Source organism: Variovorax sp. SG517, assembly GCF_013376045.1.
In the GTDB taxonomy this organism is placed as follows: domain Bacteria; phylum Pseudomonadota; class Gammaproteobacteria; order Burkholderiales; family Burkholderiaceae_C; genus Variovorax.
In genome coordinates, this window is record NZ_JABMJG010000002.1 from 612570 (window position 1) to 725674 (window position 113105).

At 68.0% G+C, this 113105-nt stretch carries 100 protein-coding genes and 1 pseudogene (2 of these 101 cut by a window edge); 39 read left to right on the top strand and 62 right to left on the bottom strand.

What is annotated here, in order from left to right; translation table 11 throughout:
- The 5 genes from FHT32_RS08350 to FHT32_RS08370 all read right to left on the bottom strand — a co-directional run.
- A protein-coding gene (locus FHT32_RS08350) for a DNA/RNA non-specific endonuclease (RefSeq protein ID WP_176664162.1) crosses the window boundary here: on the bottom strand, nucleotides 1–415 show its 5' portion. It extends 1811 nt beyond the left edge of the window; only the first 415 of its 2226 coding nucleotides appear in the window; it begins with the start codon at nucleotides 413–415; its stop codon lies off the left edge, out of view.
- Between the two features lie 110 nt (nucleotides 416–525).
- The gene (locus tag FHT32_RS08355) at nucleotides 526–1062 is read right to left on the bottom strand and encodes a methylated-DNA--[protein]-cysteine S-methyltransferase (protein WP_176664163.1); all 537 of its coding nucleotides are present in this window, start codon (nucleotides 1060–1062) and stop codon (nucleotides 526–528) included.
- Entirely contained in the window at nucleotides 1062–2294 is a 1233-nt protein-coding gene (locus FHT32_RS08360) for a YbfB/YjiJ family MFS transporter (RefSeq protein ID WP_176664164.1), read from the bottom strand. The genes FHT32_RS08355 and FHT32_RS08360 overlap by 1 nt, the downstream gene beginning before the upstream one ends.
- A gap of 67 nt (nucleotides 2295–2361) precedes the next feature.
- Nucleotides 2362–5439, bottom strand: a complete 3078-nt coding sequence (locus FHT32_RS08365; protein ID WP_176664165.1) for an FAD-binding and (Fe-S)-binding domain-containing protein — start codon at nucleotides 5437–5439, stop codon at nucleotides 2362–2364.
- Nucleotides 5440–5484: 45 nt separating this feature from the next.
- Nucleotides 5485–6180 (bottom strand): GntR family transcriptional regulator, encoded by a 696-nt coding sequence (locus FHT32_RS08370; protein WP_176664166.1) that lies wholly within the window; start codon nucleotides 6178–6180, stop codon nucleotides 5485–5487.
- Nucleotides 6181–6300: 120 nt separating this feature from the next.
- On the opposite strand from FHT32_RS08370, the gene FHT32_RS08375 reads away from it, so the two are divergent.
- From FHT32_RS08375 to FHT32_RS08385, 3 genes are all read left to right on the top strand, one after another.
- Nucleotides 6301–7542, top strand: coding sequence for an alanine--glyoxylate aminotransferase family protein (locus tag FHT32_RS08375; RefSeq protein ID WP_176664167.1), 1242 nt, complete (start codon nucleotides 6301–6303; stop codon nucleotides 7540–7542).
- Between the two features lie 62 nt (nucleotides 7543–7604).
- Nucleotides 7605–8582, top strand: coding sequence for a tripartite tricarboxylate transporter substrate binding protein (locus FHT32_RS08380; protein ID WP_126181873.1), 978 nt, complete (start codon nucleotides 7605–7607; stop codon nucleotides 8580–8582).
- Nucleotides 8583–8612: 30 nt separating this feature from the next.
- Entirely contained in the window at nucleotides 8613–9383 is a 771-nt protein-coding gene (locus FHT32_RS08385) for a fumarylacetoacetate hydrolase family protein (protein WP_176664168.1), read from the top strand.
- Here the strand turns inward: FHT32_RS08385 and FHT32_RS08390 are convergent.
- On the bottom strand, nucleotides 9332–10294 hold the full coding sequence (locus FHT32_RS08390; protein ID WP_176664169.1) for a LysR substrate-binding domain-containing protein: 963 nt from the start codon (nucleotides 10292–10294) through the stop codon (nucleotides 9332–9334). The genes FHT32_RS08385 and FHT32_RS08390 overlap by 52 nt on opposite strands.
- A gap of 93 nt (nucleotides 10295–10387) precedes the next feature.
- Here FHT32_RS08390 and FHT32_RS08395 point away from each other — a divergent pair, with 93 nt between their 5' ends.
- Nucleotides 10388–11578, top strand: a complete 1191-nt coding sequence (locus FHT32_RS08395) for an MFS transporter (RefSeq protein ID WP_176664170.1) — start codon at nucleotides 10388–10390, stop codon at nucleotides 11576–11578.
- 38 nt (nucleotides 11579–11616) lie between these two features.
- On the opposite strand, the gene FHT32_RS08400 is transcribed toward FHT32_RS08395, so the two are convergent.
- Together FHT32_RS08400 and FHT32_RS08405 are read right to left on the bottom strand one after the other, a co-directional pair.
- Complete coding sequence (locus FHT32_RS08400) at nucleotides 11617–14382, bottom strand: diguanylate cyclase domain-containing protein (RefSeq protein WP_256098921.1); 2766 nt, start codon at nucleotides 14380–14382, stop codon at nucleotides 11617–11619.
- A gap of 174 nt (nucleotides 14383–14556) precedes the next feature.
- Nucleotides 14557–15990, bottom strand: coding sequence for a PLP-dependent aminotransferase family protein (locus FHT32_RS08405; RefSeq protein WP_176664172.1), 1434 nt, complete (start codon nucleotides 15988–15990; stop codon nucleotides 14557–14559).
- Between the two features lie 103 nt (nucleotides 15991–16093).
- Between FHT32_RS08405 and FHT32_RS08410 the strand changes: the two genes are divergently transcribed.
- Nucleotides 16094–16546 (top strand): carboxymuconolactone decarboxylase family protein, encoded by a 453-nt coding sequence (locus tag FHT32_RS08410; protein ID WP_176664173.1) that lies wholly within the window; start codon nucleotides 16094–16096, stop codon nucleotides 16544–16546.
- Nucleotides 16547–16580: 34 nt separating this feature from the next.
- On the opposite strand, the gene FHT32_RS08415 is transcribed toward FHT32_RS08410, so the two are convergent.
- Together FHT32_RS08415 and FHT32_RS08420 are read right to left on the bottom strand one after the other, a co-directional pair.
- Nucleotides 16581–16988 carry a PaaI family thioesterase gene (locus FHT32_RS08415; RefSeq protein ID WP_176664174.1) on the bottom strand — a complete coding sequence of 136 codons (408 nt, stop codon included), beginning with the start codon at nucleotides 16986–16988 and terminating at the stop codon, nucleotides 16581–16583.
- Between the two features lie 29 nt (nucleotides 16989–17017).
- Nucleotides 17018–17746: an FMN-dependent NADH-azoreductase gene (locus FHT32_RS08420; RefSeq protein ID WP_176664175.1), complete on the bottom strand. Its 729-nt coding sequence runs from the start codon at nucleotides 17744–17746 to the stop codon at nucleotides 17018–17020.
- A gap of 108 nt (nucleotides 17747–17854) precedes the next feature.
- Between FHT32_RS08420 and FHT32_RS08425 the strand changes: the two genes are divergently transcribed.
- Both FHT32_RS08425 and FHT32_RS08430 read left to right on the top strand, forming a co-directional pair.
- Nucleotides 17855–18781 (top strand): LysR substrate-binding domain-containing protein, encoded by a 927-nt coding sequence (locus FHT32_RS08425; protein WP_176664176.1) that lies wholly within the window; start codon nucleotides 17855–17857, stop codon nucleotides 18779–18781.
- Nucleotides 18782–18858: 77 nt separating this feature from the next.
- Nucleotides 18859–20442, top strand: a complete 1584-nt coding sequence (locus tag FHT32_RS08430) for a serine hydrolase (protein ID WP_176664177.1) — start codon at nucleotides 18859–18861, stop codon at nucleotides 20440–20442.
- A gap of 70 nt (nucleotides 20443–20512) precedes the next feature.
- Here FHT32_RS08430 and FHT32_RS08435 read toward each other — a convergent pair whose 3' ends face one another.
- Nucleotides 20513–20716 carry a hypothetical protein gene (locus tag FHT32_RS08435; protein ID WP_176664178.1) on the bottom strand — a complete coding sequence of 68 codons (204 nt, stop codon included), beginning with the start codon at nucleotides 20714–20716 and terminating at the stop codon, nucleotides 20513–20515.
- Between the two features lie 153 nt (nucleotides 20717–20869).
- On the opposite strand from FHT32_RS08435, the gene FHT32_RS08440 reads away from it, so the two are divergent.
- Nucleotides 20870–21586, top strand: coding sequence for a hypothetical protein (locus tag FHT32_RS08440; RefSeq protein WP_176664179.1), 717 nt, complete (start codon nucleotides 20870–20872; stop codon nucleotides 21584–21586).
- 6 nt (nucleotides 21587–21592) lie between these two features.
- Here the strand turns inward: FHT32_RS08440 and FHT32_RS08445 are convergent, their stop codons facing one another.
- The 3 genes from FHT32_RS08445 to FHT32_RS08455 all read right to left on the bottom strand — a co-directional run bounded on the left by FHT32_RS08445 (nucleotide 21593) and on the right by FHT32_RS08455 (nucleotide 23397).
- The gene (locus FHT32_RS08445; RefSeq protein ID WP_256098922.1) at nucleotides 21593–21856 is read right to left on the bottom strand and encodes a general secretion pathway protein GspL; all 264 of its coding nucleotides are present in this window, start codon (nucleotides 21854–21856) and stop codon (nucleotides 21593–21595) included.
- Between the two features lie 24 nt (nucleotides 21857–21880).
- Nucleotides 21881–22126 carry a hypothetical protein gene (locus FHT32_RS08450; RefSeq protein ID WP_176664181.1) on the bottom strand — a complete coding sequence of 82 codons (246 nt, stop codon included), beginning with the start codon at nucleotides 22124–22126 and terminating at the stop codon, nucleotides 21881–21883.
- 368 nt (nucleotides 22127–22494) lie between these two features.
- A complete protein-coding gene (locus tag FHT32_RS08455; RefSeq protein WP_176664182.1) occupies nucleotides 22495–23397 on the bottom strand; it encodes a LysR substrate-binding domain-containing protein in 903 nt (300 codons plus the stop codon).
- Nucleotides 23398–23532: 135 nt separating this feature from the next.
- On the opposite strand from FHT32_RS08455, the gene FHT32_RS08460 reads away from it, so the two are divergent.
- On the top strand, nucleotides 23533–24201 hold the full coding sequence (locus FHT32_RS08460; protein WP_176664183.1) for an FMN-dependent NADH-azoreductase: 669 nt from the start codon (nucleotides 23533–23535) through the stop codon (nucleotides 24199–24201).
- 17 nt (nucleotides 24202–24218) lie between these two features.
- On the opposite strand, the gene FHT32_RS08465 is transcribed toward FHT32_RS08460, so the two are convergent.
- From FHT32_RS08465 to FHT32_RS08565, 21 genes are all read right to left on the bottom strand, one after another.
- Entirely contained in the window at nucleotides 24219–25124 is a 906-nt protein-coding gene (locus tag FHT32_RS08465; protein ID WP_176664184.1) for an SDR family oxidoreductase, read from the bottom strand.
- An 81-nt stretch (nucleotides 25125–25205) separates the two neighbouring features.
- Nucleotides 25206–26144 (bottom strand): glutathione S-transferase family protein, encoded by a 939-nt coding sequence (locus tag FHT32_RS08470; RefSeq protein ID WP_176664185.1) that lies wholly within the window; start codon nucleotides 26142–26144, stop codon nucleotides 25206–25208.
- 32 nt (nucleotides 26145–26176) lie between these two features.
- On the bottom strand, nucleotides 26177–27820 hold the full coding sequence (locus FHT32_RS08475) for an isovaleryl-CoA dehydrogenase (protein WP_176664186.1): 1644 nt from the start codon (nucleotides 27818–27820) through the stop codon (nucleotides 26177–26179).
- Nucleotides 27821–27927: 107 nt separating this feature from the next.
- Complete coding sequence (locus tag FHT32_RS08480; RefSeq protein WP_176664187.1) at nucleotides 27928–28944, bottom strand: NADP-dependent oxidoreductase; 1017 nt, start codon at nucleotides 28942–28944, stop codon at nucleotides 27928–27930.
- Nucleotides 28945–28972: 28 nt separating this feature from the next.
- Nucleotides 28973–29437, bottom strand: a complete 465-nt coding sequence (locus FHT32_RS08485; RefSeq protein ID WP_176664188.1) for a PaaI family thioesterase — start codon at nucleotides 29435–29437, stop codon at nucleotides 28973–28975.
- Between the two features lie 9 nt (nucleotides 29438–29446).
- Nucleotides 29447–30244 carry an SDR family oxidoreductase gene (locus FHT32_RS08490; RefSeq protein WP_176664189.1) on the bottom strand — a complete coding sequence of 266 codons (798 nt, stop codon included), beginning with the start codon at nucleotides 30242–30244 and terminating at the stop codon, nucleotides 29447–29449.
- Nucleotides 30245–30272: 28 nt separating this feature from the next.
- Nucleotides 30273–30575, bottom strand: coding sequence for a Dabb family protein (locus FHT32_RS08495; protein ID WP_019652558.1), 303 nt, complete (start codon nucleotides 30573–30575; stop codon nucleotides 30273–30275).
- Between the two features lie 20 nt (nucleotides 30576–30595).
- Nucleotides 30596–30856: a hypothetical protein gene (locus FHT32_RS08500; RefSeq protein ID WP_176664190.1), complete on the bottom strand. Its 261-nt coding sequence runs from the start codon at nucleotides 30854–30856 to the stop codon at nucleotides 30596–30598.
- On the bottom strand, nucleotides 30856–32709 hold the full coding sequence (locus FHT32_RS08505) for an acyl-CoA dehydrogenase (RefSeq protein ID WP_176664191.1): 1854 nt from the start codon (nucleotides 32707–32709) through the stop codon (nucleotides 30856–30858). Before FHT32_RS08505 ends, FHT32_RS08500 begins: the two co-directional genes overlap by 1 nt.
- 170 nt (nucleotides 32710–32879) lie before the next feature.
- Nucleotides 32880–34055, bottom strand: coding sequence for an acetyl-CoA C-acyltransferase (locus FHT32_RS08510; RefSeq protein ID WP_176664192.1), 1176 nt, complete (start codon nucleotides 34053–34055; stop codon nucleotides 32880–32882).
- A 64-nt stretch (nucleotides 34056–34119) separates the two neighbouring features.
- Complete coding sequence (locus tag FHT32_RS08515; protein ID WP_176664193.1) at nucleotides 34120–35595, bottom strand: M20 family peptidase; 1476 nt, start codon at nucleotides 35593–35595, stop codon at nucleotides 34120–34122.
- Nucleotides 35596–35626: 31 nt separating this feature from the next.
- The gene (locus FHT32_RS08520; RefSeq protein WP_176664194.1) at nucleotides 35627–37732 is read right to left on the bottom strand and encodes a 3-hydroxyacyl-CoA dehydrogenase NAD-binding domain-containing protein; all 2106 of its coding nucleotides are present in this window, start codon (nucleotides 37730–37732) and stop codon (nucleotides 35627–35629) included.
- A gap of 236 nt (nucleotides 37733–37968) precedes the next feature.
- Nucleotides 37969–38664, bottom strand: coding sequence for an ABC transporter ATP-binding protein (locus tag FHT32_RS08525; protein WP_176664195.1), 696 nt, complete (start codon nucleotides 38662–38664; stop codon nucleotides 37969–37971).
- Between the two features lies 1 nt (nucleotide 38665).
- Entirely contained in the window at nucleotides 38666–39436 is a 771-nt protein-coding gene (locus FHT32_RS08530; RefSeq protein ID WP_093195021.1) for an ABC transporter ATP-binding protein, read from the bottom strand.
- The gene (locus FHT32_RS08535; RefSeq protein WP_176664196.1) at nucleotides 39433–40776 is read right to left on the bottom strand and encodes a branched-chain amino acid ABC transporter permease; all 1344 of its coding nucleotides are present in this window, start codon (nucleotides 40774–40776) and stop codon (nucleotides 39433–39435) included. The genes FHT32_RS08530 and FHT32_RS08535 overlap by 4 nt, the downstream gene beginning before the upstream one ends.
- Nucleotides 40777–40780: 4 nt before the next feature.
- Nucleotides 40781–41734, bottom strand: coding sequence for a branched-chain amino acid ABC transporter permease (locus tag FHT32_RS08540; protein WP_176664197.1), 954 nt, complete (start codon nucleotides 41732–41734; stop codon nucleotides 40781–40783).
- Nucleotides 41735–41811: 77 nt separating this feature from the next.
- On the bottom strand, nucleotides 41812–43053 hold the full coding sequence (locus FHT32_RS08545; RefSeq protein ID WP_176664198.1) for a branched-chain amino acid ABC transporter substrate-binding protein: 1242 nt from the start codon (nucleotides 43051–43053) through the stop codon (nucleotides 41812–41814).
- Between the two features lie 198 nt (nucleotides 43054–43251).
- A complete protein-coding gene (locus FHT32_RS08550; RefSeq protein ID WP_176664199.1) occupies nucleotides 43252–44481 on the bottom strand; it encodes a branched-chain amino acid ABC transporter substrate-binding protein in 1230 nt (409 codons plus the stop codon).
- Between the two features lie 148 nt (nucleotides 44482–44629).
- Nucleotides 44630–46273: a 3-(methylthio)propionyl-CoA ligase gene (locus FHT32_RS08555; RefSeq protein ID WP_176664200.1), complete on the bottom strand. Its 1644-nt coding sequence runs from the start codon at nucleotides 46271–46273 to the stop codon at nucleotides 44630–44632.
- Between the two features lie 114 nt (nucleotides 46274–46387).
- Nucleotides 46388–48271 (bottom strand): CocE/NonD family hydrolase, encoded by a 1884-nt coding sequence (locus FHT32_RS08560; RefSeq protein ID WP_176664201.1) that lies wholly within the window; start codon nucleotides 48269–48271, stop codon nucleotides 46388–46390.
- A gap of 77 nt (nucleotides 48272–48348) precedes the next feature.
- A complete protein-coding gene (locus FHT32_RS08565; protein ID WP_176664374.1) occupies nucleotides 48349–50106 on the bottom strand; it encodes a carboxylesterase family protein in 1758 nt (585 codons plus the stop codon).
- Between the two features lie 281 nt (nucleotides 50107–50387).
- Between FHT32_RS08565 and FHT32_RS08570 the strand changes: the two genes are divergently transcribed.
- The 6 genes from FHT32_RS08570 to FHT32_RS08595 all read left to right on the top strand — a co-directional run bounded on the left by FHT32_RS08570 (nucleotide 50388) and on the right by FHT32_RS08595 (nucleotide 55143).
- On the top strand, nucleotides 50388–51425 hold the full coding sequence (locus tag FHT32_RS08570) for an AraC family transcriptional regulator (RefSeq protein ID WP_176664375.1): 1038 nt from the start codon (nucleotides 50388–50390) through the stop codon (nucleotides 51423–51425).
- Between the two features lie 62 nt (nucleotides 51426–51487).
- A complete protein-coding gene (locus FHT32_RS08575) occupies nucleotides 51488–52969 on the top strand; it encodes a YdiU family protein (protein WP_176664202.1) in 1482 nt (493 codons plus the stop codon).
- On the top strand, nucleotides 52966–53376 hold the full coding sequence (gene msrB / locus FHT32_RS08580) for a peptide-methionine (R)-S-oxide reductase MsrB (protein WP_126020174.1): 411 nt from the start codon (nucleotides 52966–52968) through the stop codon (nucleotides 53374–53376). The genes FHT32_RS08575 and msrB overlap by 4 nt, the downstream gene beginning before the upstream one ends.
- 29 nt (nucleotides 53377–53405) lie before the next feature.
- Nucleotides 53406–53951, top strand: a complete 546-nt coding sequence (locus FHT32_RS08585; protein WP_176664203.1) for a septation protein A — start codon at nucleotides 53406–53408, stop codon at nucleotides 53949–53951.
- Nucleotides 53948–54226, top strand: coding sequence for a BolA family transcriptional regulator (locus tag FHT32_RS08590; RefSeq protein ID WP_176664204.1), 279 nt, complete (start codon nucleotides 53948–53950; stop codon nucleotides 54224–54226). The genes FHT32_RS08585 and FHT32_RS08590 overlap by 4 nt, the downstream gene beginning before the upstream one ends.
- A 131-nt stretch (nucleotides 54227–54357) precedes the next feature.
- A complete protein-coding gene (locus FHT32_RS08595; RefSeq protein ID WP_176664205.1) occupies nucleotides 54358–55143 on the top strand; it encodes a peptidylprolyl isomerase in 786 nt (261 codons plus the stop codon).
- 120 nt (nucleotides 55144–55263) lie between these two features.
- On the opposite strand, the pseudogene FHT32_RS08600 reads toward FHT32_RS08595, so the two are convergent.
- Nucleotides 55264–56713, bottom strand: a pseudogene (locus tag FHT32_RS08600) (IS1182 family transposase).
- A 126-nt stretch (nucleotides 56714–56839) separates the two neighbouring features.
- Entirely contained in the window at nucleotides 56840–60808 is a 3969-nt protein-coding gene (gene purL / locus FHT32_RS08605) for a phosphoribosylformylglycinamidine synthase (protein WP_176664376.1), read from the bottom strand.
- A 156-nt stretch (nucleotides 60809–60964) separates the two neighbouring features.
- Between purL and map the strand changes: the two genes are divergently transcribed.
- The 3 genes from map to FHT32_RS08620 are packed head-to-tail and all read left to right on the top strand — an operon-like array spanning nucleotide 60965 to nucleotide 65496.
- Nucleotides 60965–61789: a type I methionyl aminopeptidase gene (gene map / locus FHT32_RS08610; RefSeq protein WP_176664206.1), complete on the top strand. Its 825-nt coding sequence runs from the start codon at nucleotides 60965–60967 to the stop codon at nucleotides 61787–61789.
- Nucleotides 61790–61823: 34 nt separating this feature from the next.
- A complete protein-coding gene (locus FHT32_RS08615) occupies nucleotides 61824–64430 on the top strand; it encodes a [protein-PII] uridylyltransferase (RefSeq protein WP_176664207.1) in 2607 nt (868 codons plus the stop codon).
- 28 nt (nucleotides 64431–64458) lie between these two features.
- Entirely contained in the window at nucleotides 64459–65496 is a 1038-nt protein-coding gene (locus FHT32_RS08620; protein ID WP_176664208.1) for a sensor domain-containing diguanylate cyclase, read from the top strand.
- A 15-nt stretch (nucleotides 65497–65511) separates the two neighbouring features.
- Here the strand turns inward: FHT32_RS08620 and FHT32_RS08625 are convergent, their stop codons facing one another.
- Together FHT32_RS08625 and FHT32_RS08630 are read right to left on the bottom strand one after the other, a co-directional pair.
- Nucleotides 65512–66834 (bottom strand): bifunctional diguanylate cyclase/phosphodiesterase, encoded by a 1323-nt coding sequence (locus FHT32_RS08625; RefSeq protein WP_256098924.1) that lies wholly within the window; start codon nucleotides 66832–66834, stop codon nucleotides 65512–65514.
- Between the two features lie 171 nt (nucleotides 66835–67005).
- A complete protein-coding gene (locus FHT32_RS08630; protein WP_176664210.1) occupies nucleotides 67006–67362 on the bottom strand; it encodes a hypothetical protein in 357 nt (118 codons plus the stop codon).
- A gap of 188 nt (nucleotides 67363–67550) precedes the next feature.
- On the opposite strand from FHT32_RS08630, the gene FHT32_RS08635 reads away from it, so the two are divergent.
- Genes FHT32_RS08635 through FHT32_RS08645 form a run of 3 tightly spaced genes read left to right on the top strand, consistent with a single transcriptional unit; the run spans nucleotide 67551 to nucleotide 70285 of the window.
- On the top strand, nucleotides 67551–68228 hold the full coding sequence (locus tag FHT32_RS08635) for an HAD family hydrolase (protein WP_176664211.1): 678 nt from the start codon (nucleotides 67551–67553) through the stop codon (nucleotides 68226–68228).
- Nucleotides 68225–69880 (top strand): phosphoglucomutase (alpha-D-glucose-1,6-bisphosphate-dependent), encoded by a 1656-nt coding sequence (pgm, locus tag FHT32_RS08640; protein WP_176664212.1) that lies wholly within the window; start codon nucleotides 68225–68227, stop codon nucleotides 69878–69880. The genes FHT32_RS08635 and pgm overlap by 4 nt, the downstream gene beginning before the upstream one ends.
- Nucleotides 69881–69886: 6 nt before the next feature.
- Nucleotides 69887–70285, top strand: coding sequence for a PPC domain-containing DNA-binding protein (locus FHT32_RS08645; protein ID WP_176664213.1), 399 nt, complete (start codon nucleotides 69887–69889; stop codon nucleotides 70283–70285).
- A 3-nt stretch (nucleotides 70286–70288) separates the two neighbouring features.
- Here the strand turns inward: FHT32_RS08645 and FHT32_RS08650 are convergent, their stop codons facing one another.
- From FHT32_RS08650 to FHT32_RS08665, 4 genes are all read right to left on the bottom strand, one after another.
- A complete protein-coding gene (locus tag FHT32_RS08650; protein WP_176664214.1) occupies nucleotides 70289–71650 on the bottom strand; it encodes a homoserine dehydrogenase in 1362 nt (453 codons plus the stop codon).
- Between the two features lie 273 nt (nucleotides 71651–71923).
- The gene (locus FHT32_RS08655) at nucleotides 71924–72982 is read right to left on the bottom strand and encodes an amino acid ABC transporter permease (protein ID WP_176664215.1); all 1059 of its coding nucleotides are present in this window, start codon (nucleotides 72980–72982) and stop codon (nucleotides 71924–71926) included.
- Nucleotides 72979–73983, bottom strand: coding sequence for an amino acid ABC transporter permease (locus tag FHT32_RS08660; protein WP_176664216.1), 1005 nt, complete (start codon nucleotides 73981–73983; stop codon nucleotides 72979–72981). The genes FHT32_RS08655 and FHT32_RS08660 overlap by 4 nt, the downstream gene beginning before the upstream one ends.
- A gap of 124 nt (nucleotides 73984–74107) precedes the next feature.
- On the bottom strand, nucleotides 74108–75142 hold the full coding sequence (locus FHT32_RS08665; protein WP_176664377.1) for an amino acid ABC transporter substrate-binding protein: 1035 nt from the start codon (nucleotides 75140–75142) through the stop codon (nucleotides 74108–74110).
- A gap of 173 nt (nucleotides 75143–75315) precedes the next feature.
- Here FHT32_RS08665 and FHT32_RS08670 point away from each other — a divergent pair, with 173 nt between their 5' ends.
- Nucleotides 75316–75711, top strand: a complete 396-nt coding sequence (locus tag FHT32_RS08670; protein ID WP_176664217.1) for a DoxX family protein — start codon at nucleotides 75316–75318, stop codon at nucleotides 75709–75711.
- Nucleotides 75712–75717: 6 nt separating this feature from the next.
- Here FHT32_RS08670 and def read toward each other — a convergent pair whose 3' ends face one another.
- The 5 genes from def to smc form a co-directional block, all read right to left on the bottom strand.
- Nucleotides 75718–76257 (bottom strand): peptide deformylase, encoded by a 540-nt coding sequence (gene def, locus FHT32_RS08675; RefSeq protein ID WP_176664218.1) that lies wholly within the window; start codon nucleotides 76255–76257, stop codon nucleotides 75718–75720.
- Nucleotides 76258–76302: 45 nt separating this feature from the next.
- A complete protein-coding gene (locus FHT32_RS08680) occupies nucleotides 76303–76719 on the bottom strand; it encodes a hypothetical protein (RefSeq protein WP_176664219.1) in 417 nt (138 codons plus the stop codon).
- 130 nt (nucleotides 76720–76849) lie between these two features.
- Complete coding sequence (gene ligA, locus FHT32_RS08685) at nucleotides 76850–78937, bottom strand: NAD-dependent DNA ligase LigA (protein ID WP_176664220.1); 2088 nt, start codon at nucleotides 78935–78937, stop codon at nucleotides 76850–76852.
- Between the two features lie 25 nt (nucleotides 78938–78962).
- Entirely contained in the window at nucleotides 78963–80066 is a 1104-nt protein-coding gene (locus FHT32_RS08690) for a cell division protein ZipA C-terminal FtsZ-binding domain-containing protein (RefSeq protein ID WP_176664221.1), read from the bottom strand.
- An 18-nt stretch (nucleotides 80067–80084) separates the two neighbouring features.
- The gene (gene smc, locus FHT32_RS08695) at nucleotides 80085–83600 is read right to left on the bottom strand and encodes a chromosome segregation protein SMC (RefSeq protein ID WP_176664222.1); all 3516 of its coding nucleotides are present in this window, start codon (nucleotides 83598–83600) and stop codon (nucleotides 80085–80087) included.
- A 114-nt stretch (nucleotides 83601–83714) separates the two neighbouring features.
- Here smc and FHT32_RS08700 point away from each other — a divergent pair, with 114 nt between their 5' ends.
- From FHT32_RS08700 to FHT32_RS08715, 4 genes are read left to right on the top strand one after another with little or no spacing between them, the layout of a single operon-like run.
- The gene (locus tag FHT32_RS08700) at nucleotides 83715–84473 is read left to right on the top strand and encodes a hypothetical protein (RefSeq protein WP_176664223.1); all 759 of its coding nucleotides are present in this window, start codon (nucleotides 83715–83717) and stop codon (nucleotides 84471–84473) included.
- Between the two features lie 51 nt (nucleotides 84474–84524).
- Complete coding sequence (locus tag FHT32_RS08705) at nucleotides 84525–84839, top strand: helix-turn-helix domain-containing protein (protein WP_176664224.1); 315 nt, start codon at nucleotides 84525–84527, stop codon at nucleotides 84837–84839.
- Nucleotides 84836–86152, top strand: coding sequence for a type II toxin-antitoxin system HipA family toxin (locus FHT32_RS08710; RefSeq protein ID WP_176664225.1), 1317 nt, complete (start codon nucleotides 84836–84838; stop codon nucleotides 86150–86152). The genes FHT32_RS08705 and FHT32_RS08710 overlap by 4 nt, the downstream gene beginning before the upstream one ends.
- A gap of 51 nt (nucleotides 86153–86203) precedes the next feature.
- Nucleotides 86204–86896, top strand: a complete 693-nt coding sequence (locus FHT32_RS08715) for a mobilization protein (RefSeq protein ID WP_176664226.1) — start codon at nucleotides 86204–86206, stop codon at nucleotides 86894–86896.
- Between the two features lie 16 nt (nucleotides 86897–86912).
- On the opposite strand, the gene fabG is transcribed toward FHT32_RS08715, so the two are convergent.
- From fabG to FHT32_RS08765, 10 genes are read right to left on the bottom strand one after another with little or no spacing between them, the layout of a single operon-like run.
- The gene (gene fabG / locus FHT32_RS08720) at nucleotides 86913–87644 is read right to left on the bottom strand and encodes a 3-oxoacyl-ACP reductase FabG (RefSeq protein WP_176664227.1); all 732 of its coding nucleotides are present in this window, start codon (nucleotides 87642–87644) and stop codon (nucleotides 86913–86915) included.
- Complete coding sequence (locus FHT32_RS08725; protein ID WP_176664228.1) at nucleotides 87641–88117, bottom strand: hydroxymyristoyl-ACP dehydratase; 477 nt, start codon at nucleotides 88115–88117, stop codon at nucleotides 87641–87643. Before FHT32_RS08725 ends, fabG begins: the two co-directional genes overlap by 4 nt.
- Nucleotides 88114–88884 carry a class I SAM-dependent methyltransferase gene (locus tag FHT32_RS08730; RefSeq protein WP_176664229.1) on the bottom strand — a complete coding sequence of 257 codons (771 nt, stop codon included), beginning with the start codon at nucleotides 88882–88884 and terminating at the stop codon, nucleotides 88114–88116. Before FHT32_RS08730 ends, FHT32_RS08725 begins: the two co-directional genes overlap by 4 nt.
- Nucleotides 88881–89702 (bottom strand): polysaccharide deacetylase family protein, encoded by an 822-nt coding sequence (locus tag FHT32_RS08735; RefSeq protein ID WP_176664230.1) that lies wholly within the window; start codon nucleotides 89700–89702, stop codon nucleotides 88881–88883. Before FHT32_RS08735 ends, FHT32_RS08730 begins: the two co-directional genes overlap by 4 nt.
- Before the next feature lie 17 nt (nucleotides 89703–89719).
- On the bottom strand, nucleotides 89720–92134 hold the full coding sequence (locus FHT32_RS08740) for an MMPL family transporter (protein ID WP_176664231.1): 2415 nt from the start codon (nucleotides 92132–92134) through the stop codon (nucleotides 89720–89722).
- Nucleotides 92134–92754, bottom strand: coding sequence for a LolA-related protein (locus FHT32_RS08745; protein ID WP_176664378.1), 621 nt, complete (start codon nucleotides 92752–92754; stop codon nucleotides 92134–92136). The genes FHT32_RS08740 and FHT32_RS08745 overlap by 1 nt, the downstream gene beginning before the upstream one ends.
- Entirely contained in the window at nucleotides 92744–93769 is a 1026-nt protein-coding gene (locus FHT32_RS08750; RefSeq protein WP_176664232.1) for an acyl-CoA synthetase, read from the bottom strand. Before FHT32_RS08750 ends, FHT32_RS08745 begins: the two co-directional genes overlap by 11 nt.
- A complete protein-coding gene (locus FHT32_RS08755; protein WP_176664233.1) occupies nucleotides 93769–95481 on the bottom strand; it encodes an AMP-binding protein in 1713 nt (570 codons plus the stop codon). Before FHT32_RS08755 ends, FHT32_RS08750 begins: the two co-directional genes overlap by 1 nt.
- Before the next feature lie 16 nt (nucleotides 95482–95497).
- Nucleotides 95498–96142, bottom strand: a complete 645-nt coding sequence (locus FHT32_RS08760; protein WP_176664234.1) for a hypothetical protein — start codon at nucleotides 96140–96142, stop codon at nucleotides 95498–95500.
- Between the two features lie 4 nt (nucleotides 96143–96146).
- Nucleotides 96147–96458, bottom strand: coding sequence for a phosphopantetheine-binding protein (locus tag FHT32_RS08765; RefSeq protein WP_126181925.1), 312 nt, complete (start codon nucleotides 96456–96458; stop codon nucleotides 96147–96149).
- 240 nt (nucleotides 96459–96698) lie between these two features.
- On the opposite strand from FHT32_RS08765, the gene FHT32_RS08770 reads away from it, so the two are divergent.
- Nucleotides 96699–98216: a helicase HerA-like domain-containing protein gene (locus FHT32_RS08770; RefSeq protein WP_176664235.1), complete on the top strand. Its 1518-nt coding sequence runs from the start codon at nucleotides 96699–96701 to the stop codon at nucleotides 98214–98216.
- Nucleotides 98217–98240: 24 nt separating this feature from the next.
- On the opposite strand, the gene FHT32_RS08775 is transcribed toward FHT32_RS08770, so the two are convergent.
- The 3 genes from FHT32_RS08775 to FHT32_RS08785 form a co-directional block, all read right to left on the bottom strand.
- A complete protein-coding gene (locus FHT32_RS08775) occupies nucleotides 98241–98888 on the bottom strand; it encodes an NrsF family protein (RefSeq protein WP_176664236.1) in 648 nt (215 codons plus the stop codon).
- Nucleotides 98885–99475 (bottom strand): sigma-70 family RNA polymerase sigma factor, encoded by a 591-nt coding sequence (locus FHT32_RS08780; RefSeq protein ID WP_176664237.1) that lies wholly within the window; start codon nucleotides 99473–99475, stop codon nucleotides 98885–98887. The genes FHT32_RS08775 and FHT32_RS08780 overlap by 4 nt, the downstream gene beginning before the upstream one ends.
- Nucleotides 99476–99548: 73 nt before the next feature.
- A complete protein-coding gene (locus FHT32_RS08785) occupies nucleotides 99549–99857 on the bottom strand; it encodes a hypothetical protein (protein ID WP_176664238.1) in 309 nt (102 codons plus the stop codon).
- A 153-nt stretch (nucleotides 99858–100010) separates the two neighbouring features.
- Here FHT32_RS08785 and FHT32_RS08790 point away from each other — a divergent pair, with 153 nt between their 5' ends.
- The 11 genes from FHT32_RS08790 (at nucleotide 100011) to FHT32_RS08840 (ending at nucleotide 111747) form a co-directional block, all read left to right on the top strand.
- Complete coding sequence (locus FHT32_RS08790) at nucleotides 100011–101321, top strand: GTP cyclohydrolase II (protein ID WP_218088127.1); 1311 nt, start codon at nucleotides 100011–100013, stop codon at nucleotides 101319–101321.
- The gene (locus tag FHT32_RS08795; RefSeq protein ID WP_176664239.1) at nucleotides 101318–102727 is read left to right on the top strand and encodes a URC4/urg3 family protein; all 1410 of its coding nucleotides are present in this window, start codon (nucleotides 101318–101320) and stop codon (nucleotides 102725–102727) included. The genes FHT32_RS08790 and FHT32_RS08795 overlap by 4 nt, the downstream gene beginning before the upstream one ends.
- Nucleotides 102728–102771: 44 nt before the next feature.
- A complete protein-coding gene (gene upp, locus FHT32_RS08800) occupies nucleotides 102772–103404 on the top strand; it encodes a uracil phosphoribosyltransferase (protein ID WP_093194973.1) in 633 nt (210 codons plus the stop codon).
- A gap of 196 nt (nucleotides 103405–103600) precedes the next feature.
- Nucleotides 103601–104605, top strand: coding sequence for a BMP family protein (locus FHT32_RS08805; RefSeq protein ID WP_176664240.1), 1005 nt, complete (start codon nucleotides 103601–103603; stop codon nucleotides 104603–104605).
- 8 nt (nucleotides 104606–104613) lie between these two features.
- A complete protein-coding gene (locus tag FHT32_RS08810; RefSeq protein WP_176664241.1) occupies nucleotides 104614–105567 on the top strand; it encodes a 5'-methylthioadenosine/S-adenosylhomocysteine nucleosidase in 954 nt (317 codons plus the stop codon).
- 44 nt (nucleotides 105568–105611) lie between these two features.
- Complete coding sequence (locus FHT32_RS08815; RefSeq protein WP_218088128.1) at nucleotides 105612–106307, top strand: alpha/beta fold hydrolase; 696 nt, start codon at nucleotides 105612–105614, stop codon at nucleotides 106305–106307.
- On the top strand, nucleotides 106304–107908 hold the full coding sequence (locus tag FHT32_RS08820) for an ABC transporter ATP-binding protein (protein WP_176664243.1): 1605 nt from the start codon (nucleotides 106304–106306) through the stop codon (nucleotides 107906–107908). The genes FHT32_RS08815 and FHT32_RS08820 overlap by 4 nt, the downstream gene beginning before the upstream one ends.
- Nucleotides 107908–108972 carry an ABC transporter permease gene (locus FHT32_RS08825; RefSeq protein WP_176664380.1) on the top strand — a complete coding sequence of 355 codons (1065 nt, stop codon included), beginning with the start codon at nucleotides 107908–107910 and terminating at the stop codon, nucleotides 108970–108972. The genes FHT32_RS08820 and FHT32_RS08825 overlap by 1 nt, the downstream gene beginning before the upstream one ends.
- A complete protein-coding gene (locus FHT32_RS08830; protein WP_176664244.1) occupies nucleotides 108969–109892 on the top strand; it encodes an ABC transporter permease in 924 nt (307 codons plus the stop codon). The genes FHT32_RS08825 and FHT32_RS08830 overlap by 4 nt, the downstream gene beginning before the upstream one ends.
- The gene (locus FHT32_RS08835) at nucleotides 109892–110365 is read left to right on the top strand and encodes a hypothetical protein (protein WP_176664245.1); all 474 of its coding nucleotides are present in this window, start codon (nucleotides 109892–109894) and stop codon (nucleotides 110363–110365) included. The genes FHT32_RS08830 and FHT32_RS08835 overlap by 1 nt, the downstream gene beginning before the upstream one ends.
- 95 nt (nucleotides 110366–110460) lie before the next feature.
- Nucleotides 110461–111747, top strand: a complete 1287-nt coding sequence (locus FHT32_RS08840) for an amidohydrolase family protein (RefSeq protein WP_176664246.1) — start codon at nucleotides 110461–110463, stop codon at nucleotides 111745–111747.
- A 28-nt stretch (nucleotides 111748–111775) separates the two neighbouring features.
- Here the strand turns inward: FHT32_RS08840 and FHT32_RS08845 are convergent, their stop codons facing one another.
- A complete protein-coding gene (locus FHT32_RS08845) occupies nucleotides 111776–112621 on the bottom strand; it encodes an NAD-dependent protein deacetylase (protein ID WP_176664247.1) in 846 nt (281 codons plus the stop codon).
- 69 nt (nucleotides 112622–112690) lie between these two features.
- Between FHT32_RS08845 and FHT32_RS08850 the strand changes: the two genes are divergently transcribed.
- Nucleotides 112691–113105, top strand: partial view of a tripartite tricarboxylate transporter substrate binding protein gene (locus FHT32_RS08850; RefSeq protein ID WP_176664248.1) — the start only. Its footprint extends 581 nt past the window's final position; 415 of the gene's 996 nt are visible here — the first part of the coding sequence; its start codon is at nucleotides 112691–112693; the stop codon falls past the right edge of the window.

Consider the following 113105-nt stretch of genomic DNA (forward strand, 5'->3'; position numbering starts at 1 on the left):
TGTCGAGCTCGAACTCGAACTGGGCCTCGGAGCGGCGACAGGCTTCGATGGAAGGCAGGACGTGGTTGTTGGTGATGAGCACGCCCGGCGCGATCAGGAATCCGGTGCCGTAGCCGCCGAGCCGCCCGGCCGTGTCCCTGATGACGATCCGGCCGACCGCCTTCGCGGCCCGTGCGCCGCGGGCCAGGTAGTTGACGTCCTGTATCTCGCTGCCGGCAATGATGCGCTCGTAAGCGACGGCGGATTTCTCGTCATCGCCCAGGCTCTCTCGCAGGAAGTTCCTGCGGTCCTCGAGCTGCTTGAACGTACCTAGATCGCGCGGCGTCTTGTCTCTTGCGTAGTCGGCAAGAGATTGCAGGTCGACGCCTTCGCTGCGCTCCCGCGCCTTCTCGATCTGCTCAAGCCAGAGTTGCACGTCGCGCCCCCTCGTCCCGTGAGGGTTGCCACTGTGCTCGCTCGCTGCAGCCTCCGCATCCCCATTTCGAGGGATGGCTTAGGCACTACGCCGCCTGGCCGATCATCGGATCAGAAAAGCGACGCCATCCCGTTCGGCCGCGCATCCTCGATGTCGAGCATGCGCAGCTTGGTCAGCGCACCGCCGCCCGCCGAAAAGCCGCCCGGCTTGTTGCCTGCGGCGAGCACGCGATGGCACGGCACCACCGGCGCGAACGGGTTGTGGCCCATCGCCTGCCCGACGGCGCGCGACAAGCCCTTGTCGCCCAGCTCCTCGGCGATCTCGCCGTAGGTGCGGGTCTGGCCGGGTGGAATGCGCCGCGCGATCGCGTAGATGCGCTGGTGGAATTCGGACACTCCGCTCATGTCGAGCTCGATGTGGCCCAGGTCGTCGTGCACGCCGCGCAGCAGGCCCTGGATGGCCTCGATGGCGCGCTGCGCCATCTCGTTCGGCGGGCCTTCGTGCAAGTCGGGAAAGCGCTGGTGCATGCGCGCTCGCGTGGCGGGCTCGCCGTTGTCCGCGGGCAGCTGCACGCCGACCAGGCCATGCGGCCCCCACGCCAGTGCGCACATGCCGATGGAAGTTTCGAACAAGGCAAAGCCGCTCATCACGATGTCTCCCGTTGCAGCGAATGCTGGCGCGACGCGAGCACCGCGCCGAGCCACAGGGCCGTCGCCGAGGCCACGAGCCCGCGCGCCAGTCCGCCCGGGCCGTCGGAGATCCAGCCCGTGACGGTCGGCCCGACAATCTGCCCCAGCGCGAAGATGATGGTGAAGGCGCTGATGCCCTGCGCCCACCGCGAAGGCGGCAGGTTGTGGCGCACCAGCGCGGTGGTCGATGCCACCACCGACAGGAACACCGCGCCGAAGAGCACGCCCGAGATCAGCGCCACCGGTGCGGACGAACTCAGCACCGGCAACAACGTTGCCACGCCAAGCAGCCCGTTGAGCAATGCCTGCGGCTGCCCGCCGCGATACCGGTCGAGCAGCCCCGCCCACAGCCGCGAAGACGCCACGCAGGCGATGCCGAGCAATGCATAGAACAGCGTGACGAAGCCGGCACTGGCGCCCTGCTCGCGCAGCAGCGCGATCACGAAAGTCATGTAGCCGATGTAGCCCATGCCGAACAAGGCATAGCCGGCGAGTGCCCAGCCGAAGCGATGCAGCGCGACGGGCGGCGCCGAGCCCGTTGCGGCGACAGGTGCCGTTGGCGTGGCCGGTTGCTCCGGCATCGCGCGGCCCGCCCAGGCCAGCAGGCAGGTGGCCGCCGCGCTTGCCACTGCCAGCGCCCACCACGCCCAGGTCCATCCGTGAGGCACGCCCGCCGCCGCTCGCAGCACCTGCGGCACGAGCAATGCCGACAGCAGGATGCCGAAGCCGGTGCCGCCGTAGTAGATGCCCAGCAGCAGACCGCCGCGCGCCGAACCGGCTTCGCTGAGCCGGGCCGCGAGCAACCCGCCCGCCACGAACACCCACGCACTGGCCACGCCGGCCAGCAGGCGCTGCAGCAGCAAGGCCGATGCATCGGTGACAAAGCCGCTGCCCGCCATGAAAACGCTGGCGAGCACCGCGCCGAACACCAGCAGCCGCGTCGCGCCGAAGCGCCGCATCAGCGCCGGCGTGCCCAGCGCGCCTACGAGATAGCCGACCGCATTGGCCGTGTTCATGCCGCCTGCCAGCGCGTAGCTCCAGCCCAGGTCGGCGCGCATCGGCGGCAGCAGCAGCGCGTAGGCGAAGCGCGTGATGCCCAGCGACACAGCGGCGCCCATCGACAGCGCGAAGGCCAGCCGCAGCGTGGGCTGGGCGGAGATGGGGGTTGGAGAAGCGAGCGTCGTCGGCATTGCGGTGGCGGGCGGCAGGCGAGGCGTATTCTGCGGCAGCCGCCGCCGGCCTGCAGGAGCCCGCCGCTCAACCCGCTTCGGCCACCGGGTCGGCGTGCAGCAGATGCCGCTCCAGCAGCACCGCCACGTGCACTGCCTCGCGCTGCGCGCCGTCGCCGATCTGGTGGCGGCAGCTGGTGCCGTCGGCCACCACGATGGCGCCAGGCTTCGCGCGGATGGCGGGTAGCAGGCTGGCCTCAGCCATCTTCATCGACACCTCGAAATGGCTGGCCTCATAGCCGAAGCTGCCGGCCATGCCGCAGCAGGAGCTTTCGATGAGCTCGGGCTGCGCGCCGGGAATGAGCTTGAGCACCTCCATCACCGGGCTCACCGCACCGAAGGCCTTCTGGTGGCAGTGGCCGTGCAGCAGGATCGGAGCCTCGGCAGGCTTCAGCGGCAGTTCGAAGCGGCCTTGCTTCAGCTCGCGCGCGATGAATTCTTCGAACAGCAGCGCGTTCCTGGCCACGAGCTCGGCCTTTTCGCCGAAGCCCATCACCAGCGCCTCGTCGCGCAGCGTGAGCAGGCACGAGGGCTCCAGCCCGACGATGGGAACGCCCGCGCGCGCCAGCGGCACGAGCGCATCGATCAGCGCCTCGGCCTTCTTCTTCGCCTCTTCGACCATGCCGCTGGCCAGGAAGGTGCGGCCGCAGCAGTGGTGACCGCCGCTCTTCTCGACCGTGTGCAGCACATAGCCGGCGGCCTGCAGCACGCGCGCGGCCGCGAATGCGTTCTCGCTCTCGAAGGTGCCGTTGAAGGTGTCGACGAAGAGCACCGCCGCCTTGCCGCCGCGCCGCGCAATCGACAGCGCCACGTCGCGCTCGACGAAAAGGCCCGGCTCGTTGGCCTTGCCGCGCCAGAAGGTGTCGCCGCGCCATGCCGGCAGCGAGCGCTTCGCCGAGAAGCCCAACAGCTTCTCGCCCAGCCATGCGGCACCGGGCACGCTGTTGCGCAGGTTCAGCAGCCAGGGAAAGCGGCTGGCCTTGTGGGCGTAGTCGGGCAGGTTCGCCACCAGCCTGTCTTTCAGCGTGTGGCCGTGACGCCTCTTGTAGTGGTCGAGGAACTCGACCTTCATCTTCGCCATGTCCACGCCGGTCGGGCAGTCGCGCTTGCAGCCCTTGCAGCCCACGCACAGGTCCATGGTCTCGTGCATGGCTTCGCTGGTGAAGGCATCGGGGCCGAGTTGGCTCGACAGCGCCAGCCGCAGCGTGTTGGCGCGTCCGCGCGTGAGGTGCTGCTCGTCGCGCGTCACGCGGTAGCTCGGGCACATGGTGCCGGCGTCGAACTTGCGGCAGTGGCCGTTGTTGTTGCACATCTCCACTGCCTTGGCCAGGCCGCCCGTGGTGTCGCCGCCGGTGCCGGGTGCAGTCGTCACCTCGGTCACGGGGTCGGCGTTGACGTTCCATGCGGACCAGTCGAGCACCGGCTTGAGTTCGATGCGGCGGTACGGCTTGGGCGCGGTGGGCGGCGCGAAGCGGAACAGCGCGCCATCGTCCATGCGCGGCGGGTCGATGATCTTGCCGGGGTTGAACAGGTCGATCGGGTCGAGCTTTCGCTTGATCGCGCGAAAGGCCTCGTTGATGGCCGGGCCGAACTGCCATTCGATCCACTCGCCGCGGCACAGGCCGTCGCCGTGCTCGCCGCTGAACGCGCCCTTGTACTTGCGCACCAGCTCGCTCGCTTCCTCGGCGATGGCGCGCATCTTCGCGGCGCCGTCGGTGCGCATGTCGAGGATCGGCCGCACGTGCAGCGTGCCGACCGAGGCATGCGCGTACCAGGTGCCACGGCTGCCGTACCTGGCGAAGACTTCCGTCAGCGCGTCGGTGTACTCGGCCAGGTGCGCCAGCGGCACGGCGCAGTCCTCGATGAAGCTCACCGGCTTTCCGTCGCCCTTAAGGCTCATCATGATGTTGAGGCCGGCCTTGCGCACCTCCCACAGGTTCTTCTGCCGCGCGTCGTCGGGCATCTCGACCACGCTGCCGGGCAGGCCCAGGTCGCCCATTAACTCGACGAGCTGCTTCAACTGCGGCAGCAGCGAAGCCTTGTCCGCGCCCGAGAACTCCACCAGCAGGATCGCCGCCGGCTTGCCGATCAGCGCGGTCTCGACGGTCGGCTTGAAGGCCGGGTTGGCCAGGCTCAGCTCGATCATCGTGCGGTCGACCAGCTCCACCGCCGTGGGCCCGAGCTTCACGATGTGCTGGGCCGAGTCCATGGCCGCATGGAAGGTCGGGAAGTTGACGATGCCCAGCACCTTGGCGCGCGGCAGCGGCGCGAGCTTGAGCTTCAGGCTGCGGGTGTAGGCCAGCGTGCCTTCGGAGCCGATCAGCAGGTGTGCGAGGTTCACGCTGCCGTCGGCCGTGTAGGGCCGCTCGCTCTGGTTGTCGAAGATGTCGAGGTTGTAGCCCGCCACGCGCCGCATGACCTTGGGCCAGTTCTCGGCCATCGCCTCGCGGTGCTGCCGCGCGAGGCTGCGCACGAACTGCGCGATGCCCGCCGCACGCACGCCCAGCGAGCCGACGGTGCCGAACTCGACCAGTTCGCCGTTCGACAGCCAGGCGCTCGCGCCCAGCACGTTGTGCACCATGTTCCCGTAGGCAATGGAGCGCGAGCCGCAGGAGTTGTTGCCCGCCATGCCGCCCAGCGTGGCCTGCGCGCTGGTCGACACGTCCACCGGGTACCAGAGCCCGTGCGGCTTGAGCTGCGCGTTGAGGTGGTCGAGCACCAGGCCCGGCTCGACGGTGGCCGTGCCCTCCTCCACGTTCACGTCGAGCACGCGGCGAAAGTGCTTGCTGTTGTCGATCACCAGCGCCGCGCCGGTGGTCTGCCCGCACTGGCTGGTGCCGCCGCCGCGCGCGAGCACGGGCACCTTCAGGTCGCGGGCGACGTCGATGGCGGTGGAAATGTCGCGCTCGTTCGTGGGCACGAAAGCGCCGACGGGCGTGATCTGGTAGATCGACGCATCGGTGGCGTAGCGGCCGCGCGAGGCGTCGTCGAACAGCACCTCGCCCTGCGTTTCGGCGCGCAGGCGGCGCGCGAGCAGTTCGCAGGTCTCGTTGGGCGGAAGAACGGTTCCGGCTGGCTGCATGTGGCTGGCGGGGTCGATGCGCATGGTGGTCAGGTCGCTTTGGCAGGCTGGGCCGGCTTACTTGGCGGGTTACTTGGCTGATTTGGCAGGTGGATAGATCTCGCCGGCGCGCAGCAGCTCCAGCACGGTGTCGCGCTTGCGCAGCACGTGCGACACGAGCACCTTGCGCATGGCCTCGGCATCGCGCTTCGATAGCGCGTCAATCATCTGCTCGTGCTCCTCGACCGCGTGCTTCCACTTCGCCTCGTTCTGGTTGGTGCGAAAGCGCAGCGACTGCACGCGGGCGTTGATGGAGCGGTAGGTGTTCGACAGCACCGGGTTCGCCGCAGCCTCGTTGATGGCGGTGTGGATGCGCGCGTTGAGCCTGTAATAGCCCGAGAGATCGCGCCGCGAGAAGCAGGCCAGCATCTCGTAGTGCAGCGCGCGCACCTCGGCGAGTTCCTCGTCGGTGATGCGCCGTGCGGCCAGCTCGCCCGACATGCCCTCGAGCATGGCGAGCACCTCGAAGGTGTCGAGCACGTCGGCCTCGGTGAGCTTCACGGCCACCGCGCCGCGGTTGGGCAGCAGGTCGACCAGCCCTTCGGCCGCGAGCAGCTTGATGGCTTCGCGCAGCGGCGTGCGCGACACGTTCAGCTGCAGGCACAGCTCGCGTTCGTTGAGCTTGGCGCCAGGCGCGATGAGCCCTTCGACCAGCATGGTGCGCAGGCGCGCGGCCACCTGGTCGTGCAGCGCGAGCCTGGAGATTTCGATGATTTCGGCAGTCATGGCTTTTCCCTTGAATGCATTTTGAATGCAAAAAAGATGACCAACAAGCCAGAGATATAAGGGTAAACCATCGATTAAAAATGCATTTTGAATGCAAAACTGAATGCGAAAGGAGAGTTCATGCTGCAACTCGACATCCATCCCACCGGCCGCCACTTCCTCCAGATCCCGGGTCCGAGCCCGGTGCCCGACCGCATCCTGCGGGCCATGAGCCTGCCCACCATCGACCACCGCGGGCCCGAGTTCGGCACGCTGGGCCTGAAGGTGCTGGGCGGCATCCGGCAGATCTTCAAGACGAAGCATCCGGTCGCGATCTATCCCGCCTCGGGCACCGGCGCCTGGGAAGCCGCACTCGCCAACACGCTAAGCCCGGGCGACCACGTACTCATGTACGAGACCGGCCACTTCGCCTCGCTGTGGCAAAAGATGGCGGCCCGGCTCGGCCTCTCGACCGAATTCCTCGCGTGGTCGGGCGCCGACGCCCAGTTGCCGAACGCACCGAGCTGGCGCCGCGGCGTGCAGGCCGACCTCATCGAGGCCCGCTTGCGCAAGGACACCGAGAAGAAGATCAAGGCCGTGTGCGTGGTGCACAACGAGACCTCCACCGGCGTCACCTCCGACATCGCCTCGGTGCGCAAGGCCATCGACGCGGCGGGCCACCCTGCCCTGCTGATGGTCGACAGCATCTCGGGCCTGGCCAGCGCCGACTACCGCCATGACGAATGGGGCGTGGACGTGTGCGTCAGCGGCTCGCAGAAGGGCTTGATGCTGCCGCCGGGCATCAGCTTCAACGCGCTCTCGCCGCGCGCGCTCGAAGTCTCGAAGACCGCGAAGCTGCCGAAAGCTTTCTGGGCCTGGGACGAGATCGTCGAGATGAACAAGGACGGCTACTGGCCCTACACGCCCAACACCAACCTGCTCTACGGCCTCTCGGAGTCGCTGGACATGATCCTCGGCGAGGGCCTGGACAACGTGTTCGCGCGCCACCAACGCTGGGCCGCCGGCGTGCGCGCCGCCGTCAACGCCTGGGGCCTGCCGATCCAGTGCGCCGACCCGGCCGTGTACTCGCCCGTGCTCACCGGTGTGATCACGCCCGAGGGCGTCGATGCCGACGCGCTGCGCCGGCTGATCCACCAGCGCTTCGATCTTTCGCTCGGCACCGGCCTGGGCAAGCTCAAGGGGCGCATGTTCCGCATGGGCCACCTGGGCGACAGCAACGACCTGACGCTGGTGGCCATGGTCGCGGGCGTCGAGATGGGCATGAAGCTCTCGGGCATCAAGCTCGCCGGCAGCGGCGTGCAGGCCGCGATGGACCACTTCTCGAGCCACACGGCACCGGCCGCGCTGCAGAAAGCCGCGTAGACAACAGGCTCGCAGCGCGGACGGCGCGCATCGGATTTCCACCAACAACGGAGACAAGGAAGATGCAGAGACGTTCGTTGATCCAGGCTGCGGGCGCCGCGGCCGCCACGCTGGGCGTGCCCCGGCTCTTCGCGCAGGAGTGGCCCACCGGGCCGGTGCGCATCGTGGTCGGTTTCCCGCCCGGCGGCGGCACCGACGCGCTGGCCCGCGTGGTCGCGCAGAAGCTCACCACCATGTGGGGCCAGCAGGTGATCGTCGAGAACAAGGGCGGCGTGGCCGGCGTGCTCGCGGCCGACTACGTGGCGCAGCAGCCCAGCGACGGCAGCACGCTGCTGATGGCCCACATCAATAGCCACGCGCTCGCGCCCAGCCTGCAGCCCAAGCTGCGCTACAACGTCGAGCGCGACTTCGTGCCCATCGTGCTCGTGGGCGTCACGCCCAACCTGCTGATCGCCAACCCGGCGCAGAAGGCGCTGTCGGTGAAGGACATCGTCGCCGCCTGCAAGGCCGCGCCCGGCACGCTGAGCTTCGGCTCGGCCGGGGCGGGCTCGGCGCAGCACCTGGCGCTGGAGATGTTCAAGCTGCAGGGCGGCGTCGATGCGTTGCACGTGCCCTACAAGGGCAGCGGCCCGCTGCTGGCCGACCTGATGGGAGGGCAAATCCAGTACAGCTTCGAGACCATGACCGCCGCCACGCCGCACGTGAAGAACGGCCGCGTGCTCGCCGTGGCGCAGACGCGCACCAAGCGCGCCAAGGGCCATCCCAACGTGCCGACCATGCAGGAGCAAGGCTTCCAGGGCTTCGAGGCCACCACCTGGTACGGCCTCGCCGGGCCAGGCAAGCTGCCGGCGTCCATCGCGCAGAAGGTGAACCGCGACGTGAACACCGTGCTGGCCATGCCCGACGTACAGGAGCGGCTGGACACCTACGGCGCGGAGGACGGCGGCGGCTCGCAGGACAAGTTCAGGCAGTTCATCGGCACCGAGATCGCGAAGTGGGCGAAGGTGGTGAAGGACGGGAACGTGCACGTCGAGACATGAGGGGACTGCTTTGCTGAGAAGATCCGGAAGATGAATCCATCCCAGACCGCCCTCACCGACGCACTCGTGGCCGCGCGCCGCGGCAACCGCACGCTCGACGCCACGCCCTGGCTCGACACCCTCGAAACGGCCGCACAAGCCTATGAAGTGCAGGACGCCGTCGCCGCTGCGCTCGGCTGGTTCGAGGGCCAGCCCGTGCCTCGCGCTTGGAAGTCCGGCGGCGGCTCGCGCAGCGCGACGCTCACGCACGCGCCGCTGCCGCCCGCTGGGGTGCGGCAGAGCCCGGCCGACTTCAGCGATCTCGTGTTCCACACACCCGGCATCGAGGCCGAGATCGCCCTGCGCCTCGGCCAGGACGTGACGCCCGCGCAGGCGGCGAAGCTCGACCACGACAACGCCGCATCGCTGATCGACGCCATGGCGGTCTCCGTGGAGATCGTCGACGCGCGCTGGCAGGACCTGCCTTCCACGCCCGCCCTGCTCCGCCTGGCCGACTCGCAGGTGCATGGCGCGCTCGTGATCGGCGAGTGGAAGCCTTTCGCCGCCGTGGACTGGGCCTCGCAGCGCTGCGAGACGAAGATCGGCAATGCAGAAGTGGTGGTGCGCGAAGGCACGCATCCGCTGGCCGACCCGGCATGGCTGCTGCCGATCTGGCTGCGCCACATCACGCGCAACGGGCAGACGGCGCCGGCCGGCACCGTCGTCACCACCGGCTCGTGGGTCGGTGTGCTGCCCTGCCGGCGGGGCGATCAGGTGACGGCCGAGTTCCCCGGCATCGGCGCCGTGCGCTTGATCGTGTAGCGCCCGCCTCCCACGCCCGAGCAGGCCACCAGGAAGTCGAGCACCGCCCGCACCCGCGCGGGCAGCGTGCCGGCCTTGCCGATGTAGACCGCGTGGATCGGCTCCACCTCGGCCGGATTGAATTCCTCCAGCAGCGGCACCAGCCGCCCCGCATCGATGTCGTGCTGTATGTGGTACAGCGACAGCCGCGCCACGCCCGCCCCCGCGATCGCCAGCTGCCGCAGCGTCTCGCCGTCGCCCGCGCGCACCGGCCCAGCCACCGGCAGCCACTGCATGCGGCCGTCCACGCGCAGCGGCCAGTCGGGCGTGTTGCGCCGATAGCTCCAGCCGAGGCGGTTGTGCGCCTCCAGCTCCTGCGGCGTGCGCGGCGTGCCGTATTTCTCCAGGTAGGCGGATGCGGCGACGATCGCCTGGCTGGTCTCGCCCAGGCGCCGCGCCACGAGGTCGGACGCCGGCAACTGGCCCCAGCGGATCGCGATGTCGGCGCGCTCGTCCATCAGGTCGACGATGCGGTCGGTCAGCGCGATGTCGAGCGTGATCTGCGGGTGCATCTCCAGCAGCCGCGGCACCAGCGGCACCAGCTTGTGGTGCCCGAACGAGACGCTGGCGTTGATGCTCACGCGGCCGCGCGGCGCGGCGCCGGCCGCGGCGCAGCGCTCGGCCTCGTCCATGTCGGCCAGCACGCGCAGGCTGCGCTCGTAGAACTCGGTGCCCTCTGGCGTGAGCTGCAGCTTGCGCGTGGAGCGATGCACCAGCTGGATGCCCAGGCGCAGCTCGAGCCGCGCCACCAGCTTGCTCACGGCCGAGGGCGTCATGCCCAGCAGGCGCGCGGCGGACGAGAAGCCGCCCGACTCGACCACCTGCACGAAGGCTTCCATCTCTCCGGAACGGTTGACGTCGATGCGCGGCATGGCCTTATTCCAATCTGTGATTTGAAATCACAAGTCTGTGTACCGGCGGCATTCTAGTCATCGATGGAATTCGTCCTCACAGTACAGGGCATCATGCCAATCGCTCTACTCGCCCTCACCGCCGGTGCCTTCGGAATAGGCACCACCGAGTTCGTCATCATGGGCCTGCTGATGCAGGTGTCGACGGACCTCCACGTCTCCATCACGGCCGCCGGCCTGCTGATCTCGGGCTATGCGCTCGGGGTGGCGGTGGGCGCGCCGGTGCTCACCATCGCCACCCGCAAGCTGCCGCGCAAGACGGTGCTGCTCGCGCTGATGGCGATCTTCACGCTGGGCAACCTCGCCTGTGCATTGGCGCCCAACTACGAGATGCTGATGGCCGCCCGCGTGATCACCTCGCTCGCACACGGCACCTTCTTCGGCGTCGGCTCGGTGGTCGCCACCGGCCTGGTGCCGCCGGAGCGCCGCGCATCGGCCATCGCGATCATGTTCACGGGCCTGACAGCCGCCACGCTGCTCGGCGTGCCGGCTGGCGCCTGGCTGGGCCTGCATTTCGGCTGGCGCTCGGCCTTCTGGGCCGTCACGGCGATCGGCGTGCTCGCCTTCGCGGTGCTCTCGGTGTTCGTTCCCCGCGTCAAGGACTCGGCCAAGCCCGCGCCGCTGCGCGAGGAACTGGCCGTGCTGGCGCGTCCGCAGGTGCTTCTCGGCCTGGCGATGACGGTGCTCGGCTTCGCGGGCGTGTTCGTGGTCTACACCTACATCCAGCCGCTGCTCACGCAGGTCACGGGTCTGTCGGAATCGGCGGTGTCGCCGATCCTGCTGGTGTTCGGCGGCGGACTTGCCATCGGCAACCTGCTCGGCGGCAAGCTGGCCGACCGCGCGCCGATGGCCGCTGTGTTCGGCACGCTGGTGGCGCTGGCCGTGGTGCTCGGCGCGATGCAGTTCACCATCGGCACGCCGTTCGCGGCCGTGGTGTTCGTCGGGCTGCTGGGAATCGCTTCCTTCGCCACCGTCGCGCCGATGCAGCTGCGGGTGCTCGAGAAGGCTTCCGGCTCCGGCCAGAACCTCGCGTCCAGCCTCAACATCGCGGCCTTCAACCTCGGCAACGCGCTCGGCGCCTGGGTCGGCGGCGTGGTGATCGACCATGGCCCGGGGCTGCGCGCGCTGGGCTGGGTTGCCGCGCTGATCACGCTGGTGGGCCTCGCCATCGCGCTATGGAGCCGCGCGCTCGACAAGCGCGAGCCGCGCGACGCGCTGGTGGATTGCGCCTCGGCCCAAGTCTGAGCCTTCCGGCACTCGCCGTGGTGAACAGAAGCGCTGGGTCAGTACTCCAGCCGCGTCGGCGAATCGCTGCTGTGCGATCCACCGGATTGCATGAAGAACGCGAACCGGTCGCGCCCCGCCGCCTTGGCGTTGTAGAGGGCCACGTCGGCGCGCGCCAGCAGCTCCTCGGCGGTGGCCGACGAGCCGGTCGCGCGGTGGAAGGCGATGCCGATGCTGGTGGTGACATCCACGCGCTGGCCGTCCACCACGAAGGGCGGCGTGTGGACTCGGTCCACGACCTTTTCCGCCACCACGGCCGCCGCTTCCGGCGCGCTCAGTCCTTCCAGCACCAGCACGAATTCGTCGCCGGCCAGCCGCGCGACCATGTCGGTGCCGCGCACGCAGCCCTGCAGCCGCCGCGCGTATTCGGTGAGCACGGCATCGCCCACCGCGTGGCCCATGGTGTCGTTGATGGCCTTGAAGTGGTCGATGTCGAGGAACATCAGCGCCATCGCATGGCCGGTGAGCTGGCTGCGCAGCACCGCGGCGGGCAGGTATTCGTTGAAGGCCAGCCGGTTGGGCAGGCCGGTGAGCGTGTCCAGCCGTGCCAGCTCGATGAGCTTGTGCTCCACCACCTTCAGCGCCGTGATGTCCAGCGCCAGCGAGAAGATGCCGTGCGTCACGCCGTCGGTGCGCACGTCGGGCACGTAGATGACCTGCGTGACGCGCTCGCTGCCGCCGCGCTGCATGCGCGCCTCGAACTCCACGCGCTCGCCGGCCAGCGCCCGCGCGAGCATCGGCTGGCGTGACACGTACACCTCGCGGCCCGAAACCTCCTGCACATGGCGCCCCAGCACCTGCGTCGGGTCGAGCCCGAGCCATTCGCGGCTGGTGGCATTGGCGAAGGTGATCTTCTCGTCGCGGTCGATGTAGGTGATCAGCGCCGGCATGTTGTCGGTGATGGCGCGCAGCCGCAGTTCGCTCTCCGCCTGGCGCAGCTCGGCCTCCTTCAGTGCCGTGATGTTGAAGGACATCAGGTAGAAGCCCACGACCTCGCCGCGCAGGTTCTTGTCCGGGATCAGGTTGACCTGGAAATAGCCCTGCCTGCCGTGCAGCGGCGCGCGCACCGGAAAGCGCACCTTCTTGCCCGAGAACATGACAGGAAGGTACGGTTTGAGCTGGGAATAGATCGTCCTGCCCAGCGCCGAGCGCAGGGTCGTGCCCTGCAGCGGAACCCCCTCGCCCAGGCCCGCCATCTGGCGCGCCCGGATGTTGGCGAACAGGCAGTTCTGCTGGCGGTCGAAATAGCCGACCAGCGCCGGGATGCTGTCGGTCACGTCGCGCAGGCGGGTTTCCTGCTCCGACAGGGCGCGGCGGATCTTGACCTCCTCGGTGATGTCGAAGGTCATCGAGAACACGCCGCACACCTTGCCGTCGGCGTCGAGGTCGGGAATGTAGTGGGCCTTGAAGGTGCGGTCGCCGATGCCCAGCTCCGGGTCGCCCGACTTCTCGATGATCACCTGCTCCCCTGCCAGCGCGCGCATGAAATGCGGCTCCACCACCGCGAAGTCGGCCGGGCCGCGCACGTCGGGCATCAGGCGGCCCACCAGCGGCGCGTTGTTGTGCAGGGCCCGCACGTGGGCATTGACGAAGGTGTAGCGCAGCGAGGCGTCGACGTGCGACACCATTGCCGGAATGCTGTCCGCGATGACGCGCACCTGCGCCTCGCTGTGCGCGAGGCTGCGCTCGACGGCGCGCCGCTGCTCCATCAGCTCGTCGAAGGTGCGGGCGAGGTCGCCGATCTCGTCGCGGGCGTAGCTGCGCTGCGCCATCTCCACCTCGTCATGGGGCGCGGCCTTCGATGCTTCCTGCGTGAAGCGCATGTGCCGGTGCAAGTCGGCCAGCGGCCTGAGCTGCCTGCGCGCCACGGCCAGCGCCAGGGCGCCCGCGGAAAGCGCCAGCGCCAGCGCGCCGACCCAGGCGCCGCGCTCGATGGCATTCACCGTCGCGAAGGCCTCGCGGCTCGGATACAGCGCGCCGACGATCCAGTTCGCGCTCTCGGCGCGGTCGAAGGCGTAGAGCGCGGGCACGCCGGCTTCGTCGACGCCTTCGCTGGAGCCCTGGAAGCCGGCCAGTGCACGAAGGATCTGCGGCGTGCCGCCGCCGTCCGCCTGGATCTGGTTGAGGATGCGCGAGGTGCGGGGATGGTCGACCACCACGCCGTCGGTCGTGGTCACGAACAGGTAGCCGGTCTTGCCGAGCTTGATGTCGGTCAGCGTACCCAGGACGTTGCGGTCCTTCAGGTTGATGGCGCCGGAAATCACGAATCTCACCTGCCCCGCCTGATCGAGCACCGGCTCGGTGATGGCCACCTGCGCCAGCCCGTTGAGCCTGTTGCGGTAGGGCTCCGACACAAGGCCAGCCCTGGAGGCGACGGTCTGCTGGAAGTAGGGCCGGTCCTTGACGTTCACCTTGCCGATGGCCTGCGCGCCGTTCAGGTTGGCCACCAGGTTGCCCTCCATGTCGAGGAAGGCGACGTTGTCGAAAGCCTGGCGCAGCGAGACGTGCTTTTCAAGGAAGGCCTGCAGCGCCGCGTCGGCCTGGAAGTCCTGCGCCTGCACGCTGCCGCCGAAGGTCCGCAGCAGGATGCGGCGGCTGTCGAACTTCTGGTCGATGGCGTCCGCGATGGCGCTCACCCGGGCCAGCTCCTCGGCCGCGACCGAGGCCCGCATGTTGCTCTTGACCAGGTGCAGTGCGACGGTGGCGATCGCGAATGTGGCCAGCAGGACCACGGCCGCCACGCCGAGGCTCAGGCGGGTATGCAAGCCGAGACGGATTTTCGAGGAGCCTTTTTGAGTCATTGAGCGTGTTCGGACCGGGGCGTCGCCGGCAGGACGGGGGTTTCCGGCCACAGTATCGACGCGTTCTGCGCACCACGGAAGATATAGGAAGCCCTCCATTCTTGCCGTGACGGGTACGCAGCTGTACCCGTATCGGATTCAACCCATCTGCAAAAGCACGTCGCGTACCCGGTCCAGCGACGGATCGATGTCCGCCTCGTCGATGGCGCCGAAGCCCAGCATCAGCCCCGGACGCGGCGGCGAGAAATGGAAGAACGGCGCCAGCGGATACAGCCCCACGTCGACCCGCCGGGCCAGCGCGACGAGCTGGCCGATGTCGATCTCGCGCCTGCAGACGGCTGCCATGTGGATGCCGGCCGTCACCGGCAGCAGCTCGAACCAGGGCGACAAGTCGTCCGCGAAGCGCCGCACGATGCGCTCCCGCCGCGCCGCGTAAACCGCGTGGCAGCGGCGGACGTGCCTGTTGAGATTTCCGTCGGCGATGAACTTGGCCAGCGCCCATTGCGCTTGCGTCGAGGTGTGCCAGTCGGTCAGATGCTTGGCCGTGCCCACTGCTTCCAGCACCGCCGGGGGCGCGACCAGGTAGCCCAGCCGCAGGTCGGGCGAAAGCGTCTTCGAGAAGGTGCCTACGAAGGCCACGAGGCCGCGCTCGTCCATGCTCTGCAGCGAATCGGCGGGCCGGCCTTCGTAGCGGAATTCGCTGTCGTAGTCGTCCTCTATCACGATGGCGCCCAGCTCGTCGGCGCGCGCCAGCAGCGCCTTGCGGCGGCGCTCGCTCATCGCAACGCCCAGCGGGAACTGGTGCGCGGGTGTCACGTAGATCAGCCGCGTGCCGTCGGGAATGCGCTCCACCACCAGCCCCTCGCGGTCGACCGGCACGCCCACCACCTTCGCGCCCTGCGCGCCCAGCAGTTGCCGGGCGGGCGGATAGCCGGGCTCCTCCATCGCGACCGTGCTGCCGGGCTCCACGAGCACCCGCGCGATCAGGTCCAGCGCCTGCTGCGCGCCATTGGTGACGAGGATGTCGGCCGCGCCGCAGCGCACGCCCCTGGAAAAGCTGACATGCCGCGCGATGCCGTCGCGCAGCTCGTGCAGCCCCTCGGCGTCGCCGTAGAGGCCGCGCGAACGCGTGCCCTGGCGCAGCGCATGCAGCACGCAGCGGCGCCAGTCGGCATGCGGAAAGAGGTCGCGCGCCGGAGCCCCGCCGATGTACTCGTAGCGCGCGCTGCCCGCCGGCGCGGGATGCCGCAGCGGCGTGTTCATGCCGCGCCAGTGCTCGACCATCGCCGAGCCCGCGAGCGACCGCGCTGCCGCGGGTGACGGCCCGCGCGCCGCGCCCTCGGCCACGAAGGTGCCGCTGCCGACGCGCGCGGTGAGCAGCCGGTCGAAGCTCAGCCTGGCATAGGCCTCGGACACCGTCTTGCGCGACAGGCCCAGCTGCTCGGCGAGAAGCCGCGAGGGCGGCAGCTTTTCTCCGGCGGCCAGCCGGCCGGTGCGGATCGCGTCCTTCAGCTGCCGGTAGAGCTGCCCGGCCAGGTCCTTGTCGCCTTCGATGACGACGTGCAATTCCATCGGATTGGTCTCCTGCGATTGCTCCGGATTGGCCGCCGCCGGCGGCGCCCTTCGCTCCTAGCATCGAGCCAGGATTGAACCACTACCGAAGAAGGAACCCGACATGCAGTCCCATACAGAATCCCGCCTCGATTTCTACAAGGCCTCGCCCGACGCGCTCAAGGCGCTGATCGCCTTCGAAGTGGCCATCGGCAAGCTCGGCCTGGAGCCGAAGCTGCTCGACCTCGTCAAGCTGCGCGCCTCGCAGATCAACGGCTGCGCCTACTGCATCGACCTGCACACGGCCGACCTGCGTAAGGCCGGTGAAACCGACCGCCGCCTGGCCACGCTGAGCGTCTGGCACGAAACGCCCTTCTTCACCGAGCGCGAACGCGCCGCACTGGCATGGACCGAGGCGGTGACACAGGTGTCGCTCACGCACGCGCCCGACGAAGCCTACGAGGCGCTCGCGGCGCAGTTCAGCGAGACCGAGCGCGTCAACCTGACGATGGCGATCAACGCCATCAACAGCTGGAACCGGCTGTCGATCGGCTTTCGCAAGCAACTGTCGGCCTGAGCGGCCGAGCCCACGGCTCCCGGGGCGCGCTGCGTCAGGCCTTCACGATGCGCGCGGTCGCGGTGGAGCGCGCGACGATGCGGCCGTCCGCGTCGCCGAGCTGCGCCTCGAGAAAGGCGATGCTCCTGCCGCGCTGCACGACCCGGCCCTCGCCATACAGCAGGCCGGGCTTGGCGGCGGCCAGGAACGACACGCTGAAGTCGATGGTGACGGAGTACGTTTCCTCGCCGTTCAGCACCCACAGCGCCGGGCCCATCGTGTCGTCGAGCATCGCCGCCAGGATGCCGCCCTGCACCGCGCCCGCGGGGTTCAGGAAGGCATCGGTGGCCGTGAAGCTGAGCCGGATGGTGCCCCTGGCCCTGTCGAACCCCAGCACGCGCTGGCCGAGGAGATCCGCGGTCGGTGGACGGGGAAAGCGCTCCAGCAAAGGGTCAGGCGTCATTTTTCGCTCCGGAAGTGGAGCGAAAAATCCTAGGCGGCCGCTGCTGACAGCGTGGTGTCAGCAGCGGCAATGCGCCCGCGCGGGCCGAGCAGCGCGTCGACGAGATCGTCCACCCGCTGCTCGGCGCGCCGCAGCGACTGCGCGAGCTGCTCGCCGCCGAATTCGTCGGATTCCACCGCCGCCTCGAACACCTCGGTGATGCCGATGTAGCCCAGCGCGGAGCGCACGCTGCTCTCGGTGTGGTTGAGGTGGGCGATGCGCCCGCCCGCGTCGTAGCCATGGTCGCCGCGCGCACCCAGGAGCACAACGCGCTTGCCCATGTCGGCGAGCATCGGCCAGTACGGCACCGCTCCGCGCGAGCGGTCGAAGCCGAAGGTGCGGCCCACGCGCACGATGTTGTCGATCCAGGCCTTGAACTGCGCGGGCACGCTGAAGTTGTACATCGGCAGGCCGATGACGACGAGGTCGGCCGCCACGAGTTGGTCGACCAGGCGATCGCTCTCGGCGAGCGCCTCGGCCATCCACGGCTCGCGCGACGCGGGCGGCGTGAAGGCCGCGTGGATCCAGCGCCCGTCGACGTGCGCGGGCGGCTGCTGGCCCACGTCGAGATAGTCGATGCGGTCGGCGGGCCGCGCCTTCTGCCAGCGCTCGACGAAACGCGCGGAAAGGCGGCGCGTGTGCGAGCCGTGGAGGTCGGTGTCGGAACGGCCCGGGCGGGCGCTGGCGTCGATGTGGAGGATGTTCATGGTCGCTGTCATGGTCGTGATGGATGAATGGGTGTCTTTCATTCCGCGCTGCCAGAATGCTGCGCAGGCCTCTAATCTAGGTATCGAGGCCATTCCCCACAAACGACGATTTCTCCTCTTATGAACGAGATTGGCTCATCCGTCCGCCCTCCCCGCCGGCTGCCTCCGCTGCTGTCGCTGCGCGCCTTCGAGGCCGCGGCCGCGCACCTGAGCTTCCAGCGCGCGGCACTCGAACTCTCGGTCACGCCGTCTGCCATCAGCCACCAGGTGCGCGGGCTCGAAGACACGCTGGGCCAGCCGCTGTTTCGGCGGCTCACGCGGCAGCTCGCGCTGACGCCCGCGGGCCAGCGGCTCTTCGACGACCTGCGCATGGGCTTCGACCTGCTCGAAGCCGGCATCGACAGGCTGCGCCGCCCCGCCGCGTCGCAGGCCGTGACGCTCACCACCAACACCGCCTTCGCGGCGCGCTGGGTGCTGCCGCGTATGGATGCGTTCCGCAAGGCCTGCCCCGGCGTGGAACTGCGGCTACACGCGAGCGACACCGTGGTCGACCTGGCGCGCGGTGACGCCGACATCGCGGTGCGCTCGGGCAGCGGCAACTGGCCGGGCCTGGTGTCGCAAGAGCTGATGCGCGAGCACTACGCGCCGCTGTGCAGTCCGATGCTGGGCCTGAAGCGCGCGCAGGAGTTGCCGAAGCACCGGCTGATCCACTGCGACTGGCAGCCGCAGGCGCTCGCGCCCGCCGTGTGGCCGCGCTGGTTCCGCGAGGCCGGCATCTCGCCTGCGCGGGGACGCTCGATGAAGGCGTCGGACCTGTCGTTCTCCGACGAGACGCACGCGATGCTGGCGGCGCTCGCCGGGCACGGCATTGCGCTGCTGAGCCTCACGCTCTCGGCGGAGGAACTTCGCAGCGGCGCGCTGGTGCAGCCCTTCGGGCCCGCGCTCGATACCGGCAGCTACTTCCTGGCGGTCGCGAGCGGCAGGGAGAACGAGCCGGCGGTCCGTGCCGTGTGGGAGTGGATCGCGTCGCAGGCAGCGGCGGGCTGAGCAATATCCGAGGGACGGTCTTGCATGCAGTTACGGTTCTCGCGCAGACTCCGGCAACAACAAAGCGAGGAACCCCCATGACGAGGTTTGTCCGCGCGCCCTTTGCCATCGCAACAGGTGCGCTTCTTGTAATAGCTTTGACCTCATGCGGAGGCGGTGGCGGAGGAGGCGGTGGGGGCGGAGGGATCGGCATAGGGCTCGGCACCGGCGGCGGAACCGCCTCGCCGCCGCCTTCCACCACGCCGGAACTGCCCGCACGCGAAGCGCTCATCGCCCGCGCCAGGAGCTACGAACTCAACACGCCATACGTGCCCCCGCCCGGCGACCCGCTGGAGCACCACACATCCGGCTATGCCAAGGCGATGTGCTCCGCGGCGTTCATCACGGGCCTCGACCCCGACGTGGCAGCAGAGAGCGTCGGCTACTTCACCGGCCCCTACGACCAGCGCAAGAAGGTCGGCAAGCCGGTGGTGGACAACGTCAAGAAGGAAGTCCGCATCACCATTCCCAACGGCCCGACGCTGACCGCGCGCTACTTCGGTTCGCAGGGCTGCATCACGCTGCCGCCCGGCAGGGACGACGTATTCTTCACGCCGGTGGCGGTCAAGAGCGCGCTGCCCGACCCGTCGACGCAGCAATGGCCAATGGGCGACCTCACGCCCTCCGGCGCCGCGCCCGGCATCGACACGGCGAAGGTGAGCCAGGCGGTCGACGCGGCCTTCGAGCTGCCGGAGGCCTACACCGCGGCATTCGTCGTCACGCATAAGGGGCGCATCGTCGGCGAGCGCTACATGAACGGCATCACCTCGAGCACGCCGCTGGAGTCGTGGTCGATGGGCAAGAGCGTCACCGCGACGATGATGGGCGTGCTGATGAAACAGGGCGTGTACAGCCTCGACCAGCCGGCGCCCATTCCGGCATGGCAGGGAGCCGACGACAAGCGCAAGGAAATCAGGATCCAGGACATCCTGCACATGTCGAGCGGGCTGCGCATCAAGGCGCCGGACGATCCGGACTTCGACCCCAACGGAACCTACCCCGACCACGTCTACTTCTACACGGGCCGCATCAACATCTTCAACTACGCGGCCACGCGGCCGCAGCAATGGCCGCCCAACACCATCGGCCGCTACCGCAACACCGACCCGGTGCTGGCGAACTACCTGGTCCGCCTGGCGGTGGAGAAACGCGGCGAGGAATACCTGTCGTTCCCCCAGCGCAACCTGTTCGACAAGATCGGCATCCGCACGATGACGCTGGAGACCGACCCCTACGGCAACTTCATGGGACAGGGCTACGACTTCATGTCGGGGCGCGACTGGGCGCGGCTGGCCAACCTGTACCTGCAGGACGGCATGTGGGACGGGGAACGCATCCTGCCCGAAGGCTACGTGAAATTCGTCAGCACGCTCGCGCCGGCCTGGGCCGCGGACAAACGGCCGATCTACGGGGGATTCTTCTGGCTCAACGGCTCGAGCGCCTGGCCGGTGCCGACCTCGGCCTACTACATGCTCGGCGCCGGCGGGCAGGTGGTGCTGATCGTTCCTTCGCACGACCTGGTGGTGGTGCGGCTGGGCTACGACAAGGGGGCGAACGCGTCGGTCCCGAGCCTGAAGAAGGCGCTGACGCTGCTGATGCAGGCGGTCCCCAGTTCGTCCTGAAGCCTTGCGCCTGCCCGGCTCCAGGAACGCAAAGGCCTCCCGCGGGAGGCCTTCTTCCTGTCCGCCCTGTTTACTCGGCGCGCTTGCTCAGGAGGGTCGGCACGACGTAGCCGTCCCGGTACACGGCCTCGATGGTCCCCTCCACCCGGTCGCAGGCATGCGCGGTGACGAACTTCTGCTCCGTCACCCGGTAGACCACCATCGTGCTGGACGAATGCTTGCTGAGCGTGCGGGCCACGCCGGTGGCCTGTCTCAGTGTCGGATATGTCTCCATGGGGCTCTCTTCCTTGTCCTCTCGATGCCCCAAATGTTAACTCTTTCGTATTCGAATATGCCCCAGGGTATTTTCCAGGCGCGAACGCCTGCGATTGTCTTCAGACCGTCTTTTCCGGGAATCGGATGATCCGGTCAATACACTGCCATCCCGATGAGCCACGGCCCCCTGATCTCCCACTTCCCAAGCGGCGACACGCTGCGCAGCCGCAGCGTGAGCGACGTGGTGCTGACGGGTACGCTGGACGTGCCTGCCCCGGCGCAACGCCTGCTCGCGGACTGGGACAGGGAGATCGCGTCGCAGCTCTCGCTGGAGCCGGGAGACGTGGAGTCACTGCCCCTGGCGCGCGCTCGTGCACGCTGGCCCGACTACAGGCTCTGCGTGCAGGCCGTGTCCGACTGGACGCTTGCGCTGGGGCTGCCCGGGGTGCTCGCTTCCGCCGACGTGGCCCTGATGGCCTGCCGTGGCGCGAGGTACCACCACGACGGCATGCAGTACGGCGGCGCGGCCTTCTGCAACCTCTTCGTTAGCGAGGACAAGGGGCTGGACCTGCACTTTCCCCATGCGGGCCTTCGGATCCCGCTCCGGCGAGGCACGGCGGTCGTCTTCGACACGGGCCAGCCGCATGGCGTCATCCGGCGCGGCAGCCCGGGCTTCGACGCGGCGGACTTCGCGCACGGCAAGGACTGCAACCAGGTCTTCCTGACATGGGAGCTTCCCATCGAGGACGCCCATGTCGCGAGGGCCCTGCGCATCGACTTCGATGTCGCATCGCCGGCATCTGCCCGGCCCGATGAAGAGCAGCTCATGCGCAACGGCGCGCCGGCCGTCGTATGCCCGGAATCAGGCCGGTGGCTCGACGCCGGTTGATCGCGCTCAGCGCGCCGCCGCGGACGCGCTGACGGCCAGCGCCCGCAGGCATTCGTTGACCGCCTGCAGGGGCGTCTTCTCATGGCAGCGTGCCATTGCCTCGCGAGCGACGGCTTCGCTCAGGCGCCGCTCCTGCGCGGCCTCGACCTGCAGTTCGACGATCCACTTCATGAGCATGGCGAGCACGATCAGCAGCCCGACCATGGCGGCCATCAGGGTCACGCGCCAGTTCCCGACGCGAAGGACGGGAGTTGCGGTCTTGCCGGCCAAGGTGGTTTCTTCCCGAATGGTCATCTAGCCTGGAAGGTCCGGAAAGACCCACATGCTCAACCCGAGAATCAGGCCGATGCCCAGGGACACGATGGCTGCGGTGGTGAACATCGATGCCGCGACGATGTTCTGCACGAAGACGGCAACCAGCACGAAGCCCACCGAGGCAACGATGCACAGCACCACCGGCAACCAGGCCAGGTACGCGGGCCGGCGCTGGAGCGCCGAGGGCTCGTCCGGGCTGGTTTCGCGCAGGAACGGGGTGCGCATGATCTGCCTCCTCTTCGCGAGTTTTCGCGTGTCTGTCTGTAGCCGACGAAGGCCGAAGACTCCGAACAGCTGCTCCCTCGCATGGCCTGTTCGCAACCTTTGCTGACCTTCGTCAAAAAGTACCGGCAGGTTATGCAAAACATCGGGCCGGGTTAAGGGATTACTGCGCGAACGCTGCACATGAAAGCAGGCGCGGCACAGAAAGCTCCTCAACCTGCGCAATATTTGACAAGTGTCAACAATGCGCCGGAGCACGACTGCGCCTTTCGTATTCCCGCGGTGCCACGAGTGGCTGCCGCAACCCGTCGGAACGCACTTTAGAAATATGAACAACAGGCCGCCAGTGCCTAAAGTCACCGCGTACGAAATCAGGTAGCTGCGCCTGGCGGCTGCAGCCCCCTCACCCACTCGAACACCGCCGCCACCGCGGGCTCGGCGCGCCGCGCCTCGGGACACACGAGATGGAACGGAAGCCCCGGCAGCCGGGGGCCGAACGGCTGCACCAGATTGCCCGCGCGCAGTTCGTCCGCGATCAGCGCGAGGCTCACCAAGGCGACGCCCTGTCCCTGCAGCGCAGCCGATACGGTGTGCGTCTCGTCGGAGAACACCGGCCCGGCCGACACGTCGAGGCCCGGCACCAGCGCCTCCTGCTGCCATTCGGGCCACGTGCCAGGCTGGGTCTTGCTGCCTGGCACCTCGAAGTGCAGCAGCGTCTGCCGCACCAGCTCGCCGGGGCGGCGCAGCTTGAGCGCAGGGCTGCACGCCGGCGCGAAGACGTTGTCGAACAGCTTCTCCGACACCATGCCCGGCCACTGCCCGCGACCGTAGCGGATCGCGATGTCGGCGGTGATGCCATCGAGCGGCACCGCGTCGTGCGACGCATGGATGCGCAGGTCGAGCCGCGGATGCAGCGCGCGCAGCGTGCTCACGCGCGGCAGCAGCCAGCGTGCCGCGACGGCCGGCGTGGCCGACAGCGTGATGGCGGTCCGCTCGGGCGGCGCACGCAGCCGCGCGACCGCATTCGCCATGGCATTGAACGATTCGCTCAGTACCGCCTGCAGTTCCCTGCCCTGCGGCGTGAGCACGAGTTGCCTGGGCTGGCGGATGAACAACGCCACGCCCAGCGAGTCCTCGAGCTGCCGCACCTGGTGGCTGATGGCCGTGGGCGTGACCGAGAGCTCGTTGGCCGCGAGCTTGGCGCTGCAATGGCGCGCCGCAGCCTCGAAGGCTCGCAGCGCCGCCAGCGGAGGGAGTTGCCGAAGGTTGGCCATGGATGAATCAAATTTTCATCAACACAAAGAAATCGTCGTTTGTCGCGCCGCTTGTGCCTCCATAAAGTGAGGCCCAAGCCAGCCCGAAAGCTGAATTTCCTTCATCCACCCCTTCATGTCAAAGAGGACTTCGCCATGACCACCTTGCTCCACATCGACGCCAGCGCCCGCCCCGGCCTTTCGGGCACGCATGTTCACGGCTCGCATTCGCGCCGGCTGAGCCATCACTTCGTGACGACCTGGCGCGCCGCACGGCCCGACGACGAAGTGATCTACCGCGACATCGGCGCCACGCCGCCGGGCAACGTCACCGGCGAATGGATCGCGTCGGGCTACACGCCGGCCGAGCAGCGCGAGCCGTGGATGCACGCGGTGCTCGCGGAGAGCGACGCGCTGATCGCCGAGATCCGCCGCGCCGACGTGCTGGTGATCGGCGTGCCGATGTACAACTTCGGAATGCCCGCGCCGCTGAAGTCATGGATCGACAACATCGTGCGCATCGGCGCGACCTTCGACTTCGACCGCAGCCGCGAGAACCCGTACGTGCCACTGCTGGCGGAGCGCAACCGCCGCACCGTGCTGCTCACCTCGTGCGGCAGCAGCGGCTACGGGCCCGGCGGATTCCAGGCGCACCTGGACCTGCTCACGCCCGGCATCACGGCGCCGCTATCACTGCTGGGCCTCAATGAAGTGCACAGCGTGGCGATCGAGCACGCCGAAGACCATGGCGACCTGCTCGACCGCTCCATCGCCAGTGCGCTCGCACGCGTCGAGGCGGTGGTGGCCGAGTTGCAGGCCGCGTGATCCTGAGGGAAAGTCCGTCAGGCCGAGCGAAGCTGTTCGCGCAGCTTCTGTCCGATCTCCGGCCGCTCGAGGAACGGGTCGGCCGGATTGGTGATGGAGACGATGTTCTCCATGCGGCTGCGCACGTTGCCCAGCGCCTTGGGGTGGCTGAACACGTAGAACTGGTTGTCGCTGATGGCCTCGAACACCTTCGCGGCCACTTCGGCGGCCGTGATCTTGCCGCTGCTCACAGCCTTGTTGCTCATCGCCTGGCCGATCAGCTGGCTCTTGGTGAGCTCGCTTTCCTTCGGCGCGTTCGGGCGGTTGCGCTCGCTGCTGGTGATGCCGGTGGGCACGAAGTACGGGCACAGCAGGCTGGCGCCGATCTGATCGGTGACGAGGTTCAGGTCCTGGTACATCGTCTCGGTGAGGCTCACCACCGCTGCCTTCGCCGCGTTGTAGATGCCCATGTTGGGCGGCGTGAGCAGGCCGGCCATGCTGGCGGTGTTGGTCACGTGGCCGCGGTAGGACGGGTCCTTGGCCGCGGCTTCCAGCATCATCGGCACGAACAGGCGCACGCCGTGGATCACGCCCCACAGGTCCACGCCCAGTACCCATTCCCAGTCGGCGACCGTGTTCTCCCACACCAGCCCGCCGGCGCCCACGCCCGCGTTGTTGAACACGAAGTGCGGTGCGCCGAAGCGTTCCTTCACGGCAGCGGCCAATGCTTCCATCTGCGCCGCATCAGACACGTCGACCTTGCGCGCCAGCACCTGCGCGCCGGCTGCTTCCATCTCGGCCGCGGCCTTGTCGAGCGCGTCCTGCTGCACGTCGACCAGCACGAGGTTCATGCCGCGGGCGGCGCCGATGCGCGCGCACTCCAGGCCGAAGCCCGAACCCGCCCCGGTGAGAACTGCGGTCTTGCCCTTGAAGTCCTGAATCATTGGGTGCTTTCCTTTGGTTGTCTCTGCGCCGTCTATTGGACCGCTTCGCGCAAAGATCGACTGTCGTTCGCGTGACGCGAATCAGCCTTCGGCCTTCTTCAGCACGTACCCGATCCGGGGAAAGTGCACATGCACCGTGCCCACGCGCTCGCTGCTGCGCTCCAGCGTGTAGTGCGTGCGCGTGGCGGCGATCAGCGTGCCGGGCGTCTCCTCGAGGCCGAAACTCTCGGCGCGGATGGTGACCGCGCTGCCCAGCGGAATGCCGTGGTCGTCCTGGAAGGTGCTGTCGGTCAGCAGCGAGTGCGGCGTGGAGGCCCTGGCGACGGCGATGGCCTCTTCGCTCGTGAACTTCTCGGGCACGTCGTGGCCGATGGCTGCCATGCGGTCCATCCAGTCGACAACCGCGGGCGTGAGGTCGAGGATGGTGCGGACCGACTCGATGCGCCGCGTGTACCACAGCGGGTGGTAGGCCGAGAAGTCGGCGATGGTGGGCACCTCGCCGAGCAGGTAGGGCTTCTCGTCGAGCATGTCCGACATGCGCCGCAGGTACGACTTGTAGGCGCTGGTGGCGTCGGCCGGGCGCAGGCGGGTCATGTTGCCGGCACTCATCTTGCCGCGGTCTTCGCCGAAGGCCTTGGCGGCTTCCGGCGGGGCCTTCGCGAACACTTCGGCCGCGCCCCTGGGCTGGAGGTTCCACGCCATGGCGGCCCAGAACAACGAGGTGTCGGCCCACTGCGCGAGGATGCGCGACATGCCCTTCTCGGGCTCGGGGTAGAGCGTGGGCGTGGGCTGCAGGTGCTCCAGCACGTCGGCGATGAGCGCGCTGTCGCAGTAGATGTCGGCGCCGATCTGCAGGAACGGCGTCTTGCGGTAGCCGCCGGTGAGCACTTCCACGTCGGGCTTGGGCATGATCGGCGGGATGAAGACCGACTTCCACGGCAGCTTTTTGAAGCCGAGGATCAGGCGCACCTTCTCCGAGAACGGGGAGGTGAGGTAGTGGTGGAGGATCAGGTCGGCCATGGTGTTTTCCGTGGGTTGTCGTTTGTGTTGCTTCAGCGCGGCTGGGCGCGCTGGATGATGGAGTCGAAATCGGTGCCCGCGCCCAGCGTACCGAAGGCGTTGCCCCAGTCGCCGCCAAGGCGCGACCCGCAGAACGCGCCGGCGACTGCCGCTGGCGCGGTCTGCACGAGCAGCGCAGCCTGCACGGCCAATGCGACATCCTGCGCCAGGCGGCGGGCCTCGGCTTCGGAGGCCATCGCCTCGATGCGCGCCGGAAGCGCGTCGGCGAGGCGGTCGAGCGCGGCATGCTGGCCGCGCGCGGGCGCCAGTTCCTTTTCGAGAGCGGCCACCGCATCGCCCTTGCGCAGGCCGCGCAGCAGGTCGAGCGCCATGATGTTGCCGGCGCCTTCCCAGATGGAGTTGAGCGGCATCTCGCGGTAGATGCGGGCCATGATGCCTTCGCCGCCCTCCTCCACGTAGCCGTTGCCGCCGAGGCACTCCATGGCTTCCTGCGCGAAGGCGCTGCCGCGCTTGCAGATCCAGAACTTGGCGACGGGCGTGAGCAGCCGGGCCATCAGGCGCTCATGCTCCTCGGACTGGCGATCGAAGGCTCGCGCCAGGCGGATGGCGAGCGCGGTGGCGGCTTCGCTCTCCAGCGCCAGATCGGCCAGCACGTTCTTCATCAGCGGCTGGTCGATCAGCGGCTTGCCGAAGGCCATGCGCTGCGTGGCGTGGTTGAGCGCGATGGCCAGCGACTGGCGCATGAGCCCGCTGGTGCCCAGCGCACAGTCGAGCCGCGTCATCGTGCCCATTTCGAGGATCTGCGGAATGCCTCGGCCCTCCTCGCCCACGAGCCATGCGGTGGCGCCATGGAACTCCACTTCGGAGCTCGCGTTGGCCTTGTTGCCCAGCTTGTCCTTCAGCCGCTGGATGCGGATCGCGTTGCGCGAGCCGTCCGGCAGCACGCGCGGCAGGAAGAAGCACGAAAGCCCGGTGGGCGCCTGCGCCAGCACCAGGAAGGCATCGCACATCGGCGCCGAGAAAAACCACTTGTGGCCGGTGATGGCGTAGCGCTCGCCCCAGGCGTCGCTGCCGCCTTCACGCACGGCCTGCGTGGTGTTGGCCCGTACGTCGGACCCACCTTGCTTCTCGGTCATGCCCATGCCCATGGTCACGCCGGGCTTGTCGCCGAAGGGCTTGAGCGCCGGGTCGTACCAGAGGCTGCCGAGCTTGGAGCCCCAATCGGCATGCACCGCCGCATTGCCGCGCAGCGCGGGCGTGACGGCGTAGGTCATCGAGATGGGACAAAGGATCGAGGGCTCCAGCTCGGTGAAGAGCATGAAGCCCGCCGCGCGCAGCATGTGCGGCGAGGCGGAGGTGCCGGTCCACGGCGTACCGTGCAGGCCGGCGCCCACGGCGGCGCTCATCAGCGCGTGGTAGCTGGGGTGGAACTCCACTTCGTCGATGCGCCGTCCGAAGCGGTCGTGCGTATGCAGCTCGGGCGTGTGGACGTTGGCGAGCCGCGCATGCGCCTGCATGCCGGCCGAGCCGAGGGTGGCGCCCAGCTCGTGAAGCTGCGCGGTCTGCAGCGCGGGCGCATTGAACTTCAGCGCATCGCGCAGGGGCCGGTTGGTGTCGAAGAGGTTGTAGTCGACCAGCGGTGCGGGCTGGTTGAAGACCTCGTGTGTCGAGTTCATTCGAATACCTCCGTGCTACGCACTGCGGTGCGCGCTTGCTTGGGGCGGCCCGGCGCGGCGCGCATGACCGGCCTCCTTGCCGTGTGCTCAGTTCATCGGTGCGTGCGTCAGATGAGTTTGACCAGTTGCTTGCCGAAGTTGCGGCCCTTCAGCAGACCCAGGAATGCTTCAGGAGCAGACTCGATGCCCTGCGCGATCGACTCGCGCGGCTTGAGCTTGCCGGTGGCCACCAGCGTACCCAGTTCGGTCAGCGCCTCGGGCCACACCTCCATGTGCTCGCTGACGATGAAGCCTTCGATCTTCATGCGGTTGATGAGGATCAGCGCCGGGTTGGCCAGGGGCAGCGGCTGGCCGTCGTAGCCCGCGATCATTCCGCACAGCGCCACGCGGGCGAAGGCGTTGGCGCGCAGCAGCACCGCGTCGAAGATGTAGCCGCCGACGTTCTCGAAGTAGCCGTCGATGCCGTTCGGGCAGGCTTCCTTGAGCGCGGTGCTCATCGACTTCACGTCGGGGTGCCGGCGGTAGTCGATGCAGGCGTCGAAACCCAGCTCTTCCGTCACGTACCTGCACTTGTCGGCGCCGCCCGCGATGCCGACCACGCGGCAGCCGCGCGCCTTGGCCAGCGCACCGAAGGCGCTGCCGACTGCGCCGCTGGCAGCGGTGATGACCACGGTTTCACCGGCCTTGGGCGCGATGATCTTCACCAGCCCGTACCAGGCCGTGACGCCCGGCATGCCGACCGCGCCGAGGTAGTGCGACAGAGGCACGTGCGTGGTGTCGACCTTCTTCAGCGCGCCGGGCTGCGATGCGTCGACCACGCTGTATTCCTGCCAGCCGCCGAAGCCGACCACCTTGTCGCCCACGGCGTACTTCGGATGCTTGCTCTCGACCACTTCGCCGACGGTGCCGCCCTGCATGGTCTGGCCCAGCGGCTGTGGCTGCGCGTAGCTCTTGGAGTCGTTCATGCGCCCACGCATGTACGGATCGAGGCTCATGTAGTGGTGGCGCACCAGGACCTGGTTGTCTTTAAGCGCGGGGGTCTCGGCGGTGACGAGCTTGAAGTTGCTGGCGACGGCCTCGCCCTCGGGGCGGTTGTCGAGGTGGATCTGCTTGTTGGTGGGCATGAAGGCTCCGGGGAGAAATAGGATCGGTTCAGTCGGTCGAGGGTGGACGCATCTCGTTGGCGCTGGCCGGGCCGGTCGGCAGCCGGCGCTTCACATACTTGAAGGTGCCGGTGGCGTGGGCGCACACGCGCTCCTGCTCGTCGTAGATTCTGGCCTCCGTGAAAGCCAGCGTCGCCGTCCTGTGAATGAGCGTGCCGCGCGCATGCAGCGGGCCCACCGACGGCTGCATGAAGCTGGTCTTCATCTCGATGGTGACCACGCCCATCTCGGGCGCGATGCTGCGCGCAGCCGCCGCCATGGTGATGTCCAGCAGCGTCATGCAGGCGCCGCCGTGCGTCACGTCGAAGGTGTTCAGGTGCTCCGGCTTGGCGGTGTAGAGGATCTCGGATTCGCCGTTCTCGAACTTCGTGAGTTCGAAGCCCAGGTGGCGCGCGAACGGGATGCGGCTCGTGTACGAGCGGAAATTGATGTCTTCGGGTTCAGGCGTTGTCATTTCGGTTCTTCAAGCTGCGCCCAGGACGACGCTCACGCCGCCGTCCACGGCCAGCCACTGGCCGGTGACGTGCTTGCCGGCGTCGCTCGCGAACAGCAGCGTCAGGCCCTTCAGGTCTTCCTCGTCACCCAGGCGGCCGAGAGGCGCCTGCGCGGCCATCTTTTCCTCGCCCAGCGACTTGATGAGGCCGGCGGCCATCTTCGTCATGAAGAAGCCGGGGCAGATGGCGTTCACGTTGATGTTGTACTTGCCCCATTCGGCCGCCAGCGTGCGGGTGAAGCCGATGACAGCGGTCTTGGAGGTGTTGTAGGCCAGCGTCTGCATCTCGGGCGGGTTGCCGTTGAGGCCTGCGATGGAGGCGATGTTGATGATGCGGCCCGACTTCTTCGGGATCATGTAGCCGTTGGCGATCTGCTGCGACAGGATGAAGTAGCCCCGCACGTTGAGGTTCATCACCTTGTCCCAGGCCTCGACCGGGTGGCTCTCGGCCGGCGAACCCCAGCTGGCGCCCGCGTTGTTCACGAGGATGTCGACCGCGCCCATGCGCTGCAGCGTCTCGTCGGCCAGGCGGCGGGTGTCTTCCTCCTTCGAGCAGTCGGCGGCGATCCAGCGCGCGTCGATGCCGGCGGCCTGCAGCTCGGCGGCGGCCTGCTCCAGGTCTTCGGCCTTGCGCGAACTCAGCATGATCTTCGCGCCCGCCTCGCCCAGCGCATGGGCCATCTGCAGCCCCAAGCCGCGCGAGCCGCCAGTGACGAGGGCGATCTTGCCCGTGAGGTCGAAGAGTTTCTGGACGGTGCGTGCGGTCATGGGTTGTCTCCGGGGTTCGGTTGGTTTTTCAGATCGTGTAGTCCATGCACTGGCGCGCTTCGCGGACCGCGCCGATGAACGGCTTCAGGGCCACGTGCTGCGGGTGGTCCGCATAGGCCGCCAACGCGGCGGCGTCGGTGAATTCCGAGTACAGGACCAGGTCGTAGGTGGCTTCCAGCCCGGGCTGGGCGATGGCCACCTCGAAACGCAGCGTGCCGGGCGACAGTTTCGCGCAGGCATCGAGCAGCGCCTTGGCCTTGAGCAGGTTGGTCGCCTTGTCGGCGCCCTCGGCGTGCTCCTTGAATTTCCACATCACGATGTGCTTGAGCATGGCGGGCCTCGTTCAGTCGGTTACTTGCTTGAAGGCGTGTTGGACAGGCGCGAGCGCACGTAGATCAGCACGAAGCCGACCAGCGCCACGACGCCGCCGGGCACAGCGATGGACCAGCCCAGCGAGGCGTCGGTTCGGCCGGTGGCGATGCCCAGGATCACGAGGAACAGGCCGCCGTAGATCAGGATCCAGATCCATTTCTCGAGCCGCGCGTGCGGCTTCGGCGGCTTGGCGGCGGGGGTATTGTTGGGGGTGGCGTTCGGCGAATCGGTAGTGGCCATCAGAAGGCGTCCTCGGGCAAAGCTGTACAGGTCGGGTCGCGGGTTTCGACCACGTTGAGCCATGCGCCGATTTTCGGCAGCTCGTAGTGGAAGAAATAGTCCGTGGCGCCGATCTTGCCAGCTGTTACCGCCCTCGCCTTTTCCGCGTCGGTTTCCAGGGCCTTGCCCGCGACGTCGAGCCAGATCCAGGCCAGCACCGTGTGGCCGAAGGCCTGCATGTACGGCACTGCGTTGGCCAGCGCGTCGGCCGGGTCGCCGGTGGACCACGCGGCCTCGGTGGCGCTGCCGATGCGCTGCAGCGCGGCACCCAGCGCCTTGGCGTGGGCTGCCAGCGCCGGCACCTTGGCGGTGCGGCCGATGGTCGCGGTCATGCGCGCGGCCAGCAGCTGCAGGCCGCGGCCCTTCTCCACCAGCACCTTGCGGCCAAGCAGGTCGGCCGCCTGGATGCCGTGGGTGCCCTCGTGGATCATGTTCAGGCGGTTGTCGCGCCAGTACTGCTCCACCGGGAAGTCGCGCGTGTAGCCATAGCCCCCATGCACCTGGATGGCCAGCGAATTCGCCTCCAGGCACCACTCGCTGGGCCAGCTCTTGGCGATGGGCGTCAGCACCTCCAGCAGCAGCCGCGCGTCGTCGGCGGCCTGGGCGTCGCCGGTCTTCTGCTCGTCGACCAGCCGGGCGCAGTACAGCTCCAGCGCCAGGGCGCCCTCGCAGTACGCCTTCTGGGCCAGCAGCATGCGGCGTACGTCGGCGTGCTCGATGATGCGCACCTGCGGGGCGGCCGAATCCTTGGCGACCGCCGTACCGGCAGCCTCGGGCTTCTTCACCAGCCGGCCCTGCGGACGGCTCTTCGCGTATTCGAGCGAGGCGTGATAACCGGCCATGCCGAGCATGGTGGCCGCCGTGCCGACGCCGATGCGTGCCTCGTTCATCATGTGGAACATGCAGTGCAAGCCCTTGCCTGGCTCGCCGACCAGATAGCCCACCGCGCCGGCCTTGCCGTCGACCGGGTATTTGCCTTCCCCGAAGTTCAGCAGCGTATTGGTGGTGCCGCGCCAGCCCAGCTTGTGGTTCAGGCCCGCAAGCGCCACGTCGTTGCGCTGGCCGGTGAGCCGGCCCTGGGTGTCGACCATGCGCTTGGGCACGATGAAGAGCGATATGCCGCGCGTACCGGGCACAAGCTTGCCGTTCTCGTCGGGAATCTTCGCGAGCACGATGTGCACGATGTTCTCGGTCAGCTCGTGGTCGCCGGCCGAGATCCACATCTTGTTGCCCGTGAGGCGGTAGCGCGGGCCCAGCGGGTCATTCTGGAAGTCGTCGCCGTCGGGTACCGCGCGCGTGGCCACATCGCTCAGCGAGGAGCCGGCCTGCGGCTCCGACAGGCACATGGTGCCCGCCCAGCGGCCGGAGAATTCGTTCTTGGCGAAGACCTCCTTCTGCATCTCGGTGCCATGCACCATCAGCAGGTTGGCGTTGCCGCTGGTGAGCATGTTCGAGCCGATGCTCACCGAGGCCATCGCGAAGAAGCTGTTGGCCGCGGCCTGCAGCGTGTAGGGCAGCTGCATGCCGCCGATGTCGTAGTCCTGCGCCGCGCTCATCATTCCCGACTCCACGAAGGCCTTGTGCGCGTCGTGCGTGGCCTGCGGCAGCACGACCTTCTCGCCGTCGAAGTGCGGCTCCTGCGTGTCGACGATGCGGTTGAACGGCGCGTACTTCTCGCGCGCGATGCGCTCGCAGGTGTCGAGCACCGCATCGAAGGTCTCGCGCGAATGGTCCGCGAAGCGCTCGCGCTGGTTGAGGGATTCGGCGTCGAGCCAGTCGTAGAGCAGGAAGTCGAGGGTGGGACGAAGGCTCATGGTCGGGTCTTGATGTTGAGACTACCGACTTCCACCGGCAGCGCTCGTCGGCCGGCGAAGCCGGGCCCTTTCGTGGAACACCGCGGAACCGGCTCAGCCGGGCCGCTGGTGTTGCCCCCGGAAGGGGGTTGGCGAAGGCGACACGCAGTGCGCCGCAGACTGGGGGAGAGTCAGAGTACCTCGAAGACGCCGGCAGCGCCCATGCCGCCGCCGATGCACATCGTGACCACGACCTTCTTCGCGCCGCGGCGCTTGCCTTCGATGAGCGCGTGGCCGGTCAGGCGCTGGCCGCTCACGCCATAGGGGTGGCCCACGGCGATGGCGCCGCCGTTCACGTTCAGGCGGTCGCCCGGAATGCCCAGCTTGTCGCGGCAGTAGATCACCTGCACGGCGAAGGCTTCGTTCAGCTCCCACAGGTCGATGTCGTTGACCGTGAGACCCAGGCGCTTGAGCACCTTCGGGATGGCGAAGACCGGGCCGATGCCCATCTCGTCGGGCTCGCAGCCGGCCACGGCGAAGCCGAGGAAGCGGCCCAGGGGCTTCAGGCCCTTCTGCTCGGCGTACTTCTCGTCGACCACCACGCAGGCGCCGCCGCCGTCGGAGAACTGGCTGGCATTGCCGGCCGAGATCACGCCGCCGGGGATGGCCGGGCGGATGCCGCTGATGCCTTCCTTGGTGGTGCCGGGGCGGATGCCTTCGTCGTTCTCGACGGTGACTTCCTTGGTGCGCAGGCCCAGCACGGGGTCGGCCACGCCGGCCAGCACGGTGATGGGGGCGATCTCGGCCTTGAAGAGGCCGGCTTCCAGCGCGGCAGTGGCGCGCTGCTGGCTTTGCGCGCCGTATTCATCCATGGCGTCACGGCCGATGTTGTAGCGCTTGGCGACCTGCTCGGCCGTCTGCAGCATGTTCCAGTAGATCTCGGGCTTGTTCTTCACCAGCCACGGATCGGTCAGCATGTGCTTGTTGGCTTCGTTCTGCACGCAAGAGATGCTCTCGACGCCGCCGGCTACGTAGACCTCGCCTTCGCCCGCGATGATGCGCTGGGCCGCGGTGGCGATGGTCTGCAGGCCCGAGGAGCAGAAACGGTTGATGGTCATGCCCGAGGTGGTGATCGGCAGGCCGGCGCGCAGCGCGATCTGGCGCGCGATGTTGGAGCCGGTGGCGCCTTCGGGCGTTGCGCAGCCCATGATGACGTCGTCGACCGAGGCGGGGTCGATGCCGGCGCGCTGCACCGCGTGCTGCACCGCGTGGCCGCCGAGCGTGGCGCCGTGCGTCATGTTGAAGGCACCCTTCCAGCTCTTCGCGAGCGGCGTGCGGGCGGTGGAAACGATGACGGCGCTGGTCATGGTGAGGTCCTTTGGCTTTGAAGCAGTTGGAAGGGAAAAGAGATTGCCGTGGTAGCGGTTGTCGTCATTGCGCCGGAGCAGCGTTGGCGTTGCTCAGGAGCTGGCGGTAGAAGCCGATCATCTCGCCGTAGTTCGAGATGGCCAGGCGTTCGTTGTTGCCGTGGAAGCGCGCGAGGTCTTCGTTCTTCATGCGGAACGGCGAGAAGCGGAAGACGGCGTCGCTCACGATGCTGAAATGGCGCGAGTCGGTGGCCGCAGTCATGAGGCCGGGGGCCACCACCGCATCGGGGAAGCTCTGGCGCACGGCCTGCTGGATCGCGCGGTAGCCGGTGCTGTCGGTCGACGACACGGGCGACGGTTCGGAGTTGCCCGGGTAGGCCTTGATCTTGATGTCGTCGTTGCCCAGCGCCTTGCGCAGGTGCGCCTCGGTGCTGGCGATGGTGTCGCCCGGCAGGATGCGGAAGTTGACGGCGGCCTCGGCGTGGCCGGGCAGCACGTTGTCTTTGTTGCCCGCGCGCACGATGGTCAGCGCGGTGGTGGTGCGCAGCATGGCGTTGCTGCTCGGGCTCTTCTCGAGAATGCCGCGCACCAGCGGCTCGGTGAGCCACAGGTTGGAGAGCATCACGCGGTTCACGCCGCTCATCTCGGGTGCAAGCGCGCCGAACATCTGGCCGGCCACGCCTTTGATGCCGCCGGGCATCGGGTCGGCTTCGAGCCGCGCCAGCGCAGCGCTCATGCTGCCGATGGCGCTGTGCTGCGGGGGCATCGACGAATGGCCAGGCGCGGTGTCGAGCGAAAGGAAGAAGGTGGCGTAGCCCTTCTCCGCCAGGCCGATGAGCGCCGCCGGCTGCTTGAGGCCGGGCATCACGCCGTCGAGCACCAGCAGGCCCTCGTCGAGCACCCAGTCCAGGCGCACGTTGCGCGACTTGAGCAGTTCGGCGATGGGCAGCGCGCCGCGCAGGCCGCTCACCTCTTCGTCGTCGCCCATCACGAGGTAGACGGTCTGCCTCGGCTTGAAGCCGCTGCCGATGAGCAGCTCGATGGCTTCCATCTGCGCGAACAGGTTGCTCTTGTTGTCGAGCGTGCCACGCCCCCAAATGAAGCCGTCCTTGATCTCGCCCGAGAAAGGATCGACCGTCCACGCCTTCTCGGTACCGGGCGCGATGGGCACCATGTCCTGGTGCGCCATCAACGCGACGGGCCTGGCCTGCGGATCGGTGCCGGTCCAGGTGTAGAGCAGCGCCTTGTTGCCCACCACTTCCTTCTTCAGGGTGGCGTGCACCTTCGGGAACTGCTGCTCCAGGTAGGCATGCAGCTTGTCGAACTCGGCCGCGGTGGCGGCCGGATCGTCCATGCCCGAGACCGTGCGGAACGTGATCGCCGTGGACAGCCGCTTGGCGGCCGCCTGCAGGTCGATGTCCAGCTTGGGCGCGGGCGCCACCGCCAGCTGCTGCGACGGCGTGGTCCAGGTCTTGACCGCCACGGCGGCCACCAGCAGCACAAATGCCAGCAGCAGCCCCAGGAAGATGCGTTTCAACATTGGCGGTCTTGACCCGGTTCCGTCGTCGGTCTCAGCTGAAGGACTTGCCTTCGGCCACCAGCTTCTGGATCAGCGGCGCGGGCTGCCAGAACTCGGCGTCGTCGCGCGGGTTCTTCGCGAAGCGCTTCATCGTCTCGGCCACGTTGTACAGGCCGACCTGCGACGCGTAGTGCATCGGGCCACCGCGATAGATCGGGAAGCCGTAGCCGGTGAGGTACACCATGTCGATGTCGCCCGACTTCGAGGCAATGCCGTCTTCGAGGATGTGCGCGCCCTCGTTGACCAGCGCATAAACCAGGCGTTGCACGATCTCCTCGTCGGAGATCTTGCGCGGCGTGATGCCCAGTTCCTTGCGATGGTCCTCGATCATCTTGTTGACGAGTTCCGACGGAATCGCATCGCGCTTGCCGGCCTGGTAGTCGTACCACCCTGCCCCGGTCTTCTGGCCGAAGCGGCCCAGTTCGCAGAGCTTGTCGGCCGTGCGGCTGTACTTCATGTCGGCGCGCTCGACGGCGCGGCGCTTGCGGATGGCCCAGCCGATGTCGTTGCCGGCCAGGTCGCCCATGCGGAACGGGCCCATGGCAAAGCCGAACTTCTCGATGGCCTTGTCCACCTGCTGCGGCGTCGCGCCTTCGTCCAGCAGGAAGCCGGCCTGGCGGCTGTACTGCTCGATCATGCGGTTGCCGATGAAGCCGTCGCACACCCCGGAGACCACCGCGGTCTTCTTGATCTTCTTGCCGATGGCCATGACGGTGGCCAGCACGTCCTTGGCAGTGGCCTTGCCGCGCACCACTTCCAGCAGCTTCATCACGTTGGCCGGGCTGAAGAAGTGCATGCCGACCACGTCCTGCGGGCGGTCGGTGAAGGAGGCGATCTTGTCGACGTCGAGCGTGGACGTGTTCGATGCCAGGATCGCGCCCTTCTTGGCGACGCGGTCGAGTTCCTTGAACACCTTCTCCTTCACGCCGATTTCCTCGAACACGGCCTCGATGATGAGGTCGGCGTCCTTCAGGTCGTCGTAGCTCAGCGTGGTGCTCAGCAGGGCCATGCGCTGCTCATACTTGTCCTGCTTGAGCTTGCCCTTCTTGACTTGGGCTTCGTAGTTCTTCTTGATCGTGGCGATGCCGCGGTCGAGCGCTTCCTGCTTCATCTCGAGAATCTTCACGGGGATGCCTGCGTTCAGGAAGTTCATCGAGATGCCGCCGCCCATGGTGCCGGCGCCGATCACGCCGACCGACTTGATCTCGCGCTTGGGCGTGTCCTCGGGCACGTCGGGGATCTTGCTCGCGGCGCGCTCGGCCATGAACAGGTGGCGCAGCGCCAGCGATTCGGGCGTGAACATCAGCGAGGTGAAGATGCGGCGCTCTTCGGCCATGCCGGCGTCGAACTTCAGCTTGGTGGCGGCCTGCACGGCGTCCACGCACTGCAGCGGCGCGGGGTAGTTCTTCGACATGCCGCCGACCATGTTCTTCGCGAACTGGAAGTAGGCGTCGCCCTGCGGGTGCTTGCACGGGAGGTTGCGCACCAGGGGCAGGTCCTCGCCCGTCTTGCCGGCCACGCTCTTGGCGAAAGCCACGGCTTCGTCGAACACCGATTCGGCCGACGCGGCCAGCTTGTCGAACAGCTTCTGGCCGGGCACCGACGCGAGCAGTTCGCTCTTGACCGGCTCGCCGCTGACGATCATGTTCAGGGCCGTTTCGACGCCCAGAACGCGCGGCAGGCGCTGCGTGCCGCCCGCGCCGGGGATCAGGCCCAGCTTGACTTCAGGCAGCGCAACGCTGGTGCCGGGAGCGGCCACGCGGTAGTGGCAGCCCAGGGCCAGCTCGAGGCCGCCGCCCATGCACACCGAGTGGATGGCAGCGACGATGGGCTTGGGAGAGGCTTCGAGCGCGAGGATCACGCTCAGCAGGTTGGGCTCCTGCAGCGCCTTGGGCGTGCCGAACTCCTTGATGTCCGCGCCGCCCGAGAACGCCTTGCCGGCGCCGGTGATGACGATGGCCTTGACGGCGTCATCGGCGTTGGCCTTCGACAGGCCGTCGGTGATGCCGATGCGCGTCGAGAAACCGAGACCGTTGACCGGAGGGTTGGCCAGTGTGATCACGGCGATATCGCCGAGCACTTTGTATTCAGCCGTCATGCTGCGTTCCTTGGTGTGTGAAGAAAAAGAAGAAAAAGCACGAGTGTTCTTTTTCGGGGGATTCTAGGCGTTTCGCGTGGCCCAACAATGGCACGCAGTCGCTGGAGAGACAAGGCCAGCCCTGAGGAGGACTGGGCCTTCGGGAAACACCGCGGAACCGGCTTTGCCGGCCCGCAGGTGTTGCCCCCTGCAAGGGGGTCGCAGCGACACGAAGTGCGCGAAGCCTGGAGGTTTGCCTAGACTTCCAGCCATTCCTTGCGGGTAGTCGCATCCGCGCGCAGGCCGTCGGGCGTGCCGTCGAACACGATGCTGCCGTGACCCATGACGAGCGCGCGGTCGGAGATCGACATCGCGATGGTGAGCTTCTGCTCGATCAGCAGCACCGAGATGCCCTTGTCCTTGAGCGTGCGCAGGTACTGCCCCACCAGTTCCACGATCTTGGGCGCGAGGCCTTCGGTGGGCTCGTCGATGATGATGAGATCGGGGTCGCCCATCAGCGTCCGGCACAGCGTGAGCATCTGCTGCTCGCCGCCCGAGAGCACGCCGGCCTCCGTGTGCTGGCGCTCCTTCAGGCGCGGGAACATGCCGTACATGTCGTCGAAGGACCAGCGGCTGCCCTTGCCCGAGCCCTTCTGCCCCAGCAGCAGGTTCTGGTGCACCGTGAGCTTGGGGAAGATGTCGCGGTTCTCGGGCACGTAGCCGATGCCGAAGTGCGCGATCTCGTAGGCCTTGCGGCGCAGGATGTCCTGTCCCTTCCAGTGCAGGCCGCCTTCGGCATGCACCAGGCCCATGATGGCCTTGGCGGTGGTCGATCGGCCCGAGCCGTTGCGGCCCAGCAGCGCGACGATCTCGCCGGGCTGCACGTCGAAGGAAACGCCATGCAGCACATGGCTCTTGCCGTAGTAGGCGTGGATGTCTTGAAGCTTCAGCATTTCAGTGTCCCGCCCCTTGTGCGTCGGCAACGGCGGAGCCGAGGTACGCCTCCTGCACGCGCGCATTCGCGCGAACCGCTGCCGGCGTATCGAAGGCGATCACCTCGCCGTACACCACCACCGCGATCTTGTCGGCCAGCCCGAAGACCACGCCCATGTCGTGCTCCACCGTCAGCAGCGTCTTGCCGACAGTGACGTGCTTGATGAGCGAGATGAAGTGCGATGTCTCGGTCTTGCTCATGCCGGCCGTGGGCTCGTCCAGCAGGATCACGCTGGCGCCGCCGGCGATGGTCACGCCGATCTCCAGCGCGCGCTGCTCGGCATAGGTGAGGTTCACCGCGTGCACGTCGCGCTTCTTCTCCAGGCCGATCTGCCTGATGAGCTCCTCGGTGCGCTCGTTGGCGTCGTCGAGGTTCGAGAGAAAGCGCAGGAAGGTGTACTTGTAGCCCAGGCTCCACAGCACGCCGCAGCGCAGGTTCTCGAAGACGGTGAGCTTCGGGAAGATGTTGGTGATCTGGAAGCTGCGCGACAGCCCCATGCGGTTGATCTCGTACGGCTTCATGCCGTCGATGCGCGTGCCGTTGAGCAGCACCTCGCCGCTGCTCGGCGCGAGGCGCCCGCTGATGAGGTTGAACAGCGTCGACTTGCCCGCGCCGTTCGGCCCGATGATGGCGATGCGCTCGCCGGCCGTCACGGCCAGGTCCACGCCGCGGATGATGTCGGTCTTGCCGAAGCTCTTGCGCAGGTTCTTGAGTTCGAGTGAATAGGTCATGCGGTCTCCCTGCGCTTGATCTCGGCTTCGATTTCTTCCTGCGCATGGCCCCAGACCTTCGCGAAGCGCCGGCGCACCACCTCGAAGACGCCCAGGCCGACAGCGAACAGCGCCACCGCAACGACCCAGCTCGTGGCCGAGGATGTGTCGAGCTGCAGGCCCGCGAACGGCACCACCGGTCCGAGCGCTGCGTTGAGCTGCATGTGATAGATCATCTCGACGATGGCCGCAGCGCCCGCGAGCATGATGGCCGCGCCCACGAACAGGCCCACGTACAGCAGGTAGAAGCGCTTGATCTTGCCGAACAGCGCCACGCGCACGTTCATCATGATCAGGCTTGCCACGCCGCCCGGCGCGAACATCACCATCAGCAGGAACACCAGGCCCACGTACAGCAGCCAGGCCTTGCTGAGCTCCGACAGCAGCACCAGCGCGAACACCAGCAGCGCCGCGCCGATGATCGGCCCGAAGAAGAAGGTCGCGCCGCCCAGGAACGTGAACAGCAGGTAGCTGCCCGAGCGCAGCCCGTTGAGGCTGTCTGCCGCGTTCACGATCTCGAAGTTGATGGCCGCCAGTCCGCCGCCGATGCCCGCGAAGAAGCCCGCGATGATGAAGGCGTAGTAGCGCACGCGCTGCGTGTTGTAGCCGATGAACTCCACACGCTCCGGGTTGTCGCGCACCGCGTTCAGCATCCGCCCGAGCGGCGTGCCGGTGAAGGCGAACATCAGCCCGGTGCAGATGAAGCAGTAGACGGCGATCAGGTAGTACACCTGGTTCTGCGGACCGAAGTTGAGACCGAAGAACGAGGCGCCGTACACGCGGTTGGTGGTGATGCCGCCCTCGCCGCCGAAGAAGCTGGGGAACATCAGCGCCATCGCGGCGACCAGCTCGCCCAGGCCGAGCGTGATCATCGCGAAGGTAGTGCCCGACTTCTTCGTCGACACGTAGCCGAACAGCACGGCGAAGAACATGCCGCCCAGGCCGCCCACGAGCGGAATGAGCACCAGCGGAATCGGCAGCTTGCCGGCGCCGGCCAGGTTCATCGCGTGGATGGCGATGAACGAGCCCAGGCCCACGTACACCGCATGCCCGAAGCTGAGCATGCCGCCCTGCCCCAGCAGCATGTTGTAGCTCAGGCAGATGATGATGAGGTAGCCGATCTGCGACAGCATGGTCAGTGCCAGGCTGCTGGTGAAGGTCATCGGCGCCACGATGAGCAGCAGCGCGAAGAACGACCAGATCAGGATGCGGCCGATGTTCAGCGGCTTGAAACGGTAGTACTGCGTCGGCGCCTTGTTGGCCGAGGCATTCGATGTGGTTGTGGTGGTTGCGGTATTCATGGCATCAGTCCTCCCGCGTTCCGAGAAGACCCTTGGGCCTGAAGATGAGGATCAGCACCAGGAACAGGTACGGAAGAATCGGCGCGACCTGCGAGATCGTCAGCTTGAGCAGCTCGTAGCCGAAGGTCTGGTCGGTCACCGCCACGCCGAAGGCCTGCAGGCCGGTGGCGAGCGACTGGTCCATGGCCACGGCGAAGGTCTGCACGATGCCGATGATCAGCGAGGCCAGGAAGGCACCCGCCAGCGAGCCCATGCCGCCGACCACCACCACCACGAAGATGATGGAGCCGACAGAAGCGGCCATGGCCGGCTCGGTGACGTAGGTGTTGCCGCCGACCACGCCCGCGAGGCCCGCCAGCGCGGCGCCGCCGCCGAACACCAGCATGAACACGCGCGGCACGTTGTGGCCCAGCGCCTCGACCATCTCGGGATGCTTGAGCGCCGCCTGGATCACCAGGCCGATGCGCGTGCGCGTGAGCAGCAGCCACACCGACACCAGCATCAGCACCGCCACCAGCATGATGAAGGAGCGCGACTTCGGGAACTGCGTGCCGTAGAGCGTGAAGAGCGGCCCCTGCAGCGCCGACGGAAGACCGTAGGGCACCGTCGAGCGCCCCCACACCAGCTGCACGACCTCGAGGATTAGGTACGAAAGACCGAAGGTCACCAGCAGCTCCGGCACGTGGCCGAACTTGTGGACGCGGCGCAGGCAGTAGCGCTCGAAGGCCGCACCCAGCGCGAACACCAGCACCGGCGCGATGAACAGCGCCGGCCAGAAGCCGACGATGCCCGACAGCGTGTAGGCGAAATAGGCGCCCAGCATGTAGAAGCTGGCGTGCGCGAAGTTGAGCACGCCCATCATGCTGAAGATCAGCGTGAGGCCGGAACTCAGCATGAACAACAGCAAGCCGTAGCTCACGCCGTTGAGCAGCGAGATGACGAAGAATTCGACGTTCATCGGTCTTTCGTGTCGGTTGAAAAAGAAAAAGGCCCGAGGTTGAAGTCGGGCCTCGACCTGTCAGGCAGCGGTGGCGGTCAAGAGGCGCCGCCGGGCCGCTTCATCTGGCACGAGGTGGGCGTGCTCGCCACGTACGCGTCGTAGTACTTCACCGGCGCCAGCGTGTAGCCGGTGTTCTCCGGGCTGTACGGATACTTGGCGCTGGCCTTCTCCCACTTGGCGATGTACAGGCCCTGCTGTGCCTGGTGGTCGGTCTTGCGCAGTTCGATGTCGCCGTTGAAGCTCTTGAACTTCATGCCTTCCATGGCGGCCGCCACCTTGACGGGGTCGGTCGACTTGGTCTTCACGAAGGCTTCGGTCAGCGCCTGGAACACCGTGTAGATGTCGGTGGTGTAGAGGTCGTCATTGAACTTCTTCTTGAAATCCTCGGCGTACTTCTGCATGTCGCCACCCATGTTGTAGTGGGCATAGCCGACCTGGTAGACCTTGCCGTCGGAAGCCGCGCCCATGGCGGTCGGCGTGCCGGTGGTCACGGCGTAGTAGGTGTAGAACTTGACGTTCAGGCCCGAGTCGTTGGCCGACTTGATGAGCAGCGCGAGGTCGGAGCCCCAGTTGCCGGTGATGACGGTGTCCGCGCCCGAGGCCTTGATCTTTGCCACGTACGGCGCGAAGTCGCGCACCTGGGCCAGCGGATGCAGGTCGTCGCCGACGATCTGCACGTCGGGGCGCTTGGTCTTGAGGTTTTCCTTGGCGAACTTCGAGACTTGCTGGCCGTGCGCGTAGTTCTGGTTGAGCAGGTAGACCTTCTTGATGTCCGGCTGGTCCTTCATGTAGGTGGTCAGCGCCTCCATCTTCATCGACGTGTCGGCGTCGAAGCGATATTGCCAGTAGCTGCACTTGCTGTTGGTCAGGTCGGGGTCGACGGCGGCGTAGTTGAGGTACAGCGCCTCCTTGCCCGGATTGCGCGCGTTGTTCTTCTCGAGCGCGTCGATGATGGCCAGGGCCGGGCCGGAGCCGTTGCCCTGCACGATGTAGCGAGCGCCCTGGTCGAGGGCCGAGCGCAGTGCGCTGGTGGTCTCCTGCGGGCTGAGCTTGTTGTCGATGCCGATGATCTCGAACTTCACGCCCGCCGCGTTCTTCTTGTTGAACTCCTCGGCGAAGAACTGGAAGGTCTTGAGCTGGTTCGTCCCGACCGCGGCCATGAGGCCCGACAGCGGGTCGAGCCATGCGATCTTGACGGTTTCACCCTTCTGGGCAAAGGCACCGGTGGCGGTTGCAGCGATGACGGCTGCTGCGGCGATTTTCAGAGCGAACTTCAATCTATATCTCCTGGTCAAACCGATTCAAAACGCCGCACGAGAGTACAAGCGTTTGCAGCCCCTCCCCTCAGGGAATGCCCGTAAGAGGGGTGCCGCAAAGGCCCGTTTCTATCGCGCATGCGACACCGCGTTTCTCCAATTTGCTACCCGCTGGTAGCTGCTGCTACCGCCGGGTAGGAAACGCGTTCACAAAGACGCCTAGGGGCGCTTCATCTGGCACGACGTGGGCGTGCTCGCCACGTACGATTCGAAGTACTTCACGGGAACGTTCGTGTAGCCGGTGTTCTCGGCGTCATAGGGGTACTTGGCGCTGGCCTTCTCCCAGCGCGAGATGTAGAGACCCTGCTGCAGCTGGTGGTCGGCCTTGCGCACCTCGACCTCGCCGTTGAAGCTCTTGATCTTCATGCCCTCCAGCGCCGCGGCCACCTTGACCGGATCGGTCGACTTGGTCTTGACGAAGGCGGCATCGAGCAGCGCGAACGCGTGATAGATCGACGACTGCGTGAGGTCGTCATTCATGCGCTTCTTGAAGCCGGCGAGCAGCTGCTGGATCTCGCCGCCCATGTTGTAGTGGGCATAGGCGACGGTGTAGACCTTGCCTTCCGACGTGGCGCCCATTGCCGTGGGCGTGCCGGCGCCAGGCGCGTAGTAGGTCAGGAACTTGACGTTCAGGCCCGAGTCGTTGGCGGCCTTGATGAGCAGCGACAGGTCGGAGCCCCAGTTGCCGGTGATGACGGTGTCGGCACCCGAAGCCTTGATCTTCGCGATGTAGGGAGAGAAGTCGCGCACCTGCGCCAGCGGGTGCAGGTCGTCGCCCACGATCTGGATGTCGGGGCGCTTGACCTTCAGGTCTTCCTTCGCGAACTTCGACACCTGAACACCATGGGCGTAGTTCTGGCCGAGGATGTAGACCTTCTTGATGTCGGGCTGGTCCTTCATCCAGGTGGTCAGCGCCTCCATCTTCATGGAGGTGTCGGCGTCGAGCCGGAAGTGCCAGTAGCTGCACTTGCTGTTGGTCAGATCGGGGTCGACGGCCGCGTAGTTCAGGTACAGCAGCTCCTTGCCCGGATTGCGCGCGTTGTTCTTCTCGATGGCGTCGATGATCGCCAGCGCGGGGCCGGAGCCGTTGCCCTGCATGATGTAGCGCGCGCCCTGGTCCTGCGCGGAACGCAGGGCCGCGGTGGTCTCCTGCGGGCTGAGCTTGTTGTCGAGCGCGATGATCTCGAACTTCACGCCCGACTGGTTCTTCTTGTTGAACTCTTCGGCAAGGAATTGCGTGGTCTTCAGCTGGTTGGTGCCGACCGCGGCCATCAGCCCCGACAGCGGGTCGAGCCAGGCGATCTTGACGGTCTCACCCTTTTGCGCGAATGCGGCGGTGGCGCCCACCAGCATTGCACAGACAGCTACTGACTTGATAGCAAATTGCATGAAGAGTCTCCGGTGTGAAAGGCGGACTGCCAGCGTACAAGCGCCCTTTTCTTCGCCGCACAGGGATTGCCCGGAAGGCAAGCCGCCGAGGCGGCTTTCCTATCGCGTGCGCGACAGTGCGAGCGGGCTTTGCTTGTTGATCCAGGGGTCAGAGCCCGGGTAGCTTGTAGTCCTTGAGCAGTTCGCGCAGCTTCGTCTTGAGGATCTTTCCGGTGGCGCCGATCGGGATGGCCTCCACGAACACCGCGTCGTCAGGGATCTGCCACTTGGCGGTCTTGCCCTCGTAGAACTTCAGCAGCTCCTCGCGCGTGACCTCGGCGTTGGGCTTCTTCACGACCGCGATGATCGGCCGCTCGTCCCACTTCGGATGGAACACGCCGATGCACGCCGCCATGGCCACGCCCGGGTGGGCAACGGCGATGTTCTCGATGTCGATGGAGCTGATCCATTCGCCGCCGGACTTGATCACGTCCTTGCTGCGGTCTGTGATCTGCAGGTAGCCCTCCGCATCGATGGTGGCCACGTCGCCGGTGGGGAACCAGCCGCGGTTGCGCTCGTCGGGAATGAGCGGATTGCCGCCCTCGCCCTTGAAGTACTCCTTGACGATCCACGGCCCCTTGACCAGCAGGTCGCCGTAGGCCTTGCCGTCCCACGGCAGCTCCTTGCCGTCGCCGTCGATGATCTTCATGTCGACACCGAAGATGGCACGGCCCTGCTTCATGCGGATCTGCAGCTGCGCATCGGCCGGCAGCGACAGGTGCTTGTTCTTCAGGGTGCACAGCGTGCCCAGCGGGCTCATCTCGGTCATGCCCCAGGCGTGCAGCACTTCCACGTCGTAGAGCTCCTGGAACGCCTTGATCATGGCCGGCGGGCAGGCCGAACCGCCGATCACCGTGCGGTTGAGCTTGCTGAACTTCAGGCCGCCGGCCTGCATGTGGCCCAGCAGCATCTGCCACACGGTGGGCACGCCGGCGGCGAAGGTCACGCCCTCGGCCTCGATGAGGTCATAGACAGACTTGCCGTCGAGCGCAGGGCCGGGGAACACCAGCTTGCAGCCGACCAGCGCCGCCGAGTACGGAATGCCCCAGGCGTTGACGTGGAACATCGGCACCACCGGCAGCACCGAGTCGCGCGCCGACAGGCGCATCACGTCGGGCAGTGCAGCGGCATAGGCGTGCAGCATGGTCGAGCGGTGGCTGTAGAGCGCGGCCTTGGGGTTGCCCGTGGTGCCGCTCGTGTAGCACATGCTCGAGGCGGAGTTCTCGTCGAAGCTGGGCCATTCGTACTCGGTGGGCTGCGAGCCCATCCAGTTCTCGTAGCTCACGAGGTTGGGCACGCCGCTGTCGGCGGGGAGCTTGTCGGCATCACACAGTGCAACCCATTTCCGGATCGTGGGACACCGCGCATGCACCGCCTGCACCAGCGGCAGGAACGTGAGGTCGAAGCACAGGATCTGGTCTTCGGCATGGTTGGCGATCCACGCGATCTGGTCGGGGTGCAGGCGCGGGTTGATGGTGTGCAGCACGCGGCCGCTGCCGCTCACGCCGTAGTACAGCTCCAGGTGGCGATAGCCGTTCCAGGCCAGGGTGGCGATGCGGTCGCTGAACAGCAGTTGCTCGCCATCCAGCGCGTTGGCCACCTGCTTGGCGCGCGATGCGATGTCGCGCCACGTGCAGCGGTGGATATCGCCTTCGACACGGCGCGAGACGATCTCGCCGTCGCCGTTGTGGCGCTCGGCGAACTCGATCAGCGACGAGATCAGAAGCGGTTGGTCTTGCATCAAACCCAGCATCTACAAACTCCTATGTGAAATGACTTCTTCAAAGCTCGGGAACAACGCATTCACGCAAGCTTCGGCCATTTGCACAATGACACAAACCCGCACTGCACGATTGAACGAAGCGGCTCAAAGAGGAGCCTTCGGCCCGCTACCCACCGGTACTTTCACCACATTGGTGCGGCATGGCTGGCGCAGCGTCTTGCCGCAATCCGGCAGCGTGGCGGCATGCGGGTACGGCACGTACCCCAGCACGATGCTCGACGCGTTGGCGGCTTGATGCCACAGCGTGTTGGTCGAAGGCGTCTTGTCGTTGCCGAAGAGCCAGAAGCCGGTCTGCGAGGGCGAGTCCACCGTCACGCGGATGCTGGAACCGGCGCGGAAGACATGAGCGAACTTCTGGATCTCGATACGCACCAGGTTCGGCTGCCCTGGCAGCAGTGCCGCCTCCTTCGGTTGCGTGAAGTCGCCGAAGGGGCGCAGTTCAGTGGATCGGCTGTCGTCCAGCGCGCGCCTGGAGGCGCGTAGCCAGCCGCGCTGCACGAACATCTCCATGCCGTCGGGCCGCACCTCCGACACCGTGACCTGCAGGTCGGTGCTGTCGGCCGTGGCGCTCAGGTACAGGTCGGCCGAGCCTTCGCCGTAGAAGCTCAGGTCCTCGGGCAAGGCAGCGGTGGTGAAAGTGAGCTGACCGTCTTTCTCGGCATCGGCCACGGCCTGCCAGCCTTCGGCAGCCGGGTTGTTCACCACGGGGCTCTTCGCCGGATACCGGTAGTCGGACGAGGCCGCACCAGCCGTCGGCTTCGCATCGCCGAGCACCCCGTCCGGCTGCATCCACAGCCGCATCGGCCTGACCTTGACCGGCAGGCGGTCGAATTCGGCCACTGCCGTCTGCTTCAGCTTCGCCGCGCCGTTCACCGCCTTCTGGTCGGTCTGCTGCATCTCCTGCAGCAGGCGCACGTGCGGCTCCTTCTCGAAGCCGTTGTCCTCGCCCTTCACGAAATGGGCAAGGAAGCGCTTCAGCGTGCCGTCGATGTAGTCGGAGGTGACGTTGGTGTGGTGGTCGCCGTTGGAGCTGATGAGCCACATCTTCCCGGGCGCCATGGTGTCTTCGTAGTAGCCCGAGCGCGGGCCGATCTGCTCGTCTTGCCACGACTGGGTGCCCAGCGCTGGAATGTCGATCTTGCCGGTCTCGTAGAACGCGCTGCGCTTCACATAGAGGCCGTCGGCATACGGGTTCTCGAGCCACTTGGTCAGGTCGAGATCGGGGCGCTTGATCTTCTCGACGTTGTCGGCCACGGTCTTCGCGCACTCCGTGTCGCCGTCGAGCTTGGCGGCGAGGGCTGCGGCGCGGTTCCAGGTGCCCGGGAAGCCGCCCCACCACTGCGAGGGAAAGCCGACGTTCTTGATGCCGCCCGGGTAGCCCACGTCGCGGTACGGATCGGTCACGTTCTTGCTGGGCGTGATCGCCAACAAGCCCTTGGGGCGGTGCGCCGCCACCCACAACTGGTTGTAGCCGGAGTACGAATAGCCGACCATGCCAATCCTGCCGTTCGACCACGGCTGCCTGCCGGCCCATTCGATGGCGAAGGCGCCGGCCGCGCCGGTGCTGGCGTCGAAGACCTGGTCTTCGCCGGTCGAACAGCCGGTGCCCGGCACGTTGAGGCCCATTACCGCATAGCCCTCCGACACCCAGAGTTGGCCGATGTTCGGGGTCGAGCCCGAACTGTAGCCGTCGTACTCGACCAACAATGGAAAGCTTCCCTTGCCGCCGTTGGGCAACAGCAGCGAATAGCGCATCCTGTTGCCGTCCGGCAGCGTGATGTAGCCCCACTTGCGGACCACGCCCGTCTCTGGCGTGGCCGGCGGCTGTGCTGGCGGCGTTTCGGCGGCCGGCGGGAAGAAGGTGAACCCGCCCCCGGACGAGCCGCCGCCGCACGCGGCGATGCCCACGGCCGTGGCAAGCAGCGACGCGGCAAGGCGCCATCGGGGGAAGTCTCTGAAAGTCCTCATTGTTCTGTCTCCGTTGTCGTTCTGGTTGATGTCGGTGCGTTGCCCAGGCGCGATTCGAGGCCGCGCGGCAGCCCGCGTCAGGGCGCCGCGGTGATCTTCGTGGCGGTAGGCGTGGCGTCGAGCAGCAGTTGCGACGGCCATGGCGCCCAGGTCGCGCCCAGTTCGGCGGTGTTCGGATCGCCCTTGCGCATGAAGGCGCCCACGCTGGCCATGACCGCGTTCGACAGCGCGAGTCGCCCCTTCTCGTTGGCCTTGCCGCCAATGGAGCTCGACAGCACCGAGGGACCGAAATTGCCAAACACGAACGGCAGGTCGAAGGCGTGCGCTGCGCCGTAGACGTCGTTCCACGGCGAAGCTTCCTGCGCCCAGTCGAGGCGGTAGTGCCAGATGTTCGACTGGCGCGTCTTCATCGTGTCGAGCAGGTTGTCGCGGTTGGCCTCGAACAGCCCTTTGGTGATGAGGGCTGTCGCCGCGTTGTAGCCGGTGCCTGGCTTGTCTACCGGAAGGTAGAACGGGTCGATGATGTCTTCGACCTTGAGCGTGGGTGCCGCGTCGGGGTTGAAGTTGAACATCATCGAGAAGCGCTGGGCGTCGGTGACGATCCAGCCCGGCTTCGGAAAGCCGATGGTGCCCAGCAGCGACGCGAAGAGCTTGCCCTCGTCGCGCGTGTTGCCCGAGAGCATCGGCACCTTCACGTACTGGTCGGCGGCGATGGCGCCGATGGGGTCGAGCGGGATCACCGTTCCGTCGGGAATGGGGCCGACCGCGCCGAGGCCGGCTGCGACCACGGTGGCCAGCATCTTGCCGCCGTCCTGCGAGCGCAGGTAGTCGGCGATCTGCGCCGGCGTGCGACCGGCGATGTAGGCCTTGGCGGCCGTCGCGTCGGCGGCGGTGCCGTCGGCGACGAGCAGCTTCTCGATGATGGCCTCGCCCTGCGCCAGCGAGACCGAGGCAGGCGACAGCGAAGGCAGCGTGCCCGCCGGCAGGTTGCTCGCCAGCGAGATGCCGCCGCTCATCTCGAAGGCCTTGTGGAAGAGGCCCTTGGCCATCGGCGAGGTCATCACCGACAGCAGGTTGGTGGCGCCGGCCGATTCGCCCGAGAGCGTGACGTTGCCCGGGTCGCCGCCGAAGCTGGCCACGTTGTCGCGGATGAAGCGCAGCGCCGCCATGTTGTCGAGCAGCGCGAAGTTGCCCGAGTCGTCGCCTTCCGTGCCGCCCGGGCGCAGCTGCGGCACGTTCAGGAAGCCCAGGATGCCCAGCCGGTAGCTGGCGGTGATGACAACCGCGTTGGCGGCCTTGGCAAGCGCAGCGCCGTCGTACAGCGGGTCTGCCGTGTAGCCCGAGATGTTGCTGCCGCCATGGATGAAGAGCAGCACCGGCAGCTTCTTCTCGCCCGAGGCCGGGCGCCAGATGTTGACGAACAGGCAGTCCTCGCTGCCCGAGGGCTTGCCCAGCATGGTGCCGATGGTCTCGTCGTAGGTGTTGTTGGCGCCGGGGCTGAAGATGCGGCCGATCTGCAGGCAGGCGTTGCCGAACTTCGTGGCCTGGCGGATGCCGCTCCAGGGCTCGGGTGCCGCGGGGGCGCGCCAGCGCAGCGCGCCGACCGGCGGCTTGGCGAAGGGGATGCCCTTCCAGAACCAGGTGCCGGTCCTGGCGCTGTCGTCCACGCCCTCGACCTTGCCGACGGTGGTCTGGCGGACCATGGGGCCGTCGGCCGCGGGCGGGGCCGGCGCTGGAGCGGGTGCCGGAGGCGGCGCGCTCGGCAGGAAAGCGAAGCCGGACGAACCGGAACCGCCACCACAGCCCGAAAGAGCGGCCACGGCAGCCGCGGCCATCACCAGGGCTGCGGCTCTCGCCGTCGCCGTCTTTCGCGCCGCCGGCCCCTGCCGGTCTCGCGCGCTTGTGCTTGTCTTTGTCTCCATGTTCTTGTCTCCACACCGGGTTAATCGGAATTCCTGGTCTGGCGCGCGGCGCCCATACTGCGGGGCTGCCGAACGCGTAAAAAAATTCTAGAAACCGGCACGGTTTTCATCGCTATCGCAACAAAGCCAAACGAATGACTTCAGGAGCCTCCACGCCGCCGCGCCAGCGCGGCACCCAGCGCCGGGCGGGCTGCATGCCACAGCCGGAACTGCGCACCAGTTCGGCCGCGTGGCTCGAGGGGGTCCTGTCGATGTTCGAGGCCGAGGGGCTGGACGTGCCCGCGCTGCTGCGCGAGGCAGGCTTCGACCCCGATTCGCTGCACCGGCAGAACGCGCGCATCCCGGTCGACGAGATCTCCGTGCTCTGGCAGCTCGCGGTCAACCGCGCCGGCCGGCCCACGCTGGGACTGCATCGCGACCTGGCCGCCACGCACAGCAAGCTGGGCACTGTGGGACACGCGATGTCGTGCAGCCCCAATCTCGAATCAGCGCTCGAGCGCGTGGCACGCTACATGGCCGTGATCTCGGACGCGACCGCCTTCTCGCTGCACCACGAGCCGCGCGGCTGCTGGATGGTCATGAAGCACACCGGCGGCAGCCTGCCGATTCCGCGCCAGCGCGTCGAATACGCCCTGCTGACTGTGCTGATGCAGTGCCAATGGTTGGCACGGCGCGAGCTGCAGCCGCTGGCCATGGAATTCGTCTACCCCGCTCCGGCCGACGACCGGCTGCACCGCGAGGCCTTCGGCTGCGAGGTACGGTTCAACGCCGAGGCCAATCGCCTGCTGCTGTCGGCCGCCGACATGGCGACGCCGCTGCCCACCTTCCACGAAACACTGGGCGAAATGCAGGAGCACCTGCTGGACGACCAGCTGAACCTGCTCGGCCAGACCACCACCAGCACGCTGGTGTGCGCAGAGATCGCGCGCCGGCTGCAGTACGGCGAACCTCGCCGGCAGGACGTGGCCTCGGGCCTCGGGCTGGCCGAGCGCACGCTGCAGCGGCGGCTGCAGGAAGAGTCGGTGTCGTTCCAGGCGCTGCTCGACCGTACCCGCCGCGAGCTGGCGCAGGAGTACCTCGCGGAGGACCGCCACACGCTGACCGACGTGGCGGACATGCTGGGCTTCGTCGACACGAGCAACTTCTTTCGCGCCTGCAAGCGCTGGTTCGGCGTACCGCCGGCGCAGTACCGGGCGCGCATCTGGGACTCGCCGGCCGCCCTCGCGGCCTGACCCTCCACGCCCCCGATGGCCCGTTCGGCCAGGGGTTACGCGCCGTGCCGGACAATCCGGGCATGAGCTTGCTTGCTGAAGACACCGAGGCCGCGGACCTGGGCTTGCGCTGGAAACCGGGTTTTGCCGCCCTGGGACCGGTCTTTTTCACCGAACTGCGACCCACGCCCCTGCCCGATCCGTATTGGGTAGGCCGCAGCGAATCCGTCGCCCGGGAGCTCGGGCTACCCGCAGGCTGGCACGAATCGGACGCCACCCTGGCCGCTCTCACCGGCAGCCTGCCCGTTGCAGGCACCCGCCCCTTCGCCACCGTGTACAGCGGCCACCAGTTCGGCGTGTGGGCCGGCCAGCTCGGGGACGGGCGCGCCATCATGATCGGCGAGACCGAGGGCGGCCTCGAAGTACAGCTCAAGGGCGCCGGACGCACGCCCTATTCCCGCGGCGGCGACGGCCGCGCGGTGCTGCGCTCCAGCATCCGCGAGTTCCTCTGCAGCGAGGCCATGCACGGCCTGGGCATTCCGACGACCCGCGCGCTGTGCGTGACCGGCTCCGACGCGCAGGTCTACCGCGAGGAGATCGAAAGCGCCGCCGTCGTCACCCGCGTGGCACCAAGCTTCATTCGGTTCGGCCATTTCGAGCATTTCGCGGCCAACCAGCGCAACGATGAACTGCGCGCCCTGGCCGACTACGTCATCGACCGCTACTACCCCGCCTGCCGCACCACCGACCGCTTCGGCGGCAACGCCTACGCCGCCTTCCTGGAAGCCGTGAGCGAGCGAACCGCCGCCCTGCTCGCCCAGTGGCAGGCCGTGGGCTTCTGCCACGGGGTGATGAACACCGACAACATGAGCATCCTGGGGCTCACCATCGACTACGGCCCGTTCCAGTTCCTCGACGGCTTCGACCCGCGCCACATCTGCAACCACAGCGACACCCAGGGGCGCTACGCCTTCAACCAGCAGCCCAACGTCGCCTACTGGAACCTCTTCTGCCTCGCGCAGGCGCTGCTGCCGCTGATCGGCGACCAGGAGGTGGCCGTGGCCGCGTTGGAGTCGTACAAGACGGTGTTCCCGAACGAGTTCGAGGGTCGCATGCGCGCCAAGCTGGGCCTGGCCGAGGCCGCTGAAGGCGACCGTCCGCTGATCGAAGGCGTGCTCAAGCTGCTGGCCGCGGGCAAGGTCGACTACACGATCTTCTGGCGCCGCCTTTCCGACTGCATGGCCGACGGCAATGTCGAGCCGGTGCGCGACCTGTTCCTCGATCGCGAAGGCTTCGACGCCTGGATGCTATCTTTTTCGGAGCGCCATGCCGCTACCGACCGGGCCCCGGCCGTCGAACTGATGCGCCGCAGCAACCCGAAGTTCGTGCTGCGGAACCACCTGGGACAGCAGGCCATCGAAGCAAGTCAGCAAAAGGACCACTCGGGTGTGGCAGTCTTGCTGGCTCTGCTGCAGACCCCATTTGAAGAACATCCCGGCGCCGACGCATATGCCGGGTTCCCGCCCGACTGGGCCTCCACGATCGAAATCAGCTGCTCATCATGACCACTCCCGTACAGAAAACCGACGCCGAATGGAAAGCCCTGCTCGCTGAGAAAGGCGCCGAACCCGCGGCCTTCGAGGTGACGCGCCACGCGGCCACCGAACGCCCCTTCACCGGCAAGTACGAGGCGCACTGGGAAGACGGCACCTACCACTGCATCTGCTGCGGCGCCAAGCTCTTCGAATCGGCAACCAAGTTCGACGCCGGCTGCGGCTGGCCCAGCTTCTCGCAGGAGGCAGTGCCCGGTGCCATCCGCAACATCATCGACCGCTCGCACGGCATGGTGCGCACCGAAAACGTCTGCGCCAATTGCGGCGCCCACCTGGGCCATGTCTTCCCCGACGGACCCACCGAGACCGGCCTGCGCTACTGCATGAACTCGGCGTCGCTCGACTTCCAGAAGAAATAAGCAACGCAAGCCAGCCAGCAAAGAGCTCAATGAAACTGCTCCTCGACTTCTTTCCCATCCTGCTTTTCTTCATTGCCTACAAGCTGGGCGACATCTACACCGCCACCGGCGTGCTGATGGCCGCCACGGTGGTGCAGATGGCGATCGTCTACGCCACCGAGCGCAAGCTGCAGGCCATGCAGAAGGCCACGCTGGTGCTGATCCTGCTGTTCGGCACGCTCACGCTGGCGCTGCACGACGATCGCTTCATCAAGTGGAAGCCGACGGTGCTCTACGGTGCGATGGCGCTGGCGCTCGCGGTGGCACTCTGGGCGCTGAAGAAGAACTTCCTGAAGATGCTGCTGGGCTCCCAGCTGGAGCTGCCCGATCGCATCTGGGGCCGGCTCAACGTGGCGTGGATCGGCTATTGCGTGTTCATGGCGGCCATCAACGCCTACGTGGCGGCGTACTTCACGACCGAAGCCTGGGTCAACTTCAAGCTCTGGGGCTACGTGTTCCCCATCGTCTTCCTGGTGGCGCAGGGCCTGTACATCGCACCGCACCTGAAGAACGAAGAAGACAAGCCCGCGGCATGACGAGCACGACAGCCCCTCTCCCCACCACGGCCGAACTCGAGGCGGCGCTGCGCAAGGCGCTCGCGCCGACCGCGCTCGAAGTCATCGACGAAAGCGCGGCCCACGCAGGCCATGCGGGTGCCAACGCCGAGGGCCGGGGCACCCATTTCCGGGTGCGCATCGCGTCCCCCCTGTTCGAGGGGAAGCCCCGCGTGGCGCGGCATCGGCTTGTGTATGATGCCCTCCAGGTTTTCATCGCACAGGGTCTGCACGCCATCGCCATCGAGGTGCTCTGAGTCAGTCGTCCAACGCATCGCTCGCACGCCGCGCCCGCATCGGCAGTTGCCCCTTCTTCTCCCAACCCCCTGCTTTCATTACCGCGCAACTCCTACACGCGCATTTCCTTCCCAGCTCGACCATTCATTCCATGAAAAAACAAATCTTGCAGGCCGTCGCGGCCGCAGTGCTGCTCGGTGCCACCTCCATGTCGGCTCTGGCGCAGAACGCAGCCATCGTGAACGGCAAGCCGGTGCCCAAGGCCCGCATGGACGTCCTGGCCCAGCAGCTGGCAGCAGCCGGTCGCCCGGTGACGCCCGAGATGCAAGGCCAGCTGCGCGAGGAAATCGTGGCGCGCGAAGTGTTCATGCAGGAAGCCCAGAAGCAGGGCCTGGATGCCACCGAGGACTACAAGAACCAGCTCGAACTCGCCCGCCAGGCCATCCTGATCCGCGCGCTCTTCGAGAACTACCGCAAGACCAACCCGGTCTCGGACGCCGACGTGAAGGCCGAGTACGACAAGTTCGTCGCGGCCAACGGCGGCAAGGAATACAAGGCCCGCCACATCCTGGTCGAGACCGAAGACCAGGCAAAGAAGATCATGGCCGACCTGAAGAAGGGCGCCAAGTTCGAGGACATCGCCAAGAAGCAGAGCAAGGACCCGGGTTCGGGCGCCAACGGCGGCGACCTCGACTGGGCCAACCCCGCGAGCTTCGTGCCCGAGTTCTCGGAAGCGATGATCAAGCTCAAGAAGGGCGAGACCACTCCCGCTCCGATCAAGACCCAGTTCGGCTGGCACATCATCCGCGTCGACGACATCCGCCAGGCTCAGCTGCCGAAGCTGGAAGAAGTGAAGCCGCAGATCACGCAGCAACTGCAGCAGCAGCGCCTGCAGAAGTACCAGGAAGACCTGCGCGCCAAGGCAAAGGTGGAATAACCCCCAGGCCTGCGGGCCGGCAAAGCCGGATCCGCGGTGTTCTGGAAATGAAAAAGCGGCCTTCGGGCCGCTCAGACTGCTGACGAACCCCTCGTTTTCCAGAACGCGGGGTTTTTTCTTTCAGGCCAAGCTGATTTCGCGACGATGCGAGCACAGCCCCGCATTCGCGACCCGGCGGCGCTCCAAGAGCCATTTCATGGCTGTGCAGCGCCTGGCGCGACATAGAAGCGCCCTCAGACGCGCCCGCAGCAGCGCGATCTTCTTGATGTTCTGCGCGGCCGCGGCCAGAAAGCACTGCTCGGCCACCTTGCGCAGCCCGCGCATGCGCGCATAGCGGTGCCCGTGCAACTGCTTGGCGTCGGCGAAGCTGCGCTCCACCGTCTCCTTGCGCCGGGCATACAGCCTCTGGCCCTCTTGCGTCAGGCGCCTGGCATCCACGCGCTGCTTGGCCCACTCCCAGACGTGGCGCACCACCACCTTCACCGCATTGGCGCTGTTCGTGCACTGCGTGCGCACCACACAGCGCCGGCAGACCGCGGGATCGGACTTGTATTCGCGGTAGCCCGCCCGATTGGTCGTGCTGTACGGCAGTGCCTGACCCGCCGGGCAAACATACTCGTTGCGGTAGCGGTCGTAGGCGTACTGCCGCTTGTAGAAGGTGTCCGGCTTGTGGTTCGGCGTGCGGTAGCCCATCACCCCGGCGATGCCGCGCGCCTCCAGCCCATGGCAGATCGCCGGCGTGAAGTAGCCCGCATCCAGCCCCACGGCCTGTACCTCGAAGCCGAAGCGCTCGCGCTGGCGGTCCAGCCGCCCCAGATACGGCTGGCTGTCGTGCACCGAGGCCGGCGTGACGTGCGTGTCGGTGATGATGGCGTGCCTGGCGTCGACCGTGCGATGGTCCAGGTAGAAGAAGCCACGGGGCTTGTCCTCGCGCACCATGAAGCCGCTGTCGGGGTCGGTGCGGCTGCGCTTGATCTCCTTGCTCGGTGGCGGCGTGTCGTCGTCATCGCGCCTCAGCGGCTTCTTGCCGTGCGCGGCGCGATCCGCATCCACCGCCGCGTCCAGCTCGTCCAGGTACGCCGAGGGCGTCTGCTGCACTTGCACCACATCGAACTTGCCCTTGTTGGCGTTGGCCTTCAGGTGGGTGCTGTCGGTGTACAGCACCCGGCCCTCGACCATGCCGTGGCCGATCGCCTGGCGCACGATCTCGTCGAAGATCTCCTGGTACACGCTGGTGTCGGTGTAGCGCCGGCGGCGGTTCTGCGAGAAGGTGGAGGCGTCGGGGACCTTGTCGGTCAGGCGAAAGCCGGCAAACCAGCGATAGGCCACGTTGACCTGCACTTCGCGCATCAGCTGCCGCTCGCTGCGCACCCCGAACAGGTAGCCGATGAGCAGCAGCTTGAACATCACCACCGGATCCAGCGCCGGGCGGCCGTTGTCGGCGCAGTACAGGTGCGCAACCTTGGCCCGGATGAACTCGAAATCCACCGCCGCATCGATCCTGCGGCACCAGCATCTCCAGCGTCACCATCTCGAGTTCCTGCTGCGCAGGTGTGGGGCTCTTGAGCATCCCACCATTAAAAAGCACAAAGCCCTCGCAACGCGAGGGCTTGAGGGTTTGTCAGCAGTCTGAGCGGCCTTCGGGCCGCTTTTTCGTGGGCGCTCGGAGCGCCCAGGGTGACGAAGAGCGCTGGGCTCAGCCCACCCAGCGGCGCGCGTTGCGCCAGATCTGCATCCAGGGGCTCAGTTCGCTCCTGTCGCCTGAGGTCCAGCTCATCTGGATGTTGCGGAACACGCGCTCGGGGTGCGGCATCACCGCGGTGAAGCGGCCATCCGGCGTGGTTACCGAGGTCAGGCCGCCGGCACTGCCGTTCGGGTTGAACGGGTACTGCTCGGTCGCCTTGCCGTGGTTGTCGACGAAGCGCATCGCCGCGATGGCCTTGTCGGCGTCGCCGCGGTACTTGAAGTTGGCATAGCCCTCGCCGTGCGCCACCGCGATCGGCAGGCGGCTGCCGGCCATGCCCGCAAAGAAGATGCTGGGCGATTCGAGCACCTCGACCATCGACAGCCGCGCCTCGAAGCGTTCGCTCTGGTTGGTGGTGAAGCGCGGCCAGGCCTCCGCACCCGGGATGATGTCGGCCAGCTCGGCGAACATCTGGCAGCCGTTGCACACACCCAGGCCGAAGGTGTCGGCGCGGCCGAAGAAGGTCTTGAACTGCTCGGCCAGCTTCGGGTTGAAGGTGATGCTGCGGGCCCAGCCGATGCCGGCACCCAGCGTGTCGCCGTAGCTGAAGCCGCCGCACGCGACCACGCCCTTGAAGCTGGCGAGGTCCGCCCTGCCCGTCTGCAGGTCGGTCATGTGGACGTCGAAGGCTTCGAAGCCGGCTTCGGTGAAGGCGTAGGCCATCTCGACGTGCGAGTTGACGCCCTGCTCGCGCAGGATCGCGACCTTGGGGCGCGACTGCAGGATGGCGGGTGCGGCAGGCTGCGCGTTCGGCAGGAACACGTGCATGCCCGGGTCGGCCGGATCGCCGGCCGCGGCGTGTTCGGCATCCGCGCAGGCGGGGTTGTCGCGCTCGCGGGCGATCTTCCAGCTGACCGAGTCCCACACCTGCTGCAGGTCGTGCAGACTGGCGCTGAACACGGCCTTGGCATCGCGCCAGACTTCGAGCTTGCCCTTGCCCGCATCCATCGGCGAACTGGCGGGGCGCGTCTTGCCGACGAAGTGGCTGTGCGCACTGAGGCCGTGGGCGCGCAGCACCTGCATGACGTCGTTGCGCTCGGCGGTGCGCACCTGCAGCACCATGCCCAGTTCCTCGTTGAACAGGGCCTTGAGCGTGAGCTCCTCGCGGCGCGCGCTGACCTGCTGCGCCCAGTTCTTGGCGTCGCCGGTCTCCATGCGGCTGTCGGAGATGCCGTCGCCTTCGGTGACGAGCATGTCGACGTTCAGCGCCACGCCGACGTGGCCGGCAAAGGCCATCTCGCAGGCGGTGGCGAACAGGCCGCCATCGCTGCGGTCGTGCATCGCGAGGATCTTGCCGTCGGCGCGCAGCGCGTTCACGGCATTGACCAGCGCTACGAGCTGCGCCGGGTCGTCGAGGTCGGGCACCGTGTCGCCGCTCTGGTTGAGCGTCTGCGCCAGGATGCTGCCGGCCATGCGGTGCTTGCCCTGGCCCAGGTCGATCAGCACCAGCGTGGTGTCGGGCTCCTCGGCGTCGAGCTGCGGCGTGAGAGTGCCGCGCACGTCGGGCAAGGTGGCGAAGGCGGTGACGATCAGGCTCACGGGCGAGGTGACCTTCTTGGCCTCGGCGCCGTCCTTCCACTGCGTGCGCATCGACAGCGAATCCTTGCCGACAGGAATCGACACGCCCAGCGCCGGGCACAGTTCCATGCCGACGGCCTTGACGGTCTCGTACAGCGCGGCGTCTTCGCCGGGCTCGCCGCAGGCGGCCATCCAGTTGGCCGACAGCTTCACGCGCGAGAGTTCGATGGGCGCGGCCAGCAGGTTGGTGATGGCCTCGGCCACCGCCATGCGGCCGGAGGCCGGCGCGTCGAGCGCGGCCAGCGGCGTGCGCTCGCCCATGCTCATGGCTTCGCCGGCAAAGCCCTTGTAGTCGGCCAGCGTCACGGCGCAGTCGGCCACGGGCACCTGCCACGGGCCGACCATCTGGTCACGGTGGCTCAGGCCGCCCACGGTGCGGTCGCCGATGGTCACGAGGAATCGCTTCGACGCCACGGTCGGATTCGCAAGCACGTCGATAGCGGCCTTCTGCAGGTCGACGCCGGTGAGGTCGAGCGGCTTGAAGCTGCGCGCCACGGTCTTCACGTCGCGGTGCATCTTCGGCGGCTTGCCCAGCAGCACGTCCATCGGCATGTCGACCGGCTGCACGGCGGCGCCTTCGTCGGCCACCAGCAGCTGGCGTTCTTCGGTGGCCACGCCGACCACCGAGAACGGGCAGCGCTCGCGTTCGCAGAAGGCCTTGAACTGTTCGAGCGATTCGGGGGCGATGGCCAGCACGTAGCGCTCCTGGCTCTCGTTGCACCAGATTTCCTTCGGCGCCATGCCCGACTCTTCGAGCGGCACCGAGCGCAGGTCGAAGCGCGCGCCGCGGCCGGCGTCGTTGGTGAGTTCGGGAAAGGCGTTGCTCAGGCCGCCCGCGCCCACGTCGTGGATCGCGAGGATGGGGTTGGCCGCGCCCTGCTGCCAGCAGTGGTTGATGACCTCCTGCGCGCGGCGCTCGATCTCGGGGTTGCCGCGCTGCACCGAGTCGAAGTCGAGCTCGGCAGCGTTGGCGCCGGTGGCCATCGAGCTGGCGGCGCTGCCACCCATGCCGATGCGCATGCCGGGGCCGCCGAGCTGGATCAGCAGCGAGCCCGCGGGGAACTGGATCTTCTTGGTCTGGGTGGCATCGATGCTGCCGAGGCCGCCCGCGATCATGATGGGCTTGTGGTAGCCGCGCTGCACGGTGTCGACGTCGCTCGCCACGGTCTGCTCGTACTCGCGGAAGTAGCCCAGCAGGTTCGGGCGGCCGAATTCGTTGTTGAACGCGGCGCCGCCCAGCGGGCCCTCGGTCATGATCTGCAGCGGGCTGGCGATGTGCTCGGGCTTGCCGTAGCTGCCCTCTTCCGGCCAGAGCTTGGAGACGGTGAAGCCGGTCAGGCCGGCCTTGGGCTTGGAACCGCGGCCGGTGGCGCCCTCGTCGCGGATCTCGCCGCCCGCGCCGGTCGAGGCGCCCGGGAACGGCGAGATGGCCGTGGGATGGTTATGCGTCTCGACCTTCATCAGCACATGGCTCAGGGCGCTATCTTTTTGATAGCTCTGCGAGCCGTTGGCGGGCACGAAGCGCTCGATGGCCGTGCCTTCCATGATCGAGGCGTTGTCGGCGTAGGCCACCACCGTGTGCTGCGGGTTCAGCTTCTCGGTGTTGCGGATCATCGAGAACAGGCTCTGCGGCTGGGCCTGGCCGTCGATGGTGAAGTTGGCGTTGAAGATCTTGTGGCGGCAGTGCTCGCTGTTGGCCTGCGCGAACATCATGAGCTCGACATCGCTGGGGTTGCGGCCCAGGCGGGTGAAGGCGTCCACGAGGTAGTCGATCTCGTCCTCGGCCAGCGCAAGGCCGAAGCCGGTGTTGGCCGCCACCAGCGCGGCGCGGCCGCCGCCCTGCACGTCGACCTGCGCCATCGGCTGGGCCGGCAGCTCGCTGAAGAGGCTCGCCGCCTGCTCGACGGTGGCCAGCACCGATTCGGTCATGCGGTCGTGCAGCGGCACGGCCACGGCCGCCAGCACGTCGCCCTCGAGCACGGGGGCCTTGCCGATCAGCGGTGCCTTGAGCTTCAGGTGGTATTGGGTGACGCGCTCCACGCGTCGCAGGGCCAGCCCGCAGTTGTGGGCGATGTCGGTGGCCTTGGAGGCCCACGGCGACACGGTGCCCAGGCGCGGGGTGACCACGACGGTGGCGCCGGCCTTGGCGGGGGCCTCGAAGGGGTCGCCATAGGTGAGCAGCGCGGCGAAGCGCTCACGGCCCGCCTGGTCGAGCGCCGCATCGGTCACCACCAGGTGCACGAAACGGGCCGAAATGCCCTCGATGCGCGGCTCGATGGCCTGCAGCTTCGGCAGGAGCTGCCGTGCGCGGAAGTCGCTGAGCGCGCTGCCGCCCTCGAACATGGTTACGACAGGAAGGGCTTGAGGTGCGGGCTGCGTCACGGTCGATGGGGCCTCGGGGGCCGCGTTGGGAATCAAGGAATCGAGGCGGATGGCCGCTGACTGGGGTCATCCGCGTTAACCCGGAATTTTAGCTTGCCGAATGGGATAATTCGGGCCATGAGCATTAACTACAAAGACGCTGCAGGCATCGAAGCCATGCGGGTCGCCTGCCGCCTGGCCTCCGAGGTGCTGGACTATCTCACGCCCCTCATCAAGCCCGGCATCACGACCAACGACGTCGACCGGCTCGCCGCCGAGTACATGGTCAAGCAGGGCACCACCTCCGCCACGGTGGGCTACATGGGCGCGAGCAGCGTCCCGTTCCCGAAGTCGCTCTGCACCTCGGTGAACCACGTGGTGTGCCACGGCATCCCGAACGACAAGCCCCTGAAGAAGGGCGACATCATGAACGTCGACGTGACCGTCATCAAGGACGGCTGGTTCGGCGACAACAGCCGCATGTTCGTGATCGGCGACGCGTCCATCGCCGCCAAGCGCCTGTGCAGCATCACCTTCGAGGCCATGTGGCACGGCATCCTGCAGGTGCGTCCCGGCAACCACCTGGGCGACGTGGGCCATGCGATCCAGAAGTTTGCCGAGGGCCACGGGTTCTCGGTGGTGCGCGAGTTCTGCGGCCACGGCGTGGGCCAGCGCTTCCATGAAGAACCCCAGGTGCTGCACTACGGCCGCCCGGGCACCATGGAAGAGCTCAAGCCCGGCATGATCTTCACCATCGAGCCGATGATCAATGCCGGCAAGCGCGACGTGAAGGAAGACTTCAAGGGCGGCCAGTACGACGGCTGGACCATCGTCACGCGCGACCATTCGCTGTCGGCCCAGTGGGAGCACACGGTGCTCGTCACCGAGACCGGCTACGAGGTGCTGACCCTGTCGGCAGGCAGCCCGCCGCTGCCCTCCTTCGTCACCGCCACCAAGACCTGACGCGGCAGCGCCGCTTTCCATCGCCTTTCCGCCCGTGATCGAAGCTGCCAACATCGACGTGGCGACGCTGCGCGAAGCCTATCGCGCCAAGAAGCTCGCCCTGTTCGACACCCTGCGCTTCGCGCGCGCCCCCACCCGCAGCGTCCACACGGTGCTGCGCCAGCTCTCGGCGCTGGCCGACGAAACCCTGTGCACCCTGTGGCGCGAAGCCGGCTTCGGCGATTCGCTCACGCTGGCCGCCGTAGGCGGCTTCGGGCGCGGCGAGCTGTTCCCGTATTCCGACGTCGACGTGCTGCTGCTGCTGCCGCCCGAGGGCGAGGCCGGCGGCATCGAGCCGGCCCGCATCGAGGCCTTCATCGGCCAGTGCTGGGACGCCGGCCTGGAGATCGGCTCCAGCGTGCGCACCGTCGAAGAATGCCTGGCGGAGGCCGAGAAGGACGTCACCGTCCAGACCTCGCTGCTCGAGGCGCGGCTGATCGCCGGCGACAAGAAGCTCTTCACCGCTTTCCGCCGCCGCTTCTCGCGAGCCATCGATCCGCAGGCCTTCTTCGTGGCCAAGTCGCAGGAGATGCGGCACCGCCACCAGAAGTTCGACAACACGCCCTACGCGCTGGAGCCCAACTGCAAGGAGTCGCCCGGGGGCCTGCGCGATCTGCAGACCATCCTCTGGATGACCAAGGCCGCGGGCTACGGCAGCCGCTGGGACGACCTGGCCAAGAACGGCCTGGCCACATCCTTCGAGGCGCAGCAGATCAAGCGCAACGAGGCGCTGCTTTCGCTGATCCGCGCGCGGCTGCACGTGATCGCCAACCGGCGCGAAGACCGGCTGGTGTTCGACCTGCAGACGGCCGTGGCCGCCAGCTTCGGCTACGAAAGCGAATCGCAGCGCAAGTCGAGCGAGGCGCTGATGCGGCGCTACTACTGGGCCGCCAAGGCGGTGTCGCAGCTCAACCAGATCCTGCTGCTCAACATCTCCGAGCGGCTGCAGCCCAGCGACGAGCAGCACACGCCGATCAACGAGCGCTTCTACGAACGCGCCGGCCTGATCGAGATCGCGAGCGACGACCTCTACGAGCGCGAACCGCACGCGGTGCTCGAGACCTTCCTGCTCTACCAGAAGACCATCGGCGTGAAGGGCCTGTCGGCGCGCACGCTGCGCGCGCTCTACAACGCGCGCCACGTGATGGACAGCAAGTTCCGCAACGACCCGGTCAACCACCAGACCTTCATGCGGATCCTGCTGCAGCCCTACGGCATCACGCATGCCTTCAGGCTGATGAACCAGACCTCGGTGCTCGGGCGCTACCTGCGGGTGTTCCGCAGCATCGTCGGGCAGATGCAGCACGACCTGTTCCACGTCTACACGGTGGACCAGCACATCCTGATGGTGCTGCGCAACGTGCGGCGCTTCTTCATCGCCGAGCACGCGCACGAGTACCCGTTCTGCTCGCAGCTGGCGGCCGGCTGGGACAAGCCCTGGATCCTGTACGTGGCCGCCCTCTTCCACGACATCGCCAAGGGCCGCGGCGGCGACCACTCCACGCTGGGCGCGCGCGACGTGCAGCGCTTCTGCAAGCAGCACGGCATCGCCCGGGAAGACGCCAAGCTCATCGAATTCCTCGTTGCCGAGCACCTGGTGATGAGCCAGGTCGCCCAGAAGCAGGACCTGAGCGATCCCGAGGTGATCGGTGCCTTCGCCAAACGCGTGGGCAACGAGCGCTACCTGACCGCGCTCTACCTGCTGACGGTGGCCGACATCCGCGGCACCTCGCCGCGCGTGTGGAATGCCTGGAAGGGCAAGCTGCTCGAGGACCTGTACCGCTACACCCTGCGCGCGCTGGGCGGCCGCATGCCCGACCCGGACGCCGAGGTCGAGTCCCGCAAGCGCGAGGCGCTGGTGCAGCTCGCCCTGCACGCCCAGCGATTCGAGGCGCACAAGGCCCTGTGGGACACGCTCGACGTGGGCTACTTCATGCGCCACGACGCCTCCGAGATCGCCTGGCACGCCAAGCAGCTCGCGCGCTTCGTGCCGCCGCCCAACGTGCCCGTCGATCCGAAGGCGCCGCCCATCGTGCGGGCGCACCTGTCGCCGGTGGGCGAAGGCCTGCAGGTGGTGGTCTACACGCCCGACCAGCCCGACCTGTTCGCGCGCATCTGCGGCTACTTCGACCAGGCCTCCTTCAGCATCCTGGACGCCAAGGTGCACACCACGAGCAACGGCTACGCGCTCGACACCTTCCAGGTCGTCACCACCTTCCTGCCGGACCACTACCGCGACCTGATCAGCATGGTCGAGTCGGGGCTGGCGCAGACGCTCACCGAGGCCGGCGCCCTGCCCCCGCCGAGCATGGGCCGGGTGTCGCGCCGGGTGCGCAGCTTCCCGATCAAGCCGCGCATCAGCCTGCTGCCCGACGACAAGGCGCAGCGCTGGCTGCTCAACATCTCGGCCAGCGACCGCGCCGGCCTGCTGTATTCGGTGGCCCGGGTGCTGGCGCGCCATCACCTGAACCTGCAGCTCGCCAAGGTCACGACGCTGGGCGAGCGGGTGGAAGACACCTTCCTGATCAGCGGCCCCGAGCTCCAGGGCCAGAAGACGCAGCTGGCCATCGAAACCGAATTGATGGAAGCACTGGCATCCTGAAACCCCGGGAGCCCTCAGAATGTCGGCCATGGAATTCCTGATCGAACAGCTATCCGAATCGGTCTCATCGGCCAAGACGCTGGAAGACCTCGCCCGCCCGATGCTCGAGATGCTCGAGGCGGCAACCGGCCTGGAATCGGCCTACCTCGCGATCATCGAGCCCGATAAGGCCCGCCAGCACATCCTCTTCGCGCACAACACGGGCGAGCTCGCCATTCCCGAAGGGGCCTATGTGCCCTGGGGCGACACGCTGTGCCGCCACGCGCTGGAAGAAAACCGCATCTACGCCGACGACGCCGGCGGCTGCTGGGGCGACGCCGATGCCGCCCGCGAGCTGGGCATCCAGTCCTGCGCCAGCGTGCCGGTCAACATCGACGACGGGGGCCTGCACGGCTCGCTGTGCGTCGCCAGCGCGCGGCAGGTTCCGCTGCCGGCCATCGCCGAGCCGGTATTGCGGCTGTTCGCCAAGCTGATCGGCCAGCAGGTGGAGCGCGAACGGATGATCGCCAAGCTCGACAAGGCCGGCATCGAACTCTCGGCCAATGCCGCGACCGACGTCCTCACTGGCCTGCCGAACCGCCGCGCCCTCGTCGACGCGCTGCAGCGCATGCTGGCGCAGGGCGCGCGCAGCGCCCAGAGCGTGCTGGTCGGCTTCATCGACATGGACGACTTCAAGAAAATCAACGACGCGCATGGCCACGCGGTCGGCGACGAATTCCTGGCGGCTATGGCGAAGCAGCTGTCGAGCTGTGTGCGCGCGAGCGACATGCTGGCGCGCTTCGGCTCCGACGAGTTCGTGGTGATCGGCCTGGGACCGGGCCTCGGCGAATCGCCGCGCACCGGCGCCATGGCGCTGGGCGACCGGCTGGCGGAAAACACCAAGGGCGAGCTGAAGCTCAGGAACATGACGATCGACTACGCGGGCGCCAGCGTCGGCGTGGTGGCGGTCGACCCCCGCACCACCTCCGCCGAGGAAGCCCTGCGGCAAGCCGATGCCGCCATGTACGCGGTCAAGCACAGCCGCCGCGCCATGGCCCACGACGCCGGCGCGCTCCTGCCGGGCTGAGCCCGGCGGGCGCGTTCAGGCGGCGGGCAGCGCGGCCGCGTCGCGCCCCCAGAGCGGCGCCTGCTCGTACTGCGCCACCCACTGCACGACGTCCTTGGCCGCCATCGGCCTGGCGATTCCGTAGCCCTGAGCCAGCGTGCAGCCCAGGGAGAGCAGCGCCTCGCCCTGCTTCGCGGTCTCTACACCCTCGGCCACGGCCGTGAGCCCCAGCGCGTGGAGCAGCGCGATGATGCCCTGCACGATGGCCCGGTCCTGGCTGTTGTCGAGCATGCCGCGCACGAAGGACTGGTCGATCTTCACGGTCGACACCGGCAGCTGCCGCAGGTAGGTGAGCGACGAGTAACCGGTGCCGAAGTCGTCGATGGTGACGCCCACGCCCAGCATCTTGCAGGCCTCCACGAACAGCGCGACGTTCGCGAACTGGCTGATCGCCGTGGTCTCGAGGATCTCGAGTTCCAGCATGCCCTCGCCCTGCTTCGGAAACTGCGCCAGGTGCCGGGCCAGCCGCTCGACGAAGTCCCAGCGCATCATGTGGCGCGGCGCCACGTTCACGCTCACGGAGATGTGCAGGCCCGCCATGCGCCACTGGTGCGCCTGCCACAACGCCGTGGCGATGGCCCAGTCGCCGACCTGCTCCACCAGCTGGTCGTCCTCGATCAGCGGCACGAACTGCGCGGGCGGCAGCAAGCCGCGCTCGGGATGCTGCCAGCGGATGAGCGCCTCGACGCCCACCACCACGCCGCGCCGCATGTCGACCTTGGGCTGGTAGACCAGGAAGAACTCGCCCTGCAGCAGGCCTTCCTGGATGCGCTGCCGCTCGCGGATCACCTGCTCGTCGGCGCGGGCCCTGGGAGCGTCGAAGTAGTGCACCTTGCCGTCGGCTGCACGCTTGGCGAAGAAGGCGGCGTGCTGCGCCTGGCGCAGCGCGGTCTCGGGGGGCGGGCCGTTGCTGTCGAGCAGCATCGCGCCGATGCTGGCGTCGATGCTGGCCGTCTGGCCGCGCCAGGCCCAGGGTTCGGCCAGCGAGGTCTGGATGCGCTCCAGCACCTGGGCGCACTGCGAGGCGCCGAGGCCGGCGAACAGGGCCGCGAACTCGTCGCCGCCCACGCGGGCCATCACGCTCTCGCGCGGCAACTCGGCCTTGATGCGCTGGGCCACTTCCTCGAGGGCGGCATTGCCCGCCACCATGCCCAGGCGTTCGTTCAATTCGGCAAAGCGGTCGACGTCGATGTAGCAGACGGCGGCCAGGCGCTTGCCCACGCGGGCCCAGTCGGCCATCAACGGGCGCAGCACCTCATCCGGCGGAAGACGGGCCGATCCGTCGTAGTACGACGGCAAGGAGACGGGAGGTTGCTGGTTCGACAAAAGACTGGGGCTCCGGAAGTCGCGGACTATTGTTCTCCCAATTCGAACTGTTTCACCTGTTGCTGCGAAAATTTGTTACAGGCGATGTGTGAACAGCACAACACTTATGGCGAGAAAGGCAACACCGGGCGGCACCGGGAGGCCCTACCCGCAATACGCACCGACCACGCGGCCGGTGGGCTCGACCTGCACGCTCAGCCGCATCATGTCCTGCGCCGGATCGGCAGGCTCGGTGGCCGGCACGGTGCGGGCCATCCGGGCACCGGCGCGCTGGCGCATTTCCTCCAGCAGTTGCTGGCTGATGCGCAGCCCCAGGCCGAATCGCACGGATGCCGCCTGGCACGCCTCCGGCGGCGTGACGAAGCCCGGGGGCTCCGGGACTTCCGGCGACAGGGGCCGGTCGGCCGGGGGCGCCTGGCAGCCGGCCAGCACGAGGCTCAGGCCCAGGCTCGACGCCACTGCCGACAGACCAGGCCGGTATCGACCGTTCGTGATGCGCATCTTTCTTGCTCCTTCTTCAAGCTGATCCAAGCTGGCGCAAGCTTATTCAACTCCGGGGGCGCTCCTGTGGCACAGATTAAGCCAGCGAGGCGCGAAGCATCAACTAATTCACGCGGACTCCGACTGGCGTCGCATCCGAGGCGTATGCTGCACGCGGCGCGCAGCCAAGGCCCGTGGGCTTCCAAACCATGACATCACCTCCTGCCACCGTTTTCCTGATCGACGTCGACAACACGCTGCTCGACAACGACGGGGTCATCGCAGACCTCCGCGCCCGCCTCGAACAGTCCTTCGGCGCGCAGGAAGCCAGCCGCTACTGGGTCGCCTTCGAGCAGCTGCGCGACCAGCTCGGCTACGTCGACTACCTCGGCGCCCTGCAGCGCTTACGCGCCGGGGAAAGCCGCCTGGGCATGAGCGACCAGCGGCTTCTGCGGATGTCGAACTTTCTTATCGACTACCCCTTCGCCGACAGGCTCTACCCCGGTGCGCTGGAAGCGCTGAAGCACCTGAGCCGACACGGGCCCACCGTGATCCTGTCGGACGGCGACGTGGTGTTCCAGCCGCGCAAGGTGCAGCGCTCGGGCCTGTGGGACGCCGTCGAAGGCCGCGTGCTGATCTACGTGCACAAGGAGCAGATGCTCGATGTGGTCGAGCAGCTCCACCCGGCGCGGCACTACGTGATGATCGACGACAAGCTGCGCATCCTGTCGGCCATGAAAGCCATCTGGGGACCGCGTCTTACAACGGTCTTCGTGCGGCAAGGGCACTATGCGCTCGACACGCAGGCCATTGCTGCCTACGCACCCGCCGACATCACCGTCGAGCGCATCTCGGACCTCATCAACTTCGACTTCCCATCGACATGAGCCAAGCAAGCAATCCTCTGGCGGGCCAGCCCGCACCCATCGAACTGCTGGTCGACGTGCCGCGCCTGGTCTCGGCCTACTACACCGGCCGGCCCGACCCGTCGGTGCCCGCGCAGCGCGTGGCCTTCGGCACCTCGGGACACCGCGGCTCCTCCTTCGACGACGCCTTCAACGAATGGCACGTGCTGGCGATCAGCCAGGCCATCTGCGACTACCGCAGGCAGAAAGGCATCGACGGCCCGCTCTTCCTGGGCATCGACACGCATGCGCTGTCGACGCCGGCCTTCGGCAGCGCGGTCGAGGTGCTGGCGGCCAACGGCGTCGAGCTGATGATCTCGAAGGACGACGAGTACACGCCGACGCCGGCCGTGTCGCACGCGATCCTGGCCTACAACCGCGGCCGCACCACGGGCCTGGCCGACGGCATCGTCATCACGCCCTCGCACAACCCGCCAGAGAGCGGCGGCTTCAAGTACAACCCGCCCAACGGCGGCCCGGCCGGCACCGACATCACCTCCGCCGTCGAGGCGGCGGCCAACAGGATGCTCGCGAACGGCCTCGAAGGCGTGAAGCGCATGCCGCTCGCGCAGGCGCTGCGCGCCTCGACCACGCACCGCCACGACTACCTGAACACCTACGTCGAAGACCTTGCGCAGGTGCTCGACATGGACGCGATACGCGACGTGAACCTCGACCTCGGCGTCGATCCGCTGGGCGGCGCCGGCGTGAGCTACTGGCCCGCGATCGCAGAGCGCTACAAGCTCAAGCGCCTGAACGTGCTCAGCCGCGAGGTCGACCCCACCTTCCGCTTCATGTCGCTCGACTGGGACGGCCGCATCCGCATGGACCCCTCGTCGCCAGACGCCATGCACAAGCTGATCGAGCTGAAGGACCGCTTCGGCATCGCCTTCGCCTGCGACACCGACCACGACCGCCACGGCATCGTCTCCGGCAGCACCGGGCTGATGCAGCCCAACAGCTATCTCGCGGTGATGATCGACTACCTCTACACGCATCGCCCGCAGTGGCCCGCCCAGGCGGCCATCGGCAAGACCGTGGTCAGTAGCCAGATGATCGACCGCGTCGCCAACCGGCTCGGGCGCAGGCTGCACGAAGTGCCGGTGGGCTTCAAGTGGTTCGTCGACGGGCTGGTCGATGCCTCGCTGGCCTTCGGCGGCGAAGAGAGCGCGGGCGCGACCTTCCTGCGCAAGGACGGCTCGGTATGGACCACCGACAAGGACGGCATGGTGCCCGCCCTGCTCTCCGCCGAGATCGCCGCGCGCACGGGGCGCGACCCGGGCGAGCGCTATGCCGAGCTGACGCAGGCGCTGGGCAGGCCGGTGTCCGACCGGGTGGACGCGCCGGCCACGGTCGAGCAGAAGAAGCGGTTGTCGAGCCTCTCGCCGCAGCAGATCCGCTCGACCGAGCTCGCCGGCGACAAGATCGTCGAAGTGCTGAGCCATGCGCCGGGCAATGGCGCGGCCATTGGCGGCGTGAAGGTGGTGACGGCCAACGGCTGGTTCGCCGCGCGGCCTTCGGGCACGGAGAACATCTACAAGATCTACGGCGAGAGCTTCAAGGGCAAGGAACATCTCGCGCGCATCCTCGAGGAGGCGCAGCAGGTGGTGGACGGGGCGCTCGCAGGGAACTGAAGTCGCATGCGGACGCTGGTGCTGCGGCTGAATCCGGGCGACGACCTGCGTGGGTCGCTCGACTCGGCCCTGGCCGGAAGCGGCAGCGAAGCGGCTTTCGTCGTCTCGGGCATCGGCAGCCTCAGCGGCGCGAACATCCGGTTCGCGGGCGCGCCGACGCCGACTCGCATCGAGGGCGACCTGGAAATCCTCACGCTCGCGGGCAGCCTGTCTCCGGACGGCTCGCATCTGCATATCAGCGTGTCGGACGCCGAAGGCCGCGTCTTCGGCGGACATGCGACGCCAGGGTGCGCAGTGCGGACCACGGCCGAGATCCTCGTCGCCCTGCTGCCCGATTGGCAGTTCGCGAGAACGCACGATCCGCTCACCGGCTACGCCGAGCTGAGCCCTCGCCCGACGCCCTGAAGCTCAGCCTTCCAGCGACTCCACGCGCAGCGTGGTGACCGCGCCCGCCACTTCGGCGCGCGCCCGCAAGGCATGCACGGCGAGGTCGAGCGTGCCCTGCTCCACCGGGCCGGTCAGCACCAGCACCTGCGGGCCCATGCCGGGCCGCTCGGCCGCCAGCGCGACCTGGCGCACCGGCACTTTCCACTCCGCGAGGTTGGCGGCGATCGCCTGGATCTGATTGACCGCATGCACCGGCACACGCAGGTAGTGCGAGGTGTGGACGGCTGCGCGCGGCACCACGGCAAGCGCATTCGTCGCATGGGCGTGGACGCCGAGATGCGGCACGTGCTGCGCGGCATTCACGCCGTCGAGCCGCGCCACGTCCACAAGGTCGGCGATCACGGCCGAAGCGGTCTGCTCCGAGCCGGCGCCCGCGCCGTAGTACATCGTGAGTCCGGCCGCGTCGCTCTTCACCATGACGGCGTTCATCGAGCCGTTCACCTGCGCCATCAGATGCGTGGCCGGCACGAGCACCGGCTGCACGCGCAACTCGACGCCGGTCGCCTGCCGGCGCGCCACGCCGAGCAGCTTGATGCGATGGCCCAGTTGCTCGGCGCAGGCCACGTCCACGCCCTGAAGCGCGGTGATGCCCTCGACCTGCGCATCGGCAAAACGCAGCGGCATGCCGAAGGCGTTGGCGGCCAGCAGGGTCAGCTTGTGGGCGGCGTCGATGCCCTCGATATCGAAACTAGGGTCGGCCTCCGCATAGCCCAGCGCCTGCGCCTGCGCGAGCGCGGCGGCAAAGTCCAGGCCCTCGTCGCGCATCTTGCTCAGGATGAAGTTGGTGGTGCCGTTGATGATGCCGGCCACCCATTCGATGCGGTTGGCGGCAAGGCCTTCGCGCAGCGCCTTGATGATCGGGATGCTGACGGCCACCGCGCCTTCGTAGGCCACGATCACGCCCTTCTCGCGCGCGGCCGCGAAAATCTCCGCGCCGTGCACGGCCAGCAGCGCCTTGTTGGCCGTGACCACGTGCTTGCCGTGCGCGATGGCGGCCAGCACCCAGTCGCGCGCCGGACCGGTGCCGCCGGCCACTTCGACCACCACGTCGACGTCGGGATGCGTGGCGACCTGCATCGCGTCGGCCGTCAGCGCGACGCTTTCTCCCACGATGCTGGCGGCGCGCTCCAGGTCGCGCGCGGCGACCATCACCAGTTCTATCGACCGGCCGGCCCGCGCCGCGATGTCGGCACGGTTTCGCGCCAGCACGCGGAAGGTGCCCGAACCCACGGTGCCGATGCCGATCATCCCCACGCGCAAGGTACGAATGGCCGCCTGGCGGTGGTGCAAGGGCTCTAGGGATTCAACGGGATCGCGGTACATGGACAACTCCTGACGAAAAAACAAAACCCAGCTGCCAGAGCTGGGTTCATTCGTTCGGGGAGAGAGCGATACACCAGGTGGCTGCCGGAACGGCCACCTGCGCGTGCTCAGGTGGCCGCGGTGGTAATGGTGGTAATCATTCGAGCAACAACCATCGCCTGCGCGGAGGCAGGCGGCATCATGCAAGCCATCAGGGCTGCGTTGGATGCGGGGTGGAGGTTGTGGCGCGACATGAGAAGGCCCGGAGTGTACAGGAGCCGGGAGGCGGCCGGTTCAGGGCGCTGCCGACAGCCGCTTTTCGAGCCACACGCTGTAGCGCGAGAGACCGAAGCACAGCACCCAGTACACCGCGGCCACGAAGAGATAGCCCTCGAGGTAGAACGGCCGCCAGGTCGGGTCGCCGCCCAGCGCCAGCCCCAGCGCGCCCGTCAGCTCGAAGAGGCCGACCACGGTGACCAGCGAGGTGTCCTTCAGCGTGCCGACCACGTTGTTGGTGAGCGCGGGCACGACGAGGCGTAGCGCCTGCGGCAGCACGATGTCGCGCTGTACCGGCCAGCGGCCGAAACCCAGCGCCATCGCCACTTCGGTCTGCCCGCGCGGCACGGCCTGCAAGCCGCCCCGGATGATCTCCGCGAGATAGGCCGCCACGAAGAGCGCCAGCCCCGCGAGCACCCGCACCAGCACGTCGGGCTGCCATCCGGCGGGCCACAGCAGCGGCAGCAGGAACGAGGCCATGAACAGCACCGAGATCAGCGGCACGCCGCGCACCAGCTCGATGTAGCTCGCGCTCAGCGTACGCACCACGGGCCAGTCCGACCGGCGCCCCAGCGCCAGCAGCAGTGCCAGCGGAAATGCCAGCGCCAGCCCCACCACCGCTAGCCCGATGGTCAGCGGCAGGCCGCCCCAGCGCCCCGTGGGCACATGGCTCAGGCCCAGCACGCCGCCGCGCATCAGCAGCACGAAGAGCAGCAGCGCGACGATCCACAGCGGCACCAGCCACCAGCGCCAAGTGCGCGGCCAGGCGCTGAGCATCGTCACCGCCGACAGCACCACGACCGCGACGGCCGGACGCCACTGTTCCTCGTACGGGAAGCGCCCGAACAGCATCGGCCGCCACTTCTCGGCCACCACGCCCCAGCAGGCGCCATGCTGCACCGCACGGCAGGCCTCGGCGTCGGGCCGGAACACCGCGTGCACGATGCCCCATTCGACGACGTGGAACCCGATCCACATCAACAGCGCCAGCAGCAGCACCGTGGCGAGCGAACGCAGCGGGGAGCCCCACAGCTCGCGGCGCCATTCGACGGGTTGCCCTCGCCCTGCGACCCTCATCGCCAGCCCCGCAATGCAACGCGCGCGTTGTAGCGGTTCATGCCGAAGGAGATCACCAGCGACAGCGAAAGGTAGACCGCCATGATGATCGCGATGCACTCGAAGGCCCGTCCGTTCGTCCCGATGGTGGTGTTGGCCACCGACACCAGCTCCGGATAGCCCACCGCCACCGCCAGCGACGAGTTCTTGGTGAGGCTCAGGATCTGGTTGGTGAGCGAAGGCACGATCACCCGCAGCGCCTGCGGCAGCACGACGATGCGCAACTGCTGCACCGGCGAAAGCCCCAGAGCCTGCCCCGCCAGCACCTGCCCCTGCGGCACCGACAGGATGCCCGCGCGCACGATCTCCGCCACGAAAGCGGCCGAGTAGAGACTCAGGCCCGCCACGATGGTCACGTACTCGGGGCTGAGCGCCGCGCCGCCGCTCACGCCGAAATCACCGCGCTCGGGAAGCTCGAAATGCAGGCCGCCCTCGCCCATCATCGGCCACGGCACGCTGAGGCCGCCCTTGCTCAGCCACACGCCCGGCAACAAACGCACCGGCTCAGTCGGGTCGGGCAGCAGGTTCGCCATCGCGAAGGCCAGCATCAGCACCTGCACCAGCAGCGGCACGTTGCGCACCAGCTCGACGTACGCGGTGCAGATGCCGCGCAGCAGCACGTGCGGCGCCAGCCGGCCGATGCCGATCAGCGTGCCCAGCACCACCGAGAAGATGGCCGCCGGCACCGCCGCGCGCACCGTATTGATCAGCCCCGCGAGAAAGGCGCGCCAGAACGGCTGGCTGGCGTCGAAGTCGAGCCAGCCTTCGCTGATGGAGAAGCCCGCGGGCTCGGTGAGAAAGTCGAAGCCCGAACGCACACCGCGCGCGCGCAGCACCTCGAGCGCATGGTGAACCACCCAGACCGCGCCGGCCACCACGGCCAGCACCAGCAGGGCCTGGACGGCCCATGCCAGCCAGACCCCGCGCGATGACGAAGGAACAGCGCTTGTACGGATAGTCATTGCGTCGTGGAGAAGCGATCCAATGCCAGGAACACCGCGGAACCGGCTTCGCCGGGCCGCAGGTGTTGCCCCCGGCGAGGGGGTTGGCGAAGCGACACGAAGTGCGCGAAGCCTGGGGGTGGCCTTACCTCACGGGGGGAGCGTAGATCAGACCGCCCTTGCTCCACAGGTTGTTGGAGCCACGGGGCAGCTTCAGCACCGACTTCGGCCCGACGTTGCGCTCGAAGATCTCGCCGTAGTTGCCCACGGCCTTGATCGCGCGGAAGGACCAGTCCTTGTCGAGGCCCAGCAGCTTGCCGAGGTCTTCGCCGGAGCCGAGCAGGCGCTGCTGTGCCGGGTCCTTGCTGCTGGCCTTGAGCTCGTCGGCATTGGCCTGCGTGACGCCGAATTCCTCTGCCTCGATGAGCGCGTTGGGCACCCACTTGGCGATGGCGAACCACTCGTCGTCGCCGCGACGCACCAGCGGCGCCAGCGGCTCCTTGGAGATCAGCTCGGGCAGGATGATGTAGTCGTCGGGGTTGGTCGCTTCCTTGTTGCGCAGGCCGGCCAGCGCCGATGCATCAGTCGTGAAGGCCTGGCAGCGGCCCGAGAAGAAGGCCTTGAACGAGGCCTCGAAGCTCTCGAACACCACCGTCTTCACCGGAATGCCCTGTGCGCGGAAGTAGTCCGACACGTTCTTCTCGTTGGTGGTGCCCGACTGGGTGCAAATGGTGGCGTTCTTCAGCTGCTTGGCGCTCGTCACCTTGAGCTTCTTGGGCACCAGGAAGCCCTGGCCGTCGTAGTAGGTGATGGTCGTGAAGTTGAAGCCCAGCGAGGCATCGCGCGTGAGCGTCCAGGTCGTGTTGCGAGCGAGGATGTCGATCTCGCCGGCCTGCAGGGCCGAGAAGCGCTGCTGCGAATTGAGCGGCACGAAGTCGACCTTCTTGCCGTCGCCGAGCACGGCCGCCGCGATGGCGCGGCAGGTGTCGACATCGAGGCCCGACCAGTTGCCCTGCGTGTCGGGCGCCGAGAAGCCGGCCACGCCGTTGGTCACGCCGCACTTGACGGTGCCGCGCTGCTTGACCGCATCGAGCGTCTTGCCGGCGAAGGCGGGGGTTGCAAAGGCCAGGGCGGCGAGGCAGGCGCCGGCGAGCAACGCCGGCCGGAAGGGTTTGTTCATCATTGGTGTTCTCCTCATCAACAACGGTAAGCAAAAGGCAGTGTACGGGCCGACGCCGGACTCTGCCAAAGAACTCCGGGTTGGATGCATATGCACCTCGGCGGGCTGGCTGGAAGCGCCGCGGGTTCACTACCATACGGCCCTTCAACAACCACTCAATGGGAATCCACACAATGGTCAAATCCGACGACACCGGCAAGTTCATCCTGCGCGTTTCGCTTGGCGTGCTGATCCTGCTGCATGGCATCGCCAAGCTGCAAGGCGGCGTCGGCTTCATCTCGGGCATGCTGGCCCAGCATGGCCTGCCAGGAGCACTGGCCTACCTGGTCTACATCGGGGAAGTGGTGGCGCCCGTGCTGCTGATCATCGGCCTCTACACGCGTCCCGCCGCCTGGATCGTGGCCATCAACATGCTGGTGGCGATCGCGCTGGTCCACACCAAGGAACTGGGCGCGCTGGGCAAGCAAGGCGGATGGGCGCTGGAACTGCAGGGCATGTTCCTTGCCGCGGCGCTCGGCCTCGCCTTCATGGGCGGCGGCCGCTTCGCGCTGAGCAGCAAGTACAACTGAGCGGGCTCAGTCGTCGTCGGCCGCATCGAGGCCCGGAAACAGGACCTCGGTGTAGCCGAAGCGCGAGAAATCGCGCACCCTCATCGGATAGAGCTTGCCCAGGAGATGGTCGACCTCGTGCTGCACCACGCGCGCATGGAAGCCGGTGGCGACCCGGTCGATCGGATCGCCATACGGATCGAACCCGGTATAGCGGATGTTGGCGAAGCGCGGCACCACGCCGCGCAGGCCCGGCACCGACAGGCAGCCTTCCCAGCCCTCCTCTTCCTCGTCGTTCAGCGGCGTGATGACGGGGTTCAGCAGCACGGTGCGCGGCACTGGCGGCGCGTCGGGGTAGCGGGGGTTCACGACATCGGTGCCGAAGATCACCAGTTGCTGGTCGACCCCGATCTGCGGCGCAGCAAGACCGGCGCCATTGACCGCATGCATGGTCTCGAACATGTCGCGCACCAGCATGTGCAGTTCGTCGGTGTCGAAGGCGGCGACCGGCAGCGCGATGCGCAGCAGCCGTGGGTCGCCCATTTTCAGGATTTCGCGGATGGCCATGGCGGGATTATCACGATGGCTTCGCAACCTCCGAGCCTGAAGGGATCAGGGAGGGGTCTGGGTCTTCGAGTCGGGCGAAGTCCAGAGTCGTGCGTTGCCGCGCGGTGGGGTCGGGATGGAGCCCGGACCGCCGCCGGCGATGGGCGGACGCGGCGGCACCACCACGGGCGGCGCCACTGGACGGCCACCGCCACCCCAGACAGGCGGGCGCGTCGGATAGGCCGGGCGGTCGTAGTAAGGCCTGTCGTAATAGCGCGGGCGACGCTCGTAGTAGCCGCCGCCGTTGATGTAGACAGGTGCCGGCACCACCACGGGCGCCGGTTCGCTGTAGTAAGGCCCCGACGAATAGCCCCCGCCATAGCCTCCGCCGTAGTAGGGATCGGCGGGCACGCCCACGCAGCCCGACAGCAGCACGATGCCGCCGACTGCTGCACAGGCACCGAGAACTCGAATTCTTTTCATGAGGGACTCTCCTTGTGGCCTTCAATTAGCTTTCAACGCCAGGTTTTAGACCCTGTTGACTGCGCTCCGATGAAGTCGCGTAACGGCCGGTAAAGAGGACCGGCCGCCGCCGTTGCCGACTGCGCCCCGTTCAGGCCGCCGGAACGCCGTTGGCGAGGATCTCCAGCATACGCGCCTCGTCGATGATCTCCACGCCGGCTTCGCGCGCCTTCTCGAGCTTGCTCCCGGCCTCTTCGCCGGCCACCAGGTAGTGGGTCTTCTTGCTGACAGAACCGGACACCTTCGCGCCGGCCGCCTCCAATTTATCCTTCGCCTCGTCGCGGCTCAGCGTAGGAAGGGTACCGGTGATCACGAAGGTCAGGCCCGCCAGCGGCTTCGGCGCCCTGGCCGCCGGCTCGCCCTCTTCCCACGTCAGCCCGCAGGCGCGCAGCTGCTCGACCACCTCGCGGTTGTGCGGCTGGTCGAAGAAGGTGCGCAGGCTCTGCGCCACCACCGGACCGACGTCGTTCACCTCGAGCAGTTGCTCCTCGGTCGCGTCCATGATCGCATCCAGCTTGCCGAAGTGCTTGGCCAGGTCCTTCGCGGTCGACTCGCCCACGTGCCGGATACCCAGGCCGAACAGGAAGCGCGGCAGCGTGGTCCTCTTCGAGGCCTCCAGCGCATCGACGAGGTTCTTCGCCGACTTCTCCGCCATGCGATCCAGCCCCGCCAGCGTGGTGAAGCCCAGCTTGTAGAGATCGGGCAAGGTGCGGATCAGGTTCGAATCCACGAGCTGCTCGACCAGCTTGTCGCCGAGCCCGTCGACATCCACCGCGCGCCGCGCCGCGAAATGCAGGATGGCCTCCTTGCGCTGCGCCGCGCAGAACAGGCCGCCCGTGCAGCGATAGTCGACCTCGCCCTCCTCGCGCACCGCCTCCGAGCCGCAGACCGGGCACTTGTGCGGCATCGTGAAGACCGCGCCGCGCTGGTCGTCGGGCTTGGCCAGGCTTTCAGGCGCGACGCCGACCACTTCGGGAATCACGTCTCCGGCGCGGCGCACGATCACCGTGTCGCCCACGCGCACATCCTTGCGGCGGGCCTCGTCCTCGTTGTGCAGCGTGGCGTTGGTCACCGTCACGCCGCCGACGAACACCGGCGCCAGCTTCGCCACCGGTGTGAGCTTGCCGGTGCGTCCGACCTGGATCTCGATGCCGACCACCTCGGTCAGCTGCTCCTGCGCCGGGTACTTGTGGGCCACGGCCCAGCGCGGCTCGCGCGAGACGAAGCCCAGCTGCCGCTGCAGCTCGATGCTGTCGACCTTGTAGACCACACCGTCGATGTCGTACGGCAAGGCATCGCGCTGGCGGCCGATGTTCTCGTGGAACGCTATGAGTTCGATAGCACCGGTGGCACGTGCCGTCTGCGTGGCGACCGGGAAGCCCCATTCGTGGAACTGCTGCAGCCAGTCGAACTGCGTGGGCCACTCGGGCCCGCCCTCGGCTGCGGGCGTGACCTCGCCCAGCCCGTAGGCAAAGAAGCTCAGCGGCCGCGCCGCGGCAATCGCCGGATCGAGCTGGCGCACCGCACCGGCCGCCGCGTTTCGCGGATTGACGAACACCTTCTCGTTCTTCTGCCCTTCCGCGATCTTCTGGCGCTGGCGCTCGTTGAGCGCGTCGAAGTCCGCGCGCTTCATGTAGACCTCGCCGCGTACCTCGACCACCGGCGGCGCCTTGCCGTTGAGCCGCAACGGAATCTCGCGAACGGTGCGAATGTTCTGCGTGACGTCCTCGCCCACCTCGCCGTCGCCGCGCGTCGCGGCTTGCACCAGCACGCCGTTCTCGTAGCGCAGGTTCATGGCGAGGCCGTCGAACTTCAGCTCGCAGACGTAGCTGACCTGCGGCCCGTCCTCGGCCAGGCCCAGTTCCCGGCGCACGCGCGCATCGAAAGCGCTCGCGCCGCCGGGCGTGATGTCGGTCTCGGTGCGGATCGACAGCATCGGCACCTTGTGGCGCACCTTCACGAAGCCGTCGAGCACCTTGCCGCCCACGCGCTGGGTCGGCGAATCGGGCGTGCGCAGATCGGGAAACTCGGCCTCGATGGCCTGCAGGCGCTGGAAGAGCTTGTCGTACTCCGCGTCCGGCAGCTCGGGCGCGTCGAGCACGTAGTAGAGATGGGCGTGCCTGTGGAGCTGTTCGCTCAGTGCGGCGGCTTCGCGTGCCGCTTCGTCGCGCGTCGTCATGGTGTCTCCCGGGGAGGAATCGAAATCAGCTGAAGAGTCGCCGCGCCAGCGGAGAACCCGCGGCAAGGTCGCGCCCGTCGAGCGTGTCGTAGAGCTGTTCGAGGTCGGCGCCGATGACGTCCATGGTCTCGTCGCGCAGCAGCTGGCCGTCGCTGTCGGTGACCACGCCGTCCATCTCGCGCGCCAGCGTGGCGGCGGCTTCGCGCATGCGGCGGAAAGGCTCCTCGGCACGGTCGACCTGCGGCACGTCCAGACTCAGGCTGAGCTCGCGGATGGCCGACTGGGCCGGGTCGTCGGCCAGTGCGGCCTGGGTGTCGAAGGCCAGCCCGAGGATCGGCGGCAGACCGGCCTCGCTGGCCGGCAGCACCATGCGCCCGGGAATGATGCCTGCCACGAAGCCCAGCCGCGCGGCGTTCTGCTGCACGTAGCCGGGGCTCCAGGCCGCATGCAGCGCACGCAGCACGAAGCTCAGCTGCGCATCGTGCGCGCTGGCGAACTGGTCGAGCTCGCGGGCACGGGCCACTTCGTCGAGCATCTCGGGGAATTCGGGAGCACCGTTGACCGCGTCGGCGAAGGCCTGGGCCTTGACCACGAACTCGGAATATTCGATCTCGTTGAGCGCGCCCGTGCGGTTGGCCAGTTGCACGCCAACCTGGAAGGCGCTGTAGCGCTGGCCGGGAACGGGAGGCTCCCACTGGCCCGTGTGCTCGTTCAGGCCCTCGATGGCCACCGGCTTGCTGCCGGCTCGGCGGGTCGAGGGCATCGCGGCGATGGCGGCATCGCCCGAGGCCAGGCCGTCGAGCGAGATCGGCGCGATCACGTCGATCAGCGGATCGAGCCCGCCGCGGCGCTCGGCCGTGGGCACAGGTACGCCACTGGGCGCCGGGAGGTCGGGGTCGAACAGCGGCTCATGCCGGTCGGCGACCTGCACCTTGTTCGGATCGACATGAAGCACCGGCTCCACGTCGTCGGCGCCTGCGGCCAGCGCGCGCTCGGCCTCGTCGAGCGCGACATCGACCGCGTCGGGTTGCCGCGGCGCATTGCGGCGCGACATCATGGCCTCGTAGCCGACAACGGCCGCGAGAACGAGGCCGCCGAAGATTGCCAGGGCGAGTGTGAGATTGCTCATGGATCGTTGCCGCCCGGCTTATGCGGCTTCGACCATGGACACCGCCGACTCCATGTCGACCGCCACGATGCGCGAGACGCCCTGCTCCTGCATCGTCACGCCGATCAGCTGTTCGGCCATTTCCATGGCGATCTTGTTGTGGCTGATGAAGAGGAACTGGGTTTCGCGGCTCATGGCGGAGACGAGTTTGGCATAGCGCTCGGTGTTGGCGTCGTCCAGCGGCGCGTCCACTTCGTCGAGCAAACAGAAAGGCGCCGGGTTCAGCTGGAAGATGGCGAACACGAGCGCGATGGCCGTGAGCGCCTTCTCGCCGCCCGACAGCAGGTGGATGGTCTGGTTCTTCTTGCCGGGAGGCTGCGCCATCACCTGCACGCCGGAATCGAGGATCTCGTCGCCGGTCATCATGAGCTTGGCATTGCCGCCGCCGAAGAGCTCCGGGAACATGCGGCTGAAGTGCTCGTTGACGATCTTGAAGGTGCCGCCCAGCAGGTCGCGCGTCTCGGCGTCGATCTTGCGGATGGCGTCTTCCAGCGTGCCGATGGCCTCGTTCAGGTCGGCCGACTGGGCGTCGAGGAAGGTCTTGCGCTCGCTCGCGATGGCGAGTTCGTCGAGCGCGGCAAGGTTCACCGCGCCGAGCGCGACCACCTCGCGGTTGAGGCGGTCGATTTCGCTCTGCAGCCCGGTGAGCTTCACCTTCTCGGCCTCGATCGACTGCTCGACGGCTTCGAGATCGGCGCCGGCGTCGTCGAGCAGCTGCTGGTATTGCTCGACGCCCAGGCGCGCGGCCTGTTCCTTCAGCTGGAACTCGGTGATGCGCTGGCGCAGCGGGTCGAGCTCGCGCTCGAGCTGCAGGCGTCGCTCGTCGCTGGCGCGCAGCTTGAGCGTGAGGTCGTCGTACTGGCTGCGCGCCGCGCCCAGCGCGGCCTCGCGTTCGAGCTTGAGCGCCAGCGCGTCCTGCAGGCCGGCCTGGGCCGCGGCGTCGGACAGGCGGCTCAGCTCGGCGCGGGCGCGCTCGTCTTCGTCGGTGAGCGCCACTGTCTGCTGCGCGGCGGTCTCGATGGAGCGGTTGAGCTCCGCGCGGCGGGCTTCGAGGGTGCGCTGCGAGAAGGTGGCCTCCTGCGCCTGGCGTTCGAGGCTGCGATGCTGCTCGCGGCTCGCGGCCAGCGCGCGGTTGGCTTCGATCACGCGCTCGTCGAGTTCGGCATGGCGTTCCTGGCTGTCGGCCAGCTGCATGTCGAGTTCCTCGAAGCGGCCTTCGGCTGCGATGCGCCTTTCCTGCAGTTCCTCGAGCTGCGCGTCGACTTCGCCGAGGTCGGCGGCCAGCTGCTGGCTGCGGGCGCGGGTCTGCTCGGCGAGCTGCGTCATGCGCAGCGTCTCGACCTGCAGTTCGTGCGCGCGCGACTGGGTCTCGGCGGCTTCGCGCCGGGCCGTGACGAGGCGCGAAGCCGCATCCGCATAGGCGGCTTCGGCGCGGACCAGCGCAGTGCGCGCTTCCTCGGTGATGAGCGTCTGGGCGCGCAGCTGGCGCTCCAGGTTTTCCATTTCCTGCTGGCGGGCCAGCAGGCCTGCCTGCTCGGAATCGGGCGCGTAGAAGTTGACGCTGTGCGCGGAAACGGCATGGCCGCTGCGCACATAGATGACCTCGCCCGGCTGCAGAGAACCGCGCTGGGCCAGTGCTTCCTCGAAGCTGTCGGCGGTGTAGCAGCCGTGCAGCCAGTCATTCAGCAGGGCCTGTTGCCCCGCGTCGTTCAACCGGAGCAGGCTCGAAAGGCGCGGCAGCGTTGCCGAGCCCTCGGGCACGGCTGCAGTCGGCGGGCTGTAGAAGGCCAGCTTGGCTGGCGGCGCGTCATTGCCGAAGGCGCGCACCATTTCCAGCCGGCTGACCTCGAGCGCACCCAGGCGCTCGCGCAGCGCGGCTTCGAGCGCGTTCTCCCAGCCCTGTTCGATGTGGATGCGGCTCCACAGGCCTTGCAGGCCGTCGAGGCCGTGTTTGGCGAGCCAGGGGGCCAGCTTGCCGTCGGTCTTGACCTTTTCCTGCAGCGCGCGCAACGCCTCGAGGCGGGCCGAGAACTCGGCATGGCGGGCACCTTCGGTGTTGACGGCCAGTTGCTTCGCGCGGCGGTCGTCGTCGAGCTGCGGCACGGCTTCCTGCAGCTCCTGCAGGCGCGCGTCGGCTTCGCTCGCGGCCTCCTGCGCCATCGCGTGCTGCTCCTGCATTTCGAGCAGGCGCGCTTCGTCGGGCGCGGCCAGCGCGTTCTGGTCGGCGCGCAGACGTTCGCTGCGCATGGTGAGCTGGCGGCTCTGTTCCTCGATGTTGCGCTGGTCGGCGGCCAGCACCTGGATCTGCTGCTGCACCTGCGACACGGTCGTGCGCTGGGCATTCGCCTCGTCCTGCGCGCGCTGCACAGCCTCTTCGAGATCGGGCATGCGCGCGTCGTGCTCCTCGAGCTGGGCGGCCAGCATGATGGCCTGCTCTTCTGCATCGACGCCAGCGCCGGCCAGGGTCTCGATCTCGGCCTCGGCCTCTTCGCGGCGGCGGCCCCATTGGCCCATCTGCTCGCGCAGCTGGATCAGGCGCTGCTCGACGCGCTGGCGGCCCTCGACCACGAAGCGGATCTCGCCCTCGAGCCGGCCGACTTCGGCGCTGGCCTCGTAGAGCTTGCCCTGCGCCTGGTTGACCAGGTCGCCGGCGCCGTAGTGCGCCTGGCGCACGGTTTCGAGCTCGGCCTCGATGTGGCGCAGGTCGGCCGTGCGCGATTCGAGGTCGTTGATGGCGCGCTCGGAGTCGGCCTTGATCTTGGCCTGGTCTGCGTTGCTCTCGCTGCGCTTGAGAAACCACAGCTGGTGCTGCTTCTTCGTGGCGTCGCCCTGCAGCGCGTTGTAGCGCGCGGCCACCTCGGCCTGCTTCTCGAGCTTCTCGAGGTTGGCGTTGAGTTCGCGAAGGATGTCCTCTACCCGCGTGAGGTTCTCGCGCGTGTCGCCCAGGCGGTTCTCGGTTTCGCGGCGGCGCTCCTTGTACTTGGAGACGCCGGCGGCCTCTTCGAGGAAGAGGCGCAGTTCCTCGGGCTTGGATTCGATGATCCGGCTGATCGTGCCCTGGCCGATGATGGCGTAGGCACGCGGGCCGAGGCCGGTGCCCAGGAACACGTCCTGCACGTCGCGGCGGCGCACGGGCTGGTTGTTGATGTAGTAGCTGCTGGTGCCGTCGCGGGTGAGCACGCGTCGCACGGCGATCTCGCTGAACTGGTTCCACTGGCCGCCGGCGCGATGGTCGGCGTTGTCGAACACCAGTTCCACGCTCGAGCGGCTGGCCTGCTTGCGGGTGGTCGTGCCGTTGAAGATCACGTCCTGCATCGACTCGCCGCGCAGCTCCGAGGCGCGCGATTCGCCGAGCACCCAGCGCACCGCATCCATGATGTTCGACTTGCCGCAACCGTTGGGCCCGACAACGCCCACCAGTTGGCCCGGCAGCATGAAGTTGGTGGGTTCGGCGAACGACTTGAAGCCCGATAGCTTGATGGAATTAAGACGCACGACTTGTCGGCCTGCCTTGGCTGTACCGCCAAGGTATTGATTTGTAAGGAAAATTGCACGGGCCCGCAGCTTGCAGCAGGCCGCCGCCCCAGCCGTGGATGATAACGTCAGGGCATGCACGATTCCCCGGTTTCACCCCTCGCCGCACGATGGGCCTGCCTCCTGGCGGGCATGGCCGTCGCGCTGGGCACCGCAGGCTGTTCGTCGATGCGCGACACCGAGCGCGCCGAGCCCTACAACAACCAGGAATGGCTGCAGTCCGGCGCCAACCGCATCGCCAACCTGTCGCTGCGCGACAACCTGCAGTCGGTGCGCCGGGTGCAGAGCACGCTCTACAAGCGCAACCCGCGCGAATGGCGAAAGTCGGCGGCCAGCATGGACGAAGCCATCCAGCGCTCCTGGGACGCGGTGCTCAAGGGACCGCCCCTGCCCGAACTCAAGGGCGCCAGCGGCATCGACGCCATCCGCATGGCCTTCGACACCACCCCGCAGGGCTACCAGGGCGACCGCGTGGCGGCGCTGGTCTACGGCTGGGCCACCATGCTCAAGCAAGCCAACGGCGACACCTGGGACCAGACCATGCTCGACGGCGTCAACGCCGAGAACAGCTTCAGGGCCGCACGCAACTTCGAGATCTCGCTGTGGCTCATCTCCTCCAAGACCGGCCCCGACGGCCAGCCACTGCTGCTGGCCACCGAGATCAGCGACCGCGGCCGCAACCTCGTGGCCGACCGCGAGCTGTCGAAGGTGGTCGCACGGCTCGACCTGCTCGCGGCCCAGGCCGACGAGAAGTACCGCCGGGCGGCACTCGACTTCGGGCAGAACTGGGTGATGGGGGTGGTCATGCCGCTTTTCACGCTCGTACCCAAGTGAACCATCCTGGAAATATGTTTCCAAAATCCATATATCCGGTAATATGTTTCCGTGAACAAGCAGGAAATCGTCAACGCCCTGATCGCACGCCGCGAGGCCTCCGGCCTCTCGAATGCCGAAATCGCCCAGCGCTCCGGTCTTACCGATCGCTCCGTGCGCAACGCGCTGAGCCTGATGGGCAATCCGCAGCTTTCGTCTCTTCTTGCATTGGTCGACGCACTGGGGCTTGAATTGCAGCTTGCGCCCAAGGGCTTCGGCGAAACGGCGACAACCGATCCCGGGTACAGGCCAGTGACGACGCGTGTGGGTCGTGCGGTGGCACAGGCACCGGCTCCTCCCTACGCCAAGCGCCGGGGATCGCCATGAACGTCAAGATCCTCGAGATTTCCCTGGGAAGCCGCAGCTTCGGCAAACTGTTCCAGTACGCCGACCTGTGCCGCTTCGTGGCGGAGCCCGAACTGGTCGCCAACCCGCCGGCCGAGGTGCTGTCTCTCTCGATGCTCGCGAGCGATCCCGCCGCCCAGTCGGCGCTTTGGAGCGACGTCAAGAACCCGCTGTTCAACGCCCAGGGGGGCCTGCTGCCCAGCTTCTTCCAGAACCTGCTGCCCGAGGGCGTGCTGCGCAGCCACATCGCGCAGCTGCGCGGTTGCCACGAGAACGACCATTTCGAGCTGCTCGCGGCCTGCGGCGGCGATCTGCCCGGTGCAGTGAGCGCCAGGCCGGTGTCGGTGGACCGGGGCACGCTGCAGCGGCTCGTCACGCAGGACCAGGACGCGCTGGAGATGTCGGTGGTCGAACTGCCGATGCCGCAAGGCATTTCGGTCTCGGGCGTCCAACCCAAGCTGGGCCTGCGCCGCCAGGGTGGCCGCTACGTCGCCCGCACGCGGGCCGGCGCGAGCACCCGGGTCATCGCCAAGCTGCCCGTGGCAGGCAGGCCGCACATGCCTCAGCTCGAAATGCTGTCGCTGCAGATGGCTGCCGCGGCCGGCGTCGAGGTATGCCATGCAGAGCTCGCTCCGCTCTCGGCCATCGCGGCGGAGCACAGCTACGCGCTGCCCGACGAACCCGAATTCCTGGCGGTCACGCGCTTCGACCGCGACGGCGCACGCCGTATCCACTTCGAGGATTTTGCGCAGGTGCTGGCCATCGACCCAATGCGCAAATATGGCGGCAGCTATCTCGACATGGCGCTGGCGATGCGCGCCTTTCCGTCGCTGGGCGAGCAAGCCGTGCTCGAACTCGTGCGGCGCCTCGTGGTCAACGACCTGCTGGGCAACCCCGACGCACACCTCAAGAACTTCGGCGTGCTGTACGCCGACGGGATTGCGCCGAGGTTCGCGCCGGCCTACGACATCGTTGCGTACGCAGCGCTGCAGGGCGTCGAAGGACATGCGCTGCCGCTCCTGCCCGCGGCCACGGGCACCGCTTCCCGGCGAACTGCCATGTTCACCCCGGCCAGCATCCGCGCCTTCTGCTTTTCGACAGGGCTGCACGAGCCGTTGGTACGTCAGCTGATCGCCGATACGGCACGACTCGCCCGCAGCCAGTGGCCCGGGATGATCGACGCCTCGACGCTGCCCGCGCCGTGGAAGAAGCGGCTGCAACTGCGTCTGCAGGAACATTCCTTGCTGCGGACCATTGCAAGAAGCAGCAAGTCGAAAGAAAAAGCAGCCCCCTAGAATGATCCGGCCCTTCTCCCCTCCTCAACCCATTCGAGGCAGCAGCAACTCATGAGCTCCATCAATTTCATCGGCGGCGAAAAAGGCGGCGTAGGCAAGTCGGTCACCGCGCGCGTGCTGGCCCAGTACTTCATCGACCACAGCCGGCCCTTCACCGGCTTCGACACCGACCGCTCGCACAGCTCGTTCACCCGCTTCTACGAAGGCTTCGCCTCGCCGGTGGTGGTCGACAGCTTCGAAGGGCTCGATACGGTCGTCAACGGCTTCGAGACCAATCCGCAGCAGAGCGTGATCGTCGACCTCGCGGCGCAGACGCTGGCGCCGCTCGCGCGCTGGATCAAGGAATCCGACCTCTTCGAGGTGTTCGCCGAAATCGGCGTCACCGTCAACTTCTGGCATGTGCTGGACGACGGCAAGGACTCGACCGACCTGCTCGGCACGCTGATCGACACCTTCGGCAACCGCCCCAACTACATCGTGGTGCAGAACTACGGGCGTGGCAGCGACTTCGGAATGCTGCTGGGTTCGCAGTCGCTCGCGAAGGCCACGGCCAACGGCGCCCGCGTGATCGCCCTGCCCCGCCTGCACGATGCGAGCATGCGCAAGATCGACGCGCAGAACACCAGCTTCTGGAAGGCCGTGAACGACCGCGAAGGGCCGCATGCGCTGGGGCTGCTGGAGCGCCAGCGCGTGAAGTCGTGGCTGGCGACGGCCTACGCGGCCTTCGATACGCTGCCGCTGTAGGTTCCTCGCCGGGGCTTCAGATCATCCCGCCGTTGATCGAGATCACCTGCCCCGTGATGTAGCCCGCTTCCTCGCTCGCGAGGAACGAGGCCAGCGCCGCCACTTCCTGCGGCGTTCCGGCCCGCTTCACCGGCACCATCTGGTTGATGACGGCGGGGTCGAACACCGCGTCGGCCATCGGCGAGGAGATGATCCCCGGCGCGATGGCGTTCACCGTCACGCCGCGCGAGGCCACTTCGAGCGACAGCGCCTTGGTCGCGCTGTTCAGCGCCCCCTTGGCCGCGGCGTAGTTGACCTGCCCGCGGTTGCCCGCGATGGCCGCCACCGACGAGATGTTCAGGACGCGCCCCCAGCGCGTGCGCATCATCGGCAGCAGCAGCGGCTGCGTGACGCGGAAAAACCCGTTGAGCGACACGTCGATCACCTTGTGCCACTGGTCGGCGCGCATGCCCGGCAGCACGGCGTCGTCGTGCACGCCCGCGTTGTTGACGAGGATCTGCACCGGCCCACCTTCGAGGATGCGCGCGCATGCCGCAGCGGCGGCCTCGTCGCTGCACAGGTCGAAGACATGGCATTCGGCCTGGCCGCCAGCGGCCGTAATCGATGCCGCCAGTTGCTCGACCGCTTCGGGCCGCGAGTTGGCGTGCAGCAGCACCGTGGCGCCGTCGCGCGCCAGGCGCTCGGCCATGGCGGCGCCGAGCGCGCCGCTGGCACCGGTGATCAGTGCGCGTTTTCCTTCGAGACTCATGGCGTCGCCGTGCTTTCTGCTGCTGCCAGCGGGGTGTTCAGGACCACCACGGCACGGCCTTCGGCCAGCATGCGGCCGTCGTCGGCCTTCACCGTGAATTCATAGAGGATCTGCCGGTCGTCGCCCGACAGGCGCCGGGCCGCGACCTGCAAGGCGCCGGCGACGTCGTCCAGCCGCGCCACCGCGAGCTTCACGTTGCGCGCGCTCGCGAGGAAACCGGCCGAGGGCGCGCTGCCCTCTTCCGCCAGTAAACCGCCGTGCAGGGCCATCGCCTGCGCGGCGTATTCGATGGCGTTCGGCGCCAGGAGACCGCTTTCGGTGCGCAGCGGGTTGTCGGTCTGCGAATGGGTGGTGGTGCTGCAGCGGATGGTGTCGGCGTCCCAGCCCTCGAGCCGCTCCAGCAGGCACATGCTGCCGCTGTGCGGAATGCGCCGGGCGATGCCCGCGCGGTCGAGCGTCTGCGGGGCGGTCAAGCAGCCGGCTCCAGGTCGGCCACCAGCAGCACGTTGGCGAAGGGAGTGCCCTCGCTCATCGGAATGCTCTGCACGCGGAAGCCCAGGCTGTCCAGCACCGCCGTCCATTCGGCCAGCGTCCGCCCCCAGGTCGGCGAGACCTTGTGGCCGCGGATGCGCGTGACCGTGCGGTCCACCCACTGGCTGATGGCGAAGCCGCGCCGGCTGGACGCATCGCCCACGCGCAGCAGCAGCCGGGCGTGCGGATTGCCGCCACGGCGAAGCGCGTCGCGCACGCGCAGCAGCACGCCCTCCTGCGCTTCGAGGTTCACGTAATGCAGCACGTCGAGGATCACGACGAGATCGCAGTCGGGCAGCTCGGCCTTGCACATGTCGGCGCAGACCAGCCGGGGCGCGGGCTCCAGGTGGCCGATGGAGGCTTCGGCGCGCGCCACGTCCTTCGGCATCAGCTCGATGCCGGTGTAGTCGGCGCCGTGCGGCGTGGCTGCCCACGACGCCGGCCAGCGGCCCTGCTTCTGCATCGCACTCATCGAGGCCAGCAGGCTCGCGAAAAGGCCCTGTCCGCAGCCGATATCGACCACGCGCTGGTGCTGCTCGCCGAACAGCCTGCGTTCGAGCAGCCCGCGGAACACCGGGTCGCGCCCCAGCTTGCCGCGCGCGAAGTGCCAGGCGAAGCTGCCGCTCTTCTTGTAGGGGATGGTCGCGGCCTCGTGCAACTCGCGCCAGGCAGTCTCGGTCGACGACGAAGACGACATCACCGCGCTCATGGCTTCAGGCCTTCGGGCAGGGTCACGGCGCGCAATCCATCGGCGCGCAGGCGTTCGAGCAACAAGGGCAATACCTCCAGCAAAACAGGTTGTCCCGCGGCGGTGCGCGCGGCGTTGCCGTCGTGCAGCAACAGGATGTCGCGCGCCTGCAGGTTGCGGCTCAGGCGCGCCATCACCTTGGCGGCGTCGCCTTCGCGGGTGTCGAAGCCGCGCCGCGTCCAGCTCACGAGTGAGAGGCCGAGGCGGTGCAGCACGGGTTCGAGGAAAGGGTTGCGCAGGCCGGCCGGCGCGCGGAAGCAGGTCGGGCGCTGGCCGGTGACGTCGGCGAGGATGTCCTGCGCCCGCGCGATCTCGGCGGCGAAACCGCGCGGCCCGAGGAAGGAAAAATTGTGCCGGTGCCGCGCCGTGTGGTTCTGGATGCTGTGGCCGCGCGCGACGATCTCGCGCGCCAGCGCCGGCTGCGCCAGCACCCGCTCGGCGATGCAGAAGAAGGTGGCGCGCTGTCCGTGGGCGTCGAGCAGGTCGAGCACGCGCGGCGTGACTTCGGGCTCCGGGCCGTCGTCGATGGTGATGGCGACCTCGCGGCGCGCCGCGGCCGCCTCGGGCAGGCGGGTGACGTTGGGGCCCAGCAGGCTGCTGCGCGGCGTGAGGCCGGCGCCAGTGATCAGCGCGTGGTTCAGCACGATCGCGCCGACGGCCCAGGGCAAGGCGCCCGGCACCAGCACGCCCGCGCCGATGGCGGCGACGTGCCATGCGGCACTGGCGCGGATGGCCGGCGGCCAGGGCCAGGATTCGGTGGATGCAGGCACGGAAGACATGGGGCCGGATTTTCCCCTCATGCGCCGCGCGAAGCCTTCGAAGGCCCCACTCGCCGTGCAAAAGCCGCCGACAGCAGCAGCGCCAGCAGCGCACCCGGCGCGACCACCCGGCCGATGGACGACAGCGCCGGAATGTCCGAGATGGCGATCAGCCCGAAGGACACCACCGTCGTCAGGTTGGCCAGCATCAGCGAGGCCAGCGTGTCCTCATCGGCCCGGCCAGTGGTGCGCAGCTGGTCGAAGAAAAGCGCGTAGTTCGAGCCCACCGCCACGATCAGCAGCAAGCCCACCAGATGCAGGATGCCGAGCGCCGCCTGCAGCACCGCCATGCCTCCCAGCGTGAGCACCACCGCGAACAGCAGCGGCTGGCATACGGCCAGCAGCCGGCGCCATGAACGCAGGTAGATGCCGAGCAGCACCACGACAGCCAGCGCACCGAGCAGCACCTGCACGAAGGCTTCGTGCAGATAGCGCTGGTAGAGGCTCGCGAGCTCTCGCCCGACGTCGACCACCTGCACCTCGGGCAGCCCCGCCAGCGCCGCTTCGAGACGGCCCTGGTCGAACTTCGCGCCGGGGTGCAGCACCACCAGCGTGCCCCAGCCGCCGCCGGGACGCTCGTACATCAGCGTGTTCAGGATCGGGCCAAGCGGCCCGTCGGCCAGTTCGGCACGCTGCACCGGCGGCAGCTTGCGCGCGGCCTCCACGTCGGCCAGGAAGGGGCCGAGCCGCGAGGCCGGCAGCGGCAGGCCCTTGGTTGCTTCGGCCAGATTGGCTCGCAGGGTTTCGGCATCGGGCAGGCCGGCGATGCGCGCCTTCTGCACCTCCAGGCTCGGCAGCACGCGGGTGACGGTCTCGTAGCCGACCAGCTCGCCGCTGTCGACCAGCGCGTCCAGCCGCGCGGCGGCAGCCTCGGTATGGCGCAGTGCGGCCTGCTCGTCGTCGCCGTAGGCGACCACCAGCACGCCGCCATCGCTCGCGCCGATGTCGTTGCGCAGCATCTCGTCGAGCTGCTGGGACGCCTTTGGCACCGGGCTCATCGCACCGAGGTCGGCACGCCACAGATGGCCGCCCTGCCACAGCACCAGCGCCAGTGCGGCCACGCCCAGCGCCGCCAGCGGCCAGCGCAGGCTCGGCAGGCCGCGCACCAGCGCGCCCGCGAGTTGCGCCATGTACCGGCGCATGCCCATGCCGGTGGCGCCATCGGGAGCCAGCACCGGCAGCACGTAGCGCGTGGCCAGCGCGGCCGAGACCAGGCCCGCGATCGAGAACACGCCCAATTGCGCCAACCCCGGGAAGCCAGAGAACACCAGCGCCGCGAAGCCGCACACCGAGGTCAGCAGACCGAGCCGCACCGTGGGCCAGTTCAGGTCGCGCCAGCGCTGCCAGCCGGTGCCGGCCACCGCGCCCGCCCCTGCCTGCCTCGCCTGGATCAGGTAATAGATGGCGTAGTCCACCGTCTCCCCGATCAACGTGCTGCCGAAGCCCAGCGTGAGCCCGTGCACCGAGCCGAACACCAGGCTCACGCTCGCCGTGCCGATCACCACGCCTGTGGCCACCGGCAGGAACGCGATGACCAGCGCGCGCGGCGAGGCGAAAGCCAGGAGCAGCAGCCCGCCCATGACGATGCCGCCCACCACCGCGAGGTGGATCGCCTCGGTCTTGATCTTGTCGCGGCTCATCACCGAGAACACCGGCGGGCCGCTCAGCAGCAGCTTGGGGGCCTCGGCACCCATGTCGCGCACTGCGGCCTCGTAGGCGGCGTGCACACGCGCGATGGCCACGGCCTGCGCGTCGAGGTCGCTGCCGGCGGCGCGCGTGGTGGCGATCATCAGCGCGCGCGGCGCGGTGCGCGACATCCACACGCCATCCTCGCTGCGCGGCGAGCTCGCGGGCACCAGTTCCATGGCGATGCGCTGGGTTTCGCCGGTCGGGTCGCGGTCGAGGAAGGGCTTGATCACGTTGCCGGCCGGGGTGCCCAGCATCGACAGCGTTTCGTTGATGGCGTCGCGCAGGCCCTCAACGGTGAAATGCCCGGGATTCACGCCGGGCGAGAGCTGGTAGCGGTGCTGGAACACCCAGGTGCCGCTGTCGCTCCAGTCGCTGACGTCGCCGTTCTGGACCAGCTCGAAGAGCTTGCTCTCGCGCATCTGCTTCGCCACCGCGCGCGACACGGTGGCCCGCTGCTCCACGCTGCCGCCTTCGATGCCCAGCATCAGAGTGCGCGAGGCGACGCCGCTTTGCAGCTGCTCGATCAGCACCCGCTGGCGCACGTCAGGGCTCTTGGGCAGGAAGGCTGAAAGATCGGCGCCGATCTGCGTGCGCGCGATCACCACCACGCCGCACAGCAGCACCAGCAGCCATGCCAGCAGCACGACTGCCCTGCGCCGCCAGTCGGGCGGGCCGCCCGGCTGCTGCAGTTGCCCCGTCTGCATCACGGCGTGGTGCGTCCGGGAGCGCCGGCCGGCGCGGGAGCGGAAGCGGCCGCCCCCGGGGTGATGTTCATGACCGAGCGGTCGCCGCCGACGAATTCCATCTCCAGCCCCAGCACGTCGCTCGCGCGGCCGCTGATGCGCATGCTGCGCACCTGCGCGGCCAGGCGGCTGTCCAGCGGCGTGAGGTCGAGCGTCCACTTGGCGGCGGAGCCCGAGACGGTGCTGCGGAAGTAGCGCTGCAGCGTGGCGCCGTCGCCCGTCAGCGTGCCGCGCATGGCTTCGACCAGCCCCAGCAGCTCAGGCATGCTGTCGAGCGCCAGCGTGCGGTTGCGCCCGCCGCGCGAGAGCGTCAGCGTGTTGCCCTCGACCGCCATGGTCTCGATGCGCGGCGACAGCGTGCGGCGCACCAGCTTGTCCGGCGCGTCGAAGCTCAGCGTGCCGCTGGCGTCGAGCGGGCCTTCGAGGCCGTGCACGAAGCGCTGTTCGGTGAAGCGGGCCTCCCCGCTCTTCTGCTTGGCCAGCAGCGTCATCAGCTCGGGCAGGTCGAACGCCGCCCAGGCCGGCACGGCGCAGAAGGCCAGTGCGAGCACGAATGCCCTGCAAAGCCGGTCAAGCCGCATCTTCGAGCCAGAAATCATGGAAATTGAACCAGTTGTAGGGGTACGCGCGGCACATCGCCTCCAGGCGCGCCACGTAGGCTTCGACGGCCTCGCGGATGCGCTGCTCACGCTCCGCGGGGCTCGCGGCCCGCTCGCCGAAGTCGGCCAGCGGGTCGAACCGGACATCGTAGCGCGCGCCTCCGCCATAGAGCCCCGCCATGAAGAACACCTTGCGGCGCAGCAGCGCGGCCAGGCGGAAGGGGCCGTCGTTGAAGACGGCGGGCTGCCCGAGGAACGGCAGCACGATGTTGTTGCCGCGCTGGTGCGCCGGCTGGTCTTCGCTGCCTGGCAGCGTGCGGTCGGCCAGCATGCCGCCCATGCCGCCGCCGTCGAGCCAGTCGCGCAGCTCGAGCATCGAGTGCGGCCGGCCCAGCGCGATGACGTGGGGTCGCAGCTCGGGCACCGCGATGGCGTTGAGAATGCCGGTGATGCGCCGCGCGTTGTCGGGGTACATCAGCATCGCCAGGCGCATGTGGCGCTGGTGCGTCTGCTGCTTGCAGGCGCCCAGCGCCTCGAAGCTGCCGACGTGGGCGCCGAGCAGGAATGCTCCCCGCCCGCTCGCCAGTTCGACGTCGAGCGGCTCGTTGCCCTCGATCTTCACCTTGAAGAGATCCATGCGCCCGCGCAGGAAATACACGCGGTCGAGCACGGTGGACGCGAAGGCATGCAGCAGCCGGAAACCGTCGACCCAGCCCGCCCGCGGCCCGATGGCGCGGAACAGGTAGCGCTTGATGTGCCGGCGCTGCGCCGGCGCGAAAAGCAGGAAGTACAGCGCGATCGGCGGCAGCAGCAGTCGGGTGACGTGGCGGCCGAACACCAGCGCCATCATCACGATGAAGCGCAGCGCGAGCATGTTGCTGCGCTCGGGCGCATGCGCCCAGGCGCCGCTCTCGCCCTTGTGCGCGGCCTTGGGCGCGGCCTGTGCGGTGCGGTCCGCCTCGTCCACGGCGCGCGTCTCCACTTCGGTGTGCTTCATCACGCCGACTCTTGCATGCCCGTCCAGCGGCCGGTGACAGCCACCGCGCCGTCGCAGCGAACGTCGAATCGCACGCCCCGGGCGGCTCCGGCTTCAGGATTCAGCTCGATGGAAAGCACCGCGCCAGGCCGCACGGGCGCCAGGAACTTGGCGGCGGCGAGCGTCGGATGCTCGCCCAGCCGCGCTGCCAGCGCCGGCACGCGGCGAATGGCTTCCATCACCTCGGCCAGCACCAGCGCGCCCGGCAGCAGCGGCTGACCCGGGAAGTGGCCTGCGAACGCCGGGTGATCGACCGGCACCTCGTGCGCCATCTGCACCGGCGTGTCGTCTTCCGCCAGCTGCGCCAGCGCGAATTCGCGCAGCGCCCGCACGGTGAGCTTGCCCGTGCCTTCACGCGGAAAGGCCTTCACCTGCACCACGCGCCGCGGCACGAAAACGGGCTCCAGCCGCTGCCGCAGGGCCGCGATGATCTCGCCGGCCGAGAGCGTCGGCGCGACCACGAAGGCCACCGGCCGCACCACGCCGTCGGCCACCTCGTCGGGCAGCCAGAAGGCGCCGTCGTCCACGCCCGGAATGCTGTTGAGGTGGAAGTTCAGGTGCGCCAGCGAGCTGCGCCGGCCGGCCACATGAATGAGGTCGTTGGCGCGGCCGAAAAGGCGGAAGCGCCGCTCGTCGAGCAGTTCGAGCACGTCGGCCATCGGCGTGGGCTCTGGAATGAAGTCGCCGCTGAAGACGAAGCGCTCGGGGCCGCCATCGGCCGAGGGTTCGGCATGCACGCGGATCTCGCCGAAGGTCTCCCAGATCTCGTTATCGGTGGTGCGGCGCGTGGCCACCTGGCCCGACTCGGTGCTGCCGTAGATCTCGAGCAGCACGCCGCCCATCGCCTGCTCGGCCTGCAGCGCGAGCTGCGGCGACAGCGGCGCGGTGGCCGACAGGATCAGGTCGACCTGCGGCAGCTCGATGCCCGAGAGCAGCAGCGTCTTGAGGTGGAAAGGCGTGGTCACCAGCGCGCGCGGGCGCGGCACGGAAGCCAGCGTCTTCGCGACGTCGGCCGGGAAGAACGGCCGGCCGCTCTCGAAGATCGCGCCGCCCAGCATGGCCAGCAACACGGAAGACTCCAGCCCGTAGCTGTGCTGCACCGGCACGGTGGCCACCAGCGTCAGGCCCTCCAGGCTCGGGCGCTCCAGCACCCGGCACAGGCGCTTGACGGCCACGGCCACGTCGCCCACCAGCGTGCGCCAGGTCTTGGCGTGCGGCTGGGGGACGCCGGTGGAGCCCGAGGTCAGCAGGCTGGCGGCGTGCATGCCCGCGTCGATGCGCGGCACGGCCACGGGGGCATCCCCCGCGGGACCGGCCAGTCCCTCGAGCAGCAGCCGCTCCATGCCCGGCGTCTGGATGTGCGAGGCATCGGTGTGCGCGAAAAGCGGCGAGCCGCGGGATTCGAGCAGCCGCGAGATCGTGTCGGGCCGCGCATCGGGCGGCAGCATGCTCGCGCGGCCGCGCACCAGTGCCGCGCCCAAACTCACCGCGAAGGCATAGCGGTCGCCGCAGAGATTGACGGCATCGCCCTCGGCCGGCAGCGCGGGCGCGAAGCGGGCCACATCGGCCAGGAACTGGCGCGCACTCACCGGCTCGCCGGCGCGCCATGCGAGGGGGGCGTCGAGGTCGCGGTTCGCGAGCAGCGGGAGGAAGCGGATGTCGTCTGTCGTCACGCGGGCGGCGCCTGTGTCATTGGCCGCCGGGGCTGGTGTCAACCGACGACGTGCCGTAGAACGCGCGCACCGCGTCCACGAGGCGCGTGCGTTCGAATTCGGGATGCAGCCGGTAGCGCACCAGGTGTTCGCCCACGAAAAGCAGCGTCACCATCACGGGCGACAGCACATTGGCGAACAGCGACCAGTCGGAGAACGGCCGTGTGAGGTAGATGACGATCGAGGCCGCCACCATCACCGCGAAGAAGCCGGTCCAGATGCGCGTGAGCTGCGTGGTGTAGGAGAGCATGTGGCCGCGCAGCGGATGCACGCGCTGCGCGAACTGCGTGATCAGCGGCAGGCCCTTGCCGCGCAGCGTGGAGCCGAACCAGCCGCACAGCGCGCCGTTGATGGCCACGTGCTGCATCACGTACAGCCGGTTGGGGTCGCCCGCCTCACCCAGGAAGACGAGCGCGAAGCCTGCGATGCCGACCGCCACAGCGATGGCGACGCCCCAGCGGCCGAACCAGCTGCCGGCCAGGCCTATCGCGGCGAGCCAGAGCGGGCCGAGCAGCACCACCACTGCCCACGGCTGAGTCGCGTGGAACAGCGTCATCCAGTGGGAGAGGCCGGCATATGCGACCCCGGCCACCAGCAGGAGCGCTATTCGCCATCGGGACATGGGATCAGGTGGCGACGCGGTGCTCGGCCACGTGAGCCGCGAGCGTGCGCAGCGACTGGAAGATCTGCTGGTTGCGTTCGTCGTCCGAACGCAGCTGGAAGCCATAGCGGCGCGAGACCTCGAGCGCCACTTCGAGGATGTCGATCGAGTCGAGGCCCAGGCCTTCGCCGTACAGCGGCTCGGTGGGCACGATGTCCTCGGGGGCCACTTCGAGATTGAGCGCGTTCACGAGCAGCACGGCCAGCTCTTTTTCGATCGGCGACTGTTCGGAGGCATCGCCGTTGGCGGGAATGGGGGGCTGGGCAGTCGATGACAAAAAAACCTCCTAAAACTTATTCCTGAACCACCGTGCGGGCCGTGGATTATAGGAGTGCCGTCCAGGCCGGCCGCGAAGCCGCCTGCAGCGCAAATACGTACTCTTTCGACTTATTTCACCCTGTTGCACACCGTGGGCGGACCCCGGGATGAATCGGCCTGCGGACCGGGCCGGCCCGGAGGGAAGAACGAGTGTCGATTCACCCTAGACTACCCGCTTCGTTACGACCCGGAGCGCCCCATGGCCGACCCTCTTCTGATCGCACGGCACGACACCATCGAGTGCAACCTCCTTCCCGGCCTGGCCAATCGCCACGGCCTCATCACGGGCGCCACCGGTACCGGCAAGACCGTCACGCTGCAGACCATCGCGCAGAAGCTCTCCTCCATCGGCGTGCCGGTGTTCATGGCCGACGTCAAGGGCGACCTGACAGGCATCAGCCAGAAAGGCAGCATCGGCGACAAGCTGGCCGCCACGCTCAAGGAACGCGGCATCGAGCTGCCCGAGCCCGCAGCCTGCCCCGTCACGCTGTGGGACGTGTTCGGCGAACAGGGCCACCCGGTGCGCGCCACCATCTCCGACATGGGCCCGCTGCTGCTGGGCCGCATGCTCGACGTGAACGAAACCCAGGCCGGCGTACTGAACCTGGTGTTCAAGATCGCCGATGACAACGGCCTGCTGCTGCTCGACCTGAAGGACCTGCGCGCGATGCTGCAGTACGTGGGCGAGAACTCGAGCCAGTTCACTACCCAGTACGGCAACATCAGCGCCGCCAGCGTGGGCGCCATCCAGCGCGGGCTGCTGCAGATCGAGACCCAGGGCGGCGACAAGTTCTTCGGCGAGCCGATGCTCAACATCGCCGACTTCATGCAGACCGTGGGCGGCAAGGGCGTGGTGAACGTGCTCGCGGCCGACAAGCTCATGAACTCGCCGCGCCTGTACGCCACCTTCCTGCTGTGGATGCTGTCGGAACTCTTCGAGCAGCTGCCCGAAGTCGGCGACCCCGAGCAGCCCAAGCTGGCCTTCTTCTTCGACGAGGCCCACCTGCTGTTCAACGAGGCGCCCAAGGCGCTGGTGGAGCGCATCGAGCTGGTCGTGCGGCTGGTGCGCTCCAAGGGCGTCGGCGTGTACTTCGTCACCCAGAACCCGCTGGACATTCCCGACACGGTGCTGGCCCAGCTCGGCAACCGCGTGCAGCACGCACTGCGGGCCTTCACCCCGCGCGACCAGAAGGCAGTGAAGGCCGCCGCCAGCACCATGCGCCAGAAGCCGGGGCTGGACATCGAGACCGCCATCACCGAGCTTGCGGTCGGCGAGGCGCTGGTGAGCCTGCTCGACGAGAAGGGCCGCCCCAGCGTGACCGAGCGCGTGTTCGTGCTGCCGCCGGCCAGCCAGCTCGGCCCGATCACGCCCGAGCAGCGCAAGGCGCTGATCTCGGGCTCGCTCGTCGCCGGCGTCTACGAGAAGTCGGTGGACCGCGAATCGGCCTACGAGAAGCTCAAGGGCCGCGCCGAAAGCGCGCCCGACGCTCCTGCCTCCGCCGCGCCAGGCGCCAAGGGCAAGGCCGAGTCCTCGGGCTCCGGCATGGGAGGCATGCTCAACGACATGCTTTTCGGTACCACCGGCCCGCGCGGCGCCAAGCACGACGGCCTGGTGCAGACCATGGCCAAGTCGGCGGTGCGCACCATGGGCACTTCGGTGGGCAAGGAGATCCTGCGCGGCGTGCTGGGCGGAATCTTCGGCAGCAAGAAGCGCTGAGCCCCAAGGGCAGCGCCTGCCTGCCTACCAGCGCAGCAGGCGCGGCCCGAGCAGCGCTCCCACGAGCACCGGCACCGCGATCCCGCTCACGTACCAGACGGCAAGGAACGGCGCGGTCAGCTCCATGCAGTGCAGCGCATAGATCGAGGCCCCGACGCCGCCGGCCAGCGCACCAGCCGCCGCGCCCGCCAGCGCGGGCCGCGTGGGCGCCATGCCCTTGAGCGCCACCAGCGCGGCGGCGAACACCGGCAGCGCCATCAGCCCGATGCTCGCGGCGCAGATGCGCCACGAATGCCCCATCAGCGAAGGCATGCGCTGGTCGGCCGGCAGAGTGAACCACGCGATCGCCGCCAGCCCCCACACCCCGAGCACCGGCAGCGCGACACCCATCCAGGCATGCCGGGGCTTCACGCCCGGCCGCCCCAGCCGTTCGGCGGCCACGAAGCCCGCGGCCGCGATGCACAGCGGAAACAGCACCTTGACCCAGAACATCGGCCAGAACATGGCCTGCACGATGTCGTTGCGCACACCGTACGCGGCGAACAGGATCGCGAACGAGAACGGCAGCCCCAGCAGCACGGCCAGCCGGATGCGGTAGCTGGCGCGGCGCCGGCCACGCGGCACGGCCACTTCGCCGTTGGCGAGCATCGAGACCAGGTCGTCGGTCTTCATGCCGCCGCTCCCCAGTTGTTGCCGAAACGGGCGGCGAGCGCCTTCAGCCCGCGGTGGATGCCGACCTTGACGGCCGATTCCGACATGCCCGTCAGGCTCGCTGTCTCGGCCACCGAGCGGCCTTCGATCTTCACGTGCACGATGGGCAGGCGCTGGCGCTCGGGCAGCGTTTCGAGCAGGCCGCCCAGGTCGCGCTTCGCGTCGCTGGCCTCCTCGGCGGATTCGGCGAACACGGCGAGGTCGTCGTCCAGCGGCTCATGCAGGTCTTCGCGGGCCGACTTGGCGCGCAGCAGGTCGATCATCTTGTAGCGCGCGATGGCATGCACCCAGGCCGTCAGCGGCTGGTCGCTCTGGTAGGTGTGGCGCTGGTTGTGCATGGCGAGCAGGCATTCCTGGACAAGGTCTTCCACTTCATCGGGCCAGCCAAAGAGGCGCTTGCCCAGAAAGGCGCGCAGGTGCGCGCTGAGCCGCTGCAGGAAGTCGCGGTAGGCCTTCGCGTCGCCGTCGAGGCCGCGAAGGAACAGGCTGCGCAGCGCCGCTTCCGCGTCGCCCGGGTTCGTCCTGCTGCCTACGGTGTTTCGTTCCATCGGGCTGGCTGGTTACAGCCTTGTCGAAAAAGTTCTGACGGATTGTGCCGGGCCCGGGGGCGCCGGCATGGCTTCAAGGCTGCTTCAGGCACTGCTGGATGATCGGGCCGATTCGCGCCCCGACCTTTTCCTGGTCCTGCAGGTCGGCCACGGAGGTGTCCTTCATGACGCCGTCGGCCGCGCAGGTGCACAGCTTCTTGCGCTCTTCCTCCGACTTGTTCCCGCGCTCGCCCGCGCTCTTGACGCAGCTGCCGATGAAGCTCTCCCGGAAGCTGGCCTTGAAGGCGGTGTCGAAGCCTTCGGAGAAACCCTCCCTGGCCTTGTCGCAGGCGCTCAGGCCGAGCAGGCCCAGCGCGAGAAATACACAGGGAAGCACACGCATCGTTCTTTCCTCCATCGCATCCGGTCCGTACGTCCGTCCCGCGCATTGTTCCCCATTCGCGCGGCGGCGGCCGGATGCGCGGCGGTTCGCGCGTGGCGCGTTGCTTGCAAGCCGCACGCGTGATCGGTACATTGCATTTTTTGAGGGCCCCCAATGTCTGCTGACAGCACAACGATCCCTTCCGTCCCCGGCGGCGCCACGCCCCTTCCCCCACTCCACCCCTCCACGTCGACCGGCCACATCCGGCTGACCTCGCATGCCGGCGGCTTCGGCGCGCTGCCCATCCGATGGGGCGCGGCCACCGCGGCCGAGCGCGGGCCGGTGGTCGGGACCACCACCAAGCGGGCCCACCGCAACGTGATCGGCACGCACAGCGGCTCCTACAGCGTCTACCGCGCGCTCGCGGTGGCGGCCGGTGCGCTCAAGCGCGAGCACAAGGCCGATCTGACCAACACCGCGCCCACCGACACGATCGGGCCGTATCCGCAATGGAGCGAGCCGGGCCGCATCGTGTCGCTGGACCCGTGGGGCGCGCAGGTGGCGGAGGTGTTCGCCACCGAGCTTGCGGCGGGCTACGACATCCGCCCGACCATCGCGATCACCAAGGCGCACGTGATCCTGCCCGAGGTGATAGAGGCGCTGCAGAAAGGCCGCCTCAAGGCCGATGGCAAGTTCCTCACCGCCGGCGGCGCGGCCATGGTGACCAAGGCCGCCATCGAGCCCGTGTGGTACCTGCCCGAGGTGGCGCGCCGCTTCGGCTGCTCCGAGACCGACCTGCGCCGCACGCTCTTCGAGGAGACCGGCGGCATGTACCCGGAGCTGGTCACGCGGTCCGATCTCGAGGTGTTCCTGCCGCCCATCGGCGGGCAGACGCTCTACATCTTCGGCAACCCGCGCGACCTGGCGAACCCCGAGGTCGAGCTCACCGCGCGCATCCACGACGAGTGCAACGGCTCGGACGTGTTCGGCTCCGACATCTGCACCTGCCGCCCCTACCTCACGCACGCCATCGAGGAATGCATCCAGGGCGCGCAGCGCGGCGGCGTGGGCCTCATCGCCTATTCGCGCAAGGAAGGCCGCGCGCTGGGCGAGGTGACCAAGTTCCTGGTCTACAACGCGCGCAAGCGCCAGGTGGGCGGCGACACGGCCGACCAGTACTTCGCGCGCACCGAGTGCGTGGCCGGCGTGCAGGACATGCGCTTCCAGGAGCTGATGCCCGACGTCTTCCACTGGCTCGGCATCAAGAAGATCCATCGACTCGTGTCGATGAGCAACCTGAAATTCGACGCGATCACCGGCTCGGGCATCGAGATCGGCGAGCGCGTGAACATCCCCGACGAACTGATTCCCGCGGACGCCCGCGTCGAGATGGACGCCAAGATGGCGGCCGGCTACTTCACGCCAGGCCCGGTACCGGACGCAGAGGAACTGAAGAAGGCCAAAGGCCGAGGACTCAGCGAATGAACAGCAACCGAAACCACGACGACCCGAACCTGCCCGCAGACGGCTCCGGAAGCCTGCGGCCCGGCGGCGCGGGAGAGGTGGATCCGTCCATCGAATTCACCGCCGACACCGCCCACCCGGCAGGCGCGGCCACGCTGCTGCGCACCACCGCCGCCATCCGCGAGCGCGCCAACGCCTTGCTGGCGCGCGCGCGGCGCGGCGAGTCGCAGTGGTTCCGCATCGGCGGAGACGACGCACTCGAGGACGCGGCGCGCACCGTGGCCGAGGTCACGCGCGAACGCTATCCGTGGGACACCATCCCGTATCACAGCCGCTGGCGCCATTTCGAGGCCGGCGGCGTGAACCGCCTCGAGGAACTCGACAAGCTGCTCGGCAAGGTCGACGCACGCCAGCGCGCCAGCGCGCACATCGACCTGGTGCTGGTGAGCGTGCTGCTCGATGCCGGCGCCGGCCCCGGCTGGCACTACACCGAATCGGCCACCGGCCAGCGCTTCACGCGATCCGAAGGGCTGGGCGTGGCGAGCTTCCACGCGTTCACGAGCGGGCTCTTCTCGTCCAACCCCGATCGCCCCTTCCAGGTCGACGCGGCCGGCCTGCGCGGCCTGGTCACCGACCGGCTCGGCGACGCCTTCCAGGTGAGCGAGGTCAATCCGCTGGTCGGCCTCGCGGGCCGCACGGTGCTGCTGCGCCGGCTCGGCGAAGCCATGAGCGAGCAGCCGGAGACCTTCGGCGAAGAAGGCCGTCCCGCGGGCATGTTCGACGCCCTGGTGGCCCCGTTCGGCGCCGCCACGCCGCCCACCGCCGAGATCACGGCGCACCAGATCCTCTCGCTGCTGCTGGAGACGCTCTCGCGCATCTGGCCGGCGGCCAATGCTGTCGACAGCATCGCGGCCGACGGCAGCGACAGCCCCGGCGGCATCGGCTCGGGCGACCCCGCGCTGGCGCTGGGCGACTGCTGGCGCCACAGCGCCGTGCGCGGCCCCGGGCTCACCAACGGCTGGATGCCCTTCCACAAGCTCTCGCAGTGGCTCACCTACTCGCTGCTCGAACCCTTCGAATGGGCCGGCGTGAAGGTGCGCCAGCTCGACGCGCTCACCGCGCTGCCCGAATACCGCAACGGCGGCCTGCTGATCGACAGCGGCGTGATCGTGCCTAAAGACCCGGCCTTCCTCGCCCGCACCTGGAAGGTGAGCGACGAATTCATCGTCGAATGGCGCGCGCTCACGGTGGCGCTGCTCGACGAGGTCGCGCCGCGCGTGCGCAAGGTGCTCGACCGCACCGAGGAAGAGCTGCCACTGGCCTGCGTGCTCGAAGGCGGCACCTGGGCGGCGGGCCGGGCTCTGGCACAGCGCTTGCGAGACGGTGCGCCGCCTCTGCTGATCGAGAGCGACGGCACTGTCTTTTAGACTCGGGTGTTCCCCGTCTTCCAGCAACGCCACAAAGAATTCCAATGAGCAGCAACGTCCACCTCCTCGACCATCCCCTCATCCAGCACAAGCTCACGCTGATGCGCCGCAAGGACGCGTCCACCAACAGCTTCCGCCGGCTTCTCAACGAAATCAGCATGCTGATGGCCTATGAGGTCACGCGCGACATGCCGATGCAGGACATCGAGGTCGAGACCCCGCTGGAGACCATGCAGGCCAAGGTCATCGACGGCAAGAAGCTGGTGCTGGTGTCCATCCTGCGAGCCGGCACCGGCATCCTGGACGGCATGCTCACCGTGGTGCCCGGCGCGCGCGTGGGCCACATCGGCCTGTACCGCGACCCCAAGACGCTGACGGCCGTCGAGTACTACTTCAAGATGCCCGGCGAGATGGAGAACCGCGACGTGATCGTGGTCGACCCGATGCTGGCCACCGGCAACTCGGCCGTCGCGGCGGTCGAACGGCTGAAGGAACTGAACCCCAAGTCGATCAAGTTCGTCTGCCTGCTGACCTGCCCCGAAGGCGTCGCGACCATGCAGAAGGCCCATCCGGACGTGGCGATCTACACCGCGGCGATCGACCGGGAGTTGAACAGCCACGGCTACATCCTTCCGGGCCTGGGCGACGCGGGCGACCGTATCTTCGGGACGAAGTAAGGCTCGCCCCCCAGGCTGCGCGCACTTCGTGTCGCTTCGCCCACCCCCTACCGGGGGCAACACCTGAGGCCCGGCAGAGCCGGTTCCTCGGTGTTTCTGGAATGGGCCGCGGCAGAGTTAGCGCCGCGCCCTGTGGTCGGGCACGAGGATTGCAGCGCTAGTTCTTTCACTACCAATCGAATCGAGGAGAAGTACCGTGACCGCACGCCGTCAATTGATCATCCGTTCCGTCGCCGTTGCCGCAGCGCTTGCTGCGGTGGGCGCCCCGGGCCTTGCGCTCGCTCAGGCCAAGCTGAAGGTGGCGGCGGTGTACACCGTGCCGTTCGAGCAGCAATGGGTGGGCCGCATCCACAAGGCGCTGAAGGCGGCCGAGGCGCGCGGGGAGATCGAGTACAAGGCCACCGAGAACGTGAGCAACGCCGACTACGAGCGCGTGATGCGCGAATACGCCACGGCCGGCAACCAGCTGATCCTGGGCGAGGTGTTCGGCGTGGAGGCGGCGGCGCGCAAGGTGGCGAAGGACTTTCCGAAGGTGGCATTCCTGATGGGCTCGTCGCTCAAACCGCAGGCGCCCAACTTCAGCGTGTTCGACAACTACATCCAGGAGCCCGCCTACCTCAGCGGCATGGTGGCCGGCGGCATGACGAAGAGCAACCGCATCGGCATGGTCGGCGGCTTCCCGATTCCTGAGGTCAACCGGCTGATGAACGCCTTCATGGCCGGCGCGAAGGAAACGAATCCGAAGGTCGAGTTCAGCGTGAGCTTCATCAACAGCTGGTTCGACCCGCCGAAGGCCAAGGAAGCGGCCTTCGCCATGATCGACAAGGGCGCCGACGTGATGTACGCGGAGCGCTTCGGCGTTTCGGATGCGGCCAAGGAAAAGGGCAAGCTTGCTATCGGCAACGTGATCGACACCCAGAGCCAGTACCCCGACACGGTGGTCGCCTCGGCCCTTTGGAACTTCGAACCCGCGGCAGACCGAGCGATCAAGCTGGTGAAGGAAGGCAAGTTCGCCGCCGAGGACTACGGCCAGTACGCGCAGATGAAGCACAAGGGCTCCGAGCTCGCGCCGCTGGGCACCTTCGAGAAGAAGGTTCCGGCCGACATCGTCGCGAAGGTGAAGGCCAAGCAGGCGGACATCCTCTCGGGCAAGTTCACCGTGAAGGTCGACGACAGCCAGCCCAAGTCGACGGCAAAGTGAGGATGCCGATGACGACGACGATCCGCTGGCGTTCCATTCTCGCGGCCAGCGTATTGGCCTTCGGCCTGAGCGGCTGCGTGGGTGTCTACAAGGGCGGCGCCGTCGCCATCAACAGCAGCACCCGGCTCGACGACACGCCGCGCATCGCGGTGCTCTCGGCCTTCGAGCCCGAGCTGAAGCTGCTGCTCACGCGCCTGCAGGGCCCGGTGAAGCACAGCGTGAATGGGGTGGAGTTCACCACCGGCACGCTCGAAGGCAAGCCGGTGGTGCTGTTCCTGTCGGGCATCAGCATGACCAACGCGACGATGAACACGCAGCTGGCGCTCAACCGCTTCCGCGTGACCAGCATCGTGTTCAGCGGCATCGCGGGCGGCGTGAACCCGTCGCTGCACGTGGGCGACGTCACGGTGCCGGCGCAGTGGGGCCAGTACCTCGAAGTGCTGATGGCGCGCGAGACCTCGCCCGGCAAGTACACCGCCCCGCCCTTCATCACCGACGCGACGCTGCCCAACTTCGGCATGATGTTCCCGCGCCCGGTCGAGGTGCGCTCGGCGGCGCGGCCCGAGATCCACCGCAAGTTCTGGTTCGAGGCCGATCCGAAGATGCTCGAGGTGGCGCGCAGCATCCGCAACGTCGACCTGGCCAACTGCAGCGCCGGCAAGTGCCTGCCGCGCAAGCCGCAGCTGGTGGTGGGCGGCAACGGGGTCTCGGGACAGGCCTTCATGGACAACAAGGCCTACCGCGAGTACACCTACAAGACCTTCCAGGCCAACGTGCTCGACATGGAGACCGCGGCGGTGGGCATGGTCGCCTACAGCAACGGCGTGCCCTTCATCGCCTTCCGCTCGCTCAGCGACCTCGCGGGCGGCGGCGACGGCGAGAACGAGATGGGCACCTTCATGGGCATCGCGGCGGACAACTCCGCCAAGGTCATGCTGGCCTTCCTGGCCGCGTGGAAGTGACGGCGGCGCCTGGCGGCTTCATCCGACTCGTTCTGCTTCCGGGCATGGACGGCACCGGCGAACTCTTCGAGCCCCTGGCACAGGCCATGGGGCGGCGCGGCGCCATCGACGTCCTGCGCTACCCCGGCACCGAGCCGCTGGGCTATGACGAACTCGAACGGCTGGTCCGTGCACAGCTTCCTGCGGGTCAGCCCTTCGTACTGCTGGGCGAATCCTTCTCGGGCCCGCTGGCCATCTCCATCGCGGCAGCCCCGCCGCCGGGGCTGCGCGGGCTGATCCTGTGCTGCAGTTTTGCCCGACGCCCCGGACCGGGGCTGGCGCTGCTGCGCGGCGGCCTGCTCGAACTGTCGATGAAATTCCTGCACTCCGGCCTGATGCGCAGACCGATGCGCCGCATGCTGCTGGGCCGCTTCGCCACGCCGCGCCTTGCGGCCTTGCTGCAGGGTTCGCTGCGGCAGGTGTCGACCGCCGTCATGACGCGCCGCATGAAGGAAGTGCAGCGCGTGAACGTGGTCGACAAGCTTGCGCGGGTGCGCGTGCCCGCGATGTACCTTCAGGCCATGGAGGACCGCATCGTTCCCGACCAGGCCGCTCGTACCATCCAGCGTGCGCTGTCGGGCCTTCGCATCGTCCGGCTCGAAGGCCCGCACGGATTGCTGCAGGCCACGCCCATCGCCGCCGGCAATGCCATCGACAACTTTTGCCGCGAGCTCGGCAGTTCCGAGCCCGCCATCCCATGAACCCTCTTGTGCTCCGGCTCGGCGGCATCACCAAGCGCTTCGGCACCCTGGTGGCCAACGACGCCATTTCCCTCGACCTGCACGCAGGCGAGGTGCTGGCGCTCCTCGGCGAGAACGGCGCCGGAAAGTCGACGCTGATGTCGATCCTGTTCGGCCACTATGTCGCCGACGAAGGCAGCATCGAAGTCTTCGGCTCGCCGCTGCCGCCGGGCAATCCCAAGGCGGCACTCGCGGCGGGCGTTGGCATGGTCCACCAGCACTTCACGCTGGCCGACAACCTGAGCGTGCTCGACAACGTGATGATGGGCACCGAGCCGCTGTGGCGCCCGGTGTCGCGCCGCGCAGCCGCGCGCGAGCGGCTGCTCGACGTGGCAAGGCGCTTCGGCCTGCCGGTGCAGCCTGACGCGCTGGTCGGCAGCCTCTCGGTCGGCGAGCGCCAGCGCGTGGAAATCCTGAAGGCGCTGTATCGCGGCGCGCGCATCCTCATCCTCGACGAGCCGACCGCCGTGCTCACGCCGCAGGAGAGCGAGGCGCTGTTCGCCACGCTCGCGCAGATGGTGGCGCAGGGGCTGTCGGTGATCTTCATCAGCCACAAGCTCGACGAGGTGCTGCGCGTGTCGCACCGCATCGCCGTGCTGCGCGGCGGCAAGCTGGTGGCCGAGGCGCGCACTGCCGACACCACGCAGGCGCAGCTCGCGCTCTGGATGGTCGGGCACGCGGTGGAGGCGCCGAAGCGCCGGCCCGCGAAATCGGTGGGCGATGCCGTCTGCGTGCTCGACCACGTGAGCACCGCGGCCTCCGCCAAGGGCGACGGGCGCGACCGGCTGCGCGAGGTGTCGCTGACGCTGCGCGCGGGCGAGATCACCGCCATCGCCGGCGTATCGGGCAACGGACAGGTCGCGCTGGCCGAGCTGCTGTGCGGCACGCGCCGCGCGACCTCGGGCACGGCGCAGCTGATGGGCCGCGCGCTGCCGCCCTCGCCTGCCCGGCTGGTGCAGCGCGGCGTCGCGCGCATCCCCGAAGACCGGCACGCAATCGGCGTGGTCGGCGACCTGCCGGTATGGGAGAACGCGGTGTCGGAGCGGCTGCGCAGCCCCGTGTTCTCGCGCTGGTCGTGGCTCGTGAAACGCGCCACCGCCCGCCTCCATGCGCGGCGCATCGAAAAGGCGTTCGACGTGCGCGGAGCAGGCCTGATGGCGCCGGCCCGTTCGCTCTCGGGCGGGAACATGCAGAAACTGATTCTTGGACGCGCCCTGCTGGCGCCCGAACAACCGGAGCCCGATGCCGGCCAGGACAAGGCCGACAGGAAGCATCCCAACCGGGCCCCGCGCCTGATCGTCGCCCACCAGCCCACCTGGGGCCTGGACATCGGCGCTGTTGCCTACGTGCAGCAGCAGCTGATCGCCGCGCGCGACGCCGGCGCTGCCGTGCTGGTGATTTCCGACGACCTCGACGAAGTGCTCGCGCTGGGCGACCGCGTGGCCGTGATGCACGGCGGCCATCTGGGCGAGGCGCGCCCTGCGGCGGCATGGACGCGCGAGGCCATCGGACTGGCCATGGCCGGCGCGACAGCAACTCCCGCCAAGGGAGCCTCGTCATGATGCGGCTCGAGCGACGCCACGAGACTTCGCGCACGGCGCTGGTGCTCGCGCCCATCGGCGCGATCGTCTTCACGATGGCGATCAGCGCGCTGCTGGTGCTGTGGGCCGGCGCGCCGATCGGCCGCACCTATGCGCTGCTGCTGCAGGGCGGCTTCGGATCGGTGTTCGCGTGGAGCGAGACGCTGACGCGCGCGATCCCGCTGATCCTCACCGGGCTGGCAGCCACCGTCGCCTTCAAGGCGCGGCTCTTCAACATCGGTGCGGAAGGCCAGCTCTACGCCGGTGCGCTGGCCGCCGTCGCCGTGGGCGGCATGCACGGCGGCACCGGCTTCGAGCTGTCGCCGTGGCTGCTCTTCCCGCTGATGATGCTGGCCGCCGCCATTGCCGGCGCGCTGATGCTGCTGGGTCCGGCGCTCATGAAGAACCGGCTGGGCGTGGACGAAGTCGTCACCACGCTGCTGATCAACTTCATCGTGCTGCTGGGCGTGTCGGCGCTGCTCGACGGGCCGATGAAGGACCCGACCGCCATGGGCTGGCCGCAGAGCGTGTCGCTGCAGTCCGACCTGGAACTGGGCAAGCTCGTCGCGCAGACGCGGGTGCACACCGGCCTGCTGTGGGCGATGTCGCTGGCGGTGACGGTGTGGGCGATCTTCAAGTACACGGTGCTGGGCTTCGACATCCGCGCCGTGGGCGCGAACGCGCGCGCCGCCGCCTTCGCGGGCGTGCCGGTGACGCGCACGGTGGTGATGGTGGCGCTGCTCTCGGGCGCGCTGGCGGGCCTGGCCGGCGCCATCGAGGTGGCGGGCCGCACCAGCTACGTCACGCTCGACATGTCGCCGGGCTACGGCTACACCGGCATCGTGATCGCGATGCTGGCGGGGCTGCATCCGCTGGGCGTGATCGCCGCCGCGGTGTTCGTGGCGGGCATGCTGGTCGGCGCCGACACCATGAGCCGCGCGGTGGGCGTGCCGACCTACATCGCCGACGTGATCGTCGCGGCCTCGCTGATCGCGGTGCTGGTGGCCACGCTGCTCACGCAATACCGGGTGAGGATGACGAAATGAGCGATCTCCTCGACATTCTTTCCAACGCTTCCTTCTGGGTCGCGGTGCTGCGCATCGCCACGCCGCTCATCCTGGGCACGCTCGGCGTGCTGCTGTGCGAGCGCGCGGGCGTGCTCAACCTCGGCATCGAGGGAATCATGGTCGCGGGCGCCTTCACCGGCTGGCTCGCGGTGTATGCCGGCGCGCCGCTGTGGGTGGGCGTGGGCGTGGCCGCGCTCGCGGGCATGGTGTTCGGGCTGCTGCATGCCTTTCTGACCGTGGGGCTGGCGCTCTCGCAGCACGTGTCGGGGCTGGGCATCACGCTGCTGGCGACCGCGCTGAGCTACTTCGGCTATCGCGTGAGCTTTCCGAAGGTGAACACGCCGCCCACCATCACGCCCTTCGCACCGATGGACTGGCTGCCCATTCCGATCCTCAACGCGCAGACCGCGCTCACGCTGTTCGCGCTGCTGCTGGTGCCGGTGGTGGGCTGGGTGCTGTACCGCACGCCGCTGGGCCTCGCGTTGCGCATGGCCGGCGAGAACCCTCAGGCGGCCGAGAGCCAGGGCGTGTCGGTCGCGGCCACCCGCACCGGCGCCATCGTCGCGGGCTCCGCGCTGATGGGCATGGCGGGCTCCTTCCTCACGCTGTCGGCCTTCAACGCCTTCTTCTTCAACATGGTGAACGGACGCGGCTGGATCTGCGTGGCGCTGGTGGTGTTCGCCTCGTGGCGGCCGGGCAAGGCCCTGCTGGGCGCGCTGCTGTTCGCCTTCTTCGATGCGCTTCAGCTTCGGCTGCAACAATCGGGCGACGCCGTGCTGCCCTACCAGATCTACCTGATGCTGCCCTACCTGCTGTCGATCCTGGCGCTGGTGCTGGTGGCACGCAAGGCAAGCTACCCGCAGGCGCTGATGAAACCGTACCGCAAGGGGGAACGCTGATGACCACCAGGACCGCCAACGCCGCGCGAGGCGCCCTGCTCTCGGCATTGCTGGCTCTGCTGGCAATGGGCGGCAACGGCGCCCGCGCGCTCGGCATGAACTACGGCTACGAGGCCTTCAGCACCGCCGACGCCGTGACCTGGGTGCAGATGTGCGGCACCTGGGGCAAGGACCACCAGGGCACCTACCGCGTGGTGCACGCCGAGCAGTACGCGCAGTCGTTCCTCTACGTGCAGTGGATGAGCCGCGACGCCAACGGCAGCCTGCGCGCGGAGCACACGGTCGCCATCGCCGAGCTGGACAACGACCACGCGGAAATCTCCCTGTCCGACCTCACCTGCCGCGCCACGCCGCGCGGCATCGTCGTCACGGCAAAGGCCGATTCGGGGCACGACGAGAAGCTGCGCCGCGTGACCATCGAGGTCGGGCCTGCACCGGGGCAATACCGGTATCGGGCGCAGAACACGCGCTGAGACGCCGGCATCCGGACAGCGACACGAACCTTCCACCAGAACAACTGCCGGGCGCTCCGCCAGGGGCGCGCTGAACACCCCCAAAGGCCTCCACGATGCTCGACCTCCTCATCACCAACGCCACCCTCCCCGACGGTCGCACCGGCATGTCGGTCGCCGTGCAGGACGGGTGCATCGCCGAAGTCACGCCCGGACTCGATGCGCCTGCGCACGAGAAGCTCGACGCGCAGGGCCTGCTGCTATCGCCCCACTTCGTCGACCCGCACTTCCACATGGACGCCACGCTGAGCTACGGCCTGCCGCGCGTCAACCAGAGCGGCACGCTGCTCGAAGGCATCGCGCTATGGGGCGAGCTGAAGCCGCTGCTGACGGCCGACGCGCTCATCGAGCGCGCGCTGGCGTACTGCGACTGGGCGGTGGCCAAGGGGCTGCTGGCGGTGCGCTCGCATGTGGACACGAGCGACCCGAGCCTGCTGGCGGTCGATGCGCTGCTGGAGGTCCGGCGCAAGGTGGCGCCGTATCTCGATCTTCAGCTGGTCGCCTTTCCGCAGGACGGTGTGCTGCGATCGCCGGGTGGCGTCGAGAACCTGGAGCGCGCCCTCGACAAGGGCGTGGACGTGGTCGGCGGCATTCCGCACTTCGAGCGGACCATGGCAGATGGCGCCGCCAGCGTGAAGCTGCTGTGCGAGATCGCCGCGGCGCGCGGCAAGCTGGTCGACATGCACTGCGACGAGTCGGACGACCCGCTCTCGCGCCATATCGAGACACTGGCCTTCGAGACCCAGCGCCTCGCGCTGCAGGGCCGCGTGACCGGCTCGCACTGCACCTCGATGCACTCGATGGACAACTACTACGTGAGCAAGCTTCTGCCGCTGATCGCGGAGAGCGGCGTGTCGGTGGTGTCCAACCCGCTCATCAACATCACCCTGCAGGGCCGCCACGACACCTACCCCAAGCGCCGCGGCATGACGCGCGTGCCAGAGCTCATGGCCGCCGGCGTGAACGTCGCCTTCGGCCACGACTGCGTGATGGACCCCTGGTACGGCATGGGCTCGGGCGACATGCTCGAAGTGGCACACATGGGCCTGCACGTGGCGCAGATGACCAGCCAGGAAGGCATCCGCCAGTGCTTCGAGGCGGTGACGACGAATGCCGCGCGCGTGATGCACCTGGAGAACTACGGCCTCGAGGCCGGCTGCGACGCCAGCTTCGTGCTGCTGCAGGCGCGCGATGCGGTCGAGGCGATCCGCCTGCGCGCCGCGCGGCTCAAGGTGTTCCGCAAGGGGCGGCTGCTGGCCGAGACGCCTGCCGCCACGGCCAGCCTGCACCTTCCCGGCCGGGGCGATTCCACGAGCTGGATGGCGCCGAAGCACGCCGGCTGAGCCCTGCGGTCAGGACGCCGAGCCCACGCTAGGCGAACTCCTGCACCAGCGCCGTCAGCGCCTCGCCGACCGGGCGCTCGACCTTCAGCGAGAGAAGCGGGTCCGCCCGGGTGCGCCCGAGGTTCACGGCCGCCACCGGCTTGCCTGCCGCGGCCGCCGCCTGCACGAAGCGAAAGCCCGAATAGACCATCAGCGACGACCCGGCCACGAGCACCGCATCGGACTCCTCCAGCGCCGCGAATGCGGCTGTGACGCGCTCCTTCGGCACGCTCTCGCCGAAGAACACCACGTCGGGCTTGAGCAGGCCGCCGCAGTGCGGACAGGCCGGCACGTCGAAGTCGGAGAAATCGCGGCCGTCGAGATCGGCGTCGCCGTCGGGCGCGGCGCGGGCTTCCAGCTCGGCCCAGCGCGGATTGCGCCGCCGCAGTTCGAGCTGCAGTTCGGCGCGCGGCGTGCGCCGCTCGCAGCCCATGCAGCGCACGGTGTCGATGCGGCCGTGCAGGTCGATGGCGCCGCGGCTGCCGGCGGCTTCGTGCAGGCCATCGACGTTCTGCGTGAGCAGCAGCCCGACGCGTCCCGCCTCGTCCAGCCGCGCCAGCGCGTGGTGCGCCGCACCCGGGCGGGCGCCCGCCATGGTCGGCCAGCCGATCAGGCTGCGCGCCCAGTAGCGCTTGCGCGTGGACTCCTCGCCCATGAAGGCCTGGTAGGTGACGGGCGACGGGCGCTTCCATTCGCCGTCGACGTCGCGGTAATCGGGAATGCCCGAATCGGTGCTGCAGCCCGCGCCGGTGAGCACGAAGAGCTTGCGGTGGCGCGTGGCGAAGTCGGCGAGCCCGGCGTAGGCAGCAGGGTTGGCGGCGAGGTTGGCGGGCATGCGGCGAGCATAAGTCGGCGGCCCGATTCCTGCTAAAGCCCTGGCTCTTGTCCGTCGCCGGAGAACGCCATGAACCCATCACGCCAGACACGCCCCCATCGCCCTACACGGCGCGCCGCGCTGCAGATCCTTGCCGCGGGCGTCGCCGGCGCGGCCCTGCCGGCCTTCGCCCAATGGCCCGACCGGGCCATCAAGATCATCGTCACCTTCCCGCCCGGCGGCTCCAGCGACGTGCTCGCGCGCGTGATGGCGGAACAGCTCGCGAAGAAGCTGGGGCAGCCCGTGGTGGTCGACAACAAGCCCGGCGCGGGCGGCACCATCGGCGGCTCGCTGGTGGCGTCGGCACCGGCCGACGGCTACACGCTGATGCTGTCGAACACCACGCCGATCGCGCTCGGGCCTTTCACGCTCGACAAGCTGCCCTACGACCCCGTCACGGGCTTCACGCACGTCGCCTACCTCGGCGCGGCGCCGCTGGTGGTCA

Bases quoted from the DNA above. Each gene is read 5' to 3' on its own strand.
- FHT32_RS08355 (WP_176664163.1), bottom strand. From the start codon at position 1,062: ATGAGCGGCTTTGCCTTGTTCGAAACTTCCATCGGCATGTGCGCACTG.
- FHT32_RS08360 (WP_176664164.1), bottom strand. From the start codon at position 2,294: ATGCCGACGACGCTCGCTTCTCCAACCCCCATCTCCGCCCAGCCCACG.
- FHT32_RS08365 (WP_176664165.1), bottom strand. From the start codon at position 5,439: ATGCGCATCGACCCCGCCAGCCACATGCAGCCAGCCGGAACCGTTCTT.
- FHT32_RS08370 (WP_176664166.1), bottom strand. From the start codon at position 6,180: ATGACTGCCGAAATCATCGAAATCTCCAGGCTCGCGCTGCACGACCAG.
- FHT32_RS08375 (WP_176664167.1), top strand. From the start codon at position 6,301: ATGCTGCAACTCGACATCCATCCCACCGGCCGCCACTTCCTCCAGATC.
- FHT32_RS08380 (WP_126181873.1), top strand. From the start codon at position 7,605: ATGCAGAGACGTTCGTTGATCCAGGCTGCGGGCGCCGCGGCCGCCACG.
- FHT32_RS08385 (WP_176664168.1), top strand. From the start codon at position 8,613: ATGAATCCATCCCAGACCGCCCTCACCGACGCACTCGTGGCCGCGCGC.
- FHT32_RS08390 (WP_176664169.1), bottom strand. From the start codon at position 10,294: ATGCCGCGCATCGACGTCAACCGTTCCGGAGAGATGGAAGCCTTCGTG.
- FHT32_RS08395 (WP_176664170.1), top strand. From the start codon at position 10,388: ATGCCAATCGCTCTACTCGCCCTCACCGCCGGTGCCTTCGGAATAGGC.
- FHT32_RS08405 (WP_176664172.1), bottom strand. From the start codon at position 15,990: ATGGAATTGCACGTCGTCATCGAAGGCGACAAGGACCTGGCCGGGCAG.
- FHT32_RS08410 (WP_176664173.1), top strand. From the start codon at position 16,094: ATGCAGTCCCATACAGAATCCCGCCTCGATTTCTACAAGGCCTCGCCC.
- FHT32_RS08415 (WP_176664174.1), bottom strand. From the start codon at position 16,988: ATGACGCCTGACCCTTTGCTGGAGCGCTTTCCCCGTCCACCGACCGCG.
- FHT32_RS08420 (WP_176664175.1), bottom strand. From the start codon at position 17,746: ATGACAGCGACCATGAACATCCTCCACATCGACGCCAGCGCCCGCCCG.
- FHT32_RS08425 (WP_176664176.1), top strand. From the start codon at position 17,855: ATGAACGAGATTGGCTCATCCGTCCGCCCTCCCCGCCGGCTGCCTCCG.
- FHT32_RS08430 (WP_176664177.1), top strand. From the start codon at position 18,859: ATGACGAGGTTTGTCCGCGCGCCCTTTGCCATCGCAACAGGTGCGCTT.
- FHT32_RS08435 (WP_176664178.1), bottom strand. From the start codon at position 20,716: ATGGAGACATATCCGACACTGAGACAGGCCACCGGCGTGGCCCGCACG.
- FHT32_RS08440 (WP_176664179.1), top strand. From the start codon at position 20,870: ATGAGCCACGGCCCCCTGATCTCCCACTTCCCAAGCGGCGACACGCTG.
- FHT32_RS08450 (WP_176664181.1), bottom strand. From the start codon at position 22,126: ATGCGCACCCCGTTCCTGCGCGAAACCAGCCCGGACGAGCCCTCGGCG.
- FHT32_RS08455 (WP_176664182.1), bottom strand. From the start codon at position 23,397: ATGGCCAACCTTCGGCAACTCCCTCCGCTGGCGGCGCTGCGAGCCTTC.
- FHT32_RS08460 (WP_176664183.1), top strand. From the start codon at position 23,533: ATGACCACCTTGCTCCACATCGACGCCAGCGCCCGCCCCGGCCTTTCG.
- FHT32_RS08465 (WP_176664184.1), bottom strand. From the start codon at position 25,124: ATGATTCAGGACTTCAAGGGCAAGACCGCAGTTCTCACCGGGGCGGGT.
- FHT32_RS08470 (WP_176664185.1), bottom strand. From the start codon at position 26,144: ATGGCCGACCTGATCCTCCACCACTACCTCACCTCCCCGTTCTCGGAG.
- FHT32_RS08475 (WP_176664186.1), bottom strand. From the start codon at position 27,820: ATGAACTCGACACACGAGGTCTTCAACCAGCCCGCACCGCTGGTCGAC.
- FHT32_RS08480 (WP_176664187.1), bottom strand. From the start codon at position 28,944: ATGCCCACCAACAAGCAGATCCACCTCGACAACCGCCCCGAGGGCGAG.
- FHT32_RS08485 (WP_176664188.1), bottom strand. From the start codon at position 29,437: ATGACAACGCCTGAACCCGAAGACATCAATTTCCGCTCGTACACGAGC.
- FHT32_RS08490 (WP_176664189.1), bottom strand. From the start codon at position 30,244: ATGACCGCACGCACCGTCCAGAAACTCTTCGACCTCACGGGCAAGATC.
- FHT32_RS08495 (WP_019652558.1), bottom strand. From the start codon at position 30,575: ATGCTCAAGCACATCGTGATGTGGAAATTCAAGGAGCACGCCGAGGGC.
- FHT32_RS08500 (WP_176664190.1), bottom strand. From the start codon at position 30,856: ATGGCCACTACCGATTCGCCGAACGCCACCCCCAACAATACCCCCGCC.
- FHT32_RS08505 (WP_176664191.1), bottom strand. From the start codon at position 32,709: ATGAGCCTTCGTCCCACCCTCGACTTCCTGCTCTACGACTGGCTCGAC.
- FHT32_RS08510 (WP_176664192.1), bottom strand. From the start codon at position 34,055: ATGACCAGCGCCGTCATCGTTTCCACCGCCCGCACGCCGCTCGCGAAG.
- FHT32_RS08515 (WP_176664193.1), bottom strand. From the start codon at position 35,595: ATGTTGAAACGCATCTTCCTGGGGCTGCTGCTGGCATTTGTGCTGCTG.
- FHT32_RS08520 (WP_176664194.1), bottom strand. From the start codon at position 37,732: ATGACGGCTGAATACAAAGTGCTCGGCGATATCGCCGTGATCACACTG.
- FHT32_RS08525 (WP_176664195.1), bottom strand. From the start codon at position 38,664: ATGCTGAAGCTTCAAGACATCCACGCCTACTACGGCAAGAGCCATGTG.
- FHT32_RS08530 (WP_093195021.1), bottom strand. From the start codon at position 39,436: ATGACCTATTCACTCGAACTCAAGAACCTGCGCAAGAGCTTCGGCAAG.
- FHT32_RS08535 (WP_176664196.1), bottom strand. From the start codon at position 40,776: ATGAATACCGCAACCACCACAACCACATCGAATGCCTCGGCCAACAAG.
- FHT32_RS08540 (WP_176664197.1), bottom strand. From the start codon at position 41,734: ATGAACGTCGAATTCTTCGTCATCTCGCTGCTCAACGGCGTGAGCTAC.
- FHT32_RS08550 (WP_176664199.1), bottom strand. From the start codon at position 44,481: ATGCAATTTGCTATCAAGTCAGTAGCTGTCTGTGCAATGCTGGTGGGC.
- FHT32_RS08555 (WP_176664200.1), bottom strand. From the start codon at position 46,273: ATGCTGGGTTTGATGCAAGACCAACCGCTTCTGATCTCGTCGCTGATC.
- FHT32_RS08560 (WP_176664201.1), bottom strand. From the start codon at position 48,271: ATGAGGACTTTCAGAGACTTCCCCCGATGGCGCCTTGCCGCGTCGCTG.
- FHT32_RS08565 (WP_176664374.1), bottom strand. From the start codon at position 50,106: ATGGCCGCGGCTGCCGTGGCCGCTCTTTCGGGCTGTGGTGGCGGTTCC.
- FHT32_RS08570 (WP_176664375.1), top strand. From the start codon at position 50,388: ATGCCACAGCCGGAACTGCGCACCAGTTCGGCCGCGTGGCTCGAGGGG.
- FHT32_RS08575 (WP_176664202.1), top strand. From the start codon at position 51,488: ATGAGCTTGCTTGCTGAAGACACCGAGGCCGCGGACCTGGGCTTGCGC.
- msrB (WP_126020174.1), top strand. From the start codon at position 52,966: ATGACCACTCCCGTACAGAAAACCGACGCCGAATGGAAAGCCCTGCTC.
- FHT32_RS08585 (WP_176664203.1), top strand. From the start codon at position 53,406: ATGAAACTGCTCCTCGACTTCTTTCCCATCCTGCTTTTCTTCATTGCC.
- FHT32_RS08590 (WP_176664204.1), top strand. From the start codon at position 53,948: ATGACGAGCACGACAGCCCCTCTCCCCACCACGGCCGAACTCGAGGCG.
- FHT32_RS08595 (WP_176664205.1), top strand. From the start codon at position 54,358: ATGAAAAAACAAATCTTGCAGGCCGTCGCGGCCGCAGTGCTGCTCGGT.
- purL (WP_176664376.1), bottom strand. From the start codon at position 60,808: ATGTTCGAGGGCGGCAGCGCGCTCAGCGACTTCCGCGCACGGCAGCTC.
- map (WP_176664206.1), top strand. From the start codon at position 60,965: ATGAGCATTAACTACAAAGACGCTGCAGGCATCGAAGCCATGCGGGTC.
- FHT32_RS08620 (WP_176664208.1), top strand. From the start codon at position 64,459: ATGGAATTCCTGATCGAACAGCTATCCGAATCGGTCTCATCGGCCAAG.
- FHT32_RS08630 (WP_176664210.1), bottom strand. From the start codon at position 67,362: ATGCGCATCACGAACGGTCGATACCGGCCTGGTCTGTCGGCAGTGGCG.
- FHT32_RS08635 (WP_176664211.1), top strand. From the start codon at position 67,551: ATGACATCACCTCCTGCCACCGTTTTCCTGATCGACGTCGACAACACG.
- pgm (WP_176664212.1), top strand. From the start codon at position 68,225: ATGAGCCAAGCAAGCAATCCTCTGGCGGGCCAGCCCGCACCCATCGAA.
- FHT32_RS08645 (WP_176664213.1), top strand. From the start codon at position 69,887: ATGCGGACGCTGGTGCTGCGGCTGAATCCGGGCGACGACCTGCGTGGG.
- FHT32_RS08650 (WP_176664214.1), bottom strand. From the start codon at position 71,650: ATGTACCGCGATCCCGTTGAATCCCTAGAGCCCTTGCACCACCGCCAG.
- FHT32_RS08655 (WP_176664215.1), bottom strand. From the start codon at position 72,982: ATGAGGGTCGCAGGGCGAGGGCAACCCGTCGAATGGCGCCGCGAGCTG.
- FHT32_RS08660 (WP_176664216.1), bottom strand. From the start codon at position 73,983: ATGACTATCCGTACAAGCGCTGTTCCTTCGTCATCGCGCGGGGTCTGG.
- FHT32_RS08665 (WP_176664377.1), bottom strand. From the start codon at position 75,142: ATGAACAAACCCTTCCGGCCGGCGTTGCTCGCCGGCGCCTGCCTCGCC.
- FHT32_RS08670 (WP_176664217.1), top strand. From the start codon at position 75,316: ATGGTCAAATCCGACGACACCGGCAAGTTCATCCTGCGCGTTTCGCTT.
- def (WP_176664218.1), bottom strand. From the start codon at position 76,257: ATGGCCATCCGCGAAATCCTGAAAATGGGCGACCCACGGCTGCTGCGC.
- FHT32_RS08680 (WP_176664219.1), bottom strand. From the start codon at position 76,719: ATGAAAAGAATTCGAGTTCTCGGTGCCTGTGCAGCAGTCGGCGGCATC.
- ligA (WP_176664220.1), bottom strand. From the start codon at position 78,937: ATGACGACGCGCGACGAAGCGGCACGCGAAGCCGCCGCACTGAGCGAA.
- FHT32_RS08690 (WP_176664221.1), bottom strand. From the start codon at position 80,066: ATGAGCAATCTCACACTCGCCCTGGCAATCTTCGGCGGCCTCGTTCTC.
- FHT32_RS08700 (WP_176664223.1), top strand. From the start codon at position 83,715: ATGCACGATTCCCCGGTTTCACCCCTCGCCGCACGATGGGCCTGCCTC.
- FHT32_RS08710 (WP_176664225.1), top strand. From the start codon at position 84,836: ATGAACGTCAAGATCCTCGAGATTTCCCTGGGAAGCCGCAGCTTCGGC.
- FHT32_RS08715 (WP_176664226.1), top strand. From the start codon at position 86,204: ATGAGCTCCATCAATTTCATCGGCGGCGAAAAAGGCGGCGTAGGCAAG.
- fabG (WP_176664227.1), bottom strand. From the start codon at position 87,644: ATGAGTCTCGAAGGAAAACGCGCACTGATCACCGGTGCCAGCGGCGCG.
- FHT32_RS08730 (WP_176664229.1), bottom strand. From the start codon at position 88,884: ATGAGCGCGGTGATGTCGTCTTCGTCGTCGACCGAGACTGCCTGGCGC.
- FHT32_RS08735 (WP_176664230.1), bottom strand. From the start codon at position 89,702: ATGTCTTCCGTGCCTGCATCCACCGAATCCTGGCCCTGGCCGCCGGCC.
- FHT32_RS08740 (WP_176664231.1), bottom strand. From the start codon at position 92,134: ATGCAGACGGGGCAACTGCAGCAGCCGGGCGGCCCGCCCGACTGGCGG.
- FHT32_RS08745 (WP_176664378.1), bottom strand. From the start codon at position 92,754: ATGCGGCTTGACCGGCTTTGCAGGGCATTCGTGCTCGCACTGGCCTTC.
- FHT32_RS08750 (WP_176664232.1), bottom strand. From the start codon at position 93,769: ATGAAGCACACCGAAGTGGAGACGCGCGCCGTGGACGAGGCGGACCGC.
- FHT32_RS08760 (WP_176664234.1), bottom strand. From the start codon at position 96,142: ATGTCCCGATGGCGAATAGCGCTCCTGCTGGTGGCCGGGGTCGCATAT.
- FHT32_RS08770 (WP_176664235.1), top strand. From the start codon at position 96,699: ATGGCCGACCCTCTTCTGATCGCACGGCACGACACCATCGAGTGCAAC.
- FHT32_RS08775 (WP_176664236.1), bottom strand. From the start codon at position 98,888: ATGAAGACCGACGACCTGGTCTCGATGCTCGCCAACGGCGAAGTGGCC.
- FHT32_RS08780 (WP_176664237.1), bottom strand. From the start codon at position 99,475: ATGGAACGAAACACCGTAGGCAGCAGGACGAACCCGGGCGACGCGGAA.
- FHT32_RS08785 (WP_176664238.1), bottom strand. From the start codon at position 99,857: ATGCGTGTGCTTCCCTGTGTATTTCTCGCGCTGGGCCTGCTCGGCCTG.
- FHT32_RS08790 (WP_218088127.1), top strand. From the start codon at position 100,011: ATGTCTGCTGACAGCACAACGATCCCTTCCGTCCCCGGCGGCGCCACG.
- FHT32_RS08795 (WP_176664239.1), top strand. From the start codon at position 101,318: ATGAACAGCAACCGAAACCACGACGACCCGAACCTGCCCGCAGACGGC.
- upp (WP_093194973.1), top strand. From the start codon at position 102,772: ATGAGCAGCAACGTCCACCTCCTCGACCATCCCCTCATCCAGCACAAG.
- FHT32_RS08810 (WP_176664241.1), top strand. From the start codon at position 104,614: ATGACGACGACGATCCGCTGGCGTTCCATTCTCGCGGCCAGCGTATTG.
- FHT32_RS08815 (WP_218088128.1), top strand. From the start codon at position 105,612: ATGGACGGCACCGGCGAACTCTTCGAGCCCCTGGCACAGGCCATGGGG.
- FHT32_RS08820 (WP_176664243.1), top strand. From the start codon at position 106,304: ATGAACCCTCTTGTGCTCCGGCTCGGCGGCATCACCAAGCGCTTCGGC.
- FHT32_RS08825 (WP_176664380.1), top strand. From the start codon at position 107,908: ATGCGGCTCGAGCGACGCCACGAGACTTCGCGCACGGCGCTGGTGCTC.
- FHT32_RS08830 (WP_176664244.1), top strand. From the start codon at position 108,969: ATGAGCGATCTCCTCGACATTCTTTCCAACGCTTCCTTCTGGGTCGCG.
- FHT32_RS08835 (WP_176664245.1), top strand. From the start codon at position 109,892: ATGACCACCAGGACCGCCAACGCCGCGCGAGGCGCCCTGCTCTCGGCA.
- FHT32_RS08840 (WP_176664246.1), top strand. From the start codon at position 110,461: ATGCTCGACCTCCTCATCACCAACGCCACCCTCCCCGACGGTCGCACC.
- FHT32_RS08845 (WP_176664247.1), bottom strand. From the start codon at position 112,621: ATGCCCGCCAACCTCGCCGCCAACCCTGCTGCCTACGCCGGGCTCGCC.